83 protein-coding genes, 1 tRNA gene and 6 pseudogenes are annotated in these 93,441 nt (G+C 72.6%); 34 read left to right on the top strand and 56 right to left on the bottom strand.

From position 1 onward, the window contains the following. Positions 1 to 123 precede the first annotated feature (123 nt). A complete protein-coding gene (locus AC061S_RS21260) occupies positions 124 to 873 on the bottom strand; it encodes an aminoacyl-tRNA hydrolase (protein ID WP_478687533.1) in 750 nt (249 codons plus the stop codon). A gap of 70 nt (positions 874 to 943) precedes the next feature. Here AC061S_RS21260 and AC061S_RS21265 point away from each other — a divergent pair, with 70 nt between their 5' ends. Both AC061S_RS21265 and AC061S_RS21270 read left to right on the top strand, forming a co-directional pair. Continuing rightward, entirely contained in the window at positions 944 to 1,618 is a 675-nt protein-coding gene (locus AC061S_RS21265) for an AIM24 family protein (protein ID WP_478687534.1), read from the top strand. 21 nt (positions 1,619 to 1,639) lie between these two features. Then, entirely contained in the window at positions 1,640 to 1,840 is a 201-nt protein-coding gene (locus AC061S_RS21270; RefSeq protein ID WP_478687535.1) for a hypothetical protein, read from the top strand. 22 nt (positions 1,841 to 1,862) lie between these two features. On the opposite strand, the gene AC061S_RS21275 is transcribed toward AC061S_RS21270, so the two are convergent. The 5 genes from AC061S_RS21275 to zapE all read right to left on the bottom strand — a co-directional run bounded on the left by AC061S_RS21275 (position 1,863) and on the right by zapE (position 7,520). Then, positions 1,863 to 2,801 carry a polysaccharide deacetylase family protein gene (locus AC061S_RS21275; RefSeq protein ID WP_478687536.1) on the bottom strand — a complete coding sequence of 313 codons (939 nt, stop codon included), beginning with the start codon at positions 2,799 to 2,801 and terminating at the stop codon, positions 1,863 to 1,865. 17 nt (positions 2,802 to 2,818) lie between these two features. Continuing rightward, positions 2,819 to 3,649, bottom strand: a complete 831-nt coding sequence (locus tag AC061S_RS21280; protein WP_478687606.1) for a PPK2 family polyphosphate kinase — start codon at positions 3,647 to 3,649, stop codon at positions 2,819 to 2,821. Between the two features lie 689 nt (positions 3,650 to 4,338). Further along, entirely contained in the window at positions 4,339 to 5,679 is a 1,341-nt protein-coding gene (locus AC061S_RS21285; protein ID WP_478687537.1) for an alkaline phosphatase PhoX, read from the bottom strand. A 238-nt stretch (positions 5,680 to 5,917) separates the two neighbouring features. Next, on the bottom strand, positions 5,918 to 6,349 hold the full coding sequence (locus AC061S_RS21290) for an OsmC family protein (RefSeq protein WP_478687538.1): 432 nt from the start codon (positions 6,347 to 6,349) through the stop codon (positions 5,918 to 5,920). Positions 6,350 to 6,410: 61 nt separating this feature from the next. Beyond that, complete coding sequence (zapE, locus tag AC061S_RS21295) at positions 6,411 to 7,520, bottom strand: cell division protein ZapE (protein WP_478687539.1); 1,110 nt, start codon at positions 7,518 to 7,520, stop codon at positions 6,411 to 6,413. Positions 7,521 to 7,556: 36 nt separating this feature from the next. Between zapE and AC061S_RS21300 the strand changes: the two genes are divergently transcribed. The 4 genes from AC061S_RS21300 (at position 7,557) to msrB (ending at position 10,884) form a co-directional block, all read left to right on the top strand. Beyond that, complete coding sequence (locus tag AC061S_RS21300; protein ID WP_478687540.1) at positions 7,557 to 8,330, top strand: pyrimidine reductase family protein; 774 nt, start codon at positions 7,557 to 7,559, stop codon at positions 8,328 to 8,330. Between the two features lie 147 nt (positions 8,331 to 8,477). Then, on the top strand, positions 8,478 to 8,945 hold the full coding sequence (locus AC061S_RS21305) for an indole-3-glycerol phosphate synthase (RefSeq protein WP_478687541.1): 468 nt from the start codon (positions 8,478 to 8,480) through the stop codon (positions 8,943 to 8,945). Positions 8,946 to 9,033: 88 nt separating this feature from the next. After that, positions 9,034 to 10,428 carry a UDP-N-acetylmuramate--L-alanine ligase gene (gene murC, locus AC061S_RS21310; RefSeq protein WP_478687542.1) on the top strand — a complete coding sequence of 465 codons (1,395 nt, stop codon included), beginning with the start codon at positions 9,034 to 9,036 and terminating at the stop codon, positions 10,426 to 10,428. Positions 10,429 to 10,464: 36 nt separating this feature from the next. Next, positions 10,465 to 10,884, top strand: a complete 420-nt coding sequence (gene msrB, locus AC061S_RS21315; RefSeq protein ID WP_478687543.1) for a peptide-methionine (R)-S-oxide reductase MsrB — start codon at positions 10,465 to 10,467, stop codon at positions 10,882 to 10,884. A 74-nt stretch (positions 10,885 to 10,958) separates the two neighbouring features. On the opposite strand, the gene AC061S_RS21320 is transcribed toward msrB, so the two are convergent. From AC061S_RS21320 to AC061S_RS21380, 13 genes are all read right to left on the bottom strand, one after another. Further along, positions 10,959 to 11,594: a contact-dependent growth inhibition system immunity protein gene (locus AC061S_RS21320; RefSeq protein WP_478687544.1), complete on the bottom strand. Its 636-nt coding sequence runs from the start codon at positions 11,592 to 11,594 to the stop codon at positions 10,959 to 10,961. Positions 11,595 to 11,765: 171 nt separating this feature from the next. Next, entirely contained in the window at positions 11,766 to 12,092 is a 327-nt protein-coding gene (locus AC061S_RS21325; RefSeq protein WP_478687545.1) for an RNase A-like domain-containing protein, read from the bottom strand. Continuing rightward, a complete protein-coding gene (locus AC061S_RS21330) occupies positions 12,089 to 12,751 on the bottom strand; it encodes a hypothetical protein (RefSeq protein WP_478687546.1) in 663 nt (220 codons plus the stop codon). Before AC061S_RS21330 ends, AC061S_RS21325 begins: the two co-directional genes overlap by 4 nt. Positions 12,752 to 12,755: 4 nt before the next feature. After that, positions 12,756 to 14,039, bottom strand: a complete 1,284-nt coding sequence (locus AC061S_RS21335; RefSeq protein WP_478687547.1) for an RNase A-like domain-containing protein — start codon at positions 14,037 to 14,039, stop codon at positions 12,756 to 12,758. A gap of 411 nt (positions 14,040 to 14,450) precedes the next feature. Then, a complete protein-coding gene (locus AC061S_RS21340; protein ID WP_478687548.1) occupies positions 14,451 to 14,753 on the bottom strand; it encodes a WXG100 family type VII secretion target in 303 nt (100 codons plus the stop codon). Between the two features lie 31 nt (positions 14,754 to 14,784). After that, entirely contained in the window at positions 14,785 to 15,189 is a 405-nt protein-coding gene (locus AC061S_RS21345) for a WXG100 family type VII secretion target (RefSeq protein WP_478687549.1), read from the bottom strand. A gap of 93 nt (positions 15,190 to 15,282) precedes the next feature. Further along, entirely contained in the window at positions 15,283 to 16,209 is a 927-nt protein-coding gene (locus tag AC061S_RS21350) for an NAD-dependent epimerase/dehydratase family protein (RefSeq protein ID WP_478687550.1), read from the bottom strand. Then, the gene (locus AC061S_RS21355) at positions 16,206 to 17,375 is read right to left on the bottom strand and encodes a cytochrome P450 (RefSeq protein ID WP_478687551.1); all 1,170 of its coding nucleotides are present in this window, start codon (positions 17,373 to 17,375) and stop codon (positions 16,206 to 16,208) included. The genes AC061S_RS21350 and AC061S_RS21355 overlap by 4 nt, the downstream gene beginning before the upstream one ends. Further along, positions 17,372 to 18,127, bottom strand: a complete 756-nt coding sequence (locus tag AC061S_RS21360) for a glycosyltransferase family 2 protein (protein WP_478687607.1) — start codon at positions 18,125 to 18,127, stop codon at positions 17,372 to 17,374. Before AC061S_RS21360 ends, AC061S_RS21355 begins: the two co-directional genes overlap by 4 nt. Positions 18,128 to 18,132: 5 nt before the next feature. Continuing rightward, positions 18,133 to 18,963: a YhjD/YihY/BrkB family envelope integrity protein gene (locus AC061S_RS21365; RefSeq protein WP_478687552.1), complete on the bottom strand. Its 831-nt coding sequence runs from the start codon at positions 18,961 to 18,963 to the stop codon at positions 18,133 to 18,135. 43 nt (positions 18,964 to 19,006) lie between these two features. After that, the gene (locus AC061S_RS21370) at positions 19,007 to 20,572 is read right to left on the bottom strand and encodes an AMP-binding protein (RefSeq protein ID WP_478687553.1); all 1,566 of its coding nucleotides are present in this window, start codon (positions 20,570 to 20,572) and stop codon (positions 19,007 to 19,009) included. Then, a complete protein-coding gene (locus AC061S_RS21375) occupies positions 20,572 to 21,324 on the bottom strand; it encodes a glycosyltransferase family 2 protein (protein ID WP_478687554.1) in 753 nt (250 codons plus the stop codon). The genes AC061S_RS21370 and AC061S_RS21375 overlap by 1 nt, the downstream gene beginning before the upstream one ends. After that, on the bottom strand, positions 21,321 to 22,439 hold the full coding sequence (locus AC061S_RS21380; protein WP_478687555.1) for a 3-oxoacyl-ACP synthase III family protein: 1,119 nt from the start codon (positions 22,437 to 22,439) through the stop codon (positions 21,321 to 21,323). The genes AC061S_RS21375 and AC061S_RS21380 overlap by 4 nt, the downstream gene beginning before the upstream one ends. Positions 22,440 to 22,728: 289 nt before the next feature. On the opposite strand from AC061S_RS21380, the gene AC061S_RS21385 reads away from it, so the two are divergent. Beyond that, positions 22,729 to 24,792, top strand: coding sequence for a phosphocholine-specific phospholipase C (locus AC061S_RS21385; RefSeq protein WP_478687556.1), 2,064 nt, complete (start codon positions 22,729 to 22,731; stop codon positions 24,790 to 24,792). Between the two features lie 47 nt (positions 24,793 to 24,839). Here AC061S_RS21385 and AC061S_RS21390 read toward each other — a convergent pair whose 3' ends face one another. Continuing rightward, entirely contained in the window at positions 24,840 to 25,271 is a 432-nt protein-coding gene (locus AC061S_RS21390; protein WP_478687557.1) for a hypothetical protein, read from the bottom strand. Positions 25,272 to 25,343: 72 nt separating this feature from the next. Here AC061S_RS21390 and AC061S_RS21395 point away from each other — a divergent pair, with 72 nt between their 5' ends. Further along, positions 25,344 to 26,099 (top strand): alpha/beta fold hydrolase, encoded by a 756-nt coding sequence (locus AC061S_RS21395; protein WP_478687558.1) that lies wholly within the window; start codon positions 25,344 to 25,346, stop codon positions 26,097 to 26,099. Positions 26,100 to 26,125: 26 nt separating this feature from the next. Here the strand turns inward: AC061S_RS21395 and AC061S_RS21400 are convergent, their stop codons facing one another. Then, positions 26,126 to 27,526: a hypothetical protein gene (locus AC061S_RS21400; RefSeq protein WP_478687559.1), complete on the bottom strand. Its 1,401-nt coding sequence runs from the start codon at positions 27,524 to 27,526 to the stop codon at positions 26,126 to 26,128. Here AC061S_RS21400 and AC061S_RS21405 point away from each other — a divergent pair. Next, complete coding sequence (locus AC061S_RS21405; protein WP_478687560.1) at positions 27,519 to 27,734, top strand: hypothetical protein; 216 nt, start codon at positions 27,519 to 27,521, stop codon at positions 27,732 to 27,734. The genes AC061S_RS21400 and AC061S_RS21405 overlap by 8 nt on opposite strands. A gap of 176 nt (positions 27,735 to 27,910) precedes the next feature. Here the strand turns inward: AC061S_RS21405 and AC061S_RS21410 are convergent, their stop codons facing one another. Both AC061S_RS21410 and AC061S_RS21415 read right to left on the bottom strand, forming a co-directional pair. Continuing rightward, positions 27,911 to 29,035, bottom strand: coding sequence for an alpha/beta hydrolase (locus AC061S_RS21410; protein ID WP_478687561.1), 1,125 nt, complete (start codon positions 29,033 to 29,035; stop codon positions 27,911 to 27,913). A gap of 124 nt (positions 29,036 to 29,159) precedes the next feature. After that, a tRNA-His gene (locus tag AC061S_RS21415) sits at positions 29,160 to 29,232 on the bottom strand. A gap of 152 nt (positions 29,233 to 29,384) precedes the next feature. Between AC061S_RS21415 and AC061S_RS21420 the strand changes: the two genes are divergently transcribed. Together AC061S_RS21420 and AC061S_RS21425 are read left to right on the top strand one after the other, a co-directional pair. Next, a complete protein-coding gene (locus AC061S_RS21420; RefSeq protein ID WP_478687562.1) occupies positions 29,385 to 30,542 on the top strand; it encodes a heparan-alpha-glucosaminide N-acetyltransferase domain-containing protein in 1,158 nt (385 codons plus the stop codon). A 203-nt stretch (positions 30,543 to 30,745) separates the two neighbouring features. Continuing rightward, the gene (locus tag AC061S_RS21425) at positions 30,746 to 31,867 is read left to right on the top strand and encodes a M24 family metallopeptidase (protein ID WP_478687563.1); all 1,122 of its coding nucleotides are present in this window, start codon (positions 30,746 to 30,748) and stop codon (positions 31,865 to 31,867) included. Between the two features lie 34 nt (positions 31,868 to 31,901). Here the strand turns inward: AC061S_RS21425 and AC061S_RS21430 are convergent, their stop codons facing one another. Both AC061S_RS21430 and treZ read right to left on the bottom strand, forming a co-directional pair. Beyond that, a complete protein-coding gene (locus tag AC061S_RS21430; RefSeq protein ID WP_478687564.1) occupies positions 31,902 to 32,690 on the bottom strand; it encodes a class I SAM-dependent methyltransferase in 789 nt (262 codons plus the stop codon). Between the two features lie 43 nt (positions 32,691 to 32,733). Beyond that, positions 32,734 to 34,596 (bottom strand): malto-oligosyltrehalose trehalohydrolase, encoded by a 1,863-nt coding sequence (gene treZ / locus AC061S_RS21435; RefSeq protein ID WP_478687565.1) that lies wholly within the window; start codon positions 34,594 to 34,596, stop codon positions 32,734 to 32,736. Positions 34,597 to 34,708: 112 nt separating this feature from the next. On the opposite strand from treZ, the gene AC061S_RS21440 reads away from it, so the two are divergent. The 3 genes and pseudogenes from AC061S_RS21440 to AC061S_RS21450 all read left to right on the top strand — a co-directional run bounded on the left by AC061S_RS21440 (position 34,709) and on the right by AC061S_RS21450 (position 37,276). Then, complete coding sequence (locus AC061S_RS21440; protein ID WP_478687566.1) at positions 34,709 to 35,272, top strand: FHA domain-containing protein; 564 nt, start codon at positions 34,709 to 34,711, stop codon at positions 35,270 to 35,272. Between the two features lie 242 nt (positions 35,273 to 35,514). After that, positions 35,515 to 36,737, top strand: a pseudogene (locus tag AC061S_RS21445) (RNA-guided endonuclease InsQ/TnpB family protein). 68 nt (positions 36,738 to 36,805) lie between these two features. Then, positions 36,806 to 37,276 carry an N-acetyltransferase family protein gene (locus tag AC061S_RS21450; protein WP_478687567.1) on the top strand — a complete coding sequence of 157 codons (471 nt, stop codon included), beginning with the start codon at positions 36,806 to 36,808 and terminating at the stop codon, positions 37,274 to 37,276. A 25-nt stretch (positions 37,277 to 37,301) separates the two neighbouring features. On the opposite strand, the gene AC061S_RS21455 is transcribed toward AC061S_RS21450, so the two are convergent. Together AC061S_RS21455 and treY are read right to left on the bottom strand one after the other, a co-directional pair. Beyond that, entirely contained in the window at positions 37,302 to 38,576 is a 1,275-nt protein-coding gene (locus AC061S_RS21455) for a M14 family zinc carboxypeptidase (protein ID WP_478687568.1), read from the bottom strand. A 196-nt stretch (positions 38,577 to 38,772) separates the two neighbouring features. Then, the gene (gene treY, locus AC061S_RS21460) at positions 38,773 to 41,130 is read right to left on the bottom strand and encodes a malto-oligosyltrehalose synthase (protein ID WP_478687569.1); all 2,358 of its coding nucleotides are present in this window, start codon (positions 41,128 to 41,130) and stop codon (positions 38,773 to 38,775) included. Between the two features lie 82 nt (positions 41,131 to 41,212). Between treY and AC061S_RS21465 the strand changes: the two genes are divergently transcribed. Continuing rightward, entirely contained in the window at positions 41,213 to 42,499 is a 1,287-nt protein-coding gene (locus AC061S_RS21465) for an MFS transporter (protein WP_478687570.1), read from the top strand. Here AC061S_RS21465 and glgX read toward each other — a convergent pair. Then, positions 42,484 to 44,598 carry a glycogen debranching protein GlgX gene (glgX, locus tag AC061S_RS21470; RefSeq protein WP_478687571.1) on the bottom strand — a complete coding sequence of 705 codons (2,115 nt, stop codon included), beginning with the start codon at positions 44,596 to 44,598 and terminating at the stop codon, positions 42,484 to 42,486. The genes AC061S_RS21465 and glgX overlap by 16 nt on opposite strands. Before the next feature lie 321 nt (positions 44,599 to 44,919). Between glgX and AC061S_RS21475 the strand changes: the two genes are divergently transcribed. Both AC061S_RS21475 and AC061S_RS21480 read left to right on the top strand, forming a co-directional pair. Continuing rightward, entirely contained in the window at positions 44,920 to 46,200 is a 1,281-nt protein-coding gene (locus tag AC061S_RS21475; protein WP_478687572.1) for an SAV2148 family HEPN domain-containing protein, read from the top strand. A 91-nt stretch (positions 46,201 to 46,291) separates the two neighbouring features. Beyond that, positions 46,292 to 47,035 (top strand): exonuclease domain-containing protein, encoded by a 744-nt coding sequence (locus AC061S_RS21480; protein WP_478687573.1) that lies wholly within the window; start codon positions 46,292 to 46,294, stop codon positions 47,033 to 47,035. Positions 47,036 to 47,053: 18 nt separating this feature from the next. On the opposite strand, the gene AC061S_RS21485 is transcribed toward AC061S_RS21480, so the two are convergent. Then, positions 47,054 to 47,611 (bottom strand): TetR/AcrR family transcriptional regulator, encoded by a 558-nt coding sequence (locus AC061S_RS21485; RefSeq protein WP_478687574.1) that lies wholly within the window; start codon positions 47,609 to 47,611, stop codon positions 47,054 to 47,056. A 95-nt stretch (positions 47,612 to 47,706) separates the two neighbouring features. Here AC061S_RS21485 and AC061S_RS21490 point away from each other — a divergent pair, with 95 nt between their 5' ends. Then, entirely contained in the window at positions 47,707 to 48,297 is a 591-nt protein-coding gene (locus tag AC061S_RS21490) for a DUF2867 domain-containing protein (RefSeq protein ID WP_478687575.1), read from the top strand. A 16-nt stretch (positions 48,298 to 48,313) separates the two neighbouring features. Here AC061S_RS21490 and AC061S_RS21495 read toward each other — a convergent pair whose 3' ends face one another. Together AC061S_RS21495 and AC061S_RS21500 are read right to left on the bottom strand one after the other, a co-directional pair. Then, entirely contained in the window at positions 48,314 to 48,952 is a 639-nt protein-coding gene (locus tag AC061S_RS21495; protein WP_478687576.1) for a hypothetical protein, read from the bottom strand. 23 nt (positions 48,953 to 48,975) lie between these two features. After that, positions 48,976 to 49,842 (bottom strand): annotated as a pseudogene (locus AC061S_RS21500) (phosphotransferase enzyme family protein). Positions 49,843 to 49,870: 28 nt separating this feature from the next. On the opposite strand from AC061S_RS21500, the pseudogene mgt reads away from it, so the two are divergent. Both mgt and AC061S_RS21510 read left to right on the top strand, forming a co-directional pair. Next, positions 49,871 to 51,198, top strand: a pseudogene (gene mgt, locus AC061S_RS21505) (macrolide-inactivating glycosyltransferase). A 35-nt stretch (positions 51,199 to 51,233) separates the two neighbouring features. Continuing rightward, a complete protein-coding gene (locus AC061S_RS21510; RefSeq protein WP_478687577.1) occupies positions 51,234 to 51,806 on the top strand; it encodes a DUF1697 domain-containing protein in 573 nt (190 codons plus the stop codon). 28 nt (positions 51,807 to 51,834) lie between these two features. Here the strand turns inward: AC061S_RS21510 and AC061S_RS21515 are convergent, their stop codons facing one another. Further along, a complete protein-coding gene (locus AC061S_RS21515; RefSeq protein WP_478687578.1) occupies positions 51,835 to 52,287 on the bottom strand; it encodes a MarR family winged helix-turn-helix transcriptional regulator in 453 nt (150 codons plus the stop codon). An 80-nt stretch (positions 52,288 to 52,367) separates the two neighbouring features. On the opposite strand from AC061S_RS21515, the gene AC061S_RS21520 reads away from it, so the two are divergent. Both AC061S_RS21520 and AC061S_RS21525 read left to right on the top strand, forming a co-directional pair. Next, on the top strand, positions 52,368 to 53,267 hold the full coding sequence (locus tag AC061S_RS21520; RefSeq protein WP_478687579.1) for an alpha/beta hydrolase: 900 nt from the start codon (positions 52,368 to 52,370) through the stop codon (positions 53,265 to 53,267). Between the two features lie 116 nt (positions 53,268 to 53,383). Next, positions 53,384 to 53,818, top strand: coding sequence for a hypothetical protein (locus AC061S_RS21525; RefSeq protein WP_478687580.1), 435 nt, complete (start codon positions 53,384 to 53,386; stop codon positions 53,816 to 53,818). A gap of 21 nt (positions 53,819 to 53,839) precedes the next feature. Here the strand turns inward: AC061S_RS21525 and AC061S_RS21530 are convergent, their stop codons facing one another. Then, the gene (locus tag AC061S_RS21530) at positions 53,840 to 54,697 is read right to left on the bottom strand and encodes an aldo/keto reductase (protein WP_478687581.1); all 858 of its coding nucleotides are present in this window, start codon (positions 54,695 to 54,697) and stop codon (positions 53,840 to 53,842) included. Between the two features lie 44 nt (positions 54,698 to 54,741). On the opposite strand from AC061S_RS21530, the gene AC061S_RS21535 reads away from it, so the two are divergent. Beyond that, positions 54,742 to 55,746 carry a ketopantoate reductase family protein gene (locus AC061S_RS21535; protein ID WP_478687582.1) on the top strand — a complete coding sequence of 335 codons (1,005 nt, stop codon included), beginning with the start codon at positions 54,742 to 54,744 and terminating at the stop codon, positions 55,744 to 55,746. Between the two features lie 249 nt (positions 55,747 to 55,995). Here AC061S_RS21535 and AC061S_RS21540 read toward each other — a convergent pair whose 3' ends face one another. From AC061S_RS21540 to AC061S_RS21605, 14 genes are all read right to left on the bottom strand, one after another. Beyond that, positions 55,996 to 56,769 carry a sirohydrochlorin chelatase gene (locus AC061S_RS21540; protein ID WP_478687583.1) on the bottom strand — a complete coding sequence of 258 codons (774 nt, stop codon included), beginning with the start codon at positions 56,767 to 56,769 and terminating at the stop codon, positions 55,996 to 55,998. A 5-nt stretch (positions 56,770 to 56,774) separates the two neighbouring features. Next, a complete protein-coding gene (locus AC061S_RS21545; protein ID WP_478687584.1) occupies positions 56,775 to 57,659 on the bottom strand; it encodes an ABC transporter permease in 885 nt (294 codons plus the stop codon). After that, a complete protein-coding gene (locus tag AC061S_RS21550) occupies positions 57,646 to 58,440 on the bottom strand; it encodes an ABC transporter ATP-binding protein (RefSeq protein ID WP_478687585.1) in 795 nt (264 codons plus the stop codon). The genes AC061S_RS21545 and AC061S_RS21550 overlap by 14 nt, the downstream gene beginning before the upstream one ends. 34 nt (positions 58,441 to 58,474) lie before the next feature. Beyond that, positions 58,475 to 59,602 carry an aliphatic sulfonate ABC transporter substrate-binding protein gene (locus tag AC061S_RS21555; protein ID WP_478687586.1) on the bottom strand — a complete coding sequence of 376 codons (1,128 nt, stop codon included), beginning with the start codon at positions 59,600 to 59,602 and terminating at the stop codon, positions 58,475 to 58,477. A gap of 214 nt (positions 59,603 to 59,816) precedes the next feature. After that, positions 59,817 to 61,157 carry a sulfate adenylyltransferase subunit 1 gene (locus AC061S_RS21560; protein WP_478687587.1) on the bottom strand — a complete coding sequence of 447 codons (1,341 nt, stop codon included), beginning with the start codon at positions 61,155 to 61,157 and terminating at the stop codon, positions 59,817 to 59,819. Between the two features lie 2 nt (positions 61,158 to 61,159). Beyond that, positions 61,160 to 62,098: a sulfate adenylyltransferase subunit CysD gene (gene cysD, locus AC061S_RS21565; protein ID WP_266903609.1), complete on the bottom strand. Its 939-nt coding sequence runs from the start codon at positions 62,096 to 62,098 to the stop codon at positions 61,160 to 61,162. Further along, complete coding sequence (gene cysC / locus AC061S_RS21570; protein ID WP_267752919.1) at positions 62,095 to 62,640, bottom strand: adenylyl-sulfate kinase; 546 nt, start codon at positions 62,638 to 62,640, stop codon at positions 62,095 to 62,097. Before cysC ends, cysD begins: the two co-directional genes overlap by 4 nt. A 53-nt stretch (positions 62,641 to 62,693) precedes the next feature. Continuing rightward, positions 62,694 to 63,422 carry a phosphoadenylyl-sulfate reductase gene (locus AC061S_RS21575; protein WP_478687588.1) on the bottom strand — a complete coding sequence of 243 codons (729 nt, stop codon included), beginning with the start codon at positions 63,420 to 63,422 and terminating at the stop codon, positions 62,694 to 62,696. Then, on the bottom strand, positions 63,419 to 63,598 hold the full coding sequence (locus AC061S_RS21580; protein ID WP_214956597.1) for a DpnI domain-containing protein: 180 nt from the start codon (positions 63,596 to 63,598) through the stop codon (positions 63,419 to 63,421). The genes AC061S_RS21575 and AC061S_RS21580 overlap by 4 nt, the downstream gene beginning before the upstream one ends. A 28-nt stretch (positions 63,599 to 63,626) precedes the next feature. Further along, complete coding sequence (locus AC061S_RS21585) at positions 63,627 to 65,336, bottom strand: nitrite/sulfite reductase (RefSeq protein WP_478687589.1); 1,710 nt, start codon at positions 65,334 to 65,336, stop codon at positions 63,627 to 63,629. Between the two features lie 207 nt (positions 65,337 to 65,543). Further along, a complete protein-coding gene (locus tag AC061S_RS21590; RefSeq protein ID WP_351382296.1) occupies positions 65,544 to 65,699 on the bottom strand; it encodes a putative leader peptide in 156 nt (51 codons plus the stop codon). Positions 65,700 to 65,882: 183 nt separating this feature from the next. Next, positions 65,883 to 66,446: a GNAT family N-acetyltransferase gene (locus AC061S_RS21595; protein ID WP_478687590.1), complete on the bottom strand. Its 564-nt coding sequence runs from the start codon at positions 66,444 to 66,446 to the stop codon at positions 65,883 to 65,885. A 5-nt stretch (positions 66,447 to 66,451) separates the two neighbouring features. Continuing rightward, the gene (locus AC061S_RS21600; protein ID WP_478687608.1) at positions 66,452 to 67,717 is read right to left on the bottom strand and encodes a GAF domain-containing protein; all 1,266 of its coding nucleotides are present in this window, start codon (positions 67,715 to 67,717) and stop codon (positions 66,452 to 66,454) included. Between the two features lie 396 nt (positions 67,718 to 68,113). After that, on the bottom strand, positions 68,114 to 69,769 hold the full coding sequence (locus tag AC061S_RS21605; protein ID WP_478687591.1) for an acyl-CoA dehydrogenase family protein: 1,656 nt from the start codon (positions 69,767 to 69,769) through the stop codon (positions 68,114 to 68,116). A gap of 17 nt (positions 69,770 to 69,786) precedes the next feature. On the opposite strand from AC061S_RS21605, the gene AC061S_RS21610 reads away from it, so the two are divergent. Continuing rightward, positions 69,787 to 70,911 carry a YihY/virulence factor BrkB family protein gene (locus tag AC061S_RS21610; protein ID WP_478687592.1) on the top strand — a complete coding sequence of 375 codons (1,125 nt, stop codon included), beginning with the start codon at positions 69,787 to 69,789 and terminating at the stop codon, positions 70,909 to 70,911. Positions 70,912 to 70,954: 43 nt separating this feature from the next. Next, a complete protein-coding gene (locus AC061S_RS21615; protein ID WP_478687609.1) occupies positions 70,955 to 71,758 on the top strand; it encodes a helix-turn-helix domain-containing protein in 804 nt (267 codons plus the stop codon). On the opposite strand, the gene AC061S_RS21620 is transcribed toward AC061S_RS21615, so the two are convergent. Then, positions 71,671 to 72,090 (bottom strand): VOC family protein, encoded by a 420-nt coding sequence (locus tag AC061S_RS21620; protein ID WP_478687593.1) that lies wholly within the window; start codon positions 72,088 to 72,090, stop codon positions 71,671 to 71,673. The genes AC061S_RS21615 and AC061S_RS21620 overlap by 88 nt on opposite strands. Positions 72,091 to 72,339: 249 nt before the next feature. On the opposite strand from AC061S_RS21620, the pseudogene AC061S_RS21625 reads away from it, so the two are divergent. Beyond that, a pseudogene (locus tag AC061S_RS21625) lies at positions 72,340 to 73,570 on the top strand (RNA-guided endonuclease InsQ/TnpB family protein). 60 nt (positions 73,571 to 73,630) lie between these two features. Here AC061S_RS21625 and AC061S_RS21630 read toward each other — a convergent pair. Continuing rightward, positions 73,631 to 74,440, bottom strand: a complete 810-nt coding sequence (locus AC061S_RS21630; RefSeq protein WP_478687594.1) for a TetR family transcriptional regulator — start codon at positions 74,438 to 74,440, stop codon at positions 73,631 to 73,633. A gap of 379 nt (positions 74,441 to 74,819) precedes the next feature. Between AC061S_RS21630 and rsgA the strand changes: the two genes are divergently transcribed. Further along, complete coding sequence (gene rsgA, locus AC061S_RS21635) at positions 74,820 to 75,908, top strand: ribosome small subunit-dependent GTPase A (protein WP_478687595.1); 1,089 nt, start codon at positions 74,820 to 74,822, stop codon at positions 75,906 to 75,908. A 520-nt stretch (positions 75,909 to 76,428) separates the two neighbouring features. On the opposite strand, the pseudogene AC061S_RS21640 reads toward rsgA, so the two are convergent. Then, positions 76,429 to 76,668: pseudogene (locus tag AC061S_RS21640) on the bottom strand (transposase); the annotation flags it as partial. A gap of 54 nt (positions 76,669 to 76,722) precedes the next feature. Beyond that, entirely contained in the window at positions 76,723 to 78,144 is a 1,422-nt protein-coding gene (locus AC061S_RS21645) for an MFS transporter (protein ID WP_478687596.1), read from the bottom strand. Positions 78,145 to 78,287: 143 nt separating this feature from the next. Here AC061S_RS21645 and AC061S_RS21650 point away from each other — a divergent pair, with 143 nt between their 5' ends. Continuing rightward, positions 78,288 to 78,503 carry a hypothetical protein gene (locus AC061S_RS21650; protein ID WP_478687597.1) on the top strand — a complete coding sequence of 72 codons (216 nt, stop codon included), beginning with the start codon at positions 78,288 to 78,290 and terminating at the stop codon, positions 78,501 to 78,503. 165 nt (positions 78,504 to 78,668) lie between these two features. Here the strand turns inward: AC061S_RS21650 and AC061S_RS21655 are convergent. The 3 genes and pseudogenes from AC061S_RS21655 to AC061S_RS21665 all read right to left on the bottom strand — a co-directional run bounded on the left by AC061S_RS21655 (position 78,669) and on the right by AC061S_RS21665 (position 80,614). Continuing rightward, a pseudogene (locus AC061S_RS21655) lies at positions 78,669 to 78,999 on the bottom strand (pyridoxamine 5'-phosphate oxidase family protein). Positions 79,000 to 79,120: 121 nt separating this feature from the next. After that, positions 79,121 to 79,612: a DUF456 domain-containing protein gene (locus AC061S_RS21660; RefSeq protein WP_478687598.1), complete on the bottom strand. Its 492-nt coding sequence runs from the start codon at positions 79,610 to 79,612 to the stop codon at positions 79,121 to 79,123. 24 nt (positions 79,613 to 79,636) lie between these two features. Continuing rightward, positions 79,637 to 80,614 carry a helix-turn-helix domain-containing protein gene (locus AC061S_RS21665; protein WP_478687610.1) on the bottom strand — a complete coding sequence of 326 codons (978 nt, stop codon included), beginning with the start codon at positions 80,612 to 80,614 and terminating at the stop codon, positions 79,637 to 79,639. A 201-nt stretch (positions 80,615 to 80,815) separates the two neighbouring features. Between AC061S_RS21665 and AC061S_RS21670 the strand changes: the two genes are divergently transcribed. From AC061S_RS21670 to AC061S_RS21685, 4 genes are all read left to right on the top strand, one after another. After that, complete coding sequence (locus tag AC061S_RS21670) at positions 80,816 to 84,616, top strand: S8 family peptidase (protein ID WP_478687599.1); 3,801 nt, start codon at positions 80,816 to 80,818, stop codon at positions 84,614 to 84,616. Between the two features lie 1,919 nt (positions 84,617 to 86,535). After that, positions 86,536 to 87,408 (top strand): protein phosphatase 2C domain-containing protein, encoded by an 873-nt coding sequence (locus AC061S_RS21675; protein ID WP_478687600.1) that lies wholly within the window; start codon positions 86,536 to 86,538, stop codon positions 87,406 to 87,408. A gap of 66 nt (positions 87,409 to 87,474) precedes the next feature. Then, positions 87,475 to 89,217, top strand: a complete 1,743-nt coding sequence (locus AC061S_RS21680; protein WP_478687601.1) for a pyruvate dehydrogenase — start codon at positions 87,475 to 87,477, stop codon at positions 89,215 to 89,217. 181 nt (positions 89,218 to 89,398) lie between these two features. Next, positions 89,399 to 89,812: an ATP-binding protein gene (locus tag AC061S_RS21685; RefSeq protein ID WP_478687611.1), complete on the top strand. Its 414-nt coding sequence runs from the start codon at positions 89,399 to 89,401 to the stop codon at positions 89,810 to 89,812. A gap of 53 nt (positions 89,813 to 89,865) precedes the next feature. Here AC061S_RS21685 and AC061S_RS21690 read toward each other — a convergent pair whose 3' ends face one another. Continuing rightward, on the bottom strand, positions 89,866 to 90,933 hold the full coding sequence (locus tag AC061S_RS21690; RefSeq protein WP_478687602.1) for a DUF2637 domain-containing protein: 1,068 nt from the start codon (positions 90,931 to 90,933) through the stop codon (positions 89,866 to 89,868). A 333-nt stretch (positions 90,934 to 91,266) separates the two neighbouring features. Here AC061S_RS21690 and AC061S_RS21695 point away from each other — a divergent pair, with 333 nt between their 5' ends. After that, positions 91,267 to 91,656 carry a VOC family protein gene (locus AC061S_RS21695; protein WP_478687603.1) on the top strand — a complete coding sequence of 130 codons (390 nt, stop codon included), beginning with the start codon at positions 91,267 to 91,269 and terminating at the stop codon, positions 91,654 to 91,656. A 7-nt stretch (positions 91,657 to 91,663) separates the two neighbouring features. Here the strand turns inward: AC061S_RS21695 and AC061S_RS21700 are convergent, their stop codons facing one another. Next, a complete protein-coding gene (locus AC061S_RS21700; RefSeq protein WP_478687604.1) occupies positions 91,664 to 92,548 on the bottom strand; it encodes a (2Fe-2S)-binding protein in 885 nt (294 codons plus the stop codon). 116 nt (positions 92,549 to 92,664) lie between these two features. Here AC061S_RS21700 and AC061S_RS21705 point away from each other — a divergent pair, with 116 nt between their 5' ends. After that, on the top strand, positions 92,665 to 93,327 hold the full coding sequence (locus AC061S_RS21705; RefSeq protein WP_478687605.1) for a GntR family transcriptional regulator: 663 nt from the start codon (positions 92,665 to 92,667) through the stop codon (positions 93,325 to 93,327). Positions 93,328 to 93,441 lie beyond the last annotated feature (114 nt).

Genomic DNA, 93,441 nt, shown 5'->3' on the forward strand with positions numbered 1-93,441 from the left:
TCAGCCTGTCGAGCGCGGGTAAGACCGGGACTTGTCCCGGCACAGCGCGAAGAAGCAGGAACCCACCGAGACGGTCAGCCGACCGTGGTAGGAATCCCCTCCCCTTAGGGAGGGGAGCGGAAGTCAAAGCCGCGCCCGCAGCGCCGGATGGTCCGCGACCACCGTGCACGAGCCGGGCGCGATCTCCGTGAACCCCGCGTCCCGCACCACCGGCAGCCCGCTCCCGGACAGCCCCGTCCACCGCTCGCGCGCGGCCGTCCGTACGGCCAGCCGGAAGCCGGACTCCCGCCACGCGGCCCGCTCCGGGCCGGTCAGCTCCCACCAGGCGAGCTGCGCCGCGTGTCCGGCCTGGGCCATGGCCTTGCCGGCCGACATGTCCAGGCCGGGGTTGAGCCAGAGGACCGGCAGCCCGGCCTCCGCCGGTGCGACCGGCTCCGGGTCGTCCAGGTCGGTGCCCGACACCTGGAGCTTGGCCAGCTCCTTGGGCCAGCCGTCGAGCGGGACCGGCGGGAAGACCCGTACCTCCGAGTCCGCGCCGTGCACCGTGAGGCCCGGCAGGGTACCGGCCTTGCGCCACTCCGCCCCGCGCGCCCTGCGCACCACCTTGCGGATCCGCGCGTCCTGCCAGTCCCGGACCACCGCCGCCCACTCGCCCTCGCCGGCCGACCGCTCGTCGGTGAGCAGGACGAGCACCGCGCGGGCGGCCGTCTCCAGGGCGTCGGTCCGGGCCGGCGGCTCCGTCTTCTCGATCCGCACGACCAGCGGGAGGACGTACTGCGGCGCGTCGTCGCGGGCGATCCGCTCCTGCCGGAAGGGGCTGTCGGACCCGACTGCGGGTACCCGGGTGTCGTGGCGCGTGTCCTCGGTGCTCATCCGGCCAAGGATGCCAGCGTCCGCCTCCAGGCTGATGCCGAGGGGCCCGGTAAGGGCGAGTATCGACGGCATGAAGAGTGACCTGTTCGCGTCCGAGAACCTGGCCGAGGCGTCCGCCGTACCCGGGATGACCCTGCAGAACGCCAAGTCCGTGAAGTACACCGTCGACGGTGAGATGTTCGCCCGGCAGGGTTCCATGGTCGCCTTCCGGGGGAACCTGCAGTTCGAGCGCAAGGGCGAGGGCGTCGGCCGCATGCTCAGGCGCGCCGTCACGGGTGAGGGGCTCCCGCTGATGTCCGTGCGCGGGCAGGGCGAGGCCTGGTTCGCGCACCGGGCGGGCCACTGTTTCATCATCGAGTTCGAGCCCGGCGACGCGCTCACCGTCAACGGCCGCAACGTCCTGTGCTTCGACCCGTCCCTCGGCTACGAGATCAAGATGCTCAAGGGCGCCGGCATGGCCGGCGGCGGCCTCTTCAACAGCCTCTTCACCGGCACCGGAAAGCTCGCCGTCGTCTGTGACGGGAACCCGATCATCATCCCGGTCACCCCACAGGCCCCGGTCTACGTGGACACCGACGCCGTGGTCGGCTGGAGCGCCCGCCTGGAGGCGGCGCTGCACCGGTCCCAGTCCATCGGCTCGATGATCCGGGGCGGTTCCGGCGAGGCGGTCCAGCTGAAGCTCAGCGGCGAGGGCTTCGTCATCGTCCGCCCGAGCGAGGCCGTCGAGTCGGCCGCCGCCCACTGACCCCGCAGTAGGCTCGTACGCATGGACCAGACGGAGCAGACCGCGACCGACTCCTCGTACTGCCCCGCCCCCGCGGCCCCCGCCGGGCGGGTGGCCGGGCCGCCCTACGCCGACTGCGTGGAGTGCGGGAAGCCCACCGAGTACGGGGTCGCGACACCGGGCGTGGTGCTGTGCCCGGTGTGCGAGTGGCAGGACGCGCAGCGCACGGCCTGCTCCGGCTGAGGCCGGAGCAGGGGTACGCGGGCTACTTTCCGATGAGGTCGGAGACCTTGACGAAGCGGTAGCCGCGCTTGCGCAGCTCCGGGACGATCTTCCGGATGGCCTCCTCGGTGACCGGGGCGGCGCTGCGCGTGCAGTGCATGACCACGACCGAGCCGGGCTTCACCCCGGCCAGGACCTGTTCGGCCACCGCGTCGGGATCCTTCGCGAAGGCGTCCCCGCTGACCACGTCCCACTGGACGGCCGTGACCTTGGCCGTGGAGATGGCCCGCAGCGCCTGGTCGTCGTAGCAGCCGCCGGGGAAGCGGAAGTACGGGACGGTGTTGACCGCGCCCGCCTTGTGGAAGGCCTCGAAGGCCCGGTCCACGTCGGCGCGGGCGCCGGCCTCGTCGAGGGTGGGGAGCCCGTAGCACGGGGACTTGAAGGCGTGGTGGCTGTACGAGTGGTTCGCGATCTCGAAGTTCGGGTCGGTGCCGATGGACTTCGCCTGGTCCGGGTACTCCTCGGCCCAGCGGCCGGTCATGAAGACCGTCGAGGGCACCTTGAGGGTGCGCAGCGTGGAGATCAGCTGCGGGTTGTCGAAGCGCTCGCCGCCCGCCGCGCGCGGCCCCTGATCGGAGGTCATGTCGGCGTCGAAGGTCAGGGCCACCGTCTTGTCGGTCTGCTGCTTCGTGCGGTCGAAGACGGGGGTCAGACCTCCCGGACCGGGAGCCATGGTCGGCGCCTTGCCCGGGGGGCCGGGCTGCGGGGCCGCCGGCTGACTGCTCTGGGGACTCGACGGCGGGGCGGCGGACCCCGCGGTGGCGGGAGAGGCGGAGGCCGGAGCGGAGGGGGCCGCGGAGGCTCCCATTCGGGCCTGGCCGCCGGCGTCCGACGTACCGGTGCCGCCCCCGCACGCGGCGAGGGCGGCACTGAGAGCTGCTACGGCCGCGACGGCAGCCGTCCTGCGCACTGAGATGGTCACATACGCAAAATATATGACTATGTGGCAAGCAAGCGGGTGCGGCACTCCTCCACGTCGAAGTCACCCTTCGGGTACTGCGGCGCGATGCCCTCCAGATGCTCCAGCAGCAGTTTGCTGATCGCCCAGTTGCGGTACCACTTGCGGTCCGAGGGGACGACGTACCAGGGCGCGGCATCGGTGGAGCAGCGCTCCAGGGCCAGCTCGTAGGCCTGCTGGTACGCGGGCCACGCGGAGCGCTCCTCGATGTCGCCCGCGTTGAACTTCCAGTGCTTGTCCGGGTTGTCGAGCCGCTCCAGGAGCCGCTTGCGCTGCTCCTCGTAGCCGATGTGGAGGAAGACCTTCACCACGGTGACGCCGTCGTCCGCGAGGGACTTCTCGAACCGGTTGATCTGCGCGTAGCGCCGGCCGAGCTGACTGCGCGGCACCAGGTCGCGGACGCGGGCGATGAGGACGTCCTCGTAGTGCGACCGGTCGAAGATGCCGATCTCGCCCGGCTGCGGGAGCGCCTTCATGATGCGCCAGAGGAAGGGGTGGTTCTGCTCCTCGGACGTGGGCGCCTTGAAGGCCTTGATCCGGCAGCCGGAGGGGTTGAACAGCCCGATCACGTGCTTGACGGTGCCGCCCTTGCCGCTGGTGTCCATGCCCTGGAGCACGAGCAGGACGCGGCGGCGGTCGCCCACGGTGCTGGCGGCGTAGAGCCGCTCCTGGAGCGAGGCGAGCCGTTCACCCATCCGGGCGGTGGCCGCCACGCCGGCCGCCTTGTCGGTGGGACCGGCCGGGGTGGCTCCGGTGTGGAGGGCCCCGAGGTCGACGCGCTCGCCTGAGGGCACGCGGAGCAGGGGGCTCAGCGGTGTGTCGTACCCGTACCCGTACCCGTACTCGTACCCGTGTCCGTGTCCGTGCCCGTGGTCTCCGGTCTTGCGGGCGCCGCCCTTGGAGCCCTTGGAGTTCTCGGCGGAGATACGGAGCAGCTCGCGCAGGGAGAGGGGCTTGGACTTCGGCTTCCCGCCGGTGGCGGTGCCTGCGTCGCTGCCGGGATCGGCCTTCTCGCCCTTGGCGGGCGCGGCGGCCGGTTCCGCGGCCTCCTCGGAGGCAGCCTTGAAGGCCTTGCGGGCCTTCGGAACCTTGGCGGGCTTGCCGGCCTTGGAAGACTTCTCCGCCTTCTCCGCCTTCTCGACCTTGGCGGCCTTCCCCGCCTTGGCGGCGTCTGCGGACTTCGCCGCCTTCGCGGGCTTCTCGGCCCTCTCGCCCTTGGGCGGCTTCGAGGCCTTCGCGGCCCCCGCGCCCTTGGCGGCCTTCTCGCCCTCCGTGCCCTTGGCCGCCTTGGCCGACGACCCGGTGCCCTTCCCGGACTTCGCCGTCTCCGTCGGCTCGGCCGACCCCGTCGGCTTCTTGCTGTCCTTCTTGGCCACCGCTACCTACCTCGATCCGTCGACTCCATACGATGGTCCACCACAACGCAGTGGACCGCGACGTGACGAAAGACCAGGCCGGGCGGGCCGGACGGCAGTACGGAGGGGCCGGAAGACAGTACGGGTCACTGCCATGGACCCGTCACCGCGAAGGTGGTCCCGGGCGTGTACGCGTTCACGTACATCGTCCGGGCGTCCGGGGAGAAGGTGACCCCGGCGAACTCGCCCCACTCCGGCGCCCCCGGCTTCCCGGTGTCGGCGGCGTTGCGGGCCATCGGATAGACCTCGCCGCCGGGGGTCACGCCGAAGACGTACTGCGCGCCGCCGCCGTCCTCGCACACCATCAGCCCGCCGTCGGGGGCCAGGCAGATGTTGTCGGGGGAGTCGCCGGGCAGCAGGGTGCCGGCGGCCGGGCCGAACACCACGTCCAGCCGGAGCCGCGCGCGCAGCGGGTCGTAGAACCACACCTGGCCGTGGTGGTCGGCGGGGGAGCCCTCGCGGGTGCGGGAGTAGCTGGAGACGAAGTGGACGCCGCCGTCGCCCCAGTAGCAGCCCTCCAGCTTCTGGGCGTGGGTGATCCCGCCGGGGCCGAAGTCCTGGAGCCGGATCGGGGTCCCGGACGCGGACGGGTCCGGGACGGGGACCCACTCCACCGGGAACTCGGCTCCGGGCTCGTCCACCACCGCCAGGTTCGGCAGCCCGGGGACCCGCAGGGCCTCCAGCTCGCCGCCCGCGCGCAGGGAGCCGAGGCCGCCGAGGGGGCGGGCGGGCAGGAACCGGTAGAAGAGCCCGAAGGGTTCGACGAAGGCGTCCTCGGTCTCGTAGACCACCCCGAGGTACGGGTCCACGGCGACGGCCTCGTGCGCGAAGCGGCCCATCGCGGTGAGCGGGACGGCGCCGGAGCGGCGGGGGTCGGCGGGGTCGACCTCGAAGACGTAGCCGTGGTCGAGGGTGTAGCCGGAGGTGCCCGCCCGGTCCTCGGTCTCCTCGCAGGACAGCCAGGTGTTCCAGGGAGTACGGCCACCCGCGCAGTTGACGGCGGTGCCGGCGAGGGCGACGCGCTCGGCGGTGACCCGGCCGGCCGGGTCGAGGTCGAGGAGGGTGCAGCCGCCGAGGGCGTACGGGTCGTAGGTGAGCCCGTCGACGGGCGGGACCCGCAGGGCGGCGGTGGTCCGGTTCTCGTGGTTGCGCACCAGCCGGACGCGGCGCTGCCCGGCGTCGAAGGCGGCCATGCCGTCGAAGTTGCCCGGGACGACGCCCTCGCCCGAACGCAGCGGCTCGCCCGCGCGCGAGAGGACGCGGTACGCGAACCCGGCGGGCAGATCGAGCAGCCCGGCGGGGTCGGCCACGAGCGGGCCGTAGCCGCGGGCGGAGGCGGGGGCGGCGTCGCCGGTGAACAGCGCGCCGAGGGCTCCGCCGAAGGAGACGGCTGCGGCAGCCATCAGGCTGCGTCGGCTGAGGTTCATCGGCAACTCCGGGTGGTGGGGCGGATCTTCGACGGGGCCGTGGTACCACGCCGGCGGGCCGTCCGTGCCGCGCCGCGCGCACCCGGCTTCCGCCGGGGAGCGGGAGCCCGCTGCGCGGAGCCGTGCCCCTCCCCGCCCTTCCACCGTTCCCCGGGCTCTGCCCGGACCCCGCCGGGGCTCCGCCCCAGACCCCGCGCCTCAAACGCCGGCGGGGCTGTACTGGGGCGGAGCCCGGGGGCTAGGCCAGCTTCGCGCTGAGGGTGATGGTCGTACCCGTCAGGGCCTGGCTGACCGGGCAGTTCTTCTTCGCGTCCTCGGCCGCTGCGACGAACGCGTCGTTGTCCAGGCCCGGCACCTCGCCCTCGACGGTGAGGTGGATCCCGGTGATGCCCTTGCCCGGCACGAAGGTGACGGCGGCCGAGGTGGTCAGCTTGGCCGGCGGGTTGCCCGCCTTCGCGAGACCGTTCGAGAAGGCCATGTTGAAGCAGCTCGAATGCGCGGCGGCGATGAGCTCCTCCGGGCTGGTCCGCCCGTTCGCCTGCTCGTCGGTGCGCGCGGGCCAGGAGACGGGGTAGCTGCCGAGGCCGGACGAGTCGAGCGTGACCTCGCCCTTGCCTTCGAACAGGTCGCCTTCCCAAACGGCGTGTGCATTGCGGGTGGCGCCGGCCATGGTGGATCCCTTCGCAGAAGTGGAAACGGCCGGCCCGCGGAACGGGCCGACGGCTCCAAACCTACTGGGACACCAGGGGCTTCGCGTCGCGTGCCAGCGCGGTGAGCCGCGAGATGGCCCGGAAGTACTTCTTGCGGTAGCCGCCGTTCAGCATCTCGTCACTGAACAAGCGGTCGAAGGGAACACCCGCCGCCAGGACCGGGACCTCCCGGTCGTACAGCCGGTCGGCCAGGACCACCAGCCGCAGCGCCGTCGACTGGTCCGGGACCGGGCCGACATCGGTGAGGCAGACGGCCGTCAGACCGTCGGTCAGGGCCCCGTACCGGCTGGGGTGGACCCTCGCCAGGTGCTCCAGCAGCCCCGGGAAATCGTCGAGGCTCGCGCCCTCGGTGGCGTACGCGGCCTTCGTGACCTGCTCCTCCGAGAACGGCGCGGGAGCCTCGGGCAGGCCGCGGTGGCGGTAGTCCTGGCCGTCGATGCGCAGCGGCCGGAAGTGCGCGGAGAGCCCCTGGATCTCCCGCAGGAAGTCGGCGGCGGCAAAGCGGCCCTCCCCGAGCTTCCCGGGCAGCGTGTTGGAGGTGGCGGCCAGTGCCACGCCCTGCTCGACCAGGCGGCTGAGCAGGGAGGAGACGAGGACGGTGTCGCCCGGGTCGTCGAGCTCGAACTCGTCGATGCACAGCAGGCGGTGCCCGCCGAGGGTCTGCACGGTCTGCTGGAAGCCGAGCGCGCCGACGAGGTTGGTCAGCTCCACGAAGGTGCCGAAGGCCTTGAGCGCCGGCTCGGCCGGGGTGGCGTGCCAGAGGGAGGCGAGCAGGTGGGTCTTGCCGACGCCGTAGCCGCCGTCGAGGTAGACACCGCGCGGGCCGGTGGGGGCCGTGCTCTTCGGCGTCCGCGAGAACCAGCGCTTCTTGCCGGAGCCGCTCGCGTGCGCCCCGCCGAGGCCCGCGGCGAAGTCCGCGAGGACGGTGACGGCCTCGGACTGGCTGGGCTGGGCCGGGTCCGGGTCGTAGGTGTCGAAGCGCACCGCGTCGAAGCGCGGCGGCGGCACCATCTCGGCCACGAGCCGTTCCGCGGGCACCCGCGGCTCGCGGGCACACAGGGACTGCGGTCCCGCGTCGGCTATCGGGGGGTGCCCGAAGGCTGACGCTGAGGGCGAGAGTGATGTTGACACAGCTCTTAACTCTACGGGGCGTGGCAGACTGCACCGATGCGACGCCTGTTCCCTGTGACCGATCAGACATCAGCGGACCAGACCGACCGTGAGTGGTCGCTGGACGAACTCGCCGAGGCGTACGAGTACCCCGAGCTCCGCCCGGACGGCCACTGGCTTCGGGCCAACATGGTCTCCACCCTGGACGGCGCGGCCCAGCATGACGGGCGTTCGCAGCCCATCTCCAACGAGACCGACATGCGGATCTTCGGCACCCTGCGGGCCCTGGCCGATGTGGTGGTGGTCGGCGCGGAAACGGTTCGCCAGGAGGGCTACCGCCCGGCGCGGGCCCGGGAGGCCTTCGCCGCCCGCCGGACCGCCGCGGGTCAGGGGCCCGCCGCCGTCATCGCCGTGGTCTCCGCCGGCCTGGACCTGGACTTCTCGCTGCCGCTGTTCGCCTCCCCGCTGGTGCCCACTCTGCTGCTCACGGGCGCCGCCGCCCCCTCCGACCGGGTCGCCGAGGCCGCCAAGGCCGGTGCGCACGTGGTGGTGGCCGGCGACGGGGCGGGCGTGGATCCGGCCCGGGCCGTACGGGAACTCGCGGACCGGGGGCTGCGCCGCCAGCTCACCGAGGGCGGGCCCCGGCTGCTGGGCCAGTTCGTGGCCGCGGACGCGCTGGACGAGCTGTGCCTGACGATCTCGCCGATGCTCACGGCGGGTGACGCCCAGCGGATCTCCGGGGGGCCGTCCGTCACGGTTCCGCACCGGCTCGCGGCGGCCTGCCTGCTGGAAGAGGCCGGGTTTCTCTTCACGCGTTACCGTCGGATCTGAAGAGAGGCGGAATTAGTCGTTCCGCTTAGCTTCCGCTGGGCACATTAGTGGGCAGGTATAACCGCACAGGCCCCGTGCCACAGCGGGGCAGGATGGTTTCCGCAGGGGCCGGCCGGCCGGTCTCGGCCCACGAAGGAGAGGGCGTCCGTGTTCACGAGCGTATTGATGATCGAGCAGCCGCTGACCCCCGTCGACGTGGACTTCGTCACGACCCTCCACGGAGACGAGCAGGTCTCCTTCATCGTCCTCATGCAGCCCCGCGGCGACCGGGACCGGCTGCTGCGCGCCATCGACGACGTAGCGCTCGGTGAGCTTCCCGAGGCCATCCGCGAGGGCGACGAACCGGAGGGCGAGGCCGCCCGCGGCCCGGCCGAACAAGCGATCGAGCATTCCCTCGCGTCCCTGCGGGCCAAGGGCGCCAAGGCCGTCGGGCAGATCGTCGACGACCATCCGCTCGACAAGCTGAAGGCGGTGGTGGACGAAACCGGCGCCGACGAGGTGATCGTGCTGACCGCCCCGCACTACGTCGAGGAGTTCTTCCACCGGGACTGGGCCTCGCGTGCGCGCCACAAGGTCGGCGTTCCGGTGCTCAAGCTCTTCGCCCACAAGGAATAGGGTGGAGGCGGCCGGACCGCGTATCCACGCACCCCCCATCCGCGCATCCGGCTGCCGTACATACGCACTCGATCCTGGAGCTACCTGAATGAAGCCCGGCCTGCCGACCGCCATGGAACGGCCCCACTTCATCGGCATCGGCGGCGCCGGCATGTCCGGCATCGCGAAGATCCTGGCCCAGCGCGGCGCCCAGGTGGCCGGCAGCGACGCCCGTGACTCCGAGACCGCCCAGGCGCTGCGCGCCCACGGCGCCACGGTCCACATCGGGCACGCCGCCGGTCACCTCGCCGACGACGCCACCTGCGTGGTCGTCTCCAGCGCCATCCGCGCCGACAACCCGGAGCTGGCCCGCGCCGCCGAGCTCGGCATCCCCGTCGTGCACCGCTCCGACGCCCTGGCCGGGCTGATGGACGGCCTGCGGCCGATCGCCGTCGCCGGCACCCACGGCAAGACCACCACCACCTCGATGCTGGCCGTCTCCCTGTCGGCGCTGGGCCTGGACCCCTCGTACGCCATCGGCGGCGACCTGGACGCCCCCGGCTCCAACGCCCACCACGGCGAGGGCGACATCTTCGTGGCCGAGGCCGACGAGAGCGACCGCAGCTTCCACAAGTACACCCCGCAGGTCGCGATCATCCTCAACGCCGAGCTCGACCACCACGCGAACTACGCGTCGATGGACGAGATCTACGAGTCCTTCGAGACCTTCGTCGGCAAGATCCCGGCCGGTGGCACCCTGGTCATCGCCCACGGCCAGGCGGGCGCGGCCGAGATCGCCGGGCGGGTCGGCGCCAACCCCGGCCTGACGGTCGTCACGTACGGCGAGGAGCCCACCGCCGACGTCCGGATCACCAAGATCACCCCGCGCGGGCTGAGCAGCGAGGTCACCGTCGTCATCGACGGCCGGATGCTCACCTTCACCGTGTCGGTGCCCGGCCGCCACTACGCGCACAACGCCGTCGCGGCCCTCGCCGCCGGCGTCGCGCTCGGCATCCCGGCGCACAACCTGGCCTCCGCCCTCGGCAAGTACACCGGGGTCAAGCGCCGCCTCCAGCTCAAGGGCGAGGCCGCCGGGGTCCAGGTCGTCGACTCCTACGCGCACCACCCGACCGAGATGACCGCCGACCTGGAGGCCATCCGCGGCGCCGCCGGGGACTCCCGCATCCTGGTCGTCTTCCAGCCGCACCTCTTCTCCCGCACCCAGGAACTCGGCAAGGAGATGGGCCAGGCCCTCGCCCTCGCCGACGCCTCGGTCGTCCTCGACATCTACCCGGCCCGCGAGGACCCGGTCCCCGGGGTCACCAGCGAGATCATCATCGCCGCCGCGCGCGCGGCGGGCGCCGACGTCACCCCCGAGCACGACAAGGCCGCCGTCGCCGACGTCATCGCGGGAATGGCCAAGCCCGGCGATCTCGTTCTCACCATGGGTGCGGGCGATGTCACGGACCTGGGGCCGGCCATCCTGGCCCGTCTGTCGAACTGACGGCTCTGGGAAGAGCGGGAAAGCGGGAGATCAGTCATGTCGTACGAGGTAGAGAAGACGGACGAGCAGTGGCAGGCGGAGCTGACTCCGTCCGAGTACCAGGTACTGCGCCTCGCCGGGACCGAGCCCGCCTTCCGCGGTGAGTACACGGACACCAAGACCGAGGGCGTCTACAGCTGTCGCGGCTGCGGATCCGAGCTGTTCCGCTCCACGGAGAAGTTCGAATCGCACTGCGGCTGGCCGTCCTTCTACGACCCGAAGGACTCCGACGCCGTCGAGCTGAAGGCGGACGTCGCCCACGGCATGGTCCGCACCGAGGTCCTGTGCGCGAAGTGCGGCTCCCACCTGGGCCACGTCTTCGAGGGCGAGGGCTACCCGACCCCCACGGACCAGCGGTACTGCATCAACAGCATCTCGCTGCGGCTCAGCCCGGCCGAGGAGACCACCGGGCACTGACCGGGCCGGCGGACCCGCTCCGGCAGGGAGCGGGTCCGTCCGGGAACGGGCCGCGGGAAAGCGGTCCGTCCGGTTCAGCGCAGCAGGTCCGCCAGTTCGGCGAGCCAGGAGCCGGGACCGCGGGGAGAGGGCGGATCGACCTCCATGCCGAGCTCCGTCAGCGCGAGCGCGTAGTCCGATTCATCCAGGGGCAGGGACAGCAGGTCGTGCAGTTCGCCGTCGAGCTGGGCGATCAAGCCCGGATCCGTGCCGTCGAGGTAGTCCCGCAGGGCCGCCTCGTGGTCCTCGAACTCGTCCGGCATGTCCTGGGAGAACCAGCCGCCGAGCAACTGCCCGAGTTCGGGGAACCGGGCGTGCCACTCCCAGCGGGTCCGCGGGGTGGCGGGGGCCGGGGCCGCGCCCGTCTCCACGCTCTCCTTGAGCCGGTACGCCAGCCGCAGCAGCCAGTCCTGGATCTCGTGGTCGGGCAGCCCGACGTCGGGCACGGGGTAGAACTCGCCGAGGGGCAGCCGGAGCCGTCCCGGCGGGTTCTGCGCGTACTCGCGGAGCTGGTGCTCGGCGACGGCGACGGCCCAGGGGCGGGTGCGCCAGCAGTGCCGGAGGTAGGCGGTGAGGGCCTCTTCGTCGTCCGCGGTGCGGCCCAGGTGCGCGCGGATCACCTGGTCGAGTTCGCCGTACTTCCGGTCGTGTTCGAGGGGCTTGAGGGACACGGGGCAGCCTCTAGTGCTGTGACCGGAAAGGTTCACCGTGTCACGGCGCCCGGCACGGCACCTCGCCGCGTTGTCGGACCACGACGGTACGTCCAGTACGAGTCGCGGTCCTCCGCCTTGCGATGCACCGCACCGGACACCGCGACCCGGCAAACCTTTCCGGCCACAGCACTAGAGGTAGATCGGGAAGGTGCGGTGGACGCTGAACCCGTGCGCGGCGGCGGCATTGCGCCGGAGCACGACGCGGGCTGCCCGTACGTCCACGGCGTCCCGGCCGGCCAGCATCATCGCCTGGAGCAGGACCCGGCCGACGGGCTCGGGGCGGGAGGGCCACGCGGCCTCGATGGTGAGCCGCTGTCGGGTGGACTGCGCCAACCAGCGGTGTATCACCTGCTCGTTGTGGGTGACGACCTGCTGAGTGGCCCACTGGGCCGTCTCGCGGTCGGGATACGTGGCGGCGCGGTTCACGGCCGGGGCCGTGCTCTCGGCGGGGGTCATGAGTGCTCTCGCTGCATGTGGTCGTTGACGGTGTCGATGAGCTCGCGCAGGCCGTCACGGGTGGCCCAGTGGAGACGGCCCTTGAGGCACTGCTCGCCGGAGAAGAGGACGAGGGCGCGCTGCGCCTCGGTGGTGAGGGTGACGGCGCGATCGGTGCAGTACGGATGCTCACCGGTTACGAACCTGCGGACATTGTCCGCGAAGGGGAGGTCTCCCTCGTCCATGAGGACGGCATCGAAGCCGAAGAGGTGAGGGAATACCTGGAGGAATTCCCACCCCGCCATCGGCAGTTCGTCGTACTCGGGCGCCGGTTCACGGTCGAGGATCCGCACCATTTCGGCAAGCGTGCGCAGGTATTCGGCGGGATCCATTCCGGCGGCGGCCCGCGTCACCTTTTCCCTGAATTCCGGCGGATATGATTGGAGCGTGCCGGATTGTGCGACGCAATCCGCGGTGAACTCCAGTACACCGGCCGCGACGTAGACCGGGCAATTCCAATGGGCGGCCCAGTCCTTGCCGACCACCCGGATGTAGCGCCGGATCTCGTCGTCCAAGGAGAGCTTCCCGCCCGAGTCCTGGACCGAGAGGGCGAGATCGATGAGCCGAAGCGACGGGCCGCCGGTGAACAGCGCCGTAGGGGATGGCTGCACGTAATCCACCTTTCTAGGGTCCGTTGTGCGGCATGGCGGTGAGCACGATGAAGGGAGGCATCAGGCCGTCCTTGTAGATGAGTCGCACCTGCACCCAGTTCTTGTCCGTGGCCTGTGCGTTCATCCCGTCCGTATCATAGTCGCCGCGCGAGACGCTGCGCCCCGTGGACTCGTTCGGGAACTCCAGGTAGAGCGGCGGTTGAATCTCGGATTTGTTCGGGTCGTAGTTCGGATTGTTCTGTATCTTCTTTTCGACGCTTTCGATCCACTTCGATATGCGATCGGCATTGTCGATGTTCTCGATGGTCGACTGGGTGTATCTCTGTGCGGCGGCGAGATCCCTGAAGGACGAAGCGGCGGGGGCTCCCGCCTGATCGCGGAGGCGTTGCCGGAGCTGGTCGTCGGTCATGCCGACGTGCTTGTCGATGGGGTGGCTGTCGTACAGGCCCTCCTGGTTCGCCAGGTCCATCGGGTAGAACATGTTGTCCGGGTCCTGCCCCGGGATGGTGAAGCGGTGCTCCGGTTTGAATTCGTTCAGGGAACGGGCCCCGAAGGCCTGGGAGCGGCCCTCCTCCGACTGGAAGGTCGGAGCGCTCCGGTACGCCTCGTCGAGGGCCGGCATCAGGGCGTTCAGCCGACTCTCCACTCCGCGCAGCTCGCCCTCGTACGCCGATACCGCACGGTTGATCGCGGCGGTGTCCACCTTGAGCGTGATGCCGATGGCCACCTCTTTGCCCATGCCCAGGATCTTCTTGCCGAGGTTCTTGACGTCGTCGAAGTCGGGCTCCAGGTCGGCCAGCGCGTCCCGGATGGCCTTCTTGTAGATGCGCCACACCTCGCGGCGCATCTTCTCGGCCGACTCGGCGAAGGCGCGCATCGCCTGGCTGACTTCCTGGGTGGTGTCGAAGAGCACGCTCATCACGGGATGGCTGCCGCTGCCCTGCCCGCCGGCGGCGTCGTGCTTCCACTGGTAGCCCGCCGTCGAGGTGCCCCACGCCGTGGTGCCCCAGAGGGAGCTGACGAACTGGCGCATCGCCGACTGCCACTCGCCGTTGTTGGGGTCGGAGATGGAGCCGACCAATCCGGTCAGGGCGCTGTCTCCCTGCGTGACGGCGAAGCCGGGCCTCAGCCAGGCCAGGGCGATCTTGTCGATCTCCAGGTAGTCCGGAAGGGGCAGGATGTCGGCGGCCTCTCCCACTCGGCCGACGTGGTGCAGCAGCCCGCGCAGGATGTCCACCGCCCAGTCGGGAACGCCCTCCATCAGCCAGGAGATGAAACCGCTGCTGTAGTCGTCCATGTCGCCCCAGCGCAGGTCGGTGATCTGCTGGTACTTCGGGGGCGTGTCGATGACCTTGGGACGGGGAACTGGACGGGGGGAACCGTGGCGGACGGATGGCTGGCGGCCTCGGCCCGGGAGTGGTTGTTCGCCGTCGTGACGAATCCGACCGCGACGCCCCCCACGCCGGCGACGCTCCGGGGCACCATACTTCGAGGAAACGATTCCCTACCTTGACGTACGCGGCGGACACGCCCTGCGCAGCGCTCCCGTACCCGCCGCAGTCCATGTACGCCACGAGGTCGTAGAGGAAGTCGTTCGCCGCCTTGTGCAGCATGTTCTGCTGCAGGGCCACGTTCCCGGCGACACCGTTCAGCTGGGAGGGAGTGACATCGAACCCGCCGGCCTGGGCGGGTGCCGTGGGCCCGGCCATCAGCCCGCCCCCCAGCCGCGCAGCACGGCCCGGTGGGCGGTGGTGTAGTTCGAGTGGCCCGTCGTCACGACCTCGTGCAGCCACTTCTGGGCGGCTTCCAAGTCCTGCATCTGCCGGTCCCACCGGTCGAGTTCGTCGACGAAGGCGTCACGGGCCGCGCCCTCCCAGCTCAGTGCCACCTTCTCGGTGCGCGCGTAAAGCGCCTCGAGCCGCTCGTTGAGCAGGCGCAGGATGTCCTCCAGCTCCCGCGCCAGTCCCTGCAGCGCGACGAAGCTGACTCCTATGTGGTCACCACCGGACATGCGGAGCCCCCTCCCCGGGAGTACGTGTGCGTCAGATGTCCGAAAGGGCGCTGCGTGGCGTTGCCGGAGCCGTGCCCTCGGAGAGCCGGTCCACTTCGCGTGCGACGTCGACCGAACTGCGCACCCTGCGAAACGCCTGGAGTACGTCCAGCTCCTGCTGGGTGAACCCGTCGCGGCCCATGCGCACGGCCTCCTCGAGGACGACGAGGATCTCCCGGATGCGTACGGCGTCCTCGGCGGCGCCCCGGTGCAGGGCCCGGTAGGCCTTGGCGGTCTCGCCCTTCCAGCCCGCCTCTATCCGGTCGACGATCGCGTCCATGCGCCGGACCTGGGCGTCGAGGTGCCGCTGCATGGAATCCATGTCGTCGGCGAGCCGTGTCAGGTCGCCCTCGGACGCGTTGAGATCTGCATCGCTTGCCAAGGCCCCGCCCTTCATCGATTGCGCGACCCTAACAACAGGGCTTTAAACGTTACCTGTTGGGCCGGTGCGGGCCGGATCCAGCCCTCGCTGCCGCTGTCCTCGCGCGGCTCACCCCCGCAGGCCGGCGAGGTAGTCGGGGAGGGCTCTGGACGGGGTCCAGCCCTGGGAGTGGGCTCGGGTCAGGTCCAGGACCACCGGGTGCGCGAGCTGGTCCACCGCGTAGCGGCTCAGGGGCGGTTCGCCCCGGGACAGGGCCTCCGCGAGCCTGGCCGCCGCGATCGCCAGGGCCGGCGGGAGGTGGCGCACGCGGGCGCGGACCCCGTGGGCGCGCAGCACCTCGCGGACGGCCTCGTCGCGCCGGTAGGGGTGGGCGTCGGCGATGTTGTACGCGCCCGGGGGCCAGTCGGAAGCCGCCAGGCAGGCCCCGGCCAGGTTCTCCACCGCCGTCAGGCTGAGCGGGATGTCCGGGCCCGGCAGGAACAGGGTTCCGGCGCGGACCCGGGAGAGCAGCCGGGGCAGGAGCTGGGTGTCGCCGGGGCCGTACACGGCGCGCGGGCGCAGCGCCACGGAGCCTGCGGCCAGCGCCAGGGCCTCGCCGGCGGCCTTCGTACGGCCGTAGGCGTTCAGGTGCCCCGCGCGCGGGTGGTCCTCGCGGACGAGCGTGCGGTCGAGGCGGGGGTCGTACACGCTGGCGCTGCTGACCCAGACCACCGGGCGGGCGCCCGCCGCGTGCAACAGCCGTTCGGTGCCGGTCACGTTGACCGCGTGCATGACGGCCTCGGCGGGGGAGCCCGGCGCCGGATCGCCGACCGCCGCCGCGCAGTGCACGACGAGGTCCACGCCCGAGAGGTCCGGCGCCCCGAGGGAGGCGTCCCAGAAGCGGTGTTCCCCGAGCGGGCCCGGCCTGCGGCCCACGCACACCACCCGCGCCCCGGCCGCCGCCGCGGCGCGGGCGACGTGCCCGCCGCAGAAGCCGCTCGCGCCCGTGACGGCGATCTTGACCCCGGCCGCGCTAGACGGCCTGGGGGAGGTCATGCCGCCGCCCGTACGACCAGCGAGCGCCACCCGGGCAGGGCGGCCCGGCGGTCCACCCGGGCCCGGGTCACGACCGGCCGGTGCGGAGCCAGCGCCGCCAGCACGCCGGCCAGCTGCTCCCGCGCCAGGCGGGCCCCGGGGCAGGCGTGCGGCCCGGCGCCGAAGACCAGGCGGGCGACGCCGGGCTCGGCGGGGCTGCTCCCGTCGGGGTCCCGCAGGTGGGCTCCGGCCGCGTGCCGGGCCACCAGGAGCAGCCGGTCCCCGGCCCGGACCGGGCAGCCACCGACCGAGCCGTCGGCCGCGGCCACCCGGGGCAGCAGCGGGGAGGCCGCCGTCACGCGCAGCAGCTCGTCGGCCAGCGCGGGGCACAGCGCCGGGTCCGCCGCCTGGTCCCACAACCCCGCGTCGGCGCACCAGGCCACGGCCCGGGGCAGCGCCGCGACGGTGGTGTTGACGGCGGCGACCGCCAGCATCGCGGCCCGGGCATCCGCCCCCGGGCCCCGGAGCCCGCGCAGCCGCTCGCCGGCGCGGACCGCCGCCGCCCCGGCGCCGGGGCGGGGCGGGCCGGGGAGGTGGCTGCGCACGGAGGCCGCCGCGGCCTCGGCGGCGGCCTCCGCGAGGGCGAGCGGGGAGGCGCCGTCCGAGGAGCCGGGGCGCAGGAGCGCGTACACCACCGAGCCGGCCAGTTCCCGGGCCAGCGGGACCAGGTCCACCGAGCCCCCGAGCGTCAGCGGTGCGAGCCGCCGCAGGAGCAACGGGTGCCATGCCGCGCGCAGTTCCCGGGCCCCGGCCGCGCCGAGCAGCTCGGCGAGCTCGCGGCGGCCGGTCCGGTGGCCGGAGCCCTCCTGGTCGAAGAGCACCCCCTCCACCCGGGCGGCCCGGGCCGCGCCGCCCGTCGTGCCGGGCGCGGTGCGGTCCAGCGGCAGCCGGGTCAGCGCCTCCCGGTAGGCCGCCGCGCCGTTGACGAGCAGGGTGCCGCGGCCCAGCCGGCGCACGGGCCGGCCGCGGGTGGCGGCGAGCAGCGCGAACAGGAACGGGTGGGAGCGCAGGTAGACCCGCCGGTCCCGGCGGCGGGCCTTCGTACGGGCCTTCGTACGGGCCTCGGCGCGGGCTTCGGTACGGGCATCCGTGCGGGCCCGGGTGCGGATCGTAGGGTCGGTGGTCATCGGACGTGTGCCTCCGCGGTGTCGGCGGGCCGGTAGCGCCGGTCCCAGTACCAGAGCAGGGTGCGGCGGGGTCCCCAACTCCGCAGCCTGCGCAAACTGTTCTGCACCACCAGGTGCTCCGCGCGCACGATCCGGTCGCTGTGCTCGCGGGCCCGGTTCAGCAGGGCCACGTCCTCGGACCGCTCGTGCAGCGGCACCCGCAGGGCGCCGCCGCAGCGCAGATAGAGGCCGGCGGTGATGCCGAGGTTGTGGCCGTGGCACAGGACGTACGGGGTGCGGTAGCGCGGGTGCCGGTGGGCCGGCCGGTAGCGGCCGTAGAGCGAGGTGAGCCGGATCAGCGCCGGCAGCAGCCGGGCTTCGACGAGCGTGGGCCGCTCGTCGCGGCGCGGCACGCTGCGCCCGCACAGCATCTCGGCGCCCCGCCCGAACTCCGCCCTCGCGACGGCCGTCCAGTCCGGGGCGGGCAGGCAGTCGGCGTCGGTGCGCAGCAGGTGGGTGGCGCCGGCGGCGATGGCGTACCGGAAGCCCGTGTCGGCGGCGGTCCCGGCGCCGGGCCGCTCCTCCCGGGCCAGCTCGACGGGAAAGGGCGCCGAGCGTGCGAACTCCCGTACGGCGTCCGCCGTCCGGTCGGTGGAGGCGTTGTCCACGACCACGAGCGTGAATCCGGTGTCCTGCTGGGCGGCGAGCGCGGCCAGGGCGGTCCCGATGGTCGCCGCCTCGTTGTACGCGGGCACGACCACCCACAGGTTCACGTTCGTCAAGTCATCGCCCTTTCAGGTGGGTCGGTGGTGGCGGCCCAGGAGGCCGCGCGGAGCAGCACCCGGGCGCACACGCTGCCCCAGACGAGTAGTCCGATCAGCGGCCCGGCCCCGCGGTAGAGGTCGCCGTGCAGTTCGGCGGTCGCGGCGAGATACGGGCCCGCGGCGAGGGCGAGCAGCCGGCAGGCCAGCGCGGCCGCCAGCGCCGGGCCCGCGATGGCGGCCGGCCGGGGCCTGCCGGGGGCCCGGCTCGGGGCGAGCCACAGGACGGCCGCGAACAGCGCCCACAGCGCGGGGACCGCGCAGCCCGGACCGCCCGCCGTCACCACGGCGGCGACGGCGGTGCCCGCGAGGCAGAGCGCGGCCGCGCCCGCGATGTCCCGGGCCGCGTCGCGCACGGGGTTGCCGCTGCCCGCGTTCTGCCCGCACACGGCCCGGACGCCCGTACGCAGCGCCCGGGTCAGCCGCACCACCGACCAGCCGAGCACGAGGACGAGCAGCGGCCGCCAGTGCGGGGCCGCGGTGGGCAGCCGCCCGGCCATCGGAGCCGCCGCTGCGGGCAGCAGGGCCGCGGCCAGCCCGCCCACGGCCCGCCGGACACCGTCCCCGCCCGCCCCGGCCCGGCCGGCCAGCGAGCCGAGCAGCAGCACCGCCGGAGCCGTCCCGACGAGCAGGGCGTACGTGAGAGAGCCCGCGAGCGCGTCGCCGTTGGCCCGGGTGTAGCGGCGATGCGACGCCATGACCCGCTCCCGGACGGCCGTGATCCGCTCACCGGCGGCGCGGGTGCGGGTGCGGGCGTGGAGGTGTCGGGCGGCGGGTGCGGCCTTCACGGGGCGCGCCGTTCCCTGCGGCGGCCCGGGCCGAGGCTGCGGTTCACGGTCGTGGCGCGCCGTTCCGCGGGGAGCCGGAGGCCAGCCGGTGGGCCGCCAGGGCCGCCGTTGCCGCGCGGTCCGGTTTGCGGGAGCGTCCCGACAGCGGGATCCGGGCGAACAGCAGGGCGTCGGGCGCGGCCGCGCCCATGCGGCGCAGCGGGCCCGCCAGTGCGGACCGCAGCGCGGACTCGGCGGCGCCGCGGCAGGGCTGGACGACCGCCACGAGCCGCTCGTCGCCGTAGTCACGGCCGGAGCGGCCGCCGCCCGGGTCCGCCGGAATCCCGACGAGCAGGGCCAGCTCCACCCCGGGCACGTGCAGGGCGGGCTCGTACAGGCCCGGGTAGATGTTCTCGGCCCGGCGCAGCACCATGTCCTTGGCCCTGCCCTCCAGCACGATCCGACCCGATCCGTCCAGGCGCGCCCGGTCGCCCGTACGCACCCACGGATCGGGCTCCTCGCCGAGGTAGCGGTGCCGGGCCCCGGGGCCGGTCAGCAGCAGCTCTCCGTCCGCGCCGGACTCGGCGCGCACCCCGGGAAGCGGGGCGCCGACCAGGTCGCCGGGGCCCTCGTAGGCGGCCTTCTCCCGGGACTCCACCGCGGCGGCCGGGAACAACTCGGTGAGCGCGTACACCCCCCAGGCCTCATCGGCCCCCGACTCCCTTACGCGTCCCAGCAGTTCCGCGCTCGCCGGAGCCGATCCGGTCCACACCCGGCCGCGGAAGCGGGCCCCCGCGCGCAGCGCGTCCCGCAGCTGCGGCGGGGTGAGGTAGGTGTCCCGCGGTGCCAGCCGGGCCAGTTGGCGGGCCAGCACCCGGGGCGAACGCGCCGGGAGGGCCACGGGAGCGCCGCGCACGAGGGAGGGGACGAGCACGAAGAAGGTGCCGCCGAGCACGGGACCGGCGGCGCGAGCGCCGGCCGATGCCCGCACCGGACCGGGCGAGAACAGCGCCGACACCGTCTCCATCCCGGCGGCCAGGCTCGCCCGCGTGTGCACCACCGCCCGGGGCCGCGAGGTGGTCCCGGAGGTGAACACGATGACGGCGTCGGCGTCCCCGCCATCCGCGAACCGCGAGGGAACCCCGCCCCGCGCCGCCCGCGGATCCAGTGCGGGCGCGCATCCCGGCAGCCGCCGCCCGACCGTGGCCACCGGCGCGCCCAGCCCGGCCAGCTCGGGCAGTTCCAGCCCGGCCGCCCGTCGGGCCAGCGGCCGCGCCCACCCGGCCACCGCCTGCGCGGCGGCGTCGGCCAGCACCAGCGCGGGCCGCGCCGAAGCCAGCCGGGCGCGCAGCACGTCGGGTCCGGCTCCCGGGTCGAGGACGGCCCCGCGCAGACCGAGCCGCCACAGGGCGAGCAGGACGGCGAGCGCGCGCGGCCCGGGGCGTACGGCGACACCGACGGTGTCCCCGGCGCGCAGCCCGCGCGCGTACAGCGCCGCGGTGAACGCATCGGCCAGCTCGGCGAGTTCCCCGCAGGTGGCGGCGGTCCGGGTGGCCCCCGTGCGCGTGGCGGTCAGGACGGCGGGCCGCTCGGGGCGGGCGCGCAGCGCGTGGTCGAGGCGGTCCAGCATCAGCGGGGGTCGTCCGTTCCGTGCGGGCCGCTGCCGCGGCCGAGGTACCAGCGGGCCGTACCGGCGATCCCGTACGCCCGCAGCCGGCGGGTGGAGTTCTCCACGACCATCGCCCGGCAGCGCGTGATCCGGTCCGTGTGGCGGCGCACCGCGTTGAGGAAGAGCCGGTCGGTGGGGGAGGGGCGCCGGGGCATCCCGCCGACGGCCAGGTACAGCTCGGCGGTGATGGCCATGTTGTTCCCGGCGTGCATCCGGTACGGGGCCCGGTAGCCGCGGCGCCGCGCGTGCTCGGGCCGCAGCCGGCCGAAGAGCCCGGCGAGGCGTACGAGGACCCCGAACCCGGCCCGGCCCAGCGGACCGTGCTCGTCGCGGCGGGCCACGATCCGCCCGCACACCAGCCCGGGGCTGCGGACCAGCGCCGCCCGCGCCGCGCCCGTCCACCCCGGGTGGGGCAGGCAGTCGGCGTCGGTGCGGGCGAGCAGGGTCGCGCCGCGCCCGATCGCGTACCGGAAGCCGGTGTCCACGGCGGAGCCGACCCCCTTCTCCGGCTCCTCGATGACCTCCACCGCGAAGGGGGCGCCCGCGGCGAACTCCCGCGCCACGGCCCCCGTCCGGTCGGCCGAGGCGTTGTCCACGACCAACAGGGTGAAATCCCGGTCCCGTTGGCGGGCGAGCGCGGCGAGGGTCCCGGCGAGCCGGGCCTCCTCCTCGTGCGCGGGCACCACCACCCACAGCCGTCCGGCCGCGCTCACGACTTCTGCCAGACCATCGTCATGATGCTGATCCCGCCGCCGAGGCCGACGAACAACACCCGCTCTCCGGGCGCCAGTTCATTGAATATCCGGTCCAACTGCACGCCGATCGTCGCGCTCGCGATGTTGCCGAGCTCGGGCACCGTCACCACCAGCTTCCCGGCCGGCACCCCGGTCAGCTCGGCGAACCGCTCCAGATAGGGCACCGTCACCTGGTGCACCAGCACCTTCGAGAAGTCGTCCCAGCCCATGCCCGTGCGGTGCAGGGTCCGGTCGATGACGGCGGTGCCCACCTTCTCGAAGACCCCGCGCAGTTCGTGCCCGTCACCGCGGAAGTAGGTGTACGCGTCCCCGCGCGGGTGGCGCGAACCGCCGCCCGGGATGCCCCCGACCTCCCAGTGCTCGGAGTGGGTCTCGGTGTCCACGTCGAGGATCCCGCCGCGCTCCACCGGCTCCACGATGACGGCGGCCCCCGCGTCGCCGAAGGTGTAGCCGGCGAAGCCCGCGCGGAACTCGGCGAAGTCGGCGGGCGCGGTCCGCACGGCCCGGCTCGGGGTCTCCCCGGTGACCACCAGGGCCCGCCGGGCGCGGCCGGCGAGGATCATGGCGCGGGCGAGGTCGATGCCGTTGACGAAGCTGTTGCACGCGTTGGTGACGTCCAAGGCGTGGGCCTTCGTGCCGAGTTCGGCCTGCACGATGTGCGCGGTGGCGGGCTCGGCGACATCGCGGGAGGCGGAGGCGAAGAGCAGCAGGTCGATGTCGGCGGGCCCGAGCCCGGCGGCGTCCAGTACCCGCCGGGCCGCCCCCACGGCGAGCGTGGATGCGTACACCCCGTCGGCCGCGACCCGGCGGGCGCGGATCCCGGTGGCCTGGGTCAGCAACCGGGGCGGCAGCGTGAGTCCCGCCCGGCCGGCGACCTCGCGCTGGAGCCGGTCGGAGGTGAGGACGTCCCCGGGCAGCATGCCGGCGACGGCGGTGATCCCGGCGCGGAGTCGCGATCGCTGTCCGGACGGGCGCAGTACGGGCGGGAGCTGTCCGGACGGACTCAGTACGGGCGCCAGCCGCGCGGACGGGTGCCGTACGAATGGGCGCGGTACGGATGGCTGATTCGGCATGTCCTCACCATGACGCGCCGGCCGGGCCCGGTCCTGAGTACGGATGCTCATCCGGCCCGCCGGGCGGGTGAGTACCCCGGACCGCCGGCCGGCCGCACGGAGACGAGGGCGGCGAAGAGAAGTGGCGCGTGGGGCATGAACCGTCTGACGGGGTATTCCGTTCTCCAGGTGTACGGCCCACTGTCATGAAAGCAACGCCGACCGGTACCCCGGGGACGCTGTTCTTGGGGCGCCCCTCCTTGGCCCTTGACATCCCCCGCACCCGTCTCACCCGCAGAGGTCGTCCTCCATGACTGAATTCAATCGGCGCAGGTTCCTGCAGATCGCCGGTGGCGCCGCCGCCGTCACGATGCTGAACGAGAGCATCGCGCGGGCCGCCGCCATCTCGGCCCAGGGCAGCACCGGCACGATCCAGGACATCGAGCACATCGTCGTCCTCATGCAGGAGAACCGGTCCTTCGACCACTACTTCGGCGCGATGAAGGGGGTCCGGGGCTTCGGAGACCCGAGGCCGGTCCTCCAGGACAACGGCAAGTCCGTGTTCCACCAGTCCAACGGGACGAAGGACATCCTGCCCTTCCACCCGGAGGTCGAAGACCTGGGGATGCAGTTCCTGACGGGCCTCAACCACGACTGGGCCGGCGGCCAGAAGGCCTACAACAACGGCAAGTACGACAAGTGGGTGCCTGCCAAGACGGCCACCACCATGTCGTACATGAACCGGAACGACATCCCGTTCCACTACGCCCTCGCCGACGCCTTCACGGTCTGCGACGCCTACCACTGCTCCTTCATCGGCGCCACGGACCCCAACCGCTACTACATGTGGACGGGTTACACGGGCAACGACGGGGTGGGCGGCGGCCCGGTCCTCGGCAACCAGGAAGCCGGCTACGGCTGGAAGACCTACCCCGAGCGCCTGGAGACGGCCGGGGTCTCCTGGAAGGTCTACCAGGACATCGGCGACGGCCTGAACGCCGCCGGCTCCTGGGGCTGGATCAACGACGCCTTCCGCGGCAACTACGGCGACAACTCGCTGCTCTACTTCAACACCTACCGCAACGCCCAGCCCGGCAGCGCCCTGTACGAGAAGGCCCGCACCGGCACCAACGTCAAGGCGGGCGGCGGCTACTTCGACAAGCTGCGCGCGGACGTGGTCAACGGAACCCTCCCGCAGGTCTCCTGGATAGCCGCCCCCGAGGCGTTCAGCGAGCACTCGAACTGGCCGACGAACTTCGGCGCCTGGTACATCTCGCAGGTCCTGGACTCGCTGACCGCGAACCCGGCGGTCTGGGCGAAGACGGCCCTGTTCATCACCTACGACGAGAACGACGGCTTCTTCGACCACGTCGTCCCGCCGTACCCGCCGGCCTCCTCGGCGTGGGGCCTGTCCACGGCGAGCGTCACCGGCGACCTCTACACCGGGGGCGTCTCCGGCTACGCGGCCGGCCCGTACGGCCTCGGCCCGCGCGTCCCGATGATCGTGGTCTCCCCGTGGAGCAAGGGCGGCTACGTCTGCTCCGAGACCTTCGACCACACCTCGGTGATCCGCTTCATGGAGAAGCGCTTCGGCGTGCAGGAGCCCAACATCTCCCCGTGGCGCCGTGCGGTCTGCGGAGACCTGACCTCCGCCTTCGACTTCACCCAGGCGGACGCCGCACCCGCCGCGCTGCCGTCCACGGCGGCCTACGTCCCAGCGGACAAGAACCGTCACCCCTCCTTCTACCCGACGGTGCCGGCGACGGGCACCCTGCCCAAGCAGGAGGCGGGCTCCAAGCCGACGCGCGCACTGGGCTACGCCCCGTACGTGGACGGCAAGGCCACGGTCTCCACGGGCAAGTTCACCCTGACCTTCTCCTCGGGTCCGGCCCTCGGCGCCCACTTCCACAGCACCTCGGGCAACCGTACGGACGGCCCGTGGCCCTACACGGTCGAGGCGGGCAAGACCCTGTCGGACACCTGGAGCACGAGCGCCTCCACCGGCAACCAGATCAACCTCACGGTCTGGGGCCCGAACGGCTTCCTGCGCACCTGGAAGGGCCCGGCGAAGAAGGCCGGCCCCGAGGCCACGGCCCGCCACGACAAGGCCACCGGCACCCTGCTGCTGTCCCTGACCAACGGGGGCACGGCGGCCGTCAACCTGACCGTCACCAACGCCTACGGCGGCACGGCCCAGATCGTGCGCGTCGCGGCGGGCGGCACCGTCGCGCACACCGTGGCCCTGTCCGGCACGGCCCGCTGGTACGACGTCACGGTCGTCTCCGACGCGGACGCCACCTTCCTGCGCCGCTTCGCCGGCCACGTGGAAACGGGCGCGGCGGGAGTCTCCGACCCGGCGATCAAGACCGTCTGACGCGGTCGTCCGCTCCACGCAGCAGCCGCCGTTCCAGGACCGGGAGGTCACGGGGACGGCGGCTGCGGGCGTGCCGGAGCAACAGGTCCCGGGCGGCGCAGCACCTCGGGCGCGGCGGCTGCCCACCGGGCCCGGTGCCGGGCCGGGATGCCGTCCGGGGCGCCCGGGTCGAGGAGCCGGGCGAGCGGCCCCGGCCGGGCGGGCGGTACGTGCCGGATCGCGGGGTCGTCCGTGGCGTCGAACGGGTCGGTGCTGGGCTCCTCCCAGCACATGCAGATGAATTCGACCTCGGGGTCGGCCTCCACAGACCCTTCGGGGACACGTTCGGGGACCCGCTCGGCCGGCCACGCGGCAAGGACTTCCGCGACCTCGGCCGCGTCGGTGATCTCGTACCGTGTCGGGTGGTACGGGTGGCCGTCCTCGCTCTTCGCGTCGCGGATCCGGACGCGTTCGACGGCGACGGAAGGTTCGGTCTTCACGGTGTGATGGTAGGTGCGGTGGGCAGAACGTACGGCGGCAATTCTTTCCGCCCCGTCACCGAGGGAGAACGCATGGCCATCGCCCACCGCAGGATCGGCACCGGCCCCGTCCGCGTCATCGTGCTGCACGACTGGTTCGGCACGTCCGCCAACTGGGGCTCCGTACTGGACTACTTGGACCAGCGGGAGTTCTCGTACGCCTTCCTGGACTACCGCGGCTACGGCGACCGCAGGGACCTCCCCGGCCGCTACACGCTCCCCGAGATCGCCGACGACGTCCTCGCGCTCGCAGACGAGCTCGGCTGGGACACCTTCTCCCTCCTCGGCCACTCCATGGGCGGCAAGGCCATGCAGCAGGTCCTCGTGCGCGCCCCCGAGCGCGTAGAGAAGCTGATCGGCATCAACCCGGTCCCCGCCGCCCCCTACGAGATGGACGACGCCACCCACGGCCTCTTCTACGGGGCCGCCGACAGCGCGGACAACCGCCGCGCCATCCTCGACATCGTCACCGGCCGCCGCGCGAGCCCGTACTGGCTGGACCGGATGGTGGCGCACTCGCTCGCCGTGTCCCGGCCGGAGGCCTTCGCCGGGTACCTCGCCGGCTGGCAGCCGCTCGACCTGTCCGCCGCCGTGAAGGGCAGTACCGTCCCGGTGCTGGTCCTAGTCGGCGAGTACGACCTAGCGCTCACCGTCGACTTCATGCGGTCGACCTGGCAGGTCTGGTACCCGAACTGCCGCATCCAGCCGCTCCCCGGCACCGGCCACTACCCCCCGCACGAGAGCCCGGTGGCCCTCGCCACGGAGGTGGAGGCCTTCCTGCGCGAGTAGGGCCGTGGCCGGGCTCTCCCGACGGGTCACTTCCTGTAGTACGCGCCGAACTTGTCGATGATCAGGTCGGTCGGCTCCCAGCCGCGGTTCCAGAAGTCGACGATGTCGTTGTTGCCGGTGCTCGCCTGGACCATGTTCGCGACGGTCGTGTCCTTCGTCCAGTTCAGGACGGAGGTGTTCGGCGGGGTCGGGCGCTCCACCGTGCCGTTGAGGTAGTCGTCCTTGGTGTTCGGGTCGGGGGCCACCGTGAGGTGACCGGCGCTCTTCGTGTTGGTCACCGTGGTGTTCAGGACGAGGGCCTCGAGCCCGCTCGCCATCCACTGGATCTCTTTGTGGTAATTCTGGGCCTCGAGGGGCCAGCCGTAGGTCCGGGTGTCTTCCAGGCGCTCGGGCTCCGCCGGCAGGTAGGCGGCCTCGCCGTCGGCGCCGTAGTAGCCGGTGACGTCCACGATCACGTGGGCCCGGTTCCAGGCGTTGTTGCGGACCTTGATCCGGCCGTCCGCTCCGACCGGCACGATCACCGCGTTGGCGACCGTCTGACCGGCGGTGAAGTTCACGCTCGACGTGGAGGGAGCCTGCCCGCCGCTCGGGAAGACGATCAGGTGGCCGGCGTCCTCCGGATCGGTCACCGTGACGTTGAGGGCCACGGCCGTGACCCCCGCGGCGGGGAGCCCGTTCTGACCGGCGATCTGGACGTCGAGGGTGCTCTGGGCGGCGAGCTTGCCCTTGGGGCTGCCCAGCCACTGCCGGCTGTCGACGAAGCGGGTCGGCTCCACGGAGGTGTAGCCGCTGGCGGCGGACCGGCTGAAGTAGCCCGTCACGTCGGCGATCAGGTCCACCGAGCCCACGCTGCGGTTGGCCAGCTCGACGTACCCGTCCTTGCCGACCGGCACGATCGCCAGGTTCGGTACGGTCTGGCCCTTCACGAAGTTGACGTTCGAGGTCTCCGGCCGCTTCGTGCCGGCGGCGTACGCGATGACGTGCCCGGCCGTCGCGGCGTTGGTCACCGTGATGTTGAGGGCCACGGCCGTCACCCCGGCCGGGATGGAGCCGCTGCCGGCGACCTTCACGCGGGTCGTGCCGTTGGCGGCGACCGAGCGGCCGCCGGGCATCCCGGTCCCGGTGCCGTCACGGGTGTCCAGCAGCCGGGTGGGGGCGTGCGGGGTGAACTCGGAGCCTTCCGGGAGCACCTCCTCGGTGGTGACGGCGGTCTCCTCGCCCGGGCCGGTCGCCTTGATGGTGATCGTGTGGGCGCCGGCCCTGGCGTACGTGTGGTCGGCGAACACGAGCCCGTCGACGAGGCTGAAATCCGTGTCGACGGTGCCGTCGCCCCAGTCGATGTCGTACCGGACGACGCCGTACGTCAGGTCGGTGCTGACGCCGGTGGCCAGCCCTACGGAGAGGGCGTGGGAGGTGGACGTGCCCATCGACACGTCGAAGTACGCGCTCTGCTGGGCGCGCGCCGCCGGGCCGGACGACGCCGAGGCCCTGGCCTTCGCGGCGGCGGTCTTCGCGGCGATCTCCCGGGAGACGGTCTTCCCGGCCGCTTCCTTCGCGGCGGCGGCCGCGTCCGCCGGGCCCTTCGCGGTCGGCGGCACCGCGGTGGCGGCAGCGGTCGATGGACTCGCCGCCTGAGCCGTGGCGGATGCGAAGCCTACGGCTGCCGCGACGACGGCAGCGGAAAACATGACGCGGCGACGGTGCACCGGCCCCCCAGGTGTTCAATGCGTGCGTAAAAGTCTTGATCAGCTTATCTCTGCCCCTGTTCGAAAATCACCGGGGTTCCCGTTAGCGAAGTGTCGCGCCATGGCTCAGTGCGGGCTCAGCCGCCCCACGAGCCACTCCAGCGCCGCCGGCACCTCGCGCGCCCAGGTCTCGTAGTTGTGCCCGCCGCTCGCCAGGAGGATCGAGGACACCCGCGCCGGCGCCAGTACCGCGTCGATGAACTCCAGCGTCGCCGGAAACTGGTGCTCGCCCTTGCGGCTGCTCGCCACCAGCAGGGACACCGGCGGCTGCGGCAGGTTCCGCAGCCGCCACAGCAGGTCGTTCCGCTGCCGGACGCCCGGGTCGCCTCCGAACAGGTCACCGGTGTCCGCGTCCCGCGCCGCCGCGTACGGGGCCGACAGCGCGGCCGCGGCCCGGTAGGCGTCCGGCGCGCTCAGGGCCAGCTTCAGCGCGCAGTAGCCGCCCACCGAATTGCCCATCACGCCCCACCCGCGGGCATCCCGGCTGAGGCCGTAGTACGAGGAGACCGCCGCGGGCAGGTCCCGGGCGAAGAAGGTCTCCGCCTGGGGCCCGCCCGGCACGTCCACGCACTGCGTGTCCCTGGGCGGCGCCACCGTCGGCGTCATCAGCACCAGCACCGCCGGCCGCATCCGCCCCGCCCGCACCGCCTCCAGTGCGAGCTGCGGGTACCGCAGCCGGTCGGTCAGCACCCCCGGCGTACTCGGGAACCCGCTCAGCGCCAGCACCACGGGGAACTCCGCCCGCCGGCCGGCCGACGCGTGCACGTACTGCGGCGGCAGGTACACGTACCCCTGCCCCGACAGCCCGCTGCGCGCCCCGCGCACGGTCACCGCCTCGATCCGGCCGATCACCGCCGGGTCGTCGGAGCCGGCCTGCCGCCAGGAGTGGGTGCCCCGCACCAGCAGAGCCCCCCGCCCCGAGGCGTCCGCGCCCGGCGGCGCCGGGTCCTCGCGGCGCAGCGACAGCAGGTCGCGCCAGGAGCCGTAGAAGCCGTACGAGGAGTTCACTGCGAGCAGCAGCGCCGACCCGGCCGTCAGGGTGATCGCGAGCTGGAGCCCGGCCCGCCCCAGCACCGGCCGCACCCCGGACCCCGCGAGCCGCGGCCACAGCCACACGGTGGCCCCGAACGCCGCGGCCGCCACGAGGACGGCGAGGAGCAGCGCCGGAGTGCCCCCGATGTCCCATTCCATGCGGTTGATCCTGCCAGGACTCGGGCAAGCGGGCCCGGCCGGTCGCGACGCGCCGATCACGCCGGGGGAACGAAAAAACCCGTGGGGGTTACGAGAAAACTCGTAACCCCCACGGGATCAACAGGGTGAGTGACGGGACTTGAACCCGCGGCCACCTGGACCACAACCAGGTGCTCTACCAACTGAGCTACACCCACCACGAAGGGCGGCGGACCACCCGTTCGATGTGCAAGCACAGCATAGCTGATCAGCGGGGTGCTCCCGCGACGCCTTTTCCGGCGACCAGGTGACCCGGCTCCGGGCGAGGGGCGCAGGCAACCCCGAGCCCCGGATCGCCATCCCTACCCGTATGGGACCAAACCGACTGACCGGACTGGACGCCGCCCGCGGCATCGCCGTCCTCGGCATGTTCGCCGTCCACGTCGGCCCGCCGCCCACGCCCGAGGGCCCCGGCTGGCTGCTCGTCGCCGCCGACGGCCGGGCGCCCGCCGTCTTCACCCTCATCGCCGGGTTCTCCCTCGCGCTCGCCCGCTCCCGCGCCGCCGGACCTCCGCCCCTGCGGGCCACCCTGACCCGCTGCGCGATCCTCGCCGCGCTCGGCCTGTGCCTGGCCGCGCTCTCGCCCGGCATCCTCGTGATCCTGGCCTTCTACGCCGTCTACTTCCTGGCCGCCGAACCCTTCACCCGGCTGCGCACCCGCACCCTGGCGGCCGTCGCCGGCGCCTCGGTGGTGCTGGGCCCGGTGCTCTCGTACCTCCTGGGCCCGGCGCTCGGCCTGCGCACCGGCGGGCGCGGCGCCACGCCGGTCCCCGGCGACCTGGCGACCTGGACGGGGGCCGGGGGGATGCTGCGGGAGCTGCTGCTCTCGGGTGCGTACCCGCTGCTCACCTACTTCCCGTACATCCTGGCGGGCATGGCCCTCGGCCGCCTCGCCGACCTGCGGAGCGGGCGCTCGCTGCGGCTGCTGACCGGCTTCGGGGCCGCGGCCGCCGTCGTCGGCTACGGCGCCTCCTGGCTCGCGCTGGGGCCCGGGGGCCGGCGCGGTCCGCTGCTGGAGGCCGTCGCCCGGGAACACCCCTGGGCGGCGGCGGAGCCCGACCCGGTCGCGGCCGTGCTGGGCGAACAGTTCGGCGCCGTCCCCAGCACCTCCTGGGACTGGCTGCTGCTGGCCGGCCCCTACAGCCAGACCCCGCTGGAGACCCTCGGCAACTCCGGGGTCGGGGCCGCCCTCATAGGCCTGCTCGCCCTGGCCGCGCACGGCGCGGGCCGGATGGCGACGCGGCTGATGCGGCCGCTCGCCGCCGTCGGGGCGATGGCCCTGACGGTGTACGTGGCGCACGCGCTCACGCTGGCGGTGTTCCTGCGGGGCTGGAGCGGGTGGGGCGTGCTGGCCATGTTCTCGGGGGTCGCGGTGATCGGGTGCCTGGCCTGGGACCACCTCCTGCGCGGTACGGAGCTGCGGCGGGGGCCGCTGGAGTGGGCGCTGCGGGCGGTGACCCCGGCGTGACGCGAAGCCCTGCGGGGCCGTCCCCTACCCTCCCCCAGACTTCGTCCGGGGGGACCCCCGGTTCCACCGTTCCCCGGGGCTACGCCCCGGACCCCCGCGCCTCAAACGCCGGCGAGGCTGAATCCTTCGGCCCGTCCGGGCGGAGCCGGGGTGATCGGCGCGGCCCCCTGCCGTCCGGGGGCGGGGCGCGGGAGGATCCCGTCATGGACCATGACTCCGATCCCTTCACGGCCGCCGACTACGCCGCCCGGATGGCCGCCGCCGCGCAGGCCGCCGCCGACGCGGGGCTGGCCGGCCTGCTGGTCGCCCCCGGGCCCGACCTGGCCCACCTCACCGGATACCGGCCCGTCGACACCGAGCGGATGACCCTGCTCGTCCTCGCGGCCGGGCAGGACCCCGTCCTCGTCGTCCCCGCGTTGGAAGCCCCCGACGCGGCGAAGTCCCCCGGCGCGGCAGCGCTGACCCTGCGGGACTGGGCCGACGGGAGGAACCCGTACGCCGTGACCTCCCCGCTGCTGGACGTGGCCGGCCGCTTCGGGGTCAGCGACAACGCCTGGGCGCTGCATCTGCTGGGCCTGCAGAGGGAGTTGCCGACGACCTCGTACGTCTCGCTGACCGATGCGCTGCCGATGCTGCGCGCCGTCAAGGACGAGCGCGAGCTGGCCCGGCTCGCGGCGGCGGGCGAGGCGGCGGACGCCGCGTACGCGCAGATCCTCCACGTGCCCTTCGCCGGACGCCGGGAGAGCGACCTCGCCGCCGACCTGGCCGCGCTGCTGCGCGTGCACGGCCACTCCCAGGTGGACTTCACCGTCGTCGGCTCCGGCCCGAACGGCGCCAACCCGCACCACGAAGCCGGTGACCGGGTCATCGAGCACGGGGACATGGTGGTCCTCGACTTCGGCGGCCTCAAGCACGGTTACGGCTCCGACATCTCCCGTACCGTGCACGTCGGGGAGCCCACCGAGGAGGAGCAGCGCGTCCACGACATCGTCCGCGAGGCCCAGCTGGCGGGCGTGGCGGCGGCCCGGCCGGGGGCCGCCTGTCAGGACGTGGACCGGGCGGCGCGCGCGGTGATCACCGAGTTCGGCTACGGCGAGCAGTTCATCCACCGCACGGGCCACGGCATCGGAGTGACCACGCACGAGCCGCCGTACATGGTGGAGGGGGAGGAGCAGGTCCTCGTCCCCGGCATGTGCTTCTCCGTGGAGCCGGGGATCTACCTCCCCGGGCGGTTCGGAGTCCGCATCGAGGACATCATCACCGTCACCGAGAAGGGCTGCCGCAGCTTCAACAACGCCTCCCGGGAGCTGGCCGTCGTGGAGTAGGCGCGCCAGCGGGAAGCCGCCTCCTCGCCGGGGTTCAGGCCCCGGCGAGGACCAGGCGGTAGCCGTAGTCGACGCTCTCCCGCTCCAGCAGGGCGGCGTGGCGCCGCTGCCAGGCACCCGACCGCAGGTCCTCGCGCAGCCGGGCGACCGCCGGCTCCACGACGGAGGCCGGCAGCGTCGCGAAGGTGGAGCTGGCGGCCCGTACGGCCGGGTCGAGGTAGGACTCGGGCCGGCGCCAGAAGGCGGCCCGGAAACCGTCGGTGTAGTCGTGCGGGACGGGGAAGGGCAGCACGGTGTGCGCGTCCAGCGCCCCGGTCACCACGGAGAGCGGGGTGAACCGGGACTCCTCCAGGTCCCCGATCTCCGGGAGGTACTCCTCGAAGAACCACAGCTTCGTCCGGTGCGCCGGATCCCAGGTGAAGACGGCCTGGCGTCGGGAGACCCGCCGCAGTTCCGCCAGCCCGCGCGCGGCGTCGGGCCAGTGGTGGACGGTCATGACGGCCATGGCGGCGTCGAACACCCCGTTCTTGAACGGCAGTTGCTCCGCACTGGCCCTGACCTTGCGGGTCCCCGGGTGCTGGTCGAGCATGACCCCGGACGGCTCCACGGCCGTCACCTCGCGATCCTGCGGCTCGTACGAACCGGCGCCCGCGCCGACGTTGACGACCGTCCGGGCGTCCCCCAGGGCGCCCGCGATCAGCGCCGCCAGCCGGGGATCGGGCCGCCGGACCTGCCGGTAACCCGCCCCGATCCGGTCGTACTTCGCCCTGTACCCGCCCTTGGCCGGATGCCCGTCGCCGCCCGCGGGAGATTCGATCTTCATGGAGCCGATCCCATCAGACGGCCCCACACCTCCGCGACCGGGTTTACGGGCCCAGCACCACCGCCGACTCGGCCGGTACGTGGACCCGCCCGTCGGCGTCCGGATGCTCGACGGGGAGCCACGCGGCCAGCACCCGGACCCCGTTGCGGCCCAGTGCGACGGTGACCGGCTCCGCGGAGAGGTTCACCACCACGCGGACGTCGCCCCGGCGGAACGTCAGCCAGCGGCGCTCCTCGTCATGGGCGATCCGCAGCGCCGCCAGATCGGGATCGCGCAGGTCGGAGTGGGTCCGGCGGAGCGTGATCAGGGCGCGGTACCAGTCCAGCAGCCGGGCGTGCGACTCCCGGCCCGGCTCGGCCCAGTCGAGGCAGGAGCGGTCCCGGGTGGCCGGGTCCTGCGGGTCGGGGATCTCCTCCGCCTTCCAGCCGTGCTCCGCGAACTCCCGCCGCCTGCCCGCCCGTACGGCCTCGGCGAGCTCCTCGTCGGGGTGGTCGGTGAAGTACTGCCACGGGGTGCCGGCCCCCCACTCCTCGCCCATGAACAGCATCGGCACGAACGGCCCGGTCAGCGCCACCGTCGCCGCGCACGCCAGCAGCCCGGGGGACAGGGAGGCCGAGAGCCGGTCGCCCAGTGCGCGGTTGCCGATCTGGTCGTGGGTCTGGGTGTAGCCGAGGAAGCGGTGCGCCGGGGTGCGGCCGCGGTCCACCGCGCGGCCGTGGTGGCGGCCCCGGAAGGAGGACCAGGTCCCGTCGTGGAAGAAGGCCCGGGTCATGGTCTTGGCGAGGGCCCCGAGCGGGGCCTCGGTGAAGTCCGCGTAGTACGCCTGGGACTCGCCGGTCAGCGCGCAGTGCAGGGCGTGGTGGAAGTCGTCGTTCCACTGCGCGTGCAGGCCCAGGCCCCCGGCGGCGCGCGGGGTCGTGGTGCGCGGATCGCAGCGGTCCGACTCCGCGATCAGGAACAGCGGCCGGCCGGTCTCGGCGGCCAGCTCGTCCACCGCCGCGGCCAGCTCCTCCAGGAAGGTCAGCGCCCGGTCGTCGGCGAGCGCGTGCACCGCGTCGAGGCGCAGCCCGTCGATCCGGTAGTCGCGCAGCCAGGCCAGCGCGCTGCCCAGGAAGTACGCGCGCACCTCGTCGGAGCCGGGGGCGTCCAGGTTCACCGCCGCGCCCCAGGGGGTGTGGTGGGTCTCGGTGAAGTACGGGCCGAAGACGGGCAGGTGGTTGCCGGAGGGGCCGAGGTGGTTGTGGACCACGTCGAGCACCACGCCGAGCCCGGCGGTGTGCGCGGCCTCCACGAACCGGACCAGCCCGGCCGGGCCCCCGTACGGCTCGTGCACCGCCCAGGGCGCGACTCCGTCGTACCCCCAGCCGTGCCGCCCGGGGAAGGAGCAGACCGGCATCAGCTCGACGTGGGTGACGCCGAGGCCGGTGAGGTGGCCGAGGCGGGCGGCGGCGGAGTCGAAGGTGCCCTCGGGGGTGAAGGTGCCGACGTGCAGCTCGTACAGGACGGCGTCCTGGAGCGGTACCCGGGGGGAGGGAGCCGGCTCGCCGGGGGTGAGCGAGGCGAAGTCGACCACGGCCGAGAGCCCGTCGGGCCCCTCCGGCAGGCGCCGGCCGCGCGGGTCGGGGCGTACGGGGCGTGCGGGGTGGTCGGCGGCCGCGAGGTCCGCGCGGTGTCCGGGGTCCGGGAGGTGTCCCGGGTGTACCGGGTCGCGCGGATCGTCCCCGGGAACGGGAGCAGGTGTCTCCGGGCCGCCGCCCAGCTGGAACCCGTAGTGGGATCCGTCCCGCGCCTCGGCCTCCACGACCCACCACCCGTCGCGCCCCGGATCGCGCTCCATCGCGTACGCGGCCCCGTCGAGCCGCAGTGCGACCCGGTCTGTCAGCGGTGCCCACACCTCGAACTGCACGGACGATCCCCTCGTCTGGCGGCGGTACCCCAACCTGCGTGTCCGGGCCATCATCTCCGGCCGGGCGCGGGAGTTCTGGACACTCTGCCCCCGACAGGCTGACAATCACCTGGTGACGTCGAGTTTCGAGTTCCCCGCCTTCCCCGCCCCGCGGCTTTCCGATGCCGAGCGCGACCGCGCCCTGGGCCAGCTCAGGGAGGGCGCCGCCGTCGGCAAGCTGTCGCACGACACCTTCCTGCGCCGCATGGAACTCGCCCTCGTCGCCCGCCGCTCCGAGGACCTCGCCGTGCTCACCGCGGACCTGGAGGGCCGGGAGGCCGGGGAGAGCCCGTGGACCCGCCGGCTGTTCGGCTGGGTGGGGCGCGTCTCCGCCGTGTCCGTGGGCGTACGGCGGGCCTGGGCCGCCGAGAAGCTGCCCACGCTGCTCCTCCCGCACCCGAGTGCCGGACCGCTGCGGATCGGCCGCGACCCGGGCAACGGGCTGCGCCTGAGCCACGAGACGGTCTCGCGGGCCCACGCGGAACTGGGCGTCCGGGACGGGGTCTGGGTGGTGCGGGACCTCGGCTCGACGAACGGGACCACGGTGAACGGGCGCCGGGTGACGGGCTCGGCGGTGGTGCGGGACGGGGACCAGATCGGCTTCGGACGGATGACCTTCAGGCTGTCGGCCGGCTGAGGCTCCGGGCGGAGGCCCGGGCGCGTGGGGCGCGGGCGGGGAGCGGTCGGAGGTCGGCCACCGGGACCCGGTTGCCGGGTGGATCGGCCCGTGCGGAGGATGTCACCGGGTTTCTCCCAGGAGGCTTCGGCTTCAGGCCGGGGGGAATGGGTCCTTGGGGTGGAGGCGCGGAGCGCCGGGGGTCGGTCTGACCTGCGCCTTCGGTCGTTGTCAGTGGGTGGGGCTAGGTTGTTGGGATGGCGATGACACCGATCGTGGGGGATGCCGGGCATGCCCGGTGGACGTTCCGTGTCCGCGTGTCGTCCACCGCGCTTACCACCCTGATGGCGGAGTGGGATCGATGCCGGTGGATCTGGAACGAGTGCTGCGCGAAGTCGAAGCAGACGCACCTGTGGAACAAGCGTCGGCCGAGGGCGTGGACAAGCGGACGTGTGGTCCGGGGCAGCTCGACAAGATGCTGACCGAGGGCCGCAAGACGAACACCTGGCTCCGTGAGGGCTCCAGCGTTCCGCAGCAGCAGTTGATCCGGGATTTCGGGAAGTCCCGGGCCAAGGCGCAGAAGGACGTCAAGGACCGGTTGCCGGTGCGGCAGCGGGCCGGGATGCCGACGTGGAAGAAGAAGCGGGAAGCGCTGCCGTCCCTTAACTACAGCAAGCGCGGTTTCCGGTTGAAGGACGGCCGCTTGTACCTCGCGGGCGGGATCGCCCTGACGGTGGTGTGGTCGCGGAACCTTCCCGCCGGCCCGTCCAGCGTGCGCGTGTATCAGGACAGTCTCGGGCACTGGTACTGCTCGTTCGTCGTCCCGACCGAAACCCATCCGCTCCCGGAGACGGGTGCGGTGATCGGGATCGACTGGGGTGTGAGGGAGACGGCGACCACCACCAGCGACGACCACGACCTCCCGCACGCCGAGCACGGCAAGAAGGCGGCTGCTGGGCTTGCCCACTATCAGCGGATGATGGCGCGCCGTAAGCCGGCGAAGGGCAGGCCCGGGTCGAAGAGGTACCGGGCGGCGAAGAAGCTGACGGCGAAGCTGCACAAGAAGGTGGCCCGTCAGCGTCAGGACACCGGCCGCAAGTGGGCCAAGGCCGTCGTCCGCAACCACGACGTCATGGCGGTGGAGGATTTCCGCCCGAAGTTCCTCGCCAAGTCCACCATGGCCAAGAAGGCCGCGGACGCGGCGATCGGCGCCACCAAGGCGGCCTTGATCGAGATGGGCCGCAAGCACGGCCGTGCCGTGTTCCTGGTACACCCCGCGCACACCACGATGGACTGCGCGCAGTGCGGAGCGAGAACCAAGCACGCACTACCTCTATCAGAACGTACCTACGCCTGCACCGCGTGTGGAGCCGTATCCCCCAGGGATAAGAACTCCGCGCGCGTGATGCTGGTCCGGGCTGGTCTCCACCCGGCTAGTGCTGATCGTGGAAGACCAGGTGGGGCGCTACCCCGCCTGGCAGCGTGAGCTAGAAATCCCCGATTAGCCCTGGAGGGTGAGGAATCCCCTCCTTTCAGGGAGGGGAGGATTCAATCATGGAACACACGTCTGCCGCCCCCGTCGTACGGCCCGCGCGCCCCGAGGACCTGCCCCGCCTGGTCGAGCTCATGCGGGAGCACATGGTGTACGAGAAGTCCGCGCCCCGCCCGGCCGGTCTCGCCGACCGGCTCGGCGCGCGGCTGTTCGCCGACGGGTCCCGGCTGTGGGTGCTGCTGGCCGAGACCCCGCGGGGCGAGGTCGCCGGGTACGCCGCCTGCTCGGCCGAGTTCTCCTTCTGGGAGGCCAGCGACTACCTCCACATGGACTGCCTCTACCTGGCCGAGGAGGCCCGCGGCCACGGCCTCGGCGCCGCCCTGATGGACGGGGTGGCCGCACTAGCCCGCCAGCTGGGCCTCGGCCACGTCGAGTGGCAGACGCCCGACTGGAACGAGGGCGCGATCCGCTTCTACGACCGGCTCGGGGCCACCGGCAAGCCGAAGCTCCGGTACGCCCTGCCGGTGGAGTAGCCGGTGCGCCGGTCCGCGGCCCCGCCTACCGGCCCGCCGCCACGAGCCGGTCGTAGGCCGCCAGGACGACCCGGGACTGGTGTTCCACCTGCGTGGCCACCGGGACCCAGCGCGCCTGGAAGCGGTCCGCGAACTCCTCGCACCACCCCGTGACGAGCCGGTCCGCGGCCTGCGCCGCCGGCTGCCCCTGGGCGCGCAGCACCCGCAGCAGCATCGCCGCGGCACGCAGCGAGAGCCGTCGGCCGAAGGCGTCGATGCTCCCGATGTACGCCGCCGTCGCCTCGGCGGGAGCCCCGGGGCCCGTCCACTCGGCGGTGATCCGGGGGATCAGCGCGAGCGTCCAGTCCACCGCGCGGAGCAGGGCCGCGGCGGCCGGATCCGTACCGCCGGCCGCGCCCTCGCGCAGCGCCGCCACCCGCGCGGCGTCGGCGGTGAGCCGGCCGGCCAGGATGCGCAGGGCGGCGCGGGGGTCGGGGTGCGGTGCCGGGTCGTCGACCAGGTCCGAGGCCCACATGGGGACTTCGACGATCGCGGTGGTGCCGGCGTGGCGGTGGGCGTGGTACCAGGTGCTGAGCCGGGTGTCCTCGGGATGGAACGGCCCGTCGGCCGTGGTCCCGGGCTCGGGCATCACGAAGATCCCCGCCCCCGGCGAGGGCCAGCCCGAGGCGTCGGAGGCGCTGGTCTCGACCGGGATGCGCAGCTCGGCGGCCGATTTGCCGAAGGGCTCGGCGAGACCGGGTATGTCCCGGGTGAGCTGCACCCAGGAGCCGCCGAGGTCGGTGCCGTGCAGGGAGACCTGGAGGGCGGGGCGGAGCTCGTCGATGAGCCGGGTCAGGGCGACGGTCTCGGGCGGGAGGCGGTCCGGGGGCAGTAAAGACGGTGCCCACTCGGGCTGTTCGGGGCCGGGCGGCCGGAAGAAGTTCCGGTGGTAGTCGAGCAGGGAGTACGGGCGGGGAGTGCGGTGCAGGGCCGCGCCGTCGGGATCGGCGCAGAGCAGGAAGTGCCAGGTGGTTCCGCCGGCGGGTACGCGGATCAGGTGCCGGGCGAGCGCGAGGGCGGTGGCCCCGCCGACGGGCTCGTTGGCGTGGGCGCCGGCGACGACGAGCACGTTCGGAGCGGCGGGGGCAGCGGTCGCGGCCGTCGTCGTGGAGCCCACGGAGAGCAGCCACAGGGGTTCCCCGGCCCGGGACGCGCCGATCTGGCGGAGCCCGGCCAGGGCGGGGTGTTCATCGGCCAGGGCGCGGGCGGCCAGGGCCAGTTCGTGGGGGGTGGGGTAGCACATGTCACGGATGAGGGTCACAGGTGATCCCATGCCCGCCGCGAGCCTGCCCTAGCCGTGTTCGCCCGGCCCGGGCGGGGCGGTGCTGCCGCCTGCCGTGCCGCTGCGCGGGGCCGCTCCCCGCCCCGCCCTTTCACCGTTTCCTGGGGCTCCGCCCCAGACCCCGGTCCTCAAACGCCGGACGGGCTGGATTTTCCGGCCCGTCCGGCCCGGGGAGTCACGCCCGGTCCGGGTCCTCCCGGAGCAGGACGGCTACCGGGGTGGTGTTGCCCAGGAGTTCCGCGAGCGGCAGCTCGCCGGTGTACGAGGCTTCGGGCGCCGCCCCGAGGAGCGGCAGCCGCCGCCAGCGTCCCGGCGGCAGGGGCAGGGCCGTGTTCCGCCAGCCCCCGGACCCGGCCAGCCCGTGCGACAGACGGGTGGCCGCCGCGACCAGGCCGGCCGAGCGGGCGAAGGCCACGCAGTGCTCCGCCGCCGGGCCCCGGGCGAGCAGCGGCGCGTAGCCGGCGAACAGCCCGGGCCGGCTCCGGCGCAGCCGCAGCAGGGCGGCGGTGAGGGCGAGCTTCTCCTCGGCCGTGCCGGACGGCGCGGCCCCCGCGTCCAGTCGGGCCAAGGCGTCCCGGGGGAAGCGGGCGGGCTCCCGGTTGTCCGGGTCGACCAGGGCCCGGTACTCCGTCTCCGCGCCCTGGTAGACCTCCGGGACCCCGGGCATGGCCAGGTGCAGCAGCGCCGCCCCGAGCAGGTTGGCGCGGGCCGCCGCCGCCAGGGGCCCGGCCGGCTCGAGTGCGTCCCTCGGGATGTGCTCCAGGACCGTGGCCTCGTACGCCCGGTCCTGCTCGGTCCACGTGGTGTGCAGGGCGGCTTCCCGGACGGCCTTCCGCAGGGCCTGCCAGAGGCGCTCGCGGCGCACCATGGGGTTGCCGCCGCCCCCGAGTCCGAACGCCGTCTGCCAGGCAACCCAGGCGAGCTGGGGATCCGCTCCGGCCGGCTCCGGTACGGACTCCGGGTCCTGCGAGAGCACCGAGATCCGCGCCCGGACGTCCGCGCTGCGCTTCGTGTCGTGCGTGGTCAGCACCGTCCCGGCGCCGGGCCACAGCCTCGCCTGTTCGGCGCAGTACGCGTGGAACTCCGCCAATGTGACCGCCGGAGCCCCCGGATCCCCGCCCACTTCGGTGGCCGACAGCAGCGGGGCGTACCGGTAGAAGGCCCTGTCCTCCAGGGACTTGGCGCGCAGGGCCGCCGAGGTCTGGGCGAAGCGGGCCGCGAAGGCCGGATCCCGCAGCAGCAGTTCGCGTACGCCGGCCACCGGGCCGGCGCCCGCCCGGGCGGCGGCCCGTTTCAGGGCCTCGGGCGAGAGTTCCGGATCGCCGGGGTAGGGCCGGTAGACGGGATAGGCGACGAGCAACTCACTCACGGCTGGGGCTAGTTCGGAACCGGCCAGTCGTTCCAGGGCGGCCAGCTCGGCGGCCAGGTCCCCGGTCAGGACCTCCCGGGCGCTCGCCGCGGCCGTCCGCTCCCACCGGGGCTGCCCGGTCGCCTCGCGGAACCGGGCGTCGAGCCGCGCGGCCCCGGCCGGATCGGTCAAGACCCCGTCCACCCGGTACAGCGCGTCGTACCCGGTGGTCCCGGCCACCGGCCAGGCGGGGGCCAGCCGTTCCTCGCGGGCCAGGATCTTCTCGACCACCACCCAGCAGTCCGCGCCGACGGCGTCCCGCAGCCGCCGCAGGTAGCCCCCGGGGTCGGCCAGACCGTCCACGTGGTCGATCCGCAGCCCCTCGACGACCCCGTCCCGGACCAGTTCCAGCACCTTCGCGTGGGTGACGGCGAAGACCTCGGGGTCCTCGACGCGGACCCCGATCAGCTCCGAAATGGTGAAGAAGCGGCGGTAGTTGAGGCCGGTCCGGGCCTCCCGCCAGTGCGCAGGCCGGTACCACTGGGCGGCGAGCAGCGCCGCCGGCTCCAGCCCGGCCGTGCCCTCCCGGAGCGGGAACTCCAGCTTTCCGATGCGCAGTACGGCCCGGTCGGCCCGCCCGGCGGCGGCCCCCGCGTCGACGGAGACCTCCCCGATCTCGACGGCTCCCGGATCCAGCGGCTCCGCGAGCACGGGCAGCAGCAGCTGCCCCCCGCCCGCCTCCCAGTCGATGTCGAACCAGCGCGCGTACGGCGAGCCGGGACCCTCCCGGGCCACCTCCCACAAGGGCCGGTTGAGGCGGAGCGGGGCCGGCAGCGCCATGTGGTTCGGCACGATGTCGAGCACCAGTGCGAGCCCGTGCGCCCGGGCCTCGGCGGCCAGGGCCCGCAGTCCGGCCTCGCCGCCCAGCTCCACCCGGACCCGCGTGTGGTCGGTGACGTCGTACCCGTGGGCCGAACCGGGCACCGCCTCCAGTACGGGGGACAGGTGCAGGTGCGACACTCCGAGCGAGGCGAGGTACGGTACGACGGCCCGCGCGTCGCCGAAGGTGAACTCGGGGCGGAGCTGAAGGCGGTAGGTCGACGCCGGGGTGGCGGTCGGTGGTACATCGGGTTCAGGCCGGTTGAACTCAGGACGGGTGCGACCGGTACGCGGGGGCAGGCTCATGAGAACGTACGTACCCAGGATGCGGGATTCCGTGCCATTACCCAATGCATCCGGGTGACTGCGCCGGGTTAACGTTGCTCAAGTGTTTGGAACCGTCAACACCTATCGAAAAGTCATCGCCCTGACCGGGCCCCTTCTCCCGCTCATCTCCTTCCTCGCCCGACTGCCCGTCGCGATGTCGCAGTTCGGCAGCGTCCTGCTGGTCGCCGAGACCAGTGGCTCCCTCGCCACCGCGGGCATAGTCGGCGGCACCCTCTCCGCCGGACAGGTGGTCTTCGGACCCGTCCTGGGCCGGCTCGCCGACCGGCGCGGGCAGCGCCCCGTCGTCCTGGCGGCCGCCGCGGTCAACGCGGTGGCGACCGCCGCCCTGGTGGCCGGGGCCCTCTCCGACCTCGCCACCGTCCCGCTCGCCGCGATCGGCTTCGTCACCGGGGCCTCCGTCCCGCTGATCGGACCGCTCGCCCGTACCCGCTCCGTGGCCCTGGCCCACCGTGCCAAGTCCGACGAGAGCGTCGTGGGTGCCATCCACTCCCTCGAAGGCACCCTGGACGAGGTCTCCTTCGTCTTCGGGCCCGCCCTCGTGGGCCTGGCCACCCTCGCCCTGCACCCGGCCATCGCCCTCGGCGGCGCGGCCGCCCTCGTCGCCGTCTTCGGCACGCTCTACGCACTGCACCCGACCGCCGCCGTCACGGCCGGAGTGCCCGCCGGAGCCCGCCGGGAGAAGGAGCGCTCCCGGGTCCGCCCGCCGCGCGTGGTCTTCGCGGTACGGGGCTCGCTCGCCCTCCAGGGCGCCATGTTCGGAGCCTGCCAGGCCGGAATCGCCGCCCTTACCGCACAGTTGGGCGTCCCCGGCCAGGCCGGCATCGTGTACGCGGCCATGGGTGTCGTCAGCGCCGCCGTCGGTCTCTCGCTCGGCGCGCTGCCCGCACGCTTCGGCCTGCGGCTGCGCTGGCGGTGGGCCACGGCCGCCGCGCTCGTGTTCTCCGTACCGCTGCTCTTCACCGAGACCCTGTGGCCGCTGTACGTGGTCGTGACCGTGCTCGGAGCCGCCTACGCCCCGCACCTGATCACCGCCTTCGCCATCACCGAGCGCGCGGTGAGCCCGGACCGGCTCGCCGAGTCGATGGCCTTCGCCGCCAGCTCGCTCGTCGCCGGCCAGGCCGCCTCGCTCGCCGTCTCCGGGCGGCTCGCCGAGTGGTACGGGCCCGCCGCCGCCTTCGCGGTGGCCGTGGGGGCGGCCGCCCTGTGCCTGGTCCTGGCCCTGGTCACCCGGGTGCCGGCGGCCCGTACGCACACTCCGGTGGCTTCCGGCGGGGGCACCGCCCGTGCGGACGCCGTCCTGGAAGGCGCCGCCTACGCCGGGCGCTGAAGCACCACCAGACACCGTCCTGTCAGTGTCACCCGGTCCCCGGCCGCGTACTGCGGCCCGGTACCGGGTGCCAGTACCTCCGGCCGCGCCGTGTCCACGATCAGGCGCCACTGGGTGCCGTGCCCGGCCGGGATCGTGAAGTCCTGCGGTTCGGCGCCCGCGTTGAACATCAGCAGGAACGAGTCGTCGGTGATCCGCTCCCCGCGGGTGCCGGGCTCCGAGATGGCCTCCCCGTTCAGGAACACCGCCAGCGCCCGCGCGTGCTGGGCCTGCCAGTCGCGGGCCCGCATCTCCTCGCCGTGCGGGGTGAACCAGGCGATGTCCGAGAGCTCGTCGTGCGTCCCCTCCACCGGCCGGCCGTGGAAGAACCGGCGCCGCCGGAACACCGGGTGCTCCCGCCGCAGCCACACCATCCGCCGGGTGAACTCCAGCAGCGCGGGGGCCGGTTTGCCGGGCTCCGGCCAGGTCACCCACGACAGCTCGTTGTCCTGGCAGTAGGCGTTGTTGTTGCCGCCCTGGCTACGGGCGAACTCGTCGCCGTGGCTGATCATCGGCACGCCCTGCGAAAGCATCAGCGTGGCGATGAAATTGCGCATCTGGCGCTCGCGCAGCTCCCCGATCTCCGGGTCCTCCGTCGGGCCCTCCACCCCGCAGTTCCAGGAGCGGTTGTGGGTCTCGCCGTCCCGATTGCCCTCGCGGTTGGCCTCGTTGTGCTTCTCGTTGTACGAGACCAGGTCGTTCAGGGTGAAACCGTCGTGGCAGGTGGTGAAGTTGATCGAGGCGAGCGGCCGCCGGCCGTCGTCCTGGTAGAGGTCGGAGGAGCCCGTCAGCCGGCCCGCGAACTCCGCGAGCGTGCGCGGCTGCCCGCGCCACAAGTCCCGTACGGTGTCCCGGTACTTGCCGTTCCACTCGGTCCACAGCGGCGGGAAGTTGCCCACCTGGTAGCCGCCCTCGCCCAGGTCCCACGGCTCCGCGATCAGCTTGACCTGGCTGACCACCGGATCCTGCTGCACCAGGTCGAAGAACGAGGACAGCCGGTCCACCTCGTGGAACTGGCGGGCCAGCGTGGCCGCCAGGTCGAAGCGGAAACCGTCCACGTGCATCTCGGTGACCCAGTAGCGCAGTGAGTCCATGATGAGCTGGAGCACGTGCGGAGAGCGCATCAGCAGCGAGTTCCCGGTGCCCGTGGTGTCCATGTAGTGCCGGGGATCGTCCGCGAGGCGGTAGTACGAGGCGTTGTCCAGTCCCCGGAAGGACAGCGTCGGGCCCAGGTGGTTCCCCTCGGCGGTGTGGTTGTAGACCACGTCGAGGATCACCTCGATGCCGGCCTCGTGCAGGGCCCGGACGGCCGACTTGAACTCCAGCACCTGCTGACCGCGGTCGCCCGAGGCGTAGCCGTTGTGGGGTGCGAAGAAGCCGATGGTGTTGTAGCCCCAGTAGTTGCTGAGCCCGTCGTCGACGAGGCGGTGGTCGTTGACGAACTGGTGGACCGGCATCAGCTCCAGCGCCGTCACCCCCAGCTTGGTCAGGTGCCCGATGACCGCCGGGTGCGCGAGCGCCCCGTACGTGCCGCGCAGCTCCTCGGGGAGGTCCGGATGGTGCATGGTCAGGCCCTTCACGTGGGCCTCGTAGAGCACCGTGTGGTGGTACTCGTGGCGCGGCGGCCGGTCGTTGGCCCAGTCGAAGTAGGGGTTGACCACCACCGAACTCATGCTCTTGGGCGCGGAGTCCAGATCGTTGCGGGAGTCCGGCCGGCCGAAGTGGTAGCCGTACACCTCCTCGCCCCAGTCGACGCTCCCCGCGACGGCCCGCGCGTACGGGTCCAGGAGCAGCTTCGCCGCGTTGCAGCGCCGGCCGCGCTCGGGCTCGTACGGGCCGTGCACCCGGAATCCGTACCGCTGGCCGGGCATGATGCCCGGCAGGTAGGCGTGCCGGACGAACGCGTCGGTCTCGCGCAGTTCGATCGCGGTCTCCGAACCGTCGTCGTGCAGCAGACACAGCTCGATGCGTCGGGCGGCCTCCGAATAGACCGCGAAGTTGGTGCCGGCGCCGTCGTACGTGGCACCGAGCGGATACGCCTGTCCCGGCCAGACCTGCATAGAAAACGACTCTTCCCCTCAGTGTCGGGCTGATCCGGCGTGGACCACGTCACTTCCAGATCTTCCCCGAAAGAGGGCTTCCACGCGGGGACTTGGGAGGGTCCTACCGGGTGACCCGGAGAGCTGATAAGAGGGTGGGCGGACCATGGGGAGATCCGATCGTCGCCCCAGCGGATAATGGGCCAACAGGCGGTCCGGGCACGGACCGTGAGCCCGCGTCGGGTCGCAGGGGCACGCATCGGGCTGCAGGGTGCCGCGCGCGCGGAGTACCCTTCCGTGATCACTGGAGACGGGCGTCCAGACGCAGGAGGCGGTGCACGGGTGAGCTCGGGAGGTCTGGAGCTGCCACCTGGTGACAGCGGTCACGAGGGCGGCCCGGCGGACGCCGCGGGCGGGACGGTCGGCGGGATCCCCGCCGGAGCCGTGTCGCTGGCCCCGCCGGAGACCGGTGGGACCGGGAAGGCGCAGGCGGGAGCCGGTGCCGAGCTGGACTGGGGCGCGGACGCCTGGAGCGAGGTCCGGACCCGGGCCCAGCGCGCCGGGCGTGCGTACATCTGGCTGAACCTGATCGAACAGCGGCTGCGGTCCGTGGTCGGAGCGGTGCTCCGGCCGGTCTACGAGCCCGTGCACGGCGGGGACGACTGGGTGGTGGCGGCCGCGGGCCCCGCCGGCCAGGAGTGGGTGCAGCGCGCGGCCGCCGTACGCGAGGTCAGCCGCCGCAAGGGCTACCTGCTGGACTCCGCCGACGACAACGTGCTGAGCTTCCTCACCCTGCCGCAACTGCGCGAACTGATGGTCCAGCACTGGCCCTGCTTCGAGCCGTACTTCGACGACCGGCGCGAGATCGAGCAGGCGCTGGACGAGCTGGAGGTCACGCGCAACGTCGTCTCCCGCAACCGCGCCCTGTCGCGGGCGGTCCTGGAACAGGCCGAGCGGGCGTCCGCGCGGCTGCTGGAGGTACTGGGCGGCGGCGCGGGCTCGCCGTCGGCGGACCGGCTGCCCATCGACGCCGTGGAGGACCTGGTCGGCGACCGGTACGCGGACGTCATCTCCGTCCACCCCGACCGGGTGCGGCTGCAGCGCCAGCTCCCGGCGGAGGACCTCTTCGGCGGCGCGCGGCGGCTGGACGCCATCGGCATAGGGCTCAACCTGCTGGTCCAGAACTTCTCGGGCCGCAGACTCGTACGCCTCGCCGAGGCCGGCTGCCGGGTGCGGCTGCTGTTCCTGAACCCGGCGAGCAGCGCGGTCAAACGGCGCGAGCGGGAGCTCGGCCTGCGCAAGGGCGAGCTGAGCCGCTCGGTGGAGATGAACATCCTGCACGTGCGACGGGTCCGGGCGGGCCTGCGCGACGCCTCGGGCTTCGAGATCCACGTCTTCGACGAGACCCCGCGCTTCACCGCGTACCTGGTGGAGGGCGAGTCCTCGGGCATCGCGGTGGTCCAGTCGTACCTGCGCCGGGCCCGGGGCATGGAGGCGCCGGTCCTGGTCCTGCGGGGCGGCGGGCGGGCCTCCCAGGTGCGGCCCGGCCACGAGCACGGGCTGTTCCCGACCTACCGGGAGGAATTCGAGTCGATCTGGCAGGACTCCCGCCCGGTGTCGTGAGCGGCGGCGGCCGCCCCGGCTCCAGGGCTGTCAGTGGCCCGTGGCAGGCTGAAAGCCGTTGACGTAGAGGGACCGGTACGGGGGGCGCGTGATGGGGGACTGGGCGGGGGACTGGATGGGGGACTGGCACGGCGGGCCGATGGTGGCCTTCGATCTGGAGACCACGGGGACCGACATCGAGTCCGACCGGATCGTGACGGCGGCCGTGGTCGCCGTCGGGCCGGACGGGCAGGTGGCGCGGGAGCGGACGTGGCTGGTCGACCCGGGCGTGCCCATCCCGGAGCAGGCCTCGGCCATCCACGGCATCTCCACCGACCACGCCCGCTCGCGGGGGATGGCGGCGGCTCCGGCGATCGAGGAGATCACCCGGACGCTCGTGGAGGCACTGAGCTCGGGAACCCCGCTGGTGGTGATGAACGCGCGGTACGACCTGACCCTGCTGGACCGCGAGTGCCGCCGCCACGGGATCCGTCCACTGGGCGAGCGCTGGCCGGCGAGGTCGGCGCCGCCCGTCATCGACCCCCTGGTGCTGGACAAGCACGCGGACCGGTACCGCAAGGGCCGGCGGACGCTCCAGGCCCTCTGCGAGCACTACGGCGTGACCCTGGAGGCGGCGCACGACGCGGGTGCGGACGCGCTGGCGGCGGCCCGCGCCGCGCGGCGGATGGGTGCCGTGCACGCGGCGATAGGGACGGTCGCCCTGGCGGACCTGCACGAACTCCAGATCCGCGCGGCGGCCGAGCAGGCGGCCTCGCTGCAGAGCTACCTGCGGCGCACCTCGGACCCCGAGGCGATAGTCGAGCGGGCCTGGCCCGTCGTGCCGTACCGGGTCTGACGCGCGAGGGGCGGGGTCCTACCGCAGCAGCCAGTCGCGGGTCAGCTCCATGACCTCGGCGCGGCTGCGGCCGCCGTGGTCGGCGGCGATGAAGTGGTCTCCGATCCGCATGGAGTAGACGATCATGCAGCGGACCTCGACCTCGTCCTCGTCGGGGCAGAACGCGCCGAACAGCGAACGCAGGTAGTCCATGCGGCGGTTGTCCACGCGCCGCAGCCGCTCCGCGACGGATTCGTCGCGCCGGGCCCAGTCGCGGATCGCGAGCTCGGCCGCCACGCCCTGCGCCGGCCCGTCGGCGACCGAGACGATCGCGAACAGCCGCTTCAGTCTGGCTCTGGCGTCTCCGCCCGCGCCGTCGACCTGTTCGATCACGACCTCGGCGGCCTCGCGCTCCCAGGTGTCGAGCATCTCGGCGAGCAGTGCGTCGCGGTTGCCGAAGTGCCCGTAGAAGCCGCCCTTCGTGACGCCGAGGGACTGTGCGAGCGACTCGATCCGGACCGCCTCGGGGCCCCCGGCGGCGAGCGCCCGCAGGCCCTCTTCGATCCAGCCGCGCCGCGGCGTGCGGGTCGCGCCCACGATGTCTCTCCGTCCTGCACCAGTCTGATCTATACGGTGCCGTATAGATCGGCTAACCTTCTTCTATACGGCATCGTATAGATAGGGGCTTGCTCATGAGACTGCCCGGAACCGCGCACACCGACCGCCCCTGGCGGATCCACGAGATCGCAGGAGACTTCCACGTCGAGGACGTGTGGGAGCTGCCGACGCCCGGCGGCCCGGACGACCTCGAACGGCTCGTGCGCCAGTTCGCGAGCGGTGGAGACCCCGTTCCCTCCTTCCTGGGCCGCGCGCTCTTCGCGATCCGCTGGAAGCTCGGGGCCCTCTTCGGCTGGGACAAGCCGAACGACGGCATCGGGGGCCGGGTGGCTTCGCTGCGCGACCGGCTGCCGGCGGACCTCCGCGAGGGTCCCCGCGGGCCCGACCTCGGCTCGGTTCCGTTCAGCTCCGTCTACCAGACGCACGACGAGTGGGCGGCGGAGACGGCCAACCGGACCGTGCACGGTGTGATGCACATCAGCTGGGTCCCGGACGGAAGCGGCGGCTACCGCGGTCAGATGGCCGTCCTGGTCAAGCCCAACGGCCTGCTCGGCGCCGTCTACATGGCGGGCATCAAGCCCTTCCGTTACCTGGGCGTGTACCCGGCGCTGATCCGCGGCATCGGCCGCGAGTGGCAGGCCCGTTCGGTCTCCGGCGCGGCCTGATCCGGGGGAGACGCGCTCATGGGGTCGGCCACCGGTCGCGGTAGACGATGTGGATCCCGCTGCCGGCGGTGACGGTGTTGTCGTAGCCGCCCAGCGTCGCGCAGTAGTGCCGGTGGTCGGGGTGGGCGAAGACGTAGCCGGAGCCCTGGTGGGCGACGTCGGCGAAGAGCCACGCGGTGTCGGCGAAGAGTGTGGCGCTCCCCGTCATGAACAGCGTCCCGGCGTGGACGTGCTGGTGGAACCGGTCCCGGTTCTCCGCGTGGCGCCGCTGCGGCCAGGGGTCGACTCCCGGGGCGGCGGAGGCCGGTCCGGGAAGGTCCGCGGTCTGCGGCCGGCCCGGGCCCAGCCGGGCCCGCAGCTCCTTCCAGCGCGAGGGCGCGAACTGGAGCGAGTGGTGCAGGAGGACCAGGTCGAGGCCCGGTTGCCCGGTGTCCGGGTCGGTGCGACGCAGCGGTACGTGGACCAGTGAGCGCGGGGACGTGGCGGCGAGCGACCACAGTCCGGCGATGAGCTGCGCGGCCTGCTGGTCGACCTGGGCGTCCAGGTACCAGTTGCCGTCCGACAGGGCCGCGCGGGCCGGCGGCCGGGCCGGGCGGATCACCTTGAACTCCACCGGGCCGAGCCGGGCCCGGTGGATGGTGAGGGGCAGTTTCATAGGGGTAAAGGGATACGCCACCGCTAGAACGGGTGCCAGCGGATTTCCGGGTCCCCCTCGCGCAGGGAGGCCACCCGGCGGCGGAACTCGGCCAGGGCCCCGGGGTTGGCCGGGGCGTGCTGGGAGACTCAGGCGCAGCTCGCCGTTTCGCGGGCGCCGCGCAGGACCGCGCAGCCCTCCCAGTCGCGGACGTCCCAGCCGTACGCCGCCGTGAACTCCTCGTACGAGGCGCCGGGCAGTCCGTACCGGTCGCGGGAGAGGGCCATCACCACCAGGTCGTGTTCGCGCAGGTCGGTGGAGACCGTCTCCAGGTCGACGAGCACCGGCCCGCCCGGGCCCACGTGGACGTTGCGGGGCAGCGCGTCGCCGTGGATCGGGCCCGGCGCGAGGTGCGGGGTGAGGGCGGCGACCTGGGCGGCGTACCCGTCGCGGCGGGACCGCAGGTACGCGGCGTCCGCCGGATCGATCGCCCCGCCCGCCAGCCGCAGCCAGCGCTCGACCCCGCCCAGCAGATCGCGCGGGGGCAGGGCGAAGGGGGGCGCGGGTAGGGCGTGGATCCGCCGCAGCAGCGCCGCGAGGTCCGCCGGGTCGGCCGGGCGGACGGCGTCGGGGAGCCGGTGCCACAACGTCACCGGGTGTCCGTCCACCAGCCGGGGCTCCGGCTCGGCCGCGCGGACCGCGGGGATCCCGGACTCCGCGAGCCAGCCCGCCACCGCGAGCTCCAGCTCGGCGCGCGGCAGCAGCGCGGCCTCCCGGCCGACCTTGGCGACCAGGCCGTCGTCGAGCGCGAAGACGGCGTTCTCGCCGAGGGCCAGCAGCCGGGGCGCGGCCGACCCCGCCCGTGCCAGGCCCGCCGCCGCCAGGGCCTCCCGGGCGTTTGCCTCGTCCATGCCGTCTCTCCGCAGTCCGTCCGTGTTCATGACCGGACAAGTTTCGCATCCGGCCCGTCCGCGCGAATTTTCCCCGAACAGGTTGCACGAGACGTCTCGTCTCGCTATCTTTTCCTCATGACCACGACCCCGAAGCCCGCCCACATCGCCATGTTCTCCATCGCCGCCGCCGGCCACGTGAACCCGAGCATCGAAGTGATCCGCGAACTGGTCGCCCGTGGCCACCGCGTCAGCTACGCCATCCCCGCCGCGTACGCCGACAAGATCGCCGAGACCGGTGCCACCCCGGTGATCTGGAACTCCACGCTGCCCACCGACGAGGACCCCGACGCGTGGGGCACCGAGCTCATCGACAACATCGAGCCCTTCCTCGCCGACGCCGTCCAAGCCCTCCCGCAGCTCGCGGCCGCCTTCGAGGGGGACGAGCCGGACCTCGTCCTCCACGACATCACCGCCTATCCCGCGATCGTCCTCGCCCACCGCTGGGGCGTCCCCGCGGTCTCCCTCTCCCCGACCCTGGTCGCCTGGACCGGCTACGAGGAAGAGGTCGCCGAGCCGATGACCGCCGAACTGCGGGCGTCCGAGCGCGGGAAGGCGTACTACGCCCGCTTCCGCGCCTGGCTCGACGAGAACGGCATCGACGAGGACAGCGACCGCTTCGTGGGCCGCCCCCGGCGCAGCGTCGTGCTCATCCCGCGCGCCCTCCAGCCCCACGCCGACCGGGTCGACGAGGCCGTGTACACCTTCGTCGGCGCCTGCCAGGGCGACCGCAGCGCCACCCAGGGCACCTGGACGCGCCCCGCGGGCGCCGAGGGGAAGAAGGTCCTCCTGGTCTCCTTCGGGTCCACCTTCACCAAGCAGCCGGCCTTCTACCGGGCCTGCGTGGAGGCCTTCGGTGACCTGCCCGACTGGCACGTGGTGCTCCAGATCGGCAAGTTCACCGACGAGGCCGAGCTCGGCGCGGTCCCCGCCAACGTCGAAGTCCACCGCTGGGTTCCCCAACTGGACATCCTGGGCCGGGCCGACGCCTTCATCACCCACGCGGGCACGGGCGGCTGCCAGGAGGGCCTGGCCACCGGCACCCCGATGGTCGCGGTCCCGCAGGCCGTCGACCAGTTCGGCAACGCCGACATGCTGGCCGCCCTCGGTGTCGCCCGGCACGTCCCGATGGCCGAGGCCGACGCCGCGACCCTGCGCGAAGCCGTCCTCGCCCTGGTCGCCGACCCGGAGGTGGCCGCCCGCGCGGACCGGATCCGCCGCGAGATGGCGACCGAGGGCGGCACCCGGCAGGCGGCCGACCTGATCGAGGCCGAACTGGTCGAAGCCGAACTGGTCGAGGCCGAACTGCCCGCATGACCGGAACTGTCAGGGGGGAGCCCTATCGTGCAGACATGACCAAGACGACCAAGGCGGCCAAGGCGAAGTACGCGGCGCTGCTCCGGGGCATCAACGTCGGCGGAAGCAAGAAGGTCCCGATGGCCGAGCTGCGCCAGGTCCTGGACGGCCTCGGCCACGAGGACGCGCAGACGTACCTCCAGAGCGGCAACGCCGTCTTCACCAGTGCGACGGGCAAGGCCCCGACCGCCCTCGCCCGCGAGCTGGAGGCCGCCATCGAAGCCCGCTTCGGCTTCCGCGTCCCCTGCCTGGTGGTCGACGGCGCCTACCTGCGCGCCGTCGCCGACGCCTGCCCCTTCCCGGCCGCCGACCTCGAAGGCAAACAGGTCCACGCCACCTTCTGCTCCGAGCAGCCCGCCGAGTCCCGCTTCGCCGCGATCGACGCCCCCGCCTTCCTCCCGGAGCAGTACCGGGTGGGCGACCGCGTCATCTACCTCTATGCCCCGAACGGCCTCGGCCGCTCCAAGCTGGGCGAGGCCCTCGCCAAGCCGGCGGTGGTCAAGGGCCTGGACGTGACCACCCGCAACTGGAACACGGTCGCCAAACTGGTGGAGCTCACGCGGGACTGAGCGTTCCCGCAGGTCGCGGCCGTCGGTTCTAGCCGGCGGGAGTTCCCGCCGCGGCGTCCTCCAGCGTCCTGCGCAGCAGGGCGACGGTGGACGCCAGCTGCTCCAGCGAGCCGGCCGTCAGCGGCCCGGCGAGCCAGGAGCGCAGCCCGTCCTCGAACGTGGGCGTGGCGGCGGCCAGCAGCTCGCCGCCCCCGGGAGTCAGCTCCAGCAGGGACGAGCGGCGGTTGCTGGGGTTGGGTCGCCGGACCACCCAGCCGGCGGCCTCCAGCCGGTCCACCCCCTTGCTGGTCGCCCCGACGGTGATGGCGGCCTCCTCGGCCAGGTCGTTGACCCGGCAGTCGTCCCGGCCGTCGATGATGCGCAGGAACTCGTACTGGCCCATCGTCAGGCCGTGTTCGGTGCGCAGTCGTTCGCCCAGCGCGTTGTAGAGCCTGATCTCGTAGCGGACGAGGTCCATGAACACCTGCGCGAGGTCGGTCACAATCTGCTCCAGATGCTAGGGAATGTTATTCCTAGGAATATAGTTCCTGGTGAAGAACGGAACTTCGTCTGGAGGATCGCATGAGCAAGGCACAGCGCGCGACGATCGACGCCCTGATGCGGCAGGCCCCCTTCGACGGCAGCCTCCCGCCGCAGCGGCTGCGCACGGACTTCGAGACCCAGATGACCTCGGGCCCGGCCCCGGCCGGAGTGAACGTCACCCCCTCCGTCCTCGGCGGGCGTCCTGCCCTGACCGTCGAGCCCGAGGGCAGCCCCGCCGCCGGGACGATCGTCTACTTCCACGGCGGGGGCTGGGTCTTCGGCTCACCCGCCACGGCCCTGCAACTCGCCGCCGCACTGGTGCGCCGCACCGGAGTCCGCGCCGTCTCGGTCGACTACCGGCTCGCCCCCGAGCACCCCTTCCCCGCTGCCGTCGAGGACGGCCTCGCCGCCTACCGCGACCTGCTGGACCAGGGCGTTGCGGCCGAGCGGATCGTCCTGGCCGGGGAATCGGCCGGCGGCGGCCTGAGCATCACCACCCTGCTCGCCGCCCGCGAGGCCGGACTGCCGATGCCGGCCGCCGCGGTCGCCCTCTCCCCGGGCCTGGACGCCACCCTCTCGGGCGACAGCATGACCACCAGGCACGACGCCGACCCGCTCTTCACCCGCGCCGAACTGGCCACCGTCTTCGCCCACTACCTGGCCGGACAGGACCCCCACCAGCCGCTGCTGAGCCCGGCCCTGCACGCCGACCCGACCGGACTGCCCCCGCTGCTGCTCCAGGCCGGTTCCAACGAGGTCCTGCTGGACGACTCCACCCGGTTCGCCGCCCGGGCCGCCGCGGCCGGGGTCGACGTCCAGCTCGACGTCACCGCCGGCGTCCCCCACGTCTTCCAGGCCTTCGAAGGCCTCCTGGACGAGGCCGAAGCGGCCCTGGACCGCGCCGCACGCTTCATCACCGACGCCCTGGCCCGCAGCTGACGACGGGGCCGTAGGCCGTCCCTTTCGGATCACCGCGGGGCGCCATCACAAAGGGGGCGGCTCCCTGCGGCCGACCCGGCTACTGTCCGTCCGAGCGGCGGGCAACAGGAGGCCTGATGACGACGTCAGCGGTGGGCGAGGCGCTTGACCGGCTGTGTGCCGTGCAGGTGTCGGATCAGGACGACGCCGACTTCCCCGACGAGCTCTTCGACCGGGTGGACGACTTGATCGATGCCCACGGTTGCGACGACGTCGCCGAGATGGTTGCCGAGGCAGTGGAAGCCGGCCAGGCGTCGGCAGAGCAGGCGATCGTGTTCCTGAACGTGGCAGCGTGGTCGGGGACGGACAACGGTGCCTCCATGAAGCTCACTCTGGACGATTGGGTCCGGCAGGCGGACGACACCGTTCGGCTGGCCGTCGCACTGCACCACGAGTGCTATCCCCTGCCCGCACGCACGGAGATGCTCGCGAGGCTCGCCGAGATCGCTCTGCGCTTCCCGGAGCACCGGGCGATCTGCGAGCGTCACATCGCCGACCGTCCCCCGGACTGACCCGCAGCCGACGGGATCGGCCTAGTCCGCCAGTCCGTTCAGCAGGGTCATCTCGTGCGGGGTCAGGTGGACCGTGGCCGCGTCCAGGTTCTCCGACAGGTGGTCCGGGGAGCCCGTGCCCGGAGTGGGGCAGAGGACCGGGGAGTGCTGGAGGAGCCAGGCCAGGGCGATCTGGCCGGTGGACGCGCCGTGTTCGGCGGCGACCGCCGTCAGTGCGGCGGCGCTCTCGCGGGTCAGGGCGCCGCTGCCCAGCGGGTAGTACGGGAGGAAGGCGATGCCGCGCTCCTCGCACAGGGCGAGGAGTTCCGCCGAGGAGCGGTCCAGCAGGTTGTACGGGTTCTGGACCGAGGCCACCGGGACCAGGGTCAGGGCCTCCCGGAGCTGGTCCGCCGTCACCGTGTTCAGCCCGATGTGGCGGATCTTTCCCTCCGCCCGGAGCTCGGCCAGCGTGCCCAGCTGGTCCGCCGGCGGGACGGCCGGGTCGAAGCGGTGGAGCTGGTACAGGTCGATCCGGTCCAGCCGGAGCCTGCGCAGGCTCGCCTCGCACATGGAGCGCAGGTCCTCCGGGCGGCCCGCCGCGTGCCACTCGTCCGGGCCGGTGCGCACCACCCCGCCCTTGGTGGAGACCACCAGCCGCTCCCCGTACGGGTGGAGGGCCTCGGCTACCAGTTCCTCGGCCAGGTGGGGGCCGTAGTTGTCGGCGGTGTCGATCAGGGTGACCCCGCGTGCGACGGCGGTGCGCAGCAGCGCGACCGATGCGGGGCGGGCGGCGCGCGGGCCCCAGTAACCGGCGCCGACCAGGCCGCCGGTGCCGAGTCCGAGGCGGCGTACCGGCAGGTCCCCGCCGAGGGCGAACATCTCATCCACGTCAACAGACATGGCCCGACGGTAACGCAGGCCCGCCGATGTGCCAGGCTCGTGGCATGCGTTACATCATCATCGGCGCCGGAGCGATCGGCGCGACCATCGGCGGACGGCTCGCGGAATCCGGCAACGAGGTCGTCCTCGTCGCGCGCGGCCCGCACGCGGAGGCCCTGCGGACGAACGGGCTGCGGCTCACGACGGCTGACGGGGAGCGGGTGCACCGGCTTCCCGTGGTCACGGTCCCGGCCGAGCTGGGTGAACTGCGCCCCGACGACGTGCTGTTGCTGACCGTGAAGACCCAGGACGCGCAGGCCGCGCTCGACGCGTGGGCCCACGCGGAGGTCGCGGGCGGCGGCACGGCCGCGCAGCGGCTGCCGGTGCTGTGCGCGCAGAACGGGGTGGAGAGCGAACGCCTCGCCCTACGGCGCTTCGCGCGCGTGTACGCAGTCTGCGTGTGGCTGCCGGCGACCTTCCTGGAGCCCGGGGTGGTCTCCGCGATGTGTGCTCCGCTGACCGGGATCCTGCACCTCGGGAAGGCCGCCGGGGGCGCCGACGGGCGGGCCCGGCGGATCGCGGCCGACCTGGAGAAGGCCGGGTTCGGGGCGCCGGTCGTCGAGGACGTGATGCGGTGGAAGTACGCGAAGCTGCTGGGCAATCTGGGCAACGCGATCCAGGCGACGACCGGACCCGAGCCGGAGCCCGCGAAGGCGGCGCTGCTGCTGCGGGCCGTGCGTGAGGCGAAGGCCGCCTTCGCCGCCGCGGGACTCGACTGGGCTTCGGAGGCCGAGCAGTCCGCGGCGCGCGACGGCAAGGTCGATGCGCCGGCCGGGGTGGTGCGGGGCGGGTCGTCCTGGCAGAGCCTGGCGCGGGGGACGGGGTCGGTGGAAGCCGACTATCTCAACGGGGAGGTCGTGCTGCTGGGGCGGCTGCACGGGGTGGCGACGCCGGTCAACGACACGCTGCGGCACGCGGCGAACATCTTCGCGCGGGAGGGCTTGCCGCCCGGGGCGATGTCCGTCGAGGACCTGACGGCCCTGGCCGACGAGGCGGTGGCGCGGACCTGAGCCGCTGCGCGGGGCCTTCCCCTACCCGCCCTCGCCCGTTCCCCGCCCTCGCCCGTTCCCCGGGCTCTGCCCGGACCCGGTCCTCAAACGCCGGACGGGCTGAAAAGATGCCGCGCAGCGGCACATCTCAGCCTCGCCGGCGTTTGAGGCGCGGGGTCTGGGGCGGAGCCCCAGGGAACGGTGGAACCGGGGGTCCCCCCGGACGGAGTCTGGGGGAGGGTAGGGGACTCCGCTCCGCGCAGCGGTGGGTCAGGCCGCCAGGGCGGGGACGCGGGCCGGGGACCGGAGGGCCTCCTCGAACCTGCGGAGCAGCAGGCGGGCCAGTTCCGGGGAGGGGCCCAGGACGGCGGAGACCACGTCGGCGCCGGCGGCTTCGGCGCCCGCCGCGATGCGGTCGGGGAGCCGCCCGGGGGCGATGACGTAGGGGGCCACCGCGATCCGGCGGACGCCCTCCGCGCGCAGCGCCCGTACGGCGTCCTCCGTCCGGGGGAGAACAGCGGAGGCGAACGCAGGCCGCACGGCGCACCAACCGGTGTGCCGCCACTCCCGCGCGGTTTCAGCGATCACTGCGATCGCCTCCGGGTCCGAGGAACCGGCGGACGCGAGCACCACACCGGTGGTGGCGCGGTCCGCCGGGGTGAGGCCGGCTTCCCACAGCCGGCGCTCCAGGGTCGCCAGCAGCAGCGGCGACGGGCCGAGCACATCCGCGATGCGGACCGAGAGGTCCGGCAGGTGGGACGTGGCTCCGGCGAGCACCGCCGGGATGTCGGACTTCGCGTGGAACGCCCGTGTCAGGAGCAGCGGGAGCGCCACGATCTCGCGTACGCCCGACAGGTAGAGCGAGGCCACCGCCTGGTCGACGGTCGGGGTGTCGAAGTCCAGGAAGGCGGTCTCCACGCGCAGCCCCGGACGCAGCGCCCGTACCCGCCGGGTGAGGGCGTGCACGGTCGCCGCGTGCCGCGGGTCGCGGCTGCCGTGGGCGATGACCAGCAGGGCGGGGGAGTGCGTGGAGTGCGCGGACATGCTGATCAGCTCTTGACCAGCAGGCCGCGGGTGCGCAGCACCCACCGCTCGATGGGGCTGAAGATCAGCAGGTCGATCGCGATGCCGACGACCAGGATCAGGATGATCGCGAGGAACACGCCCGGCAGGTCGATGTTGTTGCGGCCGTTTTCGAGGAGCTGGCCCAGTCCCAGACCCAGGTCCGGGGAGCTGGCGATGATCTCGGCGGCCATCAGGGAGCGCCAGGAGAAGGCCCAGCCCTGCTTGAGGCCGGCCAGGTACCCGGGCAGCGCGGCCGGCATGACCACGTGCCAGGCGCCGCGCAGGCCGGTGGCGCCCAGGGTGCGGCCGGCCCGCAGGAACAGCGGCGGGATCTGGTCGATGCCGGAGACGAGGCCGTTGGCGATCGACGGGACGGCGCCGAGCAGGATGACGGTGTACATCATCGCGTCGTTGAGCCCGAACCAGAGCACCGCCGGGGGCACCCAGGCGACCGAGGGCAGCGACTGCAGACCCTGCAGGATCGGGCCGATCGCGGCGCGGACGAACTTCACCCGGGCGACGAGCAGACCGAGCGGGGTGCCGATGGCCAGGGCCAGCAGGAAGCCGAGCAGACCGCGCGACACGGAGGTCCAGATGACCTCCAGCAGGGTGCCCTTCATCCACATGTCGGACAGGCTGTCCCAGACGGACGACAGGGCGGGGAGCTTGGTCTCGTCGGTGACCTTCGCCGCGACGAGGATCTGCCAGACGAGGAGGACCAGGCCGACGGCGATGACCGGCGGCAGGACCTTCTTGAGGAAGACCTCGCGGACCGGGGTGCGGTGGGTCTGGACGGCATCGAGCGCGTCGAGGCCGGCCTCCAGGCCCGCGAGGTCGTCCGTCTTCGCCTTCGTTTCAGTGCTGGCCATGGCGGCGGATCTCCCCACGCAGGTGTTCAGTGATCTCAAGGGACAGCTCCGCGACGTCCGCGTCCTCGATGCGGCGCGGCTGCGGGATGCCCACGGTCCACTCCTTGGCGACCCGGCCGGGGCGCGAGGACAGCAGGACCACACGCTGCGCGAGCCGTACGGCCTCGCGGACGTTGTGCGTGACGAAGAGGACGGACAGGCCGGTCTCGGCCCAGATGCGGGTGAGCTCGCCGTGGAGCACGTCGCGGGTGATGGCGTCGAGCGCCGCGAAGGGCTCGTCCATCAGCAGGAGCCTGCTGTCCTGGGCGAGCGCCCGGGCCAGGGCCACGCGCTGGCGCATGCCGCCGGACAGTTCGTGGACCCGCTTGCCGTACGAGCCGGAGAGCCGGACCAGCTCCAGCAGCCGCTCGGCCTCCGGACGGCGCTCGGCCTTGGCCACCCCGCGCAGGCGCAGGGCGAGTTCGATGTTCTTGCCCGCGGTGAGCCACGGGAAGAGGGCGTGCTCCTGGAACATGAGCGACGGACGGCCGCCGGGGGTCTCGATGGACCCCGCGGACGGCTTGTCCAGGCCTGCGACCAGGTTGAGCAGGGTGGACTTTCCACACCCCGAGGCACCCAGGATGGTGACGAACTCTCCGGGAGCGACATCGAGGCTGATGTCGTCCAGGACGAGCTGCGATCCGGCCGGGCCGGAGAAGGACTTCGAAACGTGCTCGATGCGTGCGGCGTGCGTCTGCTCCGCTACGGTGCCCTCGGCAGCCTTGGCAAGCGTGGTGGCCATGGTCGTCACCTCCTGGGGTTGCTGGATTACGGGGTTACTTGGTGACGCCGAGACCGGCGTCGGAGACCTCGGGCTTGCCGGCCGCCTTGAGCACCTTGTTCAGGAGCGTCAGGTCGTAGATGCCGGCCAGCTCGGGCTGCTCGATGAGCTTCGCCTTGACCGCGTCTTCGGCCTGCGCCTTCAGGGTCTCGGCCAGCGGGTCGTCGGTGACCAGGATGCTCGGCCACGCCGGGTCGATGACCTTCGCGTCGAGCGGCTTGCCGCCCTCCGCCGCCAGCTTCGCGTTCGCGGAGCCCTTCGCCTTGTCCGGGTTGGCGTTGATCCACTCGTTGGTCTTCACCGTGCCCTTGAGCACGGCCTCGACCACGTCCGGGTGCTCCTTGAGGAACTTCTGCGACACGATGATGTTCGTGATCACGAACTTCTTGTCGGGCCACAGGGCGGTCTCGTCGAGGAGGACGGCGCCGCCGTCGGAGACGAGCTTGGAGGCCGTGGGCTCCGGCACCCAGGCGCCGTCGATCGAGCCCGACTTGAAGGCGTCCGGGGTGACCTTGTTGTCCGTGCGGACGACGGAGACGTCACCCTTGCCGGACTCCGGGTCGACCTTCCAGCCCTTCTCGGCGATCCAGTTGAGGAACGCGACGTCCTGCGTGTTCCCCTTCTGCGGGGTGGCGATCTTCTTGCCCTTGAGGTCGTCCAGGGTCTTGATCTTCGCCGGGTTCACGACCAGCTTGACGCCGCCGGAGGCGGAGCCGGAGATGATCCGCAGGTTGGAGCCCTTGGACTTCACGTAGGCGTTGATCGACGGCGAGGGGCCGATGAAACCGATGTCGAGAGAGCCGCCGTTGAGGGCTTCGATCTCGGACGGGCCGGCGTTGAAGGCCTGGGGCTTGATCGTGGTGGCGCCGAGCTCCTTGGCGATCAGGCCTTCCTGGAGGCCGACCAGCGCGGTGGCGTGCGTCAGGTTCGGGAAGTAGCCGATGCGGACCTCGGAGGCCGACAGCTTCTTGCCGGCGGTGTCCGCGACGTTGGCCTTCTTGTCCTCGGCCTCGGCCTGCGATCCGTAGCCGCACGAGGCGAGTGCGCCGATCAGCAGCGGCAGGGCGGTGGCGGCGACGACGCCGCGGCGAAGAGTGTTACGGGTGAAACCGGTGGCAGGCACGGGAGGACTTCCTCTCGTGACGTCGTCATCTCATGACGGACGTCTTCGTTTGCTGAGCAAGGGCAGGTACGGCTCGTGGGGGGTGTGGGCGCGCATGCGGTGCGCGTACGTCATCACGCACATCGCCCCACGCCTCCCTGGCCGCTGCCGAGGGAGCCGCTGCCTACGCGGCCGCCCTCCTTCGCGAAGGTGGAGTAGATATCGGCAAGCATGATCAGAAGTCCCACCCTTCCTCATCAGCCTGGATGGTGGTCTCGGCGGTCGAGGCGAAGGATTCGCCGACCATGCCGGCCGCCAGGGTCGTGCCGTCCGCCGGGTCGATCAGCAGGAAGGACCCGGTGCGGCGCGAGTCGGCGTACGTGTCGAGCGCGAGCGGCTCGGCGGTACGGACGACGACTCGGCCGATGTCGTTGGCCACCAGCTGCCCGGGGTTCGGGTGCTGGGACAGGTCGTCCAGGGTCAGCCGCGAGGGAATCTCCTTGACGATTGCCTTCACCGTGCGCGTCGTGTGCTTGATCAGCACCCGGGCACCCACGGCGAGGGGCTGGTCCGCCACGTGGCAGACCGTCGCCACGACGTCCTGCGTGGTGGCGGGGGAGCTCGACGACGGCGCGATCAGGTCGCCGCGCGAGATGTCGATGTCGTCCTTCAGACGCAGGGTCACCGACTGCGGGGCCCACGCGATGTCGACGCTCTCGCCGAGCGCGTCGATGCCCTCGATGACCGAGGTGCGGCCCGACGGCAGGACGGTGACGGCCTCGCCGACCCGCAGCACGCCGGAGGCGATCTGGCCCGCGTAGCCCCGGTAGTCCGGGTGCTCGGCGGTCTGCGGACGGATCACGTACTGCACCGGGAAACGCGCCGGGCAGGCGGTGAGGTCGTGGCTGACCGGGACGGTCTCCAGGTGCTCCAGCACCGTGGGGCCGCCGTACCAGTCCATGTTCGCGGAGGGCTCGACCACGTTGTCGCCGGCCAGGGCGGAGATCGGGATCGCGGTGATCTCCGGGACGCCGAGGCCCGTGGCGTACGCGGTGAACTCCTCGGCGATCTTCGCGAAGACGGCCTCCTCGTAGCCCACCAGGTCCATCTTGTTGACGGCGAGGACCACGTGCGGGACCCGCAGGAGGGCCGCGACGGCGGCGTGCCGGCGGGTCTGCTCGATCACGCCGTTGCGGGCGTCGACCAGCACCACGGCCAGGTCGGCGGTGGAGGCGCCGGTGACCATGTTCCGGGTGTACTGCACGTGCCCGGGGGTGTCGGCCAGGATGAACCGGCGGCGGGCGGTCGCGAAGTAGCGGTAGGCCACGTCGATGGTGATGCCCTGCTCCCGCTCGGCCCGCAGGCCGTCGGTGAGCAGCGCCAGGTCGGGAACGTCCTGACCGCGGCTGGCCGAGACCCGCTCCACGGCTTCCAGCTGGTCCGTGAGGACCGACTTGGAGTCGTGCAGGAGGCGGCCGACCAGGGTGGACTTGCCGTCGTCGACGGAGCCCGCGGTCGCGAAGCGCAGCAGCGTGGTCGCCGAGAGATCGGCGAACTGCTCGGTGGTGGAGGTCATTTCTAGAAGTACCCTTCGCGCTTGCGGTCTTCCATCGCGGCCTCGGACAGCTTGTCGTCGGCGCGGGTCGCGCCCCGCTCGGTGAGCCGGGAGGCGGCGATTTCGGTGATCACGGCGTCCAGCGTGGTGGCGTCGGAGTCGACGGCACCGGTGCAGGACATGTCACCGACGGTGCGGTAGCGGATCAGACGGGTCTCGGTGGTCTCGTCGCCCTTGGCGCCGCCCCACTCGCCGGCCGTCAGCCACATGCCGTTGCGCTTGAAGACCTCGCGCTCGTGGGCGAAGTAGATCTCCGGCAGTTCGATCTTCTCGCGGGCGATGTACTGCCACACGTCCAGCTCGGTCCAGTTGGACAGCGGGAAGACGCGCACGTGCTCGCCCGGCGCGTGGCGGCCGTTGTAGAGCTGCCACAGCTCGGGGCGCTGGCGGCGCGGGTCCCACTGGGAGAACTCGTCGCGCAGGGAGAAGACGCGCTCCTTGGCGCGGGCCTTCTCCTCGTCGCGGCGGCCGCCGCCGAAGACGGCGTCGAACTTCAGCTGCTGGATCGCCTCCGTGAGGGGGACGGTCTGCAGCGGGTTGCGGACGCCGTCGGGGCGCTCGCGGAGCTTGCCGGCGTCGATGTACTCCTGGACGGAGGCCACGTGCAGGCGCAGGCCGTGCTTGGCGACCGCGCGGTCACGGTAGTCCAGGACCTCGGGGAAGTTGTGGCCGGTGTCCACGTGCAGCAGGGTGAACGGCACCGGCGCGGGCGCGAACGCCTTCAGCGCCAGGTGCAGCATGACGATGGAGTCCTTGCCGCCGGAGAAGAGGATCACCGGCTTCTCGAACTCGCCCGCCACCTCGCGGAAGATGTGCACGGCCTCCGATTCGAGGGCGTCGAGGTGCGACAGCGCGTAGGGCGCGTCCGTCCCTTCGTGGACGTGTGCGACGGTGGCGGTCATGCCAGACCCCTCTCGGTGAGCAGTGCGTGCAGGGCCGAAGCCGACTCCTGTACGGACTGCGTGTGCGACTCGATACGGAGGTCCGGGGACTCCGGGGCCTCGTACGGGTCGTCGACCCCGGTCAGACCGGAGATCTCGCCCGCCGCCTGCTTGGCGTACAGGCCCTTCACGTCTCGCTCGGAGCAGACCTCGACCGGGGTGGCCACGTGGACCTCCAGGTACGAGGTGCCCTCGGCGGCGTGCCGCTTGCGGACGGCCTCACGGCTGTCCGCGAACGGCGCGATCACCGGGACGAGCGCCTTGACGCCGTTGGACGCGAGGAGTTCGGCGACGAAGCCGATCCGCTGCACGTTGGTGTGGCGGTCCTCGCGGCTGAAGCCGAGACCGGCGGAGAGGAACTCGCGGATCTCGTCGCCGTCGAGGACCTCCACGCGGTGGCCCTCGGCGCGCAGCCGGTCGGCCAGCGCGTAGGCGATGGTGGTCTTGCCCGCGCTCGGCAGCCCGGTCAGCCACACGGTGGCGCCCTGGTCGCTCACGCTCATCTGGTTCGTCTCCGTCGGTTCTGTACGTGCGTCGGTCTTGCCGGTGGTCGTCATCAGCCGTGCAGTCCGCACTCGGTCTTGCCGCGCCCGGCCCAGCGGCCGGCTCGGGCGTCCTCGCCCTCCGCCACCCGGCGGGTGCAGGGGGCGCAGCCGACGGAGGCGTAACCGTCCATCAGCAGCGGGTTGGTGAGCACCCCGTGCTCCAGGACGTACGCGTCCACGTCGTCCTGCGTCCAGCGGGCGATCGGCGAGACCTTGACCTTCTGCCGCTTCTCGTCCCAGCCGACCACCGGGGTGTTCGCCCGGGTCGGGGACTCGTCGCGGCGCAGGCCCGTCGCCCAGGCGTCGTACGCGGTCAGGCCCTCTTCGAGCGGCTTGACCTTGCGCAGTGCGCAGCACAGGTCGGGGTCGCGGTCGTGCAGCTTCGGGCCGTACTCGGCGTCCTGCTCGGCGACGCTCTGGCGCGGGGTGAGCGTGATGACGTTGACGTCCATCACGGCCTCGACCGCGTCACGGGTGCCGTTGGTCTCCTCGAAGTGGTAGCCCGTGTCGAGGAAGACCACGTCCACGCCGGGGAAGGCGCGGGAGGCGAGGTGGGCGACGACCGCGTCCTCCATGGAGGAGGTCACGGCGAACTTCTTGCCGAAGGTCTCGGCCGCCCAGGTGAGGATCTCCAGCGGGGAGGCGTCCTCGAGGTCCCGGCCCGCCTGCTCGGCCAGCGCCTTGAGGCCGCCGGTCTTGAACTCGCCCGCCTTGAGATCTGCGTCCTGAATCGTGGTCATATCTCGTCCCCTCCAGCGTCATTGGACTGAACACCCCGGGCCAGCAGCCCGAGGTACTTCAGCTGGAAGGCTCGATTGCAGGCCCTGCATTCCCAGGCGCCGTGACCCGTTTCGTTCGGGAACAGGTCCTCGTCGCCGCAGTACGGGCAGTAGAACGGTGCGGCGCGCTCGCTCACACTGTGCTCCTCGTGTCGTTCACTGCGTTCACGACAAGTCCTCGTCCTTGGCACGCGTGACCCAGGCCGCGAAGCGCTCGCCGTCCTCGCGCTGGTCCTCGAAGCGCGAGACGACCCGCTCGACGTAGTCCGGCAGACCGGCCGAGGTGACCTTGAGGCCGCGGACCTTGCGGCCGAATCCGGCCTCCAGTCCGAGCGCGCCGCCCAGGTGGACCTGGTAGCCCTCGACCTGGTTGCCCTCGTCGTCCAGGACCAGCTGGCCCTTGAGACCGATGTCCGCCACCTGGATACGGGCGCAGGCGTTCGGGCAGCCGTTGATGTTGATGGTGAGCGGCTCGGCGAACTCCGGCAGGCGGCGCTCCAGTTCGTCGATCAGCGAGGCGCCGCGCGCCTTCGTCTCGACGATGGCCAGCTTGCAGAACTCGATGCCGGTGCAGGCCATCGTGCCGCGGCGGAACGGGGACGGGTTGACCCGCAGGTCGAGCGCCTCCAGGGCCGCGACGACCGAGTCGACCTGGCCCGCCTCGATGTCGAGCACGATCATCTTCTGCTCGGCGGTGGTGCGCAGCCGGCCGGAACCGTGCTGCTCGGCGACGGCGGCGATCTTCGTCAGGGTGGCGCCGTCGACGCGGCCCACGCGGGGCGCGAAGCCGACGTAGAACTTGCCGTCCTGCTGCTGGTGCACGCCGACGTGGTCGCGCCACTGGCCGCTGGGCTGCTCGGGCGCGGGGCCGTCGGTCAGCTTGCGCTTCAGGTACTCGTCTTCGAGGACCTGGCGGAACTTGGCCGGGCCCCAGTCGGCGACGAGGAACTTCAGGCGGGCGCGGGTGCGCAGCCGGCGGTAGCCGTAGTCGCGGAAGATCGAGATGACGCCCTCGTAGATGTCCGGGACCTCGTCGAGCGAGACCCAGGTGCCCAGGCGCACACCCAGCTTCGGGTTGGTGGAGAGGCCGCCGCCGACCCAGACGTCGAAGCCCGGGCCGTGCTCGGGGTGGTTCACGCCCACGAAGGCGATGTCGTTGATCTCGTGCGCCACGTCGAGCAGCGGCGAGCCGGAGATCGCGGACTTGAACTTGCGGGGGAGGTTCGAGAAGTCGGGGTTGCCCACGATGCGGGCGTAGATCTCGTCGATGGCGGGGGTGCCGTCGATGATCTCGTCCAGCGCGATGCCGGCGACGGGCGAGCCCAGGATCACGCGGGGGGTGTCACCGCAGGCCTCGGTGGTCGAGAGGCCGACGGCCTCCAAACGGCGCCAGATCTCCGGGACGTCCTCGATGCGGATCCAGTGGTACTGCACGTTCTGCCGGTCCGTGAGGTCGGCGGTGCCGCGGGCGAACTCCTCGGAGATCTCGCCGATGACGCGCAGCTGCTCGGTGGTCAGCCGGCCGCCGTCGATGCGGACGCGCAGCATGAAGTACTTGTCGTCCAGCTCCTCCGGCTCCAGGATCGCGGTCTTGCCGCCGTCGATCCCGGGCTTGCGCTGGGTGTAGAGGCCCCACCAGCGCATACGGCCGCGCAGGTCGTTGGGGTCGATCGAGTCGAAGCCCGCCTTGGAGTAGATGTTCTCGATGCGCGCCCGCACATTGAGACCGTCGTCGTCCTTCTTGAACTGCTCGTTGCCGTTGAGGGGCGTGTGGTGTCCGACGGCCCACTGGCCCTCACCGCGGTGACGGCCGGTCTTGCGGCGCGCGGCGGCGGCGGGTGCGGCGGCTGCGGTCGTATCGGGGGTGGCGGCCATGGCGGTACGTCCTTCTTCGGCGGCTCGAGGCAGGGGCAGGGGGAGCGGCGGCGTGACCCCTGGCGCGCGTGGAGCGGATGTGGCTGTTTCGCCGCCCTTTTGGGGCGACGACCGGCCTACAGGGGACTGCGGTGGTGACGAGGGCGGGCGGTGTGTTCGCGTCCGCGGCGACGTCGGTGCGGGGCGCTGTCGCGGCGGTGCTGTGCGTCAGCGCGCCGGACAGATGGCGCTGGACATGCGGCCGAGGTCGACGTGCCGCCGACTCACCAAGGCAATTCCAGCTCCGTTCATGGGGGGAAGCGTGGCATGGGGCGATTGGAGGAGTCCACTACTGTCCACAATCCGGACGAACTCGTCTCGCATCGCAAGATCCCGGTGACGAGGGTCACCTCAGGGGCCCCCGGAGCCCCACCTGTTCCGCTGCGCGGGCTCTTGTCCCCTACCCGCCCTTCCACCGTTCCCGCCTCAGACGCCGGCGAGGCTGAAAGATCGCCTCAAACGCCGGCGGGGCTGGATATTCCAGCCCCGCCGGCGTTTGAGGCGCGGCTACGCGCCGGGCCAGGGGCCGGGGGTCGGGGCCGGCACCTTCTCCTCGGTCTCCTCCTTGAAGACCTTGAAGCCGCGCCGCTGGTAGTTCGCCATCGCCGTCGGCCCGTCCTCACTGCACGTGTGCAGCCAGACGCGCCGCGTCGGGGCCAGCTCCGGCCAGCGCTCGGCCAGGGACCAGGCCCGCTCGATGCCCACGGTCAGCAGGTGGCCGCCGATGCGCCGCCCCCGGAAGTCGGGGATCAGGCCGAAGTACATGATCTCCACCACACCGTCGGGCTGCGGGTCGAGTTCCACGTACCCCGCCGGGGTGCCCCGGTCGTACGCCACCCACGTCTCCACGCCGGGACGGCCCAGCTGCTCCACCCACTGCGCGCGGGTCAGCGACAGCCGGTCCGTCCAGTGGATGTCGCCGCCCACCGAGGCGTAGAGGAACCGGCTGAACTCGGGGGACGGGACCTCCGACCGGACGATCCGGATCTCCGGGCCCGGCACGGCCGCCGCGACCAGGTCGGACGGTGAGGTCATTTCCAGGGACCAGGTGGTCAGTGTGATGGTGCTCATGCACGTCAGGGAATCATGCCGGTCCCGGTCAGGCCCAGCCGGGCGCTGATCACCGCCGGCGCCGTGGAGTGCGGCAGCAGCGCGGCCGGGTTCGCGGGGCGGATCAGCTCCACCTCCACGTCGTGCGCGAAGCGGTACGGGCGGTGGGCCAGCACGCCGCCCAGGTTGCGGCGCACCCGGGAGATCTCCGCGCGGACCGTCACCGTGCGCGTCGGGTCCCCGAACAGTTCCTGCGCGAGCTCCGCCGCCGAGCGCCCCCGGGGGGACTCCGCCAGCAGGAACAGCAGCTCCGCGTGGCGCGGGCTCAGCTCCTGCGACCAGCTCCCGGCGGCCCCGTAGACGGTGACCCGCCACGCCCCCGGCCGGCTGAGGTCGAGGACGACGCGGGCGGCCGCCCCGGCGCCGGTACGGGCCTCCGTGACGTTCACCAGCCAGCCGCCCGGCAGCGGCTCCACCAGGCAGTCGCCGAGCTGCGGCACCCACACCCGGCCGGGCCCGAAGGACTTCGGCAGCGGGATCCGCTCCGTCGGCGCGAGCCCCGTGACGGCCGCCGTCCACCCGTTGCCGTCCACGGCCAGCGCCCGCCCCGGCATCCGGGCCAGCAGCGGGGCGGCCACCGACCGCAGCCGCTCCAGCGACTCCAGGTGCCGCACCCGCAGCTCCCGCTCCGCGAGCCGGGCCACCGAGCTCACCCACGCCAGGGTCGCCGGGTGCATGGTGGCCAGCGGCCCGCTGACGTCGAGGACCCCGAGCAGCGAGCCGTCGCGCGGGTCCCGTACGGGGGCTCCGGCACAGGTCCAGTCGTGGTGGCTGGAGACGAAGTGCTCCGCGGAGAACACCTGGACCGGTCTGCGGGCCACCAGGGCGGTGCCCACCCCGTTGGTGCCGACCACCGACTCGTCCCAGTGGGCGCCCACCCCGAAGCCGAGCCGGTCCGCGTTGCGCAGGATCGAGGAGTGGCCCTCCCGCCACAGCAGCCGCCCGTCGGCGTCGGCGACGACCATGATGTGCAGGGCCTCGTCCAGCGAGGGCAGCAGCCCTTCGCGCAGGACGGGCAGCAGCTCCCGTAGCGGAGAGGTCTGGCGCCGCTCCTCGGTCTCGGCGGCCGACAGCATCCGCGAACGGCTGTCGCGGTCCGGGTGGACCCCGCCCGCCATCATCCGGCGCCAGGACTCGGCGATCTCCGGGCGCGGCGCGGCCGGCGGCCGGTCCCCGGCGAGCGCGGCCGCCCGTACCCCCTTGAGCAGACGCGCGGCCTGCCGCGCGTCCATGGCCGAGATGCGTGCCGCATCGACCGCGCTGCCTGTGGTGTGGGCCACCGGAACCTCCCCGTGCGGAACATACGTACGACGGCACCCGCCCGGTCGGCCGTCCGGTGCGCGCACCCTTCCAGGGGGCGGACCGGTACGCCCGAAGGGCGGTTCCGAGTCAAAGGTTGCAACGTCTTGCAACTCTCGCCAAGTCCCGGTCGGCCGAACGAAACTGTACGGACGTCGCCGAGCGACGTGACAGCTCCTTCCTCGGGGCTTATCGGATCAGGGGTGGTGCCGAGTCGGCGCGGCGCCATCCCTGATCCAGGTCAACGGGCCCGGATACCGCCCACAGTGCTTTTCGGAGGGTTGGGGCCCTCCGCATCAGCCTGGCTTCCGGAGGGTTGGGGCCCTCCGTCAGCCCGCGATCCGGGCCCGTTCCACCACTGAGCCCAGATCCAGACTGTGCGGCAGCGTGCCGAAGGCCGCGCCCCAGTCGCCGCCCAGGCGCGAGGCGCAGAAGGCGTCGGCCACCTCCGGCGGAGCCCAGCGCACCAGCAGGGATCCCTGCAGCACCAAGGCCATCCGCTCCACGACCCGCCGGGCGCGCGCCTCGATGCCCTCCAGGTCCGCGAGCTCGGTCAGCAGGTTCTTGATGGCCGAATCCAGCCGGTGGTCGGCGCCGCGCGCCAGACCGACCTCCTGGAGGAAGGCGTTCAGCGCCTGCGGCTCGCGTTGGAGGGCGCGCAGCACGTCGAGGGCCTGGACGTTGCCCGATCCCTCCCAGATGGAGTTCAGCGGGGACTCGCGCAGCAGCCGGGGCATCCCGGACTCCTCGACGTAGCCGTTGCCGCCCAGACACTCCAGCGCCTCCGCCACCATCGGCGTACAGCGCTTGGTCACCCAGTACTTCGCGGCGGGCACCGCGATGCGCAGGAAGGCCCGCTCCTGCTCGTTGCCGGTGCTCTGGACCGCGTCGTACGCGGCCGCGAGGCGGAGCGTGAGGGTGGTGGCCGCCTCCGACTCCAGGGCGAGGTCGGCGAGCACGTTGCGCATCAGCGGCTGGTCGATGAGCGGTGCTCCGAAAGCAGAGCGGTGCTCCGTATGGTGAGCGGCCTGCGTCAGCGCCTGCCGCATCAACGAGGCCGAACCGATCACGCAGTCCAGCCGGGTCGCCGCGACCATCTCGATGATGGTCCGCACCCCCCGGCCCTCCTCGCCCACCCGCCGCGCCCACGTCCCGTCGAACTCCACCTCGCTCGACGCGTTCGACCGGTTGCCCAGCTTGTCCTTCAGCCGCTGGATCGCGAAGACGTTCCGCGTCCCGTCCGGCAGCACCCGCGGCACCAGGAAGCAGGTCAGCCCGCCCGGCGCCTGCGCCAGTACGAGGAACCCGTCGCACATCGGCGCCGAACAGAACCACTTGTGCCCCGTCAGCAGGTACTCGCCCGAGGCGTCCAGCGGCACCGCCGCCGTCGTGTTCGCCCGGACGTCGCTGCCGCCCTGCTTCTCCGTCATGCCCATCCCGAAGAGCACCCCGGCCTTCTGCCCGGCCGGCCGCAGGCCCTCCTCGTACACGTGCGAGGTCAGCCGCGGCTCCCATTCGGCCGCCAGCTCCGGATCGGTCCGCAGCGCCGGTACCGCCGCGTGCGTCATCGAGACCGGGCACCCGTGCCCCGCCTCCGCCTGCGACCACACGAAGAACCCCGCCGCCCGCCGCAGATGCCCCGCCGGCCGCCCCCACGCATCGGTGAGCCCGGCCCCCACCGCCTGCCCGAGCAGCCGGTGCCACGAGGGATGGAACTCCACCTCGTCGATCCGGTTGCCGTAACGGTCGTGCGTCCGCAGCTTCGGCGGGTTCTCGTTCGCCTGCGTCCCCCAGTCCTGTGCCTGCCGGGACCCGGCCGCACGCCCGAGATCCGTGAGCTCTTCCCTTACCTCCGCCGCGAGTTCGGGAGCGGCGTCCGCGAGGTGCCGTTCCACCCCCTCGCTCAAGACCTGGTCGCTGCCGTAGACGTCGTGGCCCACGAGGGGCGGGGCCTGATTGCTCACTGTGTGGGTGGTGGCTGCCATGCCGATACCGTAAGGACGTGCAGCACGCGAAAGAAACACCTGAGCGGATTCCGGGACGCCTCCACCGGGCCCGCGCCCTCTACCGCAACGTCTCCAAGCGCAAGATGGCGTGGCTGCTGCTCAAAGACACCGTGAACTCGTGCATCGAGTACCGGATCCTCGGACTCGCCGCCGAGGCGGCCTTCTTCACCCTGCTCTCGCTGCCCCCGCTCTTCCTGGGGCTGCTGGGCCTCCTCGGCTACGTGGACGGCTGGTCGGGCGGTACGACCGTCGCGAGCATCGAGGAGAACATCCTGCGGGCGGTCGGCACCGTGCTCTCCGACCGGGGCGTCAACGACATCGCCAAACCGATGCTCGACGACGTCACCGGCCGAGGCCGGCCCGACCTCATCTCCCTCGGGTTCGCCTTCGCCCTCTGGTCGGGCTCGCGCGCCGTCAACGTCTTCATCGACACCATCACCGTCATGTACGGGCTCGACGGACACCGCGGCATCGTCAAGACCCGGCTGCTCGCCTTCGTCCTCTACATCGCCGCCCTGCTGATCGGCGCCATCGTGCTGCCGCTGATGGTGGTCGGCCCGGACGCGGTGGTGCGGCTGGTGCCCTGGAGCACCGAGGTGATCGCGGTCCTGTACTGGCCCGTCGTCACGCTGCTCTCCATCGCCTTCCTGACCACGCTCTACCACGTCTCCGTCCCGGTCCGCTCGCCCTGGATCGAGGACGTGCCCGGCGCGCTGGTCGCCCTGGCCATGTGGGTGCTCGGCTCGTTCCTGCTGCGGATCTACCTCACCAACACGGTGGAGGGCCCGACCATCTACGGATCGCTGGCCGCCCCCGTGGCGATCCTGCTGTGGATCGGCATCTCGGCCTTCGCCGTCCTCGTCGGGGCCGCCGTCAACGCCGCGATCGACCGGGTCTGGCCCTCGGTGGCCACCGCGGCGGCCCGCGAGGCGAACGAACGGGTCCGCGAGGCGGAGGCCGCCCAGCTCGTCGCCCGCGCCGCGGCCTGGCGGGCCCTGGCCGAGGGGGAGTCGGAGGACGACGAGGGCGACGAGGACGCGGGCATGCCCTCGGAGTTCCCGGAGCGCTGGTCGAAGTTCCTGCCCCCGGAGGACTACCACTCCCGCCTGCGCAAGCACTGACCGCCGCCGTAGCGTGGTGTCCGTGGCGGATCGCGCGGACGCCGTGCCCGGCGCGGGGCACGAGGAACGGTACGAGGCACAGTACGAGGAACGGTACGAGGAGCGGCCGTCCCGTACGGTCGCCGGAGCGGTGCTCTGGCGGGCCGGCGGGGCCGGCGCCGACCTGGTGCTGCCCGACGGGTGCATGGACCTGCTGTGGGTGGACGGGCGGCTCCTGGTGGCCGGACCCGACACCGTCGCGCACCCCGCCGGAGAGGTCCCGGGCTCCGGCTTCGCCGGGATCCGGCTGGCCCCCGGCACGGCGCCCGCGCTGCTCGGCGTACCGGCCCGCGAGCTGCGAGACCGGCGGGTCGAGCTGGCCGACCTGTGGCCCGCCGCCGAGGTGCGGCGCCGCACCGCGCTCGTGGCCGCGTACGGGGATCCCCGCGCGGGACTGGAGGAGCTGGCCCGGCTCCGCTCGGCCGACGGCGGCACCCCGGATCCCCTCGTCACGGAGGTGGCGGCCCGGCTGCGGGCCGGGCAGGGCGTGGCCGCCGTGGCGGGGGCGGTGGGCCTGGGGGAGCGGCAGCTGCACCGGCGCTCCCTCGACGCCTTCGGCTACGGGCCCCGGACCCTGGGGCGGATCCTGCGCCTCCAGCGGGCCCTCGCGCTGACCCGGCGCGGGCTGCCGCAGGCGGCTGTGGCGGCCGCCGCCGGGTACGCCGACCAGGCGCACTACACCCGCGAGGCGCGCGCCCTGGCGGGGACCACGCCGGGTGCCTACGCGGCGGGGCCGGGGGCCGCCGACGGTTCCGCCGGTGCGAAGAGGGAGATCCCGGAGCCGTCCGGATCGAGGACGACGGCGTAGCGCTGTCCCCAGAAGGCGTCCCAGGGCTTCAGGTGGCCCGTGTTTCCGGCCTCCGTCAGCTCCGCGTACAGCGAGTCCACCTCGGCGGGGGAGTCGCACAGGAAGGCGAGCCCCACCCGGCCGTCGCTCGTGGGGCGGGTCCAGGACGGGTCGAAGGAGCGGATGACCTCCTCCGTGTCCCAGCCGATCCGCTGCCCGCCCGGCAGGACGGCTTCGACGTGCGGCTGGGAGTCGGCCTCGGCGGGCACGTCGATGCCGAGGCGGCGGTAGAAGGCGAGCGATGCGGCCATGTCGGAGACGATGATGCCGATCATGTCGAGTCGGGGAGTCATGACCTCACCGTAGGCAGGCCCGGCCCGGCCGGTCTTGAACGAATCGGACACCGGCGGGCCGGGGTGAGGCCGGGCCCGTGGGAGGCCACCCGGGCCGGTCACCTGAATTCTCCCAGGAGGTCCCGGACTTCAGGCCGGGGAGCAATGGTCCTTGGGGTGGCGCCGCGGAGCGGCGGAGTTCTCAGCGTATCTGCTGTGACCTGTGGTTTTCTTCCGTTGTCAGTGGTGGTGGTTAGGTTGTTGGCCATGATGACAGCGCTGATCGCCGATGAGGGGTCCGGGCACGCCCGGTACACCTACCGGCTGCGTGTGTCGTCCACCGCCGGTGCCGCACTGGAAGGGGAGTGGGGGCGGTGCCGGTGGATCTGGAACGAGTCCGTGGCCAAGTCCCGCCAGGCCCACCAGCGGAACATGACGCGCCCCGACGGCGCCGACCAGAAGGCGTGTGGTCCGGCGCAGTTGGACAGGATGCTGACCGAGGCCCGCGCGGGGATGGCATGGCTGCGTGAAGGGGCGAGCGTTCCGCAGCAGCAGATCCATCCGGGACTTCGCCAAGTCCCGGGCGAAGGCGCAGAAGGACATCAAGGCGAAGCTGCCGGTCCGGCAGAGGGCCGGGATGCCCCGTCCGAAGAAGAAGCGCGAGGCGCTGCCCACGCTCAACTACACCCGGCGTGGGTTTCGGCTCAAGGACGGACGTCTGCACCTGGCGGGCGGGATCGTGCTGACGGTCGTGTGGTCTCGGGATCTTCCGGCTTATCCGTCCAGTGTGCGCGTGTACCGCGACAGTGTCGGGCACTGGTATTGCTCGTTCGTCGTCCCGGCCGAAGTCGAGCCGCTTCCCGCAACCGGCGCAGTGATCGGCATCGACTGGGGTGTGAAGGAGACCGCGACCACCACCTGCGACGACCACGACCTTCACCACGCCGAGCACGGCCGAAAGGCTGCCGCGAAGCTGGCGCACTACCAGCGGCAGATGGCCCGCCGCCGACAGCCCAGGGGCAAGGCCCAGACGAAGGGCTACCGGGCCGCGCAGAAACAGGCCGCCCGCCTGCACAAGAAGGTGGCCCGGCAGCGGCAGGACACCGCTCGCAAGTGGGCCAAGGTCGTGGTCCGCGACCACGACGCCCTCGCGGTCGAGGACTTCAAGCCGAAGTTCCTCGCCAAGTCCACCATGGCCAAGAAAGCCGCTGACGCCGCTGTCGGTGCCACGAAGGCGGCCCTGATCGAGATGGGCCGCAAGCACGGCCGGACCGTGCACCTGGTACACCCCGCGCACACTACGATGGACTGCGCGCACTGCGGAGCGAGAGCCAAGCACGCACTGCCGCTGGGAATGCGCACCTACACCTGCACCGCTTGCGGAACCGTGTTGTCCCGGGACAAGAATTCCGCACGCGTGATGCTCGTCAGGGCTGGTCTGTGCCCTGCTAGTGCTGATCGTGGAAGACCTGACCAGGCGCAGCCTGGCCAGGCAGCGTGAGCTAGGAATCCCCGCTCAACCCCGAAGGAGGCAATCCCCTCCCTTCAGGGAGGGGAGCAGTCAATCGGAGTCCTCCTCCTGGGGCAGGTGCCGGTAGACCGTGGCCCGGGAGACGCCGAGGGCGGCGGCGATCGCGGTGGCCCCGCTGCCCGCCGCGTGCATCCGGCGGGCGGCCTCGATCATGGCCGGGCTCATGGCGGCGGGCCGCCCGCGCCGTCCCCCCGGCACGGGCCGGGCCGGCCCGGCGGGGCCGTCCGGGCCGGCCGGGCCGTTCGGCCCCTGTGGTCCGTGCGGGCCGTCGAGCAGGCGCCGTACGCCGTCCAGGACGGCCTCGCGCAGGGCCGGGACGGGGGCGTCGGCGTCGGCGAAGAGCACCACCGGGTCGGCGAGCATCGCGACGGCCTGGGCGGCCCGCACCCGCTCCGCGAACCCGGGATTCGGCCCCGCGACCAGGAAATTGGCCCGGAGCATGGCGTCGCGCAGGCGGGCGAGGGCCGGGCCGGGGGTGGCCAGGGCCATGTCCTGGAGGTTCAGGCGGAGCAGGTGGCGGTGCTCCAGCCAGACGTCGAGCACCCCCTCGATGGCGGCCCACCGGGCCCGGTCCGCACCGGATGCCGCGGCGCGGGCCAGCGCGGCCCCCAGATCGCGGAGCATCGGCTCCACGAGGGCGCCGAGGATGTCGGCCTTGCCGGGGAAGTGGTAGAGCACCGCCGGCTTCGAGACGCCCACCCGTTCGGCGATCTCCCGCAGCGAGGTCTCGTGGAACCCGTGGACGCCGAACAACTCCGTGGAGACCCGCAGGATCCGCCGCCGGGTATCGGGAGCCGTCTCGTAAATCGTCTCAGAATCTGCGGTTCCGCTGGTCTCCATGAAGAACAGCTTAGTCTCCGTAACCGATTTGACCGGGGATTTCTTCGGTCCGCCCTGACCGGCGGTAAGTTCGAGACCTGGCTTGCGGCCGTCCGTAAAAGAAGTGGCGCGGGCCTGAGGGCGCTTGTTACGGTGGGGACGTTCCCGCCGAGACCGGTGCGGGACCGCTCGTCAGTACGTACGCAGGCCCGGAGGTGAGTTCATTGATGACTGTCATGGCGCAGGGCGTTGCCCGCACTCAGAAGACCATCAATGTCACTTCTGTGGTCTCCGGCTGACCTCTCACCTTTCTCGCGCCCGGTAGCGGCGCGCACCGCCGGGGCCACCCTGTGAAGGGTTTCCCTTGTCTCTCCCCGCTTTCTCCGCTTCTCCTTCCTCCATGCCCTCCGGGCTTCCGCACCCCCTGGCCCCCTACGGCTGGGACGAGGCGTGGGCGGCCGAGTTCGCCCCGCACGCGGATCAGGGCCTCCTGCCCGGCCGGGTCGTCCGGGTCGACCGCGGCCAGTGCGATGTCATGACGGCGGACGGCATCGTCCGCGCCGACACCGCCTTCGTCACCCCGCACGACCCGCTCAGGGTCATCTGCACCGGCGACTGGGCGGTGTTGGAGGCGCACGGCAACCCGCGCTACGTGAAGACGTACCTGCCGCGCCGGACCGCCTTTGTACGGTCCACCTCCTCCCAGCGGTCCGAGGGGCAGATCCTCGCCGCGAACGTCGACCACGCGATCATCGCGGTGTCACTGGCCGTCGAACTGGACCTCGGCCGCATCGAGCGGTTCCTCGCGCTCGCCTGGGAATCGGGGGCGCAGCCGCTCGTGGTCCTGACCAAGGCGGACCTGGTCCCGGACCCGGTCACCCTCGGACACCTCGTCGAGGACGTGGAGGCGACGGCCCCCGGGGTCGCGGTCCTCACGGTGTCCTCGATGACCGGGGAGGGCACGGACGTGCTCGCCGCGGTGGTCGGGGGCGGTACGAGCGTGCTCCTCGGGATCTCCGGCGCGGGCAAGTCCACGCTGGCCAACGCGCTGTTGGGGGAGGAAGTGATGGAGGTCCAGGCGGCGCGCGACGTCGACGGCAAGGGCCGCCACACCACCACGACGCGCAACCTGCTCGCGCTGCCGGGCGGCGGCGTGCTGATCGACACCCCCGGGCTGCGGGGCGTCGGGCTCTTCGACGCGGAGGCGGGCGTCGGGCAGGTCTTCTCGGAGATCGAGGAGTACGCGGAGCGGTGCCGCTTCCACGACTGCGCGCACGAGGCGGAGCCGGGGTGCGCGGTGCGGGCCGCGGTGGCCTCCGGGGAGCTGGCGGAGCGGCGGCTGGACAGCTACCGCAAGCTGCTGCGGGAGAACCAGCGGATCGTCGCGAAGACCGACGCGCGGCTCCGCCAGGAGATCAAGCGCGACTGGAGGCTCCGCTCGGCGGAGGGCCGCGCGAACTATTCCGCGAAGCGGACCGGTCGGGCCTGACCGCAGCCCGGACCGGGGCTGGGCCCCGCCCCACTCCGGGGTCGCGCCCCGGCCCGCTCCAGGGCCGCTCCAAGCCCCGGGGTCCGGGCCGACTCCCAGCCCCGGGTCCGGGCCGGTACTCCGCTCGGGCCCGGACCCGCCGCGGGGCTGGCCCACCACCCGGCCCCGGGGCGGGTGTGCCGCTGTGCGGGGCGAGGTCCATTACCCGCCCTCCGCTCCTTCCCCGGGCGCTGCCCGGACCCGTCCTGGGGCTCCGCCCCCCTGACAAACTCCAGCCCCTCCGCCGTTTGAGGAGGAGGGGTCCGGGGGCCGGCCCCCGCGCAGCGGACCGGGCGATGGGCGGTGAGGGGGCTAGTGCTGTGGCCGGAAGGTTTGCCGGGTCGCGGTGTCCGGTGCGGTGCATCGCAAGGCGGAGGACCGCGACTCGTACTGGACGTACCGTCGTGGTCCGACAACGCGGCGAGGTGCCGTGCCGGGCGCCGTGACACGGTGAACCTTTCCGGTCACAGCACTAGGTGGTGCGGAAAGCGGCGGTGTCCCCGTAACCGCCATCGTCGATCACGAGGGGGACCTCCAGGCCCCACGACCGTGTCTCGTCGATCATGTCCAGGGCCGGCAGCCGCCAGTTGACCGCCGCCGAGGCATGGTCGCCGGCCAGGTGGAGCGAGACCCCGGCCTGGCAGTTGGTGACTTTGCCCGCGGTGCCGGTGTACTGCGGTGCCACACAAGCCGAGGCATCGCCGTCTTTGAGGAACCCGGTTACCCCCACCGACGCTGCTGAACCTGACCAAGCCCTACTAGGGCTTGTCCACCCTCACTTGGCCTGGTCGGCCGGCTTCTGGCCGGAGCGGGCCTTCTCGAGCAGCTCCGCGTACGGCATCTGTGCTGTGTCGCCACGCACCGCCGAGAGACCGTACCGGTCTTTGGCCTTTTCGTTCGCCAAGGGATATTTGGGATCAAACTCTATCTGCTCCTCCGGCGGCGATACGACCACAACGACGCGCGGCCAATGGTCACTTCCCACCCTGAACACCGATATGCGTTGCCGGCCGCGGGTCACGTTCAGGATTTCACTGCTGTTCGAGATTCCGGATTGATGCATGTACTTCGAATTGGGAGGAATCTTCTCCTTCTTGGCCAACTCTTCCAGTTCCCTTCCCCCCGCCCCGGAACGCTCGTATTCAGGTGGAATCTTCATTCTGTCTTTCCTGACCACGTACACCTCGGTCTGGGCCCTGAAGGCTTCAAACTGGCGACTGCCGGGATTGCCTAGCTCAACGACCACATCCTGGACGATCTGCTCTCCCGGATTCAGCACGCGGCCCACCGGCACGACGAAGTCGCCATCGTAGATCAGCTCCTCCTTGGCCGCCTTGGCGTCGAGTTTGTTGCTTGCGGGCACGCCATGAATCCAGTACTTGCTGTCGAGGACGTAGACGGGAACGTCGCCCCCGTTCTTGACGTACATGCGAACCGTCACATACAGCGGCCCCTCCTTCTTTTCCTTGCTTTCCAGACTCGACTCCTTGAATTCCGCTCCGCTCTGCACCAGCGGGGTCTTCACGTAGGGGAGGTAGATCTGCGAATACGCCAGATTGGCGCCCGCAAGCAGGCTGGAGACGATCGCCCCAATCGCGATCTGCTTGGGGTTGCGAAGGCCCTTCCACGCCCGGGCTTTGACGAGTACGGCCAGAGCAGCCGAAGACCCGACGGTCAGGGCGATCCCGATCACGGTGTAGCCGGTGAAGCGCTCGCCGATCTGCAGCAGGAGGACGGCGATGCCGCAGAGGAGGGCGATCACGACTCCGGCCAGAACGACCACTCCCGAGTATCGCCAACGCCGCTTCCCCCAGTAGTCGACACACAGCGCCGCGGCGAACACTTCCACCAGGGATACGGCCAGGATGGTGACTCCTGCGATGCGTCCACCGTAGGTCAGGGCATCCCCGCTGTCCGATATTCCGATCCGGAAGAGCGGACACGCGGTCGCGAGGAGGCCGAGGAACATGAGGACGCCGATGGTCCGCCGTCGCCACCCTCCTTTGTCCGGCCAATCAGTGCTGCCCTCGCCGCCCCAATGGATGTCGCCGGGCCCGACTTCCACGCCAGCACGTTTCAGAATCCTTTCGAGTTCCCAGGAAGACCAGGCCCTCCCCACGGCAACGCCGTCGACCTCCACCTTCCGCAAGCCGATGTCGTCAGGCGCCCCCACGGTGACCACACGCGTGTTCGCCATGACACCAGCCTGCCTCTTGAGGCCTGGCGGCGCCTCCGGAGCACGCGTCCCTGCGCCCCGCGCCGCGTCAGGGTGCGCCCGGCACGGTGCGGGGCGAATCTGGTGTTGACGTGTTGGTGTCGCTCGTCTCCCAAGGAGCCCCCATGCGTAGACGATTCCTCGGTTTCACCGCCGCCCTGGTACTGGCCGTTCTCGGTACCGCGGCCCCGGTCGCGCAAGCTGCCGCCCCGGCTGTCACCGGACCTGAGTGCGTGCAGGAAACACCGGAAGGGAAGGGAACCGTAGAGTACGACTCATCCACCGCCCTGTGGACCTGCATAGGCGGCAAGTACGACGGCGAACCCATCACCACGAGCTGAACGTCAGGGACGCGATGCTGACGTTCGCAGGTTCCACGCGATCCCGTTGAGGGCCCGCCGTTCGTCCAGCCGCGGCCGCCGCGACGACGGCCGCGGCACCAGCGCGGACAATGCAACGCACCGTGCAACACGTGATCCCCCATCAGAACCTTGTGAAGGCACTGCCTATAGCCCGTCCAGGCCCCGGGTCAGGACGCGGTCCGGGTGGATGCGGACGACCTCCGGGCTGAAGCGGGGGCCCAGGGAGTGCGGGCCCACATCCAGCGTGGCCGACCAGTGACAGCCGGGGGGTTCGCGGTGAGGTTGCGCCACTTCTTCGTCGTGCCCATCGCCAGCCCGCCCACCAGGACCGTCCCGTCGTCCTGCGCGAAGAACCCCACCGGGTTCGCCTGGGGCTGCCCGGCCGCGTTCACCGTCGCGAGCCGGCGCCAAGGTGCTGCGAACGCAGGTATGCCAGTTCGCCCTCGCTGAAACCCTTGAAACTCGACTCCGTCATGGGACAGACGATCCCAGCCGGGCCCGCGCGGCGCATCGGGCCGAAGGCCTACCCGGGCCTACGCCGAAAGCCCCGTCCGGAGCCCTAGGGCCCGGGAGGCGGGAGGCGGGCCGCGCCGCGGCTACGACCACAGCACCGTCCCCACCCACGCCCCCACCGCCAACAGGCACGCGAACAGCTCCACCAGCACGCTCGTCCCCACCGCCCGCATCACCACCCGTACCGACGCCCACGCCTCGCCGTGGGTGCCCAGGCGGCGTCGCTCGCAGAGGTAGATGCCGCCGACGAAGCCGGGGACCGCGCCCACCACCGGGAGCAGCACGAAGCCCAGTACCGCCCCGGCGCCCGCGTACACCACCATCCGGTGGGTGACGCCGACCCCCCGGAGCCGCCGCGGGGGCAGCAGCCACTTCACCACCTGCATCACCAGCAGCAGCGCCGTCGCGCCGGCCAGCAGGCCCCAGGCCACCGACGACTGTTCGTGCAGCGCCCACCACAGGAGTCCGGCCCAGACCAGGAGGGTGCCGGGGGCGCCGGGGACCAGTACACCGAGCAATCCGAGCACCAGCACCAGCCCCACCAGCAGCAACTGGGGCAGCTGAGGCAGATCCATCTGCCCAGCCTGCCTGGCCTGGGGCTATCGGGCCACCCAGCCCCGTTCGTACGCGTGCCAGCCGAGCTGGAGCCGGGTCGTGACCGCCGCCAGCTCCATCAGGCCCTTGACCCGCCGCTGCACCGTCCGCAGGCCCAGCTCCAGGTGCTTCGCCACGCTCGCGTCCGTCATCCCGGCCAGCAGGAGGGTGAGGATCTCCAGGTCCGTGGCGTCGGGCCCGCCGTCGGACTCCTCCGGCGCCCCGGTGGAGCCCAGCCGCAGGGGGAGCGACTCCCGCCAGACCGCCTCGAAGAGGCCCATCAGGGACTCCAGCAGTCCCGACGCGTGCACGACCAGCGCCGCCGGCTCCGCGCCGCGCGCCGTCAGCGGGACCATCGCGAGCGTCCGGTCCGCGATGACGAGTTTGGTCGGGACCGCGGCCGTCACCCGGATGTGCTCGCCGCGCGCCAGCGCCGTGGACGCCTCGCGGATGCCGCTGGGCAGGGTGAGCACCTCCCGTTCGATGACCACCCGGTACGCGACGCCCCGTACGGCCGCCCGCTCCTCGGCCTCGTTGTCCGTCCCCGTCACCACCTGTGGCCGGCCGCTGACCAGCGCGCACACCTCCTCCACGGCGCCGAGCTGGAGCTGGTGGAAGCGGTGGGCCACCGCGCTCGCGCCCGTCACCACCTCCACCAGGTCGTACACGGCCGGCTCGGCGGCCTCCGCCCGGTACTCCTCCGCCAGCAGCGCCGCCGCCAGTTCCGCCTGCTCCAGTTCGTGCCGCTGCTGGGTGAGCAGGGCTCCCAGGGCCACCCCGGGCGGGGCCGCCACCCACCGGCCGGGCCGGGCGGAGGACTGGGCGGCGAGCCCGTGGCGCTCCAGATGGCGCAGGGTCCGTTCGGTCTGCTGCACCGGCAGCGTCAGCCGGTGCGCGAGGTCCGGTATCTCCGCCGCCCCCAGCGCGACCAGCGCGCGGTAAGCGGACTCCTGTCCTTCGTCGAGACCTATCGCACCCAGCAACCCGTCCACCCAACCCTCTCAGTGCCGTTCCTGGCGGGAAGCGGCCACGGCGCAAACCCGCCGCCGACATCATCGCCGCACCCCCCGCCCCTCTGCCAAGGTGGCGCCACCGCAGCACCAACATCCGCTGGCCAGAAGCCATTTACGCGGCATTTTCGCCGTGCAATGCAGTAGTTGGCCGGAATTCACCTGGGGAGAGCGATGCGCCCGATATCGCGTACGGCACTGGGAGCGGCCATCGCCGCCGTCTTGGCCGTCACAGCCGTGGGCCCGTCCACGGCACGGCCGAGCGACGGAGGGGCCGGAGCAGGGTCCGGCACGGCGAAGAGGCCCCTCACCGGGAGCGAGGCGGCCGCGCGGCAGCCCACCGGGCCCGTCACGGTGACCCTGGTCACCGGTGACCGGATCCTGGTGTCCACCGACGCGGCGGGCCGCACCGCCGCCACCGCGATGCCCCGCGAGGACGGCTCGCAGCCGCTCGTACAGACCCGCCAGGCGGGCAAGGACCTCTACGTGTACCCCGAGAGCGCGATCAAGGCGCTCGCCGCGGGCAAGGCGGACGAGGAACTCTTCAACGTCACCGGCCTGATCCGGCAGGGCTACGACGACGCGCACGCCAAGAAGCTCCCGCTGATCGCCGTGTACGAGGGCTCCGCGGGCCTCGCGCGCAGCGCCCCGCCGGTGCCGCGCGGCGCCGAGCAGTCGCTGGTCCTCGGCTCCATCGGCGGCGTCGCGCTCGCCGCCGACAAGGAGAAGGCCGCCGACTTCTGGGCCGACGTCACCGGCGCGCACGTGGATCCGCGGGCGCGGTCGACCGCCTCCGCCCCGCTGAAGAAGCTGTGGCTGGACGGCAAGGTCCAGGCGAACCTGGAGCGTTCCACCCAGCAGGTCGGCGCCACCGCCGCCTGGGCCGCCGGATTCGACGGCACGGGCACCAAGGTCGCCGTCCTGGACACCGGCACCGACCTCGAACACCCCGACCTCAAGGGCCGGGTGGCCGAGGCGAAGAACTTCACCGACTCGGACACCGCCGAGGACCGCCAGGGCCACGGCACCCACACCATCTCCACCGTCGGCGGCTCCGGCACCGAGAGCGGCGGGGCGAAGAAGGGCGTCGCCCCCGGCGCGCAACTGCTCAGCGGCAAGGTCCTCAACGACTACGGCTACGGCCTGGACTCGTGGATCATCGCGGGCATGCAGTGGGCCGTGGACAGCAAGGCCGACGTGATCTCCATGAGCCTGGGAGACCCCTCCCAGCTCTCCTGCGACGACCCGATGGCCGCGGCCACAGAGGCGCTGGCCCAGAGCAGCAACGCCTTGTTCGTCATCGCCGCCGGCAACTCCGGCCCCGGCAACAACACGGTCTCCTCGCCCGGTTGCGCGCCCAGCGTGCTGACCGTCGGTGCCGTGGACCGCGACGACAAGACGGCCTCCTTCTCCAGCCGCGGCCCGGCCGGCCTGAACCACACCCTCAAGCCCGAGATCGCCGCCCCCGGCGTCCAGATCTCCGCCGCCGCGGGTGGCCGCGGGGTGTACGCGTACACCTCCATGTCCGGCACCTCGATGGCCACCCCGCACGTCGCGGGCGCCGCCGCCATCGTCAAGCAGCGCCACCCCGACTGGACCCCGCAGCAGATCAAGGCCGCGCTGGTCGGCTCCGCGAACACCGCGGTCCCGGGCGACGTACGGGAGACCGGTGGCGGGCGGCTCGATGTCAAGGCCGCCATCGAGACCACCGTCACCGGCGCCCCCGCGCTCCAGGGCGGCACGTTCAACTGGCCGCAGGACCGCAGCGACCGCACCGCCGTCGAGGTCCCGTACACCAACACGGGGACCAAGCCCGTCACGCTGAACCTCTCCGTCGAGAAGGTCACCGGCAACGACGGCTCCGCCGTCCGCAGCCAGGTCGCCCGACTGGAGAAGCGCACCGTGACCGTCCCGGCCGGCGCCACCGTCAAGGTGCCGCTCGCCCTGGACCCGGCCGCGAAGCTGGACCGCTCCCAGTACGGGGACGTCACCGGCCGCGTCGTCGCCACGGCCGAGGGCGTGCACGTCTCCACCCCCTTCTCCCTCTACGTGGAGCCGGAGACGGTCACGCTGCGCGTCAAACTCCTCGACCGTGCGGGCAAGCCGGCCACCGGCCCGTCCTCCCTGGACGTGATCGGCACCGACGACGCCACCGGCGAGCGCCGCTTCAACGAGGGCGCCGCCGACCAGGTCTACCGGGTCCGCCCGGGCTCGTACTTCCTCTCCGCCTTCGTCGGCACCCCCGACGCCGGCGACAACCCGACGATGTACGACTCGCTCACCTACCTCGGCCGCCCGCAGACCGAGATCAAGAAGGACACGGTGATCGTGCTGGACGCCCGCAAGGCGGCCAAGCTGAACATCGCCACCGACAAGCCCACCGAGGCCCGCGCCACCACCCTCGGCTTCTCCCGCTCCTGGGGCGAGGAGGGGTGGCTGCACGCCGGAACCGCCATGGGCGGCCGCACGATCCGCGGCTACTACGCCTCGGTCGACGGCACCGCCAAGGAGGGCGACTTCGAGTTCGGCAGCTACTGGCGGGCGGCCGCGCCGCTGCTCTCCGAGCTGAAGGCCTCCGGAGGCCCGGTGCTGCACCCGATCACCGCCTCCACCGGCAGCGACAACCTCGACGGCGCGGGCAGCGCACCGCTGGTGGGCGCGGGCTCGGGCACCCCCGAGGAGCTCGCCGCCGTCGCCGCCAAGGGCGCGATCGTCCTGGTCAAGACGACGGACGAGGGCTCGGCTTACGAGGTCGCCGGCAACGCGAAGGCGGCCGGAGCCAAGGCCGTCCTCGTCTACCGAGACGCCCCCGGCCGCTGGCAGGCCTTCACCGGCTACGCGGGCGGCTCCCTCCCGATGCTGACCGTCGAATCGGCCGAGGGCCGGGCCCTGCTGGCCAAGCTCGGCAAGGGCCCCGTCACGCTGAGCTGGAAGGGCAGCGCGAAGAGCCCGTACGTCTACAACCTGGCCCAGATCGAGAAGGGCCAAATCCACGGGGACCGCACCTACCGGGTGCGCGACCGTGACCTGGGCACCGTCGAGTCGGCCTACCAGTCGATGGGTGTCGCCTCCGACTTCATCGACCTGACCGGGGCCTACCGCCCGCTCGGCAACGCCGTGTACTTCGGCTCCATCGACACCGTCGCGGTACCGGGCAAGCGCACCGAGTACTACTCCGCCGGGGACACCGCCTGGGACCACATGGTCTCCAGCAGCTTCCCGTGGGGCGAGTTCATGACCGACCAGCAGCGCACCTACAAGGCGGGCTCGAAGCGCGCCGAGAACTGGTACGACGGGGTCATCGGCCCGGTGGCGCCGCGCGACACCGCGGGCAAGGAGCAGCTGGCCGCCGAGCGGCAGGGCAACCTGATCGGCTTCGCCTCGGCCCTGTGGGGCGACAGCGGGCACTACGCGCAGCAGGGCTCCTTCGGAGACCTCGGCAACGTCTCGCTCAAGCGCGACGGCGAACCGCTGGGCGACACCGGCTACCCGTTCGGGGTCTTCGAGGTCCCGGCCGGCGAGGCCACGTACGAAATGACCCAGCAGCTGGAGAAGTTCGGCCAGCCGGCCCGCACCTGGCAGCGCTCCTCCGGGATCCAGACCACGTGGACCTTCCGCTCGAAGCTGGACGCGGCGCAGTACTCGCAGGCGCTGCCGATCCTCTTCCCGCGGATCTCCGCCCCGCTGGACGGCATGAAGACGCTGGCCGCGGCCAACGGCCAGCAGATCGGCCTCGGGGTCAGCGGGCACGCGGGCTACGCGCCGGGCGCCCTCAAGTCGGCCGAGCTGTCGTACTCGTACGACGAGGGCGGCACCTGGACCGAGGCGAAGGTGAGCGAGCGCGGCGGGCAGTGGACCGCGACCGTGGACCACGCCGGGGCGGCCGGCAAGCAGGTCATGCTCAAGGTCGAGCTGACCGACGCGAACGGCGCCACCGTCACCCAGATGGTCGCGCGGGCGTACGACATTCGGTAAGTCGTACGACATAGAGCAGGGGGGTCCATCGGACGGCGGTCCGATGGGCCCCCCTTTTTCCTGCGTTCGCCGGATTTCGGCTGCGCCGGAGCCCGACAATGAGGGCCATGAGTCAGCGGGACGCGGGCGCGGATGACTGGTGGCAGAAGCTCTACGAAGACCCCGACGCGGGACCGGAACCCGACCCCCGGGACACCCTGGAACACCGGTTCCGCTCGGCGGCGGTACTGGTGGCCCCTACCCCGACCCCGGCCCCGACCCCGGTACCCCGTCCCCGGAGGGATCCGGGCCCCCCGGTCCCGCCGGGGGCACCTGGGGCGGCTCCCGGGCCGGTGGTGGAGGCGGGGTCGCCTGCGGTTGCTCCCGGGCCGGCGGTGGACATCGGGCTGCCGGTCCCGGCTCCCGTCCCGGCTCCCGGGCCGGCTCCCGTCACGGCTCCCGGGCCGGTACCCGCGCCGGAGGCAGGCCCGCCGGGGGCGGAGGCCTGGGCCGAGGACGCGTACGGCGGCTCGGTGCTGCCGCCGCCACGGGATCCCCGCGAGGGCGGCCAGACCTGGTACGCGCTCGGGAGCGTCGCCGTCCCGCCCGCGCTGCCCCCCGACGAGTCGGGGGAACCGTCCGACTGGAGCTGGGGCCCACGGGACGAGGGCCCCGCAGCGGCTGCGCCCCCGGAGCCGGACCCCGACCCGGCAGGGGCCGGGCGCGGCCCCGACGGCGGCCCGTACACCGGAGCCGGGCACCCGGGCCCGTCCGCCCCGGCCGGGTCCGGCCAGGCACTGGGTGCGGGTGCGAGTGCGGGCGCCGATGGCGGTCCGTGGCCGGGCCCGGGCACTGGTTCGACCCCGGACCCAGCCATCGGCTCGGGTCTCCGCCCTGGGTCCGCCCCCGGCGCCGACCCTGCTCCCGGGTCCGGCCGCGATTCCGGTCCCGGGTCCGGGACCGGGTTTGGGACCGGCGCTGTTGTTGGTCCCGGCTCAGGCCACAGCTCTGGCCCTGCCTCCACTCCCGGCTCAGGCCCCGGCCTGGGCTCAGGCCCTGGCCTCGGATCCGGCGCCGGACCTGGCCTCGGTTCCGGCCCTGCTCCCGGGTTTGGTCCCGGTCCCGGGTCTGGTTCCGACTCCGTTGTTGGTCCCGGCCCAGGCGACAGCTCTGGCCCTGCCTCCACTCCCGGCTCAGGAGCCGGCCTCGGCTCAGGCCCCGGCCCCGGCTCAGGCCCCGGCCCCGGCCCCGGCTCAGGCCCCGGCCTCGGTTCCGGCGCCGGACCTGGCCTCGGTTCCGGCCCTGCTCCGGGGTTTGGTTCCGGCTCCGTTGTTGGTCCCGGCCCAGGCGACAGCTCTGGCCCTGCCTCCACTCCCGGCTCAGGAGCCGGCCCCGTTCCCGGGTCAGGCCCCGTTCCCGGTACCGGCCTCGGTACCGGTTCGGGGTTTGGGTCCAGCTTCGGGTCCGGTGTTGGCCCCGGCTCAGATCCCAGTTCGGGCCCTGCCGTCAATCCCGGGGCCGGCTCCGGGCCCGGTCCCGGTGCTGACCCTGGATACGGTTTCGGTTCCGGGTCCGAGTTCGGCCCGGACTCCCGCTCCGGTGTCAGCCTTCCCTCCGGGGCCGGTCCAGGCTCTGGTCCCGCTCCGGGCTCCGGCCCTGGCCCCGGCTCCGGCCTCGGCCCTGGCTTCGACGCCGGATCCGGCCCTGGACTCGACGTCGGACCCGGCTTCGCCCTCGGGTCCCATCCCGGTTCCGGGTCGGGCTGGGGGGCCGCTCCCGCGTTCGAGGGCGGTTCCGGCGGCGGCCTCGGGGCGGGCTCCGATACCGGGGCGAGGCCCGGCGCGCCGGGCGGCGGGGTCGGGAAGGAAGCCGGTCCGGACGCCGGGCAAGGAGACGGGGGCGGTGCCCGGGGTTCCGGGGTCTCGGGGGTGCCGCGGCCCGTGGTGGCGCATCTGGGGGACCGGCCGCCCACGTACGCCGCGGAGCCCATCGCGCTGCCCGCCGCCGACCCGGCCGGGCTCGCCGCGCTGACCTCCGACACCGTGCTGGAGGGGGCCCAGTACGGCGGCTACACGCTGCGCGCCGCCTCCGTGCGCGGGGACTCCGCGCGGTTCCGGGGCGAGGCCCGGCGGGACTTCCTGCTCACCGCCCGCTTCGGCACCGGCCCCGACGCGCTGGTCCTGGTCGTGCTCGCCGGCGGGGACCGGGCCGCGCCCGGAGCCGCCGAGGCCGCCGCCGAGGTGTGCCGCTCCGTCGCGGGAGCCGTCGGGCGGAGCCAGGAGCGGCTGTCGCAGGACATCCGGGACGGCCGGCGCGAAGCCCTGCGCTCCGGGCTCCAGCGGCTTACCGACCGCGGCTACGGGCAGTTGCGCGCCCGCGCCGCGGAGCGGGGGCTCCCGGAGGACGGCTACACGGCCGGGCTGCGCGGACTGCTGCTGCCGGTCGACCCCGGCTGCCGCACCCGGGTCTGCTTCGGCGCAGGCGCGGGCGGCCTGTTCCGGCTCAGGGACGGGCAGTGGCGGGACCTGGAGGAGCCCGCCCCGGCACCCGCCCCGGCGCCGGCCCCACCCGCCGACCCCGCCGGATTCCGCTTCCGCTTCAGGGCCTCCGTGGCCCGCCCCGGCGACACCCTGCTCCTGTGCTCCGGCGGCCTCGCGGACCCGATGCGCGAGGAGGAACCGCTCTCCGCCGAGCTCGCCGCCCGCTGGGCCGACGCACCCCCGCCTGGCCTCGCCGCCTTCCTCGCGGACACCCAGCTCCGCCTCAAGGGGTACGCCGACGACCGGACGGCCGCCGCGGTCTGGGAGGCGTAACCCGGCGGATCATGCGTGGATGGAAGGCGCACACGGCAGAGCCGAACCGGAAAGGGCGCCCCCTCCATGGCCAAGCAGAACGTGGCGGAGCAGTTCATCGACATTCTCGTGCGCGCCGGCGTGCGGCGGATGTACGGAGTCGTCGGGGACAGCCTCAACCCCGTCGTCGACGCGATCCGCCGCACCGGCGGCATCGAGTGGATCCAGGTGCGCCACGAGGAGACCGCCGCCTTCGCGGCCGGCGCCGAGGCCCAGCTCACCGGCACCCTCGCCGCGTGCGCGGGCTCCTGCGGCCCCGGCAACCTCCACCTGATCAACGGGCTCTACGACGCCCACCGCTCCATGGCCCCGGTCCTCGCACTGGCCTCCCACATCCCCTCCGGGGAGATCGGCCTCGGCTACTTCCAGGAGACCCACCCCGACCGGCTGTTCACCGAGTGCAGCCACTACAGCGAGCTGATCTCCAACCCGCGCCAGATGCCCCGGGTGCTCCAGAGCGCCGTCCAGCACGCCATCGGGCGTGGCGGGGTCAGCGTGGTGTCCCTGCCCGGGGACATCGCCTCCCAGCCCGCACCGGAGCAGAGCATCGAGCACGCGCTCGTGACCGCGCGGCCGACCGTACGGCCCGGCGACGGGGAGATCGACAAGCTGGTCCGGCTCATCGACGAGGCCGACCGGGTCACCCTGTTCTGCGGCAGCGGCACCGCCGGCGCGCACGCCGAGGTCATGGAGTTCGCCGGCCGGGTCAAGGCCCCCATCGGGCACGCCCTGCGGGGCAAGGAATGGATCCAGTACGACAATCCGTACGACGTCGGCATGAGCGGGCTGCTCGGCTACGGCGCGGCCTACGAGGCCACCCACGAGTGTGATCTGCTGATCCTGCTCGGCACGGACTTCCCGTACAACGCCTTCCTCCCCGACGACGTCAAGATCGTCCAGGTGGACATCCGGCCCGAACACCTCGGCCGCCGCTCCAAGCTGGACCTCGCGGTCTGGGGCGACGTGCGCGAGACCCTGCGTGCGCTGAACACCCGGGTGAAGGCCAAGACCGACCGCCGGTTCCTCGACCGGATGCTGAAGAAGCACGCCGACGCCCTGGAAGGGGTGGTGAAGGCCTACACGCGCAAGGTGGAGAAGCGCACCCCCATCCACCCCGAGTACCTGGCCGCGGTCCTCGACGAACTGGCCGACGAGGACGCCGTCTTCACCGTGGACACGGGCATGTGCAACGTATGGGCGGCGCGCTATCTTTCCCCGAACGGAAAGCGCCGCATCATCGGATCCTTCAGCCACGGCTCCATGGCCAACGCCCTTCCGCAGGCCATCGGCGCACAGTTCACCGATCGCGGACGTCAAGTGGTGTCGATGTCGGGCGACGGCGGTTTCTCCATGCTGATGGGAGATTTCCTCACCCTGGTGCAGTACGACCTCCCCGTCAAAGTGGTCCTCTTCAACAACTCATCGCTCGGCATGGTCGAGTTGGAGATGCTGGTTTCCGGCCTCCCTTCGTACGGAACGACGAACAAGAACCCCGACTTCGCGGCGATCGCCCGCGCGGCGGGCGCGTACGGGGTCCGGGTGGAGAAGCCCAAGCAGCTCACAGCGGCTTTGAGGGATGCTTTCAAGCACAAGGGACCCGCTCTGGTGGACGTGGTCACGGACCCCAACGCCCTGTCCATTCCACCGAAGATCAGTGCAGAAATGGTGACCGGATTCGCACTTTCGGCCAGCAAGATCGTGCTGGACGGAGGGGTGGGCCGGATGATCCAGATGGCGCGATCCAACCTCCGCAACGTGCCGCGCCCCTGAGCCCGGATGCGTGCGGATTCCCCCGGGGGGCATGCATCCCGTAGGCCTGTTCGACAGGCGGGCCGTCGGGCAGCGGGCATACGGGAGGTACATCGCCGTGCGGGTGGGGGCGAAGGCCGGGAAGCTGTGGCGGAGAGGGCGGCCGGTGCCGCGCGAACCGTCGGCCGAGGACGGGACGGCGATGGACGGTTCGGGGATCACCCGGAGCGTGCGGCGGGCCGATCTCAAAGCAGTGGGAGAAGTCCGCAGGGATTTACGGGAGTTGATGCGCCACCGGTGCCGGGCGGAGGCCGCCGAGGTGGCCGAGCTGCTGATCACCGAGCTCGTCACCAACGCCCTCGTCCACACCGATCAGGGCGCCGAGGTCTCCGCGACGCTCGCCGCCGACCGGCTGCGGGTGGAGGTCCGCGACTACGCCGCCCGCCGGCCCAGGCCGCACGTACCGTCCGCCGACGACGGTACGCACGGCAGGGGGCTGGTGCTGGTGCAGTCGCTCGCCGACGCCTGGGGCGTGGACGCGCTCGGACTGGCGCTGGGCGGCGGCAAGGTGGTGTGGTTCGAGCTCGACGGAGCGCAGGAGGCGGGGCCCGCCTGAGTGATCGGGCGGACCCCGCGACGCGGATCCCGGACGGGCGTGCGCCCCTCAGCTCAGCCGAACTGCTGCTCCAGATCCTTCAGCTTGCGTTCCAGCGAGTCGAGCCGGGGGAGCGTCTGGGTGTCGTCCTCGGCGGTGAGGTCCACCGTCCGGGGGCCGACGGCCGGGTCAGCGGATTCGGTTCCGCTCACGGCCTGCAGGGAGGGCCGGCGCCGTAGGGGCAGCTGTCCGGTTTCCACTATGGCCGGCTCCGCGCCGACCGGCGCGGAGCCCGCTCCGGGGGCCAGCCCCGGCACCTCGACCTGACGGGCGCGGGCCAGGCGCCCGAACGCCCGGTTCTGCCGGCCGAGCGCCTTGATGTGGGCCCGGTCCAGACGGTGTTGCTCCCGCCTGCGGTGCCGGTCGTTCTCCTTCTCCTTCTTGTCCTCGCGCACCTCGTCCACGGCCTCGTCGAGGGTGCGGACCCCCTCCAGCAGCATCAGCGACCACGCGCCGAAGGTCTCCCGGGGCGCCCGCAGCCAGCGGACCATCCGGATCTGTGGCAACGGCCGTGGAATCAGGCCCTGTTCGCGCAGTGCGGCCCGACGGGTCTGCTTCAGCGCGCGGTCGAAGAGCACGGCCGCCGAGAGCGACATGCCGGCGAAGAACTGCGGAGCCCCGTCGTGGCCGAGGCCGCGCGGGGCGTGCACCCAGTTGAACCAGGCGGCGGCTCCCGCGAACAGCCAGACCAGCATGCGCGAGCCGAGGGCCGCGTCGCCGTGGCTGGCCTCGCGGACGGCGAGCACCGAACAGAACATGGCGGCGCCGTCGAGACCGAAGGGAACCAGGTACTCCCAGCCCCCGGTGAGGTTGAGGTTCTGCCGGCCGAAGCCGACCAGCCCGTGGAAGGAGAGCGCCGCGGCGACCGCCGCGCAGCAGAAGAGCAGGACGTAGGAGGCGGTCCCGTAGATGGCTTCCTTGCGCCGCCGCCGCTCCTCGCTGCGCTCCCAGCTGTCCTCGGCCACCCCGGCCTTCTCGCCTTCACGCTTGCCCCGGGCCAGTACCGCCACTGCCGCAAGTACGCCCAGGATCAGCAGGCTGCCGGGCAGCAGCCAGTCCAGCGATATGTCGGTCAGTCTCATGCGGTTGTCCCTTGCCTCGCGTATGCGGCTGTTCGGCTTGTGGCCGGTGCGGCTTTCCGGGCGCCATAGTGGCGCAGCCGGTGAGCCGTACACGCGGGTTTCGGGGCAAGTGGACGCCAACGGGGGGTGGAGCCCGCCGGATAGGGTGTTGCGGATCGAACTCCAGCTCGTGCGCGCCGAGTTGAGTTCGATTTCCGTCAGTCGGACGGGTGGGTTGAGGCGGCGGAGGCGGCGGCGCGCAAACTCGGTGGCGGCCGGGCGTCCGGGTGGGTGACACTGGCCGACCGTCGGCGCCGAGGGTGCTGCTGCCGGTCCGCGCTGTCTAGGAGATTCATGACGAGCAGGTTCACCGAGTTGAGCGTCGACTGCCACGATCCGGAGCGGCTCGCCGTCTTCTGGTCCGAGGTCCTGGACTTCAAGGTGATCGAGCAGCGCGAGGACATGGTCGAGATCGGCTCCTGGGTGCCGACCGTCGAGGACATCCGGGCCCGTCACATGCCGCCCACCCTGGTGTTCGTCCGGGTGCCCGAGGGCAAGGCCGTGAAGAACCGCCTGCACCTCGACGTCAGCCCGATCGACTGCAGTACCGCGGACGAGGTGACCAGACTGCTCGGCCTCGGCGCCACCAGGGCGGACGTGGGCCAGGGCCCGGACCGGAGCTGGGTGGTCATGGCCGACCCCGAGGGCAACGAGTTCTGCGTCCTGCGCACCCTGGCGCCGTAGTCGGCGGTCAGGCGGCCGTCAGGCGGGCGACCCGGTCCTCGTCGCAGGTGCGGGGGCAGGTGACGCAGGTGTCGTCCGGGCGGATCGTGTAGAAGAAGCAGCAGCTCGCCCGGTCGCGGGTGGGCAGCTCCCGGCCGTCCGGGGCTTCGAGGGTGCGGAAGCCCGCGCCTCCGGTGTACGGGGCGGTCGCGCCGGGGAAGAGCCGGTCCAGCTCGCGCATCGCCCGCTGCTCCTCGGCCTCGCCGAGCAGGTTGGCCACGTACCAGAGGCTCTCGACCACGTCGTCGGTCACCATGCCCCACAGGGCGCGCCGCCCGCGCCGCGTCCGCGGGCCGAAGCCCACCACGAGCGGTTCGAGGTGCAGGGCCACCGCAGCCCGTACCTCGGCCCGCAGCGCGCCCTCGTCGGGCACGACCCGGGCCCCGGGGAGCGCGGCCGCCGGGTCGTCCGGCAGGCAGGCGAAGGAGTGGACGCGTACGGCCATCCGGCCGTCGATCCGGTGGAAGGACACGGCCTCCGGGGGCAGGAGCGGCACGCGCCGGTCCAGGAACCACGGGATGGTGATCAGCAGACAGGCCATCCACGCGTACCGGTGCAGTCCGAACCCCGCCACCACGTCGGGCCGACCCGGGCGCCCGTAGTCGCGGAGTATCTGCGCCTCGTCCCACGCGAGGAACGTCTCCAGGGCCTCGCCGCCCGCCGCGAGCTCGTCCGCACCGACCCACCCCACACCGCGAGGGGAGGGTTCGTGCGGGGCGAGCTCGGTGACGCGCAGTCCGCCGTAGACCTCGGTCAGCCGGGCGTAGGCGTCCGCCACCGGAGAGCCGGCCGGGGCGGGGGTGCGTACGGGGCGAACGCTGCCCTGGGTGGGCGCGACGGCCGTGACGGTCATGGCGAACCACCGAATCACGCGATCGTTAACAGGTAAGCCTTACCTTACCTGATCTCCGTCGGGTGTGGGAAGCCCGGCTATTCTTCGGGGCAGGTCGAAACCCGTGGGAGGACCGAGTGCGCGATACGGCCCGAGCCCGGGTACCGGAACAGCAGGACCGCAAGGTGGTGCGCCACTCCGTGCGCGGGCAGATCCTCGACGCCCTGCGGGCGGCGCTGGTCGCGGGCGAGCTGGCGCCGGGGGAGATCTACTCGGGCCCGGCCCTGGGGGAGCGGTTCGGGGTCTCCGCGACGCCCGTGCGCGAGGCGATGCAGCAGCTGGCGCTGGAGGGGGTCGTCGAGTGCCTCCCGAACCGGGGCTTCCGGGTCCTGACCCGGACCCCGGGGGAGCTGGCGGAACTGGCCGAGGTCAGGGCGCTGCTCGAAGTCCCCGTGATGCTGCGGCTGGCCCGTACGGTGCCGTCGGGGGCCTGGGCCGCGCTGTCGCCTGCGGCGGCCGAGACGGTGGAGGCGGCCGCCGCGGGTGATCCGGCGCGGTACGCCGACGCGGACCGGGCGTTTCACCGTGCGGTGCTCGCGCTGGCGGGCAACGGCCAGCTCCTGCTGGTGGCGGAGGACCTCCACAGGCGCTCCCAATGGCCCCTGCCGGGGCCGCGCCGCATCCACCGGACGGACCTCGTCGCGGACGCGGCGCAGCACGTGGCGGTCCTGGCCGCGCTGTCGACGGGCGACCTCGCGGCGGCGGAGTCCCTGATCCACGCCCACTTCACGTCCCGCTGACGCTGCGGGGGTGGGCCGGTGCCGGGGGCGGGGTGGGGTGTCGGCCTGGACTGCATGATTTAGGCGCCCTGTGCGCAGCTTCGGCAGTGGGTGGGTGTTGCTGCGCCACAAATC

The organism is Streptomyces sp. CA189, from assembly GCF_056428985.1.

Coding starts and splice junctions, on each gene's coding strand:
- AC061S_RS21260 (WP_478687533.1), bottom strand. CDS start 873: ATGAGCACCGAGGACACGCGCCACGACACCCGGGTACCCGCAGTCGGG.
- AC061S_RS21265 (WP_478687534.1), top strand. CDS start 944: ATGAAGAGTGACCTGTTCGCGTCCGAGAACCTGGCCGAGGCGTCCGCC.
- AC061S_RS21270 (WP_478687535.1), top strand. CDS start 1,640: ATGGACCAGACGGAGCAGACCGCGACCGACTCCTCGTACTGCCCCGCC.
- AC061S_RS21285 (WP_478687537.1), bottom strand. CDS start 5,679: ATGAACCTCAGCCGACGCAGCCTGATGGCTGCCGCAGCCGTCTCCTTC.
- AC061S_RS21290 (WP_478687538.1), bottom strand. CDS start 6,349: ATGGCCGGCGCCACCCGCAATGCACACGCCGTTTGGGAAGGCGACCTG.
- AC061S_RS21300 (WP_478687540.1), top strand. CDS start 7,557: ATGCGACGCCTGTTCCCTGTGACCGATCAGACATCAGCGGACCAGACC.
- murC (WP_478687542.1), top strand. CDS start 9,034: ATGAAGCCCGGCCTGCCGACCGCCATGGAACGGCCCCACTTCATCGGC.
- msrB (WP_478687543.1), top strand. CDS start 10,465: ATGTCGTACGAGGTAGAGAAGACGGACGAGCAGTGGCAGGCGGAGCTG.
- AC061S_RS21325 (WP_478687545.1), bottom strand. CDS start 12,092: ATGACCCCCGCCGAGAGCACGGCCCCGGCCGTGAACCGCGCCGCCACG.
- AC061S_RS21335 (WP_478687547.1), bottom strand. CDS start 14,039: ATGGACGACTACAGCAGCGGTTTCATCTCCTGGCTGATGGAGGGCGTT.
- AC061S_RS21340 (WP_478687548.1), bottom strand. CDS start 14,753: ATGTCCGGTGGTGACCACATAGGAGTCAGCTTCGTCGCGCTGCAGGGA.
- AC061S_RS21345 (WP_478687549.1), bottom strand. CDS start 15,189: ATGAAGGGCGGGGCCTTGGCAAGCGATGCAGATCTCAACGCGTCCGAG.
- AC061S_RS21350 (WP_478687550.1), bottom strand. CDS start 16,209: ATGACCTCCCCCAGGCCGTCTAGCGCGGCCGGGGTCAAGATCGCCGTC.
- AC061S_RS21355 (WP_478687551.1), bottom strand. CDS start 17,375: ATGACCACCGACCCTACGATCCGCACCCGGGCCCGCACGGATGCCCGT.
- AC061S_RS21370 (WP_478687553.1), bottom strand. CDS start 20,572: ATGCTGGACCGCCTCGACCACGCGCTGCGCGCCCGCCCCGAGCGGCCC.
- AC061S_RS21380 (WP_478687555.1), bottom strand. CDS start 22,439: ATGCCGAATCAGCCATCCGTACCGCGCCCATTCGTACGGCACCCGTCC.
- AC061S_RS21385 (WP_478687556.1), top strand. CDS start 22,729: ATGACTGAATTCAATCGGCGCAGGTTCCTGCAGATCGCCGGTGGCGCC.
- AC061S_RS21395 (WP_478687558.1), top strand. CDS start 25,344: ATGGCCATCGCCCACCGCAGGATCGGCACCGGCCCCGTCCGCGTCATC.
- AC061S_RS21400 (WP_478687559.1), bottom strand. CDS start 27,526: ATGGGCACGTCCACCTCCCACGCCCTCTCCGTAGGGCTGGCCACCGGC.
- AC061S_RS21410 (WP_478687561.1), bottom strand. CDS start 29,035: ATGGAATGGGACATCGGGGGCACTCCGGCGCTGCTCCTCGCCGTCCTC.
- AC061S_RS21420 (WP_478687562.1), top strand. CDS start 29,385: ATGGGACCAAACCGACTGACCGGACTGGACGCCGCCCGCGGCATCGCC.
- AC061S_RS21425 (WP_478687563.1), top strand. CDS start 30,746: ATGGACCATGACTCCGATCCCTTCACGGCCGCCGACTACGCCGCCCGG.
- AC061S_RS21430 (WP_478687564.1), bottom strand. CDS start 32,690: ATGAAGATCGAATCTCCCGCGGGCGGCGACGGGCATCCGGCCAAGGGC.
- AC061S_RS21450 (WP_478687567.1), top strand. CDS start 36,806: ATGGAACACACGTCTGCCGCCCCCGTCGTACGGCCCGCGCGCCCCGAG.
- treY (WP_478687569.1), bottom strand. CDS start 41,130: ATGAGCCTGCCCCCGCGTACCGGTCGCACCCGTCCTGAGTTCAACCGG.
- glgX (WP_478687571.1), bottom strand. CDS start 44,598: ATGCAGGTCTGGCCGGGACAGGCGTATCCGCTCGGTGCCACGTACGAC.
- AC061S_RS21480 (WP_478687573.1), top strand. CDS start 46,292: ATGGGGGACTGGGCGGGGGACTGGATGGGGGACTGGCACGGCGGGCCG.
- AC061S_RS21490 (WP_478687575.1), top strand. CDS start 47,707: ATGAGACTGCCCGGAACCGCGCACACCGACCGCCCCTGGCGGATCCAC.
- AC061S_RS21495 (WP_478687576.1), bottom strand. CDS start 48,952: ATGAAACTGCCCCTCACCATCCACCGGGCCCGGCTCGGCCCGGTGGAG.
- AC061S_RS21510 (WP_478687577.1), top strand. CDS start 51,234: ATGACCAAGACGACCAAGGCGGCCAAGGCGAAGTACGCGGCGCTGCTC.
- AC061S_RS21520 (WP_478687579.1), top strand. CDS start 52,368: ATGAGCAAGGCACAGCGCGCGACGATCGACGCCCTGATGCGGCAGGCC.
- AC061S_RS21525 (WP_478687580.1), top strand. CDS start 53,384: ATGACGACGTCAGCGGTGGGCGAGGCGCTTGACCGGCTGTGTGCCGTG.
- AC061S_RS21530 (WP_478687581.1), bottom strand. CDS start 54,697: ATGTCTGTTGACGTGGATGAGATGTTCGCCCTCGGCGGGGACCTGCCG.
- AC061S_RS21535 (WP_478687582.1), top strand. CDS start 54,742: ATGCGTTACATCATCATCGGCGCCGGAGCGATCGGCGCGACCATCGGC.
- AC061S_RS21540 (WP_478687583.1), bottom strand. CDS start 56,769: ATGTCCGCGCACTCCACGCACTCCCCCGCCCTGCTGGTCATCGCCCAC.
- AC061S_RS21545 (WP_478687584.1), bottom strand. CDS start 57,659: ATGGCCAGCACTGAAACGAAGGCGAAGACGGACGACCTCGCGGGCCTG.
- AC061S_RS21550 (WP_478687585.1), bottom strand. CDS start 58,440: ATGGCCACCACGCTTGCCAAGGCTGCCGAGGGCACCGTAGCGGAGCAG.
- AC061S_RS21560 (WP_478687587.1), bottom strand. CDS start 61,157: ATGACCTCCACCACCGAGCAGTTCGCCGATCTCTCGGCGACCACGCTG.
- cysD (WP_266903609.1), bottom strand. CDS start 62,098: ATGACCGCCACCGTCGCACACGTCCACGAAGGGACGGACGCGCCCTAC.
- cysC (WP_267752919.1), bottom strand. CDS start 62,640: ATGAGCGTGAGCGACCAGGGCGCCACCGTGTGGCTGACCGGGCTGCCG.
- AC061S_RS21575 (WP_478687588.1), bottom strand. CDS start 63,422: ATGACCACGATTCAGGACGCAGATCTCAAGGCGGGCGAGTTCAAGACC.
- AC061S_RS21585 (WP_478687589.1), bottom strand. CDS start 65,336: ATGGCCGCCACCCCCGATACGACCGCAGCCGCCGCACCCGCCGCCGCC.
- AC061S_RS21590 (WP_351382296.1), bottom strand. CDS start 65,699: ATGCGAGACGAGTTCGTCCGGATTGTGGACAGTAGTGGACTCCTCCAA.
- AC061S_RS21595 (WP_478687590.1), bottom strand. CDS start 66,446: ATGAGCACCATCACACTGACCACCTGGTCCCTGGAAATGACCTCACCG.
- AC061S_RS21600 (WP_478687608.1), bottom strand. CDS start 67,717: ATGGACGCGCGGCAGGCCGCGCGTCTGCTCAAGGGGGTACGGGCGGCC.
- AC061S_RS21605 (WP_478687591.1), bottom strand. CDS start 69,769: ATGGCAGCCACCACCCACACAGTGAGCAATCAGGCCCCGCCCCTCGTG.
- AC061S_RS21620 (WP_478687593.1), bottom strand. CDS start 72,090: ATGACTCCCCGACTCGACATGATCGGCATCATCGTCTCCGACATGGCC.
- AC061S_RS21630 (WP_478687594.1), bottom strand. CDS start 74,440: ATGGAGACCAGCGGAACCGCAGATTCTGAGACGATTTACGAGACGGCT.
- rsgA (WP_478687595.1), top strand. CDS start 74,820: ATGCCCTCCGGGCTTCCGCACCCCCTGGCCCCCTACGGCTGGGACGAG.
- AC061S_RS21645 (WP_478687596.1), bottom strand. CDS start 78,144: ATGGCGAACACGCGTGTGGTCACCGTGGGGGCGCCTGACGACATCGGC.
- AC061S_RS21650 (WP_478687597.1), top strand. CDS start 78,288: ATGCGTAGACGATTCCTCGGTTTCACCGCCGCCCTGGTACTGGCCGTT.
- AC061S_RS21660 (WP_478687598.1), bottom strand. CDS start 79,612: ATGGATCTGCCTCAGCTGCCCCAGTTGCTGCTGGTGGGGCTGGTGCTG.
- AC061S_RS21670 (WP_478687599.1), top strand. CDS start 80,816: ATGCGCCCGATATCGCGTACGGCACTGGGAGCGGCCATCGCCGCCGTC.
- AC061S_RS21680 (WP_478687601.1), top strand. CDS start 87,475: ATGGCCAAGCAGAACGTGGCGGAGCAGTTCATCGACATTCTCGTGCGC.
- AC061S_RS21685 (WP_478687611.1), top strand. CDS start 89,399: ATGGACGGTTCGGGGATCACCCGGAGCGTGCGGCGGGCCGATCTCAAA.
- AC061S_RS21690 (WP_478687602.1), bottom strand. CDS start 90,933: ATGAGACTGACCGACATATCGCTGGACTGGCTGCTGCCCGGCAGCCTG.
- AC061S_RS21695 (WP_478687603.1), top strand. CDS start 91,267: ATGACGAGCAGGTTCACCGAGTTGAGCGTCGACTGCCACGATCCGGAG.
- AC061S_RS21700 (WP_478687604.1), bottom strand. CDS start 92,548: ATGACCGTCACGGCCGTCGCGCCCACCCAGGGCAGCGTTCGCCCCGTA.